Origin of the sequence: Kribbella orskensis (genome assembly GCF_004342085.1) — a bacterium.
GTDB classification, from domain to species: Bacteria; Actinomycetota; Actinomycetes; order Propionibacteriales; family Kribbellaceae; genus Kribbella; species Kribbella orskensis.
The window spans coordinates 1-112,633 of record NZ_SLWM01000004.1 but is presented as its reverse complement, the minus strand read 5'-3'; the positions used below and the strand labels follow the sequence as shown (position 1 = coordinate 112,633).

The following is a 112,633-nucleotide window of genomic DNA, read 5'->3' as shown; positions in this document are numbered from 1 at the left end:
CGACGGCCGGACCGAGATCGTCACGCTGAGCTGGTGGACCGACCTCGATCAGATCCGCGCCTTCGCCGGCGACGACATAGACCACGCCAAGTATTACCCGGAGGACGATGAGTACCTGCTCGACCGGGAGGCCACGGTCGCGCACTTCGACGTTGCGTCCCCATCATCACCATGAGACCGAGCACTTTGGTCACGGTGACCGAGATCGGTCCCGGTCCTACCGAGTGATCCGGATCTTCCCGACCGGCCGGCACCCACGACAAGTCGTACCGTCGTGGGATCTGCGCGTCCTGTGGGCGACAGAGGTGCGCTCGCGGCGGTGCCAGGTGAAGGAGGCCTGAGCCGCGACCAGCTCGAGTTCTCGGCTACTACGCTGACCGACGTTGACCGCACGCGTTCTGCTCAACGCTTGAGTGTCGCGGACTGACCGCGTCACCGATGCGGGCGTTCGATCCGGTCGCCGCGGTCAGTCGACCACCGCGGGTGGCGCGCCCTCGTCGACGAGGCGCGTCTCCTCGCGTTTGCGGGGGAGCATGAGGGCCGGTATCAGGGTGAGGGCTACCAGCACCCAGGCGACCCAGAAGGTATCAGCGAACGCCGCAGCGGCGTCGACCAGCCCGCGCGCGATCGCGGCGGGGTCGAGATGGAGCAGGGCGAGCCCCACCGGGCGGGTGTTGGACAGGATCGCCGCCTGAGTCTCGCGGAGGCCTTCGCCCAGCCCGGGGATGTTCTGCGTACCGGGGATGATCGGCGAGTCGTTGAGCTGATTGGTGAGAATGACCGACATCGTCGCGACGCCGCAGGACGAGGCGATCTGCTGAGTGATGTTGAGCAGGGTGGAGCCGCGCGCGACCTGGGGGCCGGAAAGCGTCTTCAGCGCCGAGGTGAACAACGGCATCATCGTGGCGCCCATCCCGAAGCCCATCACGACCAGCATGCCGATGATCAGTGGGTACGGCGTCGTCGCCGTGAGCTGGGTCAGGCCGAACATGCCGACGACGATCAGCCCGAGCCCGACGGGCACGATCCGGCCCACCGGCACCTTGTCCACGAGCCTCCCGGCGATCGGCATGGTCACCATGGCGCCGAGTCCCTGCGGCGCCACCAGGAGACCTGCCTGCAGGGTGGACTCGCCGCGGATCTGCTGGAAGTAGGTGGGCACCAGGAGGAGCCCGCCGAAGAACGCCGCGGCGAACAGAAACATCGTGATGATCGAGATGGTGAGGTTGCGGTTGCGGAACAACCGAAGGTCGAGCAAGGGGTGCTCCGGCCGGAAGGAGTGCCAGACGAACGCCGCCATCAGCAGCACCCCGACCAGCATCGAGACCCACACCCGTGGGGCAGTGAAGTCACCGTTCTCGGCGGGCAGGGAGGACACGCCGAAGAGGAACAAGGCGAGGCCGGGGGACATCAGCGCCACGCCGACGACGTCGAGCGACTCCGACCGCTTCGGGCTGTCTTTGGCCAGCGCGAACCAGGCGTAGACCAGCGCGATCACGCCAAGCGGCACGTTGATGAGGAAGATCCAGTGCCAGCTCGCCACCTGGATCAGCCAGCCGCCCAGGATCGGTCCCAGGATCGGGCCGAGCAGCATGGGCACCCCGAGGATGGCCATCAGCCGCCCTATCCGGTGTGGCCCCGCGGCCCTGGTCATGATGATCATGCCAAGCGGCATCAGCATGCCGCCGCCAAGGCCCTGCAGGACGCGGAAGCCGATGAGCATGTCGATGCTCGACGCGGTGGCGCACAGGGCGGACCCGGCGGTGAAGAGGAAGATCGCGGCCATGTAGAGCCGCTTGGTGCCGAACCGATCGGCCGCCCATCCGGTCAGTGGAATCACGGTCGCGAGCGCGAGCGTGTACCCCGTGACCGTCCAGGCGACGTGGGAGTAGGTGACCGGGTTGCCGGGCGAGCCGAACTCGTCCTGGAAGGTCGGCAAGGCGACGTTGACCACGGTGATGTCGAGGATCGACATGATGGCGCCCAACACGACGACGCCGGCGATCTTCAGTGCGGCTGCATCGATCTGGTCGGGGTAGTCGGGGTGGGTCGCTGGCTGGCTCATTTGGTCCCCCTGGCACGAATCACGACTTTCCCGAGACTACGCGCGAATCCTGCCCGGGCACGAGCACTTTTCTTCATCAGCCCGGTTTGTCGAGCCCTCAAATGTGTTGGAGCTGAACGTAACGAAGGCCTGGCCCGGGGGCGGGCTCCGGCTTTGGATCAGCCGAGTTTGAAGGGGTCGCGGGTGGCGCCGGTGAGCTCTACCCAGACGGACTTCACCTCGGTGTACTCGTGGATGGCATCGATCCCGTTCTCACGGCCGATGCCGCTTGCACCGAAGCCACCGAACGGCACGTTGGGCGCGACCACTCGGTAGGCGTTGATCCAGACGTTGCCGGCTCGCAGCCGCGCCGCGACCCGATGCGCGCGGTGCACGTCCTTCGTCCACACCGCACCGGCCAGACCGTACGGCGTGTCGTTGGCGAGGCCGAGCGCGTCGTCCTCGTCGCGGAACGTGTACACGGACAGGACTGGTCCGAAGATCTCCTCCCGGACGACCGTGTGCTCCTTGCTCACACCGGTGAGTACGGTCGGCCGGATGAAGAGGCCGCCGTGGTCCTGGTCGGGACCGCCACCACAAGCGACCACGGCCCCTTCCTTCCGCGCTGTCTCCAGGTAACCGAGCACCTTCTCGTACTGCGGTGTGTTCGCGGCCGGTCCCATCTCGGTGTCCTCGTCGTTGGGGTCCCCGAGCCGAATCCGATCGGCACGCTCGACGATGAGACTGACCAGTTCGTCGTGCACACTCTCGTGCACGATGAGGCGTGAGCCGGCCATGCAGGTCTGGCCGGTCGCGGCGAACACACCGGCGATGACGCCGTTGGCCACCGCGGCGAGGTCCGCGTCGGAGAACACCACCTGGGCGGACTTGCCGCCGAGTTCGAGTGTCACGCGGTTCAGATTCGCGCCGGCGGCTTGGGCCACGGCGGCACCGGTCGCGGTCGACCCTGTGAAGGCGACCTTGTTGACGCCGGGGTGCCCGGCCAACGAGGCGCCGACCGACCGGTCCAGCCCGCAGACGACGTTGAACACGCCGGGTGGGATCCCGGCTTCGTGAACGAGTTCGGCGAAGGCCAGGGTCGAGGCGGGGGAGTGTTCGGAGGGCTTCACGACGAAGGTGCAGCCGGCCGCGAGCGCGGTGGCGAGTTTGAAGGTCATCAGCAGCAGGGGCGAGTTCCACGGCGTGATGGCTGCGACGACACCGACCGGCTCACGTCGGGTGTAGACGAAGTAGTTGTCCCGGTCCGAGGGGATGGTGCGTCCCTCGATTTTGTCGGCGAGCCCGGAGAAGTAGTAGTACCACTCGGGCAAGTACTGCATCTGGCCGATCATCTCGCGGTAGAGCTTGCCGGAGTCGGCGACCTCGAGGCGGGCCAGTCGCTCGGCATTGGCGGCGATGACGTCCCCGAGTCGCTGGAGGAGTCGCGCCCGCTGGAAGCCGGTCATGCTGCCCCACGGACCGTCGAGAGCGTCCCTCGCGGCTTGGACCGCTCGGTCAATGTCGGCGACCGTACCGTCCGGGACGATCGCCCAGGCCTTGCCGGTGTAAGGATTGGGCGAGGCGAAGGTCGCTCCCGAAAGGGCGTCGACGAACTCTCCGCCGATGTACATCTTGAACCGCTGCAGGTCCTCCCGGTCCGTCTGCGGCGTGAGCGTCGTACTGGTCATCGCTGCTCCTGGTCGTCGGAGGCGTCTTCCTACGGACGTTAGGTCACGCCCGTCGCGACGGCCAGCCGGGACACGCAGCGCCTGGGCCGGCGCGCGCAGTCAGGGGGAGCGTTTTCGGCCGAGCGTGCCCCCGACGTCATCGCCCGAAAGGTACGTCGAGCTGCACGAAGCCCGCGTCGAAGCCCGAATTGCACTGCATCGCCCTCGACAAACAGCGATGGTTCGAGGGATCAGTCGAAGTACGGGATTGTGGTTCGGCTGAGGTGGTGGTCGACGTGGCGGCGCATTGAGCGGTCCATCGTGAGGTTCGTGAGTTGGCTGGGCTCGACCCAGTGGACCTCCGTGCTCTCGGTGCGGGGGGTCGGGTCTCCGGCGATGAAGCGTCCGGTGGGGAGGAGCAAGAAACTCCTGCCGGGCTTCGCCGTTGCTGGTGTAGACGATGTGGCCGGTGTCGTTCTCGACCACGACGTTGACGGACGGGACATGCTGTTCGCGGCGGGTACGTCTGGGTGATCAGAGCAGAGCGCTTCGGTCCGCGCCAAGGCGCTTCATTGCGTCGGAGAGTTGGCCTGCGTCTTGTACACGGATCTCGCCGGTGCCGTCGGTGACCTGATGCCACTCGTGGTCCGTGGCGTAGTAGACGTGCGGGCTGGCCGGGCCCGGTCGGCTGATGAACAAGGTGGTGGAGAGCGTGACCAGCATGTCCAAGGCGGTGAGCGCCGTCTGGTCTCGGAGTACGTGCACGAGCAGCATGTCTCGGACCGGCATTGCGACGAGGCAGCCGAACGGCGGATTCTCGACCTGTAATGACTCGAGTAGCACAGTGTCGAGTACCAGTGCCCTCGATGCGGTGAACATGCTGCCGGTCAATGCGGTGATCTCGGCACCGTTGTAGTGCACGTGCTCGACCTTGTCTCGGAGGCGGCGAAGGTTCGACAGGCCCATCCGGGTGGCTTCCTCCCGGGTCACGCCGAGGCTGTCGATGTCGAAATGCATTGCCACCGCGCGACCGGTGTAGGTGGCCGGCACGGTGAGTACGCCTGGTGCGAACTCGGGCACGCGTTCGGCCCAGGCGGGCTCGATCGTGGACGCGCACACCAGTCGAAGGTAGAGCTCGCTTTCCAGGTCGTCCGGAATCGGCGGCGGACCGTCCGGAGCGGTCATCTGGTCGAAATGCGCCGCCACTGCCGAGCGCCACTGCTGTCGTGGCAACCCAGCGACTGTCCGCGCGAGGTTCGCGAGTCCGGCGACCATGCCGTCGTGCACCGCTACACCGTCGCTTCCGACCGGTATCAGAGCGCCTGCACCGTCATACTGCATCGGCATTCCCCGTCTCGCGACCGCGTCCTCGGCCAGACGCACCAGCCGGACCGCCTGGCTCACCGTCAGCGGTGTCAACACCGGATGTGGCTGCTTCCCATCTGTCTCATTGGGCCGCTGGCGGCCTCCAGAGCCACGTTTACGGTTGTCATTGTCATTGCCAGCACTCATCGAGCACCTCCTTGCCCAGAAACATATGGGTCTTCCGACGAGCGGAACGGACGACTTCGCAGCCTGTGGAAACCTGCCGCGGTGATGAGTCCCGTCGCCGAAGCGGCACCGACACCGTTGGCGACTCGAGCGCGGGACTGACGGCGAACCCGATCGATGTGGCGGATCGGGGCTCAGTCGAAGTAGGGCGTTGTGGGGGCACGCCGTACAGGGCCACCGATCGCGTCGGCCTCCGCACCGACTACTGCGTTAATGCACGTAGTCAACATCTTGCACGCAAGTTCGCGCGGGTGTAGACCATTGGCGGGACTAATTTTCGCGGAATCAAGGCGACATGTAGGGCGCTGGCATTGGGAGGCCCGGATGGCACTGGTAGCCCGGAAACGTTCACTGGTTGGTATCGCGGTGCTGGCGGCCGCGCTGGCAGTCGCCACGATCAGCGCTCCGGCGACCGGCGCGCCGCTGGCGGCACCGGCGAAGGCCACGGTCGCGCAAGTCGTACCGAAGCCTGTGTCGGTCACCGCGGGGAATGGGATGTTCACGCTCACCCGGCCCGCCCGGATCGTCAGCGACGATGCCGCGGTCGGGAACGCGCTCGCCGGGTACCTCCGGCCAGCCACCGGCTACCCGCTGGACGTGGTGACCGGTGCCGCGCAGCAGGGCGACATCGCGCTGCGGATCGGCGACCCCGGTACCCCCGGCGACGAGGGCTACCAACTCGACGTCACCACCGCGAACGCGATCGTGACCGCGAAGACCGCGCATGGGTTGTACAACGGCGTGCAGACCATCCGGCAGTTGCTGCCCGGCTGGATCGACAGTCCGACCGGGCAGGTCGGCCCCTGGCAGATTCCGGCGGTGCACATCGTCGACTATCCCCGGTACGGCTACCGCGGCGTGATGCTCGACATCGCCCGGCATTTCCAGCCCGCGTCCGCGGTGAAGAAACTGATCGACCAGGTCGCGGCGTACAAGGTCAATGTCCTGCATCTGCACGTGAGCGACGACCAGGGATTCCGCATCGTCATCGACGGCTTCCCGAACCTGACGGAGATCGGCGGGCAGGGTTCTGTCGGCACCGGCGGCCGCACGATGGACCCGGGCGGCTTCTGGACCCAGGCCGAGTACCGCGACGTGGTCGCCTACGCCGCGGCGCACTTCATCACGGTCGTACCCGAGGTCGACAGCCCTGGGCACAACAACGCGATCATCATGTCCGAGTACAACGACACGGCGAACCCGCTGCTCGACGGGAATCCGCAGGACATCAACTGCAGCCGCAACGATCCGCCGGTGTGGAACTACACGGGCGCGGTCGGGTACAGCGCGATGTGCCCGGACAGCGACAACACCTGGACGATCCTCGGTACGATCATCGACCAGCTCACCGCGATGTCGCCGGGGCCGTGGTACCACCTCGGCGGGGACGAGGTGCCCAGCACGCTGCTGAGCCACGAGCAGTACGCCGCGCTGGTCAACCGCGAGTCGGGCATCGTCACCGACCATGGCAAGACGGTCATGGGCTGGGCCGAGATCGCGGGCGAGGGGACCACCCCGCCGGCCGGCTCGGTCGCGCAGTACTGGTCAACCTCGTCCGGTAGCGGCAGCGGCACGGTCACCGCGCGGAACGCGGTTGCCAAGGGCATGAAGATCGTCATGTCCCCGGCGAACCGCACGTACCTCGACATGAAGTACCTGGCCGGCAGCGCCGGCAACGTACCGCCGACGCTCGGCCTGAACTGGGCCTGCTCGCGCGGCTGCGACATCGACCAGTTCTACAACTGGGAGCCGGAGGGCCACGTCACCGGCGTGACCGACGCCAACATCATCGGCGTCGAGGCGCCGATGTGGGGCGAGACCGTGGTGAACCTGGACAACGTCGACTACATGGTCTTCCCGCGGCTGCTCGCGATCGCGGAGATCGGCTGGTCGCCGAAGCGGGGCGCGCTGCCTCCGGCGTACGCGGACTTCCAGAACCGGGTGGCCGCGCAGGGCGTGCGGCTGACCCTGCCGGACACGAACTTCTACCCGACCCCCAAGGTGCCGTGGCACCTCGACCTGCGGGCCGCGCGTACCGCGGTCGGCCCGGGTGGACAGGTATCCGGGGCGCTCGCGTACCTGTCCGCGCCGGGGCGTGCGGCCAGCGCGATCACCACCACGATCAACTGGGGCGACGGCACCACGTCGGCAGGAACGCTCACCGGTGAGGCGGCCACGCCGATCTCGGTGAACGGTCTCTATACCATCGGCGGTGACCACACCTACGGGGCACCGGGCACGTACACCGTGGCCCTCACGGTCAGCGCCGACAACACCGCCCCGGTCACGACAACGCTCACCGTGGAGGTGTGACCCGCAGTCCTGCTCGCGGCCGCGCAGCGGTCAGCTCGGTCGAAACGGGAACGGAGCTGTCTCTTGCTGTAGGCAACCCAGGAGTCAATTGCTGTGGAGCCTCAGGCGCACCAGGTCGAAGTGTGACCGGGCGCCGGCGAGTACCGTGAGGGTGCGCAGTGGGGGAGCTGTGGAGGACAGGTCGTGGAGCTGGGCGGCGCGGTGGTGTTGGTGACTGGTGGGTCGGCCGGGATCGGGCGAGCTGTTTGTCTGGAGCTTGCGACGGCAGGGGCTGTGCTCGTGGTGCATGGGCGCGACGTCCTGCGTGCGCAGGACGTCGCGGATCAGGTGAACGGCGTTGCGGTGCAGGCCGACCTGCGTGAGTACGACGCCGTGCACACTCTGGCCGGACAGGCGCTGGCGGCGCACGGTCGGGTGGATGTGCTGGTCGCAAACGCCGGTCAAGGGTGGTCCGGACCGTTCGTGGAGATGAGCGATCACGAGATCGCGGAGTTGGTTGCCGTGGATCTCGTCGAGACTATGCGGCTCTGCCGGTTGCTACTGCCGGGCATGATCGAACGCCGGACCGGATGTCTGCTCGTCGTGACCTCAGTCGCGGGGCGAACCGGCGTTGCGGGGGAGGCGGTTTACGCGGCGGCGAAGGCGGGCCTGGACGCGTTCGCGGAGAGTCTGCGGCTGGAGTTGGCAGGTACGGGCGTCCACGTCGGCGTCATCGTTCCCGCGGCGGTCGACACCGGCTTCTTCTCCGCGCGGGGTCGCGCCTACGACCGGCGTGTACCCCGGCCAGTGGAGCCCGAGACGGTCGCGCGTGCTGTCGTCCGAGCGATCGAGCAGGATCGGGCCGAGACGTGGATCCCGCGCTGGATCCGGCTCGCCGCCCTTGTACGGGCGGTGTTCCCGGGCGCTTACCGACGGCTCGCCACCCGCTTCGGAGAGTCGGTCCGGTCCGGGTGACCGGACCGCTTGTGCTATGAAAATTGCGTGGCCCTCGACGACGAAGGATCAACGCAACGGATCAGGGTCTGGCGCCGGCTGGTGCCCGGTCTGCTGTTCGGCGTCTACCTGCTCATCGACCGGCTGGCGAAGGTCTGGCAGGATCGGGCCGCTCGCCCGGGCATGGTCCTGCCGTCGAGCGACGCCTTCTTTCTGCAGGTCGAGAGCGCCGCGGCGCCTCAGCATGTCGGTGGGCTGGTCGTGTTCGAGCCGAGTGATGGCGAGGCGCTGTCGGTCGACCGCGTCACAGACCTGGTGAAGGGCGAACTCGACGGACTGCCCCGGTTCCGCCAGCGGCTCACGCCGCCGTCGCGCTGGCGCCGGCAGCGGTGGATCGAAGTCGCCGAGATCGACTGGCCGCGGCACATCAGCGAACGCCGCTCGGCGGACGGCCTGGCCGGCGTACGTCGGATCGTCGCCGAGCTGGCCGAGACGCCGATGCCCCGGGATCGTCCGATGTGGCGAATCGTGATGGTCCGCGAGGTGGAGCCCGGGGTGTCCGCGATGATCCTGCTCCTGCACCACTCCGTCGCGGACGGTATCGGCACCGTGATCCAGGCGCTCAACCTGTTCCGTCCGCGAATCGAGCTGCCCGGCGTCCGCGGTTCAGCGCCAGGTCGCGCGCAGTTGCTTGGAGCAACGATCGCGGGGCTGGCCCAGTTGGCCACCGACGGCGGAGCGGGTGGACGTCTGGAGAACCTGTCGGCGCGGCGGGACTTCGCCACCGCCGATCTCGACCTCGCCGCCGTACGGCGTGCTGCGTCCAGCCGCGGTGTCCGGGTGACCGATGTCGTCCTCGGTCTGGTCGCCGACGCGGTCGCTGTCACCCATGCTGACGTCGCCACCCGGCTTCGCGGCCGGATGCGGGTCGCGGTGCCGCTGATGGTGCGCGACTCCCACGCGGCCGCGGAGACGAACGCGACCGCGGCCGTGATGGTCGACGTACCGCTGGACGGCCGTCCGTTCGATGAGCTGGTCACCGAGATCAGCCGGCGGACCGCGCGCCTTCGGACGCCGAGCCGGGCCGTGGCCTCGCGATTCGTGATGGCGTCCGGCCTACGCGCGTTGCCGGAGCCGTTGGCACGTTGGTTCGCACGGACCGTCTACGGGCGTCGCTTCTTCCACGCCATCGCGTCGAACATGCCCGGCCCGACGCAGTCACTGTCGATGGATGGAGTCACGATCGCGTCCGTCTACCCGATCCTGCCGCTGGCGCCCGGGTCGCCGCTTGCGGTGGGCGCCCTGAGCTGGGCCGGCTCGCTCGGGATCGGTCTCGCCTCCGATCCGGTGGTCCTCGACGCGGGCGTCCTCGCGGCAAGGATGGAGCACGTCCTGAACGTCTCACCGCACCGGCCAGACGAGCGCGAGGAACAGTCGCGCGCGTGACCGAGGCGAGTCCAGCTGATCGCCGAACCGTTCGCGCAGCTGGGCGACCCGGTAGCGCACGGTCTGTGGGTGGATGTGCAGTTCCTCGGCGATCGCCGTCCGGTCGCCCATGTGTCGCAACCACGCGGAGAGTGTCTCGATCAGCCGCGCCCGGGCTCCGGCCGGGAGGTCGTCGAGCGGCGCGAGCAACTGATCGCGCAGGAAACCCACCAGCCGCTCGTCGCGATGCACGATGATCGTGTCGAGATGCTCATCGACGAATACCGGGTCGTCGGCGAGAATGCCCTGCTGCTTGAGCCGTACGGCGATCTGCGCGATCGCGACGCTCCGCGGCAGGTACTCCAGCGGCACGGTGTGGCCGACCACCGCGTTGGTCCCCCGGAGTGCGCGGCGGAGCTGGTCCCGGCGACTTGACGGGCCCGGATCGGGGACGATGGCGCCGGACAGCTGTTCGTGCCGCACCGGCAGGGATCCCGCGTCGACGTGGGACAGCACCCGCCGGGCGACGTCGGTGGTCGCATCGACCAGTACGACGGCCCCGGTCTCGGGGAGCGGCCAGTTGGCGCGGGCGGCGGCCTCGCGGATCGCGTTCATGCTCGAGCGATCCGACAGCAGTAGCTCGGCCAGCTCCTCGCGGCTCCGTTCCCGGGCCGAGGCGTCCTCGCGCTGTTCCAGGACATAGCCGCGCGCGGACGCCGAGGAGAGCTGGTTGATGAAGTCGAAGACGGCCTCGGCGAGTGCGGCCAGGACGTCCGGCCGGACCTCGAGTGCCAGCGCGGTGTCCGACACGTGCCGCCAGGCGGTGCGTGCGCCGAGCTGGTAAGCGGTCAGCAGGCGGGTCAGATCCTCGCCGGCCTGCCACTGGCGACGGCCGATCTGCTCGAAAACGAGCTGGATCGTCTGCGCGCCCTCGAGATGGTCGTCGCGGGACACCGAGCGGCCGTGCTCGGCCATGTCGAGGAGCCGGTGGATGAACAGCTCGGCGGCTTCCCGCATACCGCGCGGATTGTGGTCGAGGAAGGCGGCGTACTCGGGCATCCCGTCGGCGAGTAGGTCCCGGACCTCGGCCAGCAGCTCGGGCAGCCGGCTGTCGAGGGCGACCTCGAGTCGCGCCCGGCCCTGCGCCGCCTCCGTGCCCATCGCCTGCCTCGTCGTGCTTCAGATCGCCCTGTCACGCCCTTGTCGCGCCCTGAGACGTCCTGCCGACCGTCGTGCTCTCAACTTCCCGCCGCGCTCTGGATTGTACGGTCGTGACAATTTTCGGGTCCAGGAATCACCCCAGTAGTGGCAGACCTGACGGCTGGGACGGACCGAGGATTACTGTCATGGCCAGTTCGCGTCACCAGCCGCCGAGGCCGATACCCTCGTCCGTCGACGAGGGAGCATGGCGCATCCGCGAGAACGCCGAGAACTTCCCGGTCGCGCTGCGGTTCCTGCCGCGTCGGTATCGCGGCCACCTGCACGCGATCTACGCCTACGCCCGGATGGTGGACGAGATCGGGGATGCGTTCACCGGTGACCGGACTGCCCGGCTGCACGCGCTGGCGACGGACCTCGGCACGATCTGGTCGGGCGATCAGCCGTCCGACGCCGTACTCCAGAGGCTGGCCCGGACGGTGCACGACCGAGCGATGTCGGCCGAGCCGTTCGAGCACCTGATCGAGGCGAACCTGCAGGACCAGGTGGTGTGGCGGTACGAGACCTTCGACGACCTCCGCCGGTACTGCGCCCTGTCCGCGGAACCGGTCGGCCGGATGGTGCTGGAGATCTTCGGGCAGGCGACTCCGGAAACCATCGCGCGATCCGACCAGGTGTGCGGCGCGTTGCAGCTGCTCGAGCACTGGCAGGACGTCGGTGAGGACAGACTGGCCGGTCGCGTGTACCTACCGCAGGAAGACCTCCGGCGGTACGGCGTCGGTGAGCACGACCTGGATCAGGAGAACGCGGGTCCGAAGCTCCGCGAGTTGATGCGGTTCGAGATCGAGCGGGCCGCCGGCCTGCTTGGTGAAGGGACGGCGATCGTGCGGCAACTGCAGGGATGGGGAAGGGTCAGCGTGGCCGGCTTCGTCGCCGGGGGACAGGCCACCGTGTCGGCGCTGCGGCAGACCGATGGCGATGTGCTCGGCCGGTCCGCGCGGCCGTCGCGGCTCACCACGGCAATCCGGGTCCTCGGCCTGCTGGCCGGCCGGCGGTCGGTGCGATGAGCACGATCGAGCAGGCGTACGCGACTTGTGAGCAGATCACCCGGACGGAGGCCGGCAACTTCTACTACGGCATCCGCCTGCTGCCGCAACCCAAACGATCCGCGCTGTGCGCGGTCTACGCGCTCGCGCGACGGATCGACGACATCGGCGACGGTGACGACGCGACCGCGAACAAGGAGACCGCGCTCGCCGCGGTGCGCAAGGACCTCGGCAGGCTGGACGAGAGCAGTGACCCGGTGCTGACCGCGGTGAACGACGCCGCACGCCGGTACCCGGTGCCGCTCACCGCGTTCGAGGAGCTCATCGACGGTGTCCAGCTGGATCTGGGCGAGGTCCGGATCGCCGACTTCGACGAGCTCGTCGTGTACTGCCGTCATGTCGCCGGATCGGTCGGCCGCCTGTGCCTGTCGATCTTCGGCAGTAGCACCACCGACCCGAGGACTTCCCTGTACGCCGACCAGCTCGGGATCGCCCTGCAGCAGACCAACATCCTGCGCGACATCCGTGAAGACCTCGGCAACGGCCGCGTGTACCTCCCGCAGGATGAGCTCGATCGGTACGGCACGGAACTGCGCGTCGACGAGCTCGGCACCCTGGAGGATCCCGCCGGCCGACTCGCTGCCTACATCCGGTACGCCGCCGGTCGCGCGGGCGACTGGTATTCGCTCGGCCTGCGGCTCGTCCCACACCTCGACCGGCGCAGCGCGGCGTGCTGCCGGGCGATGGCCGGCATCTATCACCATCTGCTGGGTCGCATCGCTGCCGATCCGGTTCTCGTCTACGACCAGCGGTTGTCGCTCGGCGCCGCCGAGAAGGCGCGCGTCGCCGTGACCGCCCTGGCCGGAGGAGGACGGCGATGATCACCCGGCGCGTCGGAGTGGTCGGAGGCGGCCTGGCGGGTCTGACCGCAGCACTGCGATGCGCCGACGAAGGTCTTGGGGTCACGTTGTTCGAAGCACGCCCACGGCTCGGTGGTCTCACTTACTCGTTCCAGCGCGACGGGCTGTGGATCGACAACGGCCAACATGTGTTCCTGCGATGCTGCACGGCGTATCAGGGCCTTCTGGAGCGGCTGGGTGTCGCTGACCGGGTGACCGTGCAGGACCGGCTCGACGTACCGGTTCGCAGTGAACTCGATCGACGAGGCGGTCGACTTCGCCGTACGGGACTGCCTGCACCACTTCACCTGGGATCGACCTTGGCGCGCTACCGGTGGTTGAGCCCGGCGGCTCGCGCGCGCGTGGTGCGCGCGGCGTTGGCGCTCGGTCGGGTGGACCGCACCGATCCGGAGGTCGACCGCCGGTCCTTCGGCGACTGGCTCACCGCGCACGGCCAGGATCAGCGGGCCATCGAGACGGTCTGGGACCTCATCGGCATCGCCACGCTGAATGCTCCGGCCGAGCGAGCGTCCCTGGCGCTGGCCGCGACGGTCTTCCAGGTGGGCCTGCTGGAGTCCGCCGCGGCGGCCGACATCGGCTGGTCGCTCGTACCGCTGCAGGAATTGCACGGCGACGCGGCGTCGCGTGCGCTCGCCGCGGCGGGGGTGACCGTGCGAACCCGGTCCAAGGTCCGTGACGTCGTACCGGCCGGTGACGGCTGGACCGTGGACGGTGCCGCCTTCGACGACGTCGTACTGGCAGTTCCGCCGTCGGCCGCGGAGATGCTCGCGCCGGCAGGCGCGATCGAGCTGGAGTCGGGGTGGGCGGAGGAGCTGGGCAGTACGCCGATCGTCAACCTTCACGTCATCTACGACCGGGTCGTGCTCGACGAGCCGTTCTTCGCGGCCGTCGACAGCCCGCTGCAGTGGGTGTTCGACCGCACCCATCAGGCTGGACTCAGTCGGGGACAGTACATCGCGGTGTCATTGTCGGCGGCGGAGGACCTGATCGACACACCGGTTCCGGAGTTGCGCGACCGCTTGCTGCCGCACTTGGAGCGGCTGCTGCGGATCACCGACGAGGCGCGGTTGGTGGAGTTCTTCGTCACCCGTGAGCGGCAGGCCACGTTCCGGCAGCGGCCTGGCACGGCTGGACTGCGTGCATCAGCGCGTACGGCGCTGCCCGGTCTGTACCTGGCCGGTGCGTGGACCGACACCGGCTGGCCCGCAACCATGGAGGGCGCCGTCCGCAGCGGAGAGGCCGCGGTGGCCGCCTTGCTCCAAGGACGCCCCGCTGAACGTCGGGAGGCAGTGGTATGACGATCACCGCGGAAACCCTCGACCGCAGTCGCGGCCTGGTCGCACCGGCCCTGCGCCTGGCTGTCGAGCGCCTTGATCCGTTCACCCGGTTGGTCGTTTCGTACCACCTCGGCTGGTCCGACGAGCACGGTACGCCGACCGTGGCGAACCCGGGCAAGACCTTGCGGCCAGCGCTCGCCCTGCTCGCCGCCGAAGCCGTGACCGGCAGGCCCGAACCGGGGTTGCCGGGCGCGGTCGCGGTCGAGCTCGTCCACAACTTCTCCTTGCTGCACGACGATCTGATGGATCGCGACACCGAACGGCGCCATCGTCGGACCGTGTGGGCGGTCTGGGGCGACGCGACCGCCGTACTGGCCGGGGATGCGCTCCTTTCCCTCGCCCACGAAGTGTTGACCGAGGGTGAATCTCCGGACGGGCAAGCGGCCGGCCGGGCGTTGGCAGTGGCAACTCGGGAGCTGATTCGTGGGCAGGTGCTCGATCTCGCCTTCGAACAACGCAACGACGTGGGGCTGGACGAGTGCCTCGACATGGCGGCCGGCAAGACCGGAGCTCTCCTCGGGGTCAGCGCAGCGATCGGCGCGATCCTGGTCGGCGCCTCGCAGCCGGTCGTGTCGTGCCTGTCCAGGTTCGGTGCCGAGCTGGGGATGGCATTCCAGCTCGTCGACGACCTGCTCGGGATCTGGGGATCGCCCGAAGTCACGGGCAAGCCGGTGTTCTCCGATCTTGTCGCGCGCAAGAAGACCCTGCCGGTCACCTGGTCGCTCGATCACGGTGGCGAGGCCGGGCGGGAGCTGGCCGCCTGGCTGCGCCGCGACGACGCTCCGACGGACGGCGACCTCCGGTACGCCGCTCAGCTGATCGAGCGTTCCGGTGGTCGCGACTGGGCCGTCCAGGAAGCGCGAGACCGCATCGGTCTGGCCGAGCAGGCTCTCGACCAGGCAGGGCTCGACGGCGGCGCCCGGAGCCGGCTCGGTGAGATCGCCCGGTTCGTGATCGAGAGGCAGTCGTGACGGCCGGCGAGCGCATCGATCGAGTGGTCGGTACGACGGACGGCGTACGGACAGCCCTTGATGCGGCCGTGGAACATCTGCGCGGGCGGCAGCACGAGGACGGGTGGTGGAAGGGCCTGCTCGCCACCAACGTGACGATGGATGCCGAGGACCTGATGCTCCGGACGTTCATCGATGTCGCCACGCCGCGGACGAACGAGGAGACGGCTCGCTGGATCCGTTCCCAGCAACGGGTCGACGGTTCATGGGCGACCTTCCACGGCGGGCCGGGCGACCTGTCGACCACTGTGGAGGCCTGGGTCGCCCTGCGCCTCGCCGGGGATCAGCCCGAGGCGCGGCACATGCGCCACGCCGCGGAGTTCGCGACGCGCGAGGGCGGGGTCGAGCGGGCTCGGGTGTTCACCCATGTCTGGCTTGCGCTGTTCGGGCTGTGGAGCTGGGATGACTGTCCTGCGCTGCCGCCGGAGATCATGTACCTGCCGGCATGGGCGCCGCTCAACATCTACAACTGGGGTTGCTGGGCTCGGCAGACGATCGTGCCGCTCACCATTGTCAGCGCCCTCGAGCCCGTGCATCCGGTGGAGTTCGGCATCGCCGAGCTGAAGACCGGGGCACCGCCGGCGCCACGACAACCGGCGTACAGCATCTCTGGGTTCTTCCAGCGGCTCGACATAGTCCTGCACGGCTACCGTCGGCGGCCGCTCAAACGCCTGCGGCAGAAGGCGATGCGCCTCGCCGTCGAATGGATCCTGGCGCGTCAGGAGGCCGATGGCGGCTGGGGCGGCATCCAGCCGCCGTGGGTCTACTCGCTGATCGCACTGCACCTGATGGGGTATCCGCTCGATCATCCCGCGGTGCGCGCCGGAATCGAGGGGCTCGACGGTTTCACCGTTCATGCCTCCTCGTCCGACGGACCTCTCCGGTGGCTGGAGGCCTGCCAGTCGCCGGTGTGGGACACGGGACTCGCTCTTGCGGCGTTGCTGGACGCGGGTGTGCCGGCCGACGATCCGGCCGTCCTGAAGGCGACCGACTGGTTGCTGGGCGAAGAGATCCGGGCCGGAGGTGACTGGCAGGTGCGCCGGCCTGAGCTGCCGCCGGGCGGGTGGGCCTTCGAGTTTGCCAACGACAACTATCCCGACACCGACGACACGGCCGAGATAGTGCTTGCCTTGCGTCGGGTGGATCATCCGGATCCCGCCCGGGTCCGGGCGGTGATCGATCGCGCGGTGCTGTGGACGACCGGGATGCAATCTCGCGACGGAGGGTGGGGTGCGTTCGACGCCGACAACACCCACACGCTGGCGAACGCGTTGCCCTTCTGCGACTTCGGTGCCGTCATCGATCCGCCGTCGGCCGACGTCACCGCTCATGTGGTCGAGATGCTCGCTGCCGAGGGGCACACGGACGAGGAGCCGTGCCGTCGGGGCGTACGGTGGCTGCTCGATGCGCAAGAGGCTGATGGGTCGTGGTTCGGTCGCTGGGGTGCCAATCACGTCTACGGCACCGGCGCGGTCGTCCCGGCTCTGATCGCAACGGGGATGCCTGCCGACGCGCCCGCGGTACAGGCGGCCGTGCGCTGGTTGGAGAATCACCAGAACGACGACGGTGGCTGGGGCGAGGACCTGCGCTCGTACGACGATCCGGTCTGGATCGGTCGAGGTGAGTCGACCGCTTCGCAGACCGCGTGGGCGCTGCTCGCTCTGCTTGCCGCCGACGAGGACTCGGTCGCGGTCGACCGGGGCGTCGAGTATCTCGTCCGCACCCAGCGCGCGGACGGCGGCTGGGACGAGGACCTCTACACCGGCACCGGCTTCCCGGGCGACTTCTACATCAACTACGAGATCTACCGGCTCGTCTTCCCGATCTGGGCGCTCGGCCGCTACGTCGCGCGGAGCGCCCGATGACCGGAATCGTCAGTACGCCGTTGTGGTCCGAGTGGCTCGCACTCCACGACCGGCTCACGGCCGACGTCGTACGCACCGGTCGCTCGTCGAACGGCGGCCTGACCGATGGGCAGCCAATCCTGGTCGCCGGGGTGGCCGGTGCTCTTGGCAACGAACTCCGGCCCGGCGACCTGGTCGTCGCGGACGAGATCCGGGGGGACGCCGAACCCCTGCCCAGCCACGCGTCGCCACTGCTCGTGGGTGCTTTGCGGCGGGCCGGCCTGCGGGTGCACCGCGGGCCGATCGTGACGACCCGGCGAATCGTCGACGCGCCGGATGCTCGCCGTACGCTCGCAGCAACCGGAGCCCTGGCGGTCGACACCGAATCCGCGCTGGTCGCCGCGGCCGCACCACCAGGACTGGCGGCCGTGATCCGTGCCGTCGTCGACACGCCGGATCATCGCCTGCTTCGTCCGGGGACGCTGGTGCGTGGGCCGAAAGCCTTGTGGGCCTTGCGTCGCGCCGCGCCGGTCATCGACGCCTGGGCCGCCGCGTCCGGCGATCGCGAAGTCGTCCTCGCCGGACCGAGGTCCTTCTGCGCGGGCGTCGAGCGCGCGATCGAGATCGTGGAACGTGCGCTGGTGAAGTACGGGCCGCCGGTGTACGTCCGCCGGCAGATCGTGCACAACAGCCACGTCGTCCGCGAGCTGGAGCGACGCGGCGCGGTCTTCGTCGACGAGGTCGCCGAGGTCCCCGAGGGCAGCGTCACGGTGCTCGCCGCCCACGGCGTCGCCCCGCAGGTGCGGACCGACGCCGCGGCCCGCAACCTCCGGATGATCGACGCCACCTGCCCGTTGGTCGCCAAGGTGCACAGCGAAGTACGCCGTTTTGTTGCTCGCGGCAACACCGTGTTCCTGATCGGGCATCGTGATCACGAGGAGGTCGTCGGCACCCAGGGGGAGGCGCCCGGCCAGGTGGTCGTGGTGGCTGACCCGGACGAGGCCGGGCGGGTGCGCGTCGCCGATCCGCGGCGGGTCTCCTACGTCATGCAGACCACCCTCGCCGTCGAGGAGGCCGAGCAGACCGCGGCCGTTCTGCGGGACCGATTCCCCGCGCTCAACGGTCCACGCAGTGACGACATCTGCTACGCCACCACGAACCGGCAACAGGCGGTCCGTGCCGTCGCCCGGGACGCCGACCTCGTGCTCGTGCTGGGATCAGCGAACTCTTCCAACTCCCAGCGGCTCGCGGAGGTCGCCGCGGCCGAGGGAGCCCAGGCGTACCTCGTCGACGACGCGAGCACCGTCGACCTGCGCTGGCTGCGCGGCGTACGTCGTATCGGCGTCACCGCCGGAGCATCCGCGCCACCTCAGCTCGTCGACGACCTGGTCCGGTGCCTGTCCGGCCTCGGCCGGGTCGCGGTCACCGAGACCAGAGTCGCCGACGAGGACATTCGATTCACCCTGCCCAGGGAGGTGAGCTGACCGTGGCCATGCCACTGCGTCAGTCGATCCGCCTCGGTGGTTATCTGCTCAAGCAGAAGCTGCTGCGACGGGAGAAGTTCGCACTGCTGGTCGAGCTCGAACCGTTGTTCGCGTGCAATCTCGCCTGTGCCGGCTGTGGCAAGATCCAGCATCCCGCCTCGATCCTCAAGCAGCGGATGCCGGTCGAGCAGGCGGTGGCCGCGATCGAGGAGAGCGGCGCCCCGATGGTGTCGATCGCCGGCGGCGAGCCCCTGATGCACAAACAGATCGACGAGATCGTCCGGCAACTGCTGGACCGGCGGAAGATCGTCTTCCTGTGCACCAACGCGTTGCTGCTACCCAAGCACCTGCACAAGTTCACTCCGCACCGCAACTTCGCCTGGATGGTCCACATCGACGGGCTGCGCGAACGCCACGACGCATCGGTCTGCAAAGACGGCGTGTTCGACGAGGCGGTCGCCGCGATCAAGCAGGCCCAGGAGGCCGGGTTCCGGGTGATGACCAACACCACCTTCTTCGACACCGACACGCCGCAAGACGTCATCGACGTGCTGGACTATCTCAACGACGAGCTCGGCGTCGACAACATGCAGATCTCACCCGGGTTCGCCTACGAGAAGGCGCCGGACCAGGAGCACTGGCTCGGTCCCGATGAGACCCGGCAGCTGTTCGCGAAGGCGTTCGCCGGTGGCCGCCGGAAGAAGTGGCGGCTGAACCACTCGCCGCTGTTCCTGGACTTCCTGGAGGGCAAGGTCGACTTCTCCTGCACGGCATGGGCGATCCCGTCGTACTCGCTCAAGGGCTGGCAACGGCCGTGTTACCTGATGGAGGACGGGTACGTCGCGACGTACCAGGAACTGCTGGAGGACACGGACTGGAATGCGTACGGCCGGGGCCAGGATCCGCGGTGTGCGAACTGCATGGCGCACTGCGGCTACGAGCCGACGGCCGTGGTGGCGACCATGGGGTCGCTGCGGGAGACCATCCGCGCCGCGGTCGGATCATGAGCAGGTCGGACGTCGACGAACGCCGTCGCCCGAACACCGGGCTGCTGGCCACCCTGGCTTCACCCGCCGATCTCCAGCGGTTGCCGGCGGTTGATCTGCGTAAACTTGCCGACGAGATCCGTGAACAGCTCGTGCGTCATGTCACGCGGACGGGCGGGCACCTCGGGCCGAACCTCGGCGTCGTCGAGCTGACGATCGCGCTCCACCGGGTCTTCACGTCGCCGCAGGATGTCATCGTCTGGGACACCGGGCACCAGACGTACGTGCACAAGATGCTGACCGGTCGGCTCGGTCGCTTCGACACCCTGCGGCAGGCGGGCGGACTGTCGGGGTATCCGAGCCGGTCCGAGAGCGAGCACGACATCATCGAGAACTCGCACGCATCGACGGCGCTCTCGTACGCCGACGGCCTGGCGAAGGGGTTTCAGCTGACCGGCTCTCTCGAGCGACGGGTCGTCGCGATCGTGGGGGATGGTGCGATGACCGGTGGGATGTGCTGGGAGGCGCTCAACAACATCGCGGCCGCGCCGGACCGGCCGGTCGTCATCGTGCTCAACGACAACGGGCGATCGTACGAATCGACCGTCGGATCCCTGGCCGTCCAGTTGCGGGCATTGCGGACAGGGACGGCGCGCGGCAACGTCTTCGAGCAGCTTGGGCTCGCGTACCTCGGCCCAGTCGACGGTCACGACACCTTGGCTCTGGAGGCGGCGTTGCGGACCGCCGCCCTACTCCAGCACCCGGTCGTGGTGCATTGCCTCACCCGCAAAGGCGCCGGCCACGCTCCCGCCGAACTCGACGAAGCCGACCACCACCACACCGTCAACCCGGCCCGCGCCGATGTCGCCACGAGCCAGGTTCGCGGACCCGCCTGGACGGATGTGTTCGGGCAGGAATTGGTGGCGATCGCGGACGAGCGGGAGGATGTGGTCGCCGTGACAGCGGCGATGGTACGGCCGACCGGTCTGTTTCCCTTGGCCTGCCGGTATCCCGAGCGCGTGTTCGACGTCGGGATCGCCGAGCAGCATGCGGTGACGTCGGCTGTCGGGCTGGCGGTGGCGGGGCTGCATCCCGTGGTCGCGATCTACTCGACATTCCTGAACCGCGCCTTCGACCAGGTACTGATGGATGCGGCGCTGCACCGCGCACCGATCACCTTCGTCCTCGACCGCTCCGGCATCACCGGTCCGGATGGTCCGTCCCACCACGGAATGTGGGATCTGGCTCTGTGCGGATTGGTGCCCGGCATGCGGGTCGCGGCGCCTAGGGACGCTCAGCAACTGCGGCTCCTACTGCGCACCTGTGTTGATCACCAGGCTGGACCCACCATGCTCCGGTTTCCGCGCGGACGTAGCGGAGCTGCGCTGCGTGCCACCGGCAACATCGGTTCAGCCGAACTGCTGACCGACAGCCGACCAGAGGTGCTCGCTGCCGGGCAGCCCGAGGTGCTGCTGGTGCCTGTCGGTCCGCTCGCGGCGGCAGCAGTGGACGCGTCGCATCGGCTTCGGGAGCTGGGAATCCGCACGACCGTCGTCGATCCCCGTTGGATCATCCCCATCGAACCCGAGCTCGTCCGTTTCGCCGGCGAGCACCGACTGGTGGTGACGATCGAGGACAACACACTGCCCGGTGGATTCGGCGATGCGCTCGCACGGGCGCTCCGGCGTACGGCGTCACGCCCCGAGATCATCACGCTTGGTTTGCCCGGTGAGTTCGCCCCGGCGGGGGAGCGTGCGGACCTTCTTCATACGTACGGGCTCGACGCCGAAGGCATCACGCATGCCGTCGCAACCGCCGTGTGAGCAGACCTGCGCTGATGGCGTCTGTCGGCTATGTCTTGCTGCTCGGTGAGCTGCCGGCGCGGCGCATCAGCTCGATCAACGTCTCGGCACCGCGGCGCCGCCTCGCGGAGCGCACAATCTCCAGGTACGCCATAACCTCCGAGCTCGACAGTGCGCTGCCACGCGGTGGGGGCGAGGACTCTTCAAGACCGCGCGGTTCGCTGGTCTGTGTTATCAGTGGTGTCAGGAGGAGGCTGTTCGCGGGCGACTAGGCAGCGGCCGATCAGGACGATTGGCCGTCCGGTGCGCCGAGGCCGCGGGCGGTGTGCCGCAGGGTGGCGTTGTCCTCGGTCGACCGCCAACGGACAACGGCTGCCCGTTCACCCGCCCTCGACCGGGCGGCGGCGCTGAGGTCGTCGATCTCGTCCACGTTCGTGATGAGCAGTACGGCGACAGCCTCGCGTGTCCCGGAAAGGTCTGACTCGATCGTCGAGACATCGAGGTGGACCGACCGATCGCGGGCCCATCGAATGACGACCCGGAGCTGGAGCTCGTCCACCCAGTACGTCGGCCGTCGCGGATGCCAGTCCTTGTCCCGGCTGGGCGGATCGACCTCGGGGAGTGCTTGCCGGACTGCGTCGTACAGGGCCTCCCGGTAGGTCTGAGCGCTGCGATCGTCGGCGCCGAAAGTGACGCGTTGCAGCCCGACCTCCTTGGGCAACCGCCCGCTGACGGCTGTAACAGCAACGACCACGCCCACGAGCATCGATCCGAGGGCGGTGAGATCGCTGGCGCCGCGGAAAGCGAGGAGTACCCCGACAACGACGAGCGCGAGCCCGCCGAGCCCGAGGCCGACCCTGATACCGGGTCGCAAATCGGCTGCCACAACCCTCCACATCCTTAGGTACCTCCATGATCACTCTTCGCTGGCACGAAGTCACGTCCAGTGGTGACCTTGTCCCTCTGATCCCTGGGCAGCGCGCCAGCAGCGGGGGAAGCGGTCACTATGTGCGACTCCCACCCAAAGGCTGCATATGACGTCCATATGACGCCTGACAGTGCCTTGGCGATCTCGACCATCTGCTGCTTGGCGACAGTGAGGCCGCCGACAGGACCGAGGTCCCGTGGTGGTCGCATCATTGCGACAGGAGTGAGCCAACATGCCGGCCTGAGTCGGCACCGCGGCGGTGTTCGTTGTCCGCTGTACGTGACCGTCCGCGCAGGGATTCCCTGAACCTTCGCAATGGATCTTCCTCCGCGAGCACGCACGACCTAGGTTGTGGTCCAGTATCCCCTGCGTCGACACGGAGGCTCCGATGGCGCCGAAGACCTGGACCACCACCGTCGCCCTGACCGCGACTGCTGCACTGACCCTGGCGACCGGGCTGACAGCGCCCGTTGCCAGCGCGAAGCAGCCGACCGGCACCACCACGGCGAAGGCGTTGGTCTTCATCCCGAACCCAGTGCAGTCCAGTGGTGACCAGACGCTCACCGACCAGAAGGACTCCGCGACGGCGGTCCCCCGCGGCGAGTACTACGAGGTCACCCTGACCGACCTGGACGGCTCTGGCTATCTGCGCGGCACGTGGGCGAACGTCCGTAGCAGCACCGGCACCCCGGCATACAGCACGGACGGCACCTACTTCTACAACCGGCACGACGACCAGTTCGAGCAGGTGATGTCGTACTTCTGGGGCACCGAGGCACAGAAGTACCTGCAGTCGCTCGGCTTCGGCGGCGAGCTACCGCCGGTGAATGCCGAGAGCCAGGACTACAAGATCAACCAGTACGGCGTGGACAACTCGTTCTCCTGGGACAAGCACGACACGATCACACTCGGCAAGGGGGGCGTGGACGATGCCGAGGACGGCGAGGTGATCGTGCACGAGACGGGGCACGCCGTGCACGACGCCCAGGTGCCGGGCTTCGGGTCCTCGCTCGAGGCCGGCTCGATTGGCGAGGCATGGGGCGACTACTTCTCGGTGACCGTCGGCGACTGGGTAGCGAAGAAGTACGGCGTTCCGGTGAACGCGCCGCTGGCATGTGTGATGGACTGGGACTCGACGTCGTACACGTCGACGACGCCGCACTGCCTGCGCCGTCTGGACGCCGGCAAGCACTATCCGGAGGACGTAGTCGGCGAAGTGCATGCGGACGGTGAGATCTGGTCGCAGGCGCTGTTCCAGATCCGTACCGCGCTCGGTCCGAAGGTCGCCGACCGGATCATCGTCAACGCGCAGTTCGGGTTCGCTCCGGACACCAGCTTCGCCGCTGCAGCCCAGCACACGGTCGCGACCGCACAGTCGATGTACGGAGTCACGCAGGCCGCCGTCGTCCGGAAGGCATTCGCGGATCGCGGCATCCTCTAACCGCGCAGGTGTTCACGGCGCGAGCAGTGCTCGCGCCGTGATGCGTGACGGCCTAGCAGGCAGGTCATGGAAGCCTCCGGCGGATGGTGTGGCATCGATCCGCACGACCCGGACAGATTGCCTGGGGAACCTGGACGCTAGCCTCGCTCAGCCAGCGACGTCACCAGTGGAGCGGTTATGTCGTCAAGTGAGTGCACGACAACGGATGCGAGGCCGAGGGCGTCCTTGTCGGGCGGAAAGGCCTTGTTGGGAACTGCGATGACGCGCAAACCCGCCCGGGCAGCCGACCGCAGTCCGTTGCTCGAGTCCTCGATTGCAACCGCCTGCTGCGCGTCGACAGTCAACTGCCGCACCACCTCCTCGTAGACCGCGGGTGCCGGCTTGCCGGCCTGGACCTCCTCGGTGGACACGCTGACACGGAACTTGCTTGCCAAGTTCGCAGACTCGAGGACCGCGTCGATCAGCTGTCGCGGTGACGACGACGCCAGTCCCAGCGGCCAGTGGCTCGCGAGTCGTCGTACGACCTCGATGGCGCCGGGCAGCAGCGGCAGCCGTAGCCGGTATCGGCTCGCCATGCGGTCGATGACTTCGGCCGCCACGTCCTGCGGCCGGCCAGGTACATCGATCACCGCCGTAAGGTAGTGCGACCACTCTGGCGTGCTCATGCCCTGCAATGCACGGGTCGCGTCGGCGGGCCAGGGGCGGCCGGCTTCGGCGGCGACTCCGCGACGGACCTCGTCCCACTGCTGCTCGGAGTCCACCAAAACACCGTCAAGGTCGAAGACCACTGCCTGTATCTCGCGGTCCGCCATTGCACTCCCTGGGTCGGTCGAAGCCGATCGCTTGCTTGTTCAAGCCTGCTGGCCACAAGAGGAGATGCCAACCGCCCGGACCACGGAAGGCATATCCGAACCCGCAGAGGCCCTGCTCGCCAAAGACCCGGCCGACCGGCTGACCGTCGAGCAAACCACCACCGCCCTTCACATCCTGCCTCCCGACCAACCTGAGCCAAAACACCGTTCCGACCGCTGAGCCGGGCTGTGGGGGTCGTCTTGATGCGATCATCGACTGATGGATGTCGTGTCGATCAACGAGCTGGCCGCCGAGCGACTTGCGAAGGCGGTGGCCGCCGAGAGTGGGCGCAGTTCGGTCACCGTCTACAGCAGACCCGGTGCGCGCCTCCGGCAGACCCTGACTGCGCTCGCCGCGGGCCGGGTGATGGGTGAGCACAAGAGTCCTGGGGATGCGTCGCTGCTCTGCCTGCAGGGTCACGTTCTGGTTCGCGCCGGTGACGCACAGGTAGAGCTGGGTCCAGGTGACCTGGTGGCGGTGCCGCCGCAGCGTCACGACGTCGAAGCCCTGGAACCGTCCGTACTACTGCTCACAGTTGCCTTGCACTGACCGAACTCGAACGACCGGCAAACGAAGGGGTCAGTTCGGTGGGCATCCTTCAAGCAGGTCATGCCGACCGCTCATGCGCGCCAGCCGCTGGGTGGCGGACAGTTTGGCTAGCTGGTGGCACCCCGCGGTGATCGCATCCTGCAAGGTGGGCCAATGGTCGACGCACCAGTAAGGATCGTCGGGTTGGCGGTCGTGGTCGTCGTCGATGTCGGCGCACCAGCCACCGGTGAAGACGTGATGGATGTGCAGTCGCAGGTTCATGGTCGTGTGCTTGTCGAGTGAAATCAGAACGGAAGTAACCGACCTGACGGGGTACGAAGGTCGAGGGCTCTCGGGCGCCTGCGCCTGATCGTTCGGATCGGCCTTGGCCGAACCAGGACCTGGTGCATCGGATTCACCTCCTCCGAGGGTGCTGCCGCACGCCACGGTGCCGGGCTGGTGTTTGATCTCACTGGTACGACGACGCAGCCCGTCGAAATGTGACGTGGCGTGCCAGCCCTGCTCTGACAGCGGGCATGGGGGAGCGGCACCGGGCGCAGGATGAGACCCCGTCCTAGCACACAGTTACGGGAGTTAGCGTTACCGGCTTGCCTAGCCGGGCAGTGGGATCGCGATGACCTCGCCGATGTCGGCGCAGACGCCGCAGTTCGACACGTATGCCTTGCCGTCCCGGAGCGCCAACCCTGTCGGCATCATGAGACCTTCGCTGGCGATGACCGTGCGCGAGCCGTTCGCGTCCACGCGGATCAGCGCACCCGTCGTATCACCCGACAGCAGGCCGTTGTGGGCGATCTCGAGCACGTAGAGCGAGTGGTCGGGGCCGAATGCGATGTCGATGATGTTCGTGAACCCGCTGGCGACCACCTCGGGTTGTCCGCCCGGCTCGACCCGGTAGACGTTCGCGCCGCCGACCGGGAAGGGGAACCCGGTTAGCTGACCGACGTACAGCGCGCCGTCCGGACCGCGGGTCACTGTCGTCGGCACGGCCTGCATCGGGATGTCTGGGCCACCGAACGGGCTGGGCACCGGTCGCGGTGGGAACACCGCGAGGGTTGAGATGCGTCCGGGTTGGCGCACACCCAGGAGGGAGTTGCCGCCGGCGTCCGCGACCACCTGGCCTCCGGCCGTGGAGAGCAGACCCTGCGGGTTGCTGTCGGGGAGTCCGCCGTCCGGATTGTCCGACAGCTCGAACCCGCCGATGTCGGCCACCAGCCGGAACGTCCCCTTCGACGGCTTGGCACGGACCAGAGTCGCGGCCGTCTGCCCCTCCGGAGGCAGTGCCGTGCGGAGGGCCGGGTCGGCGCCGAGGCCCAGCGTCACGTACAGGTTGCCGCTTCCATTCGGTGCCACGTCAGACGGTCCGAAGACCTCGGGCGTCCCCTGCAAGGCGAATGACGGGAGTCCGGTGAGGACCCGATTCTGATGGCCTCGCTTCACCTCTGTGACCGCGCCGGTGGCGCCGTAGCAGATCTGTCCGAGGGGGTGTGGGAGGCATGGGCTGGTGCCGCCCACGCCCGCTTCGGCGACGTACAGGGTGCCGTTCGGGCCGAACGCCAGGCCGCGAGGGCTGTCGAGCCCCGATGCGACCACCTGCCACGGTGAGTCCTGGCTGACTGCCGGCGTAGCCGGCAGGACGGCGAGACTCAACCCGGTGCTCAGTGCTATGCCGATGATCATCGTGCGCCGGAACATGTGCCCTCCCTGGTAGTGCACCCCCTTCTCCCGAGTCTGCTCACGACCGTCCCAGCCGTCCATAGTTCGCATCGCCCCATCAGCTTCGGGCTCTGACGAGACATCAAACGGCCGGCACCGACGTTGCCTCCGGCTACCGGCAGAGAGGCGCCGCGCACGGGCTGTGCCGCGCAACCAGCCTGCGCTGACGACCCGCCGCCCGCACAGTCAGTTGCCTTTTGTGGCCGGGGTCGGCTAGGTGACCATGATGACCTTGCCGGTGGCCTGGTTGCTCTCCAGAAATTGGTGGGCGGCCGACAGATCGTCGAGAGGGAAGATGCGGTCGATGGTGGGCTGGTACGCGCCGGACTCGACCTGGTTCACGACGCGTTGCAGCGCTGCGGTGTTGCCCATGGCGTCGTTGCTGTGGAACGAGGTGAGCTTGGTGCCGGAAGGGATCATCGCGATGGGCTCGAAGTCAGGGATGAGCCAGCCGCTGAGCGAGCCGGAGATGCAGACACTGCCGCCGTGACGAACAAGGCGAAGCGAGTCGAGCGCCGTACAGGTACCGACCAGGTCGAGGATGTGGTCCGGCCCGGTGGGCCAGAGTGCGTGGACGTCGGCGGTCAATCGGCCGTCGTCGAGGAACGCGTGCCGGCTCTGCAGAGTGGCGAGCTTGTTTTGGCTGCGCGTGGTGGCGGCGGTCTCGATGCCGGCGGCCGACGCGATGGTCGCGGCAGCCATTCCGACGGACGAGGTGCCACCGCGGATGAGCAAGCGGTCACCCGAAGCCACACCGAGCGCGTCCAGTGACCCCTGTGCGGTCAGGTAGGCCTCGGGAAGCGCGGCGAAGACCTCCCAGGGCAGCGCCGTGGTGATCGGCATCAGGAGTGCGTTCGGCAGTACGGCGAACTCCGCGTAGCCACCGTCGAAATCGCGACCCATCTCACCCATCACGGCCGCGACTGTCGTGCCTTCCGGCAACCGTGAATCGGTCGAGGCGGCCACGATCCCGACGCACTCGATGCCCAGCACGCGCGGGAAGCTGACGCTGGGGGAGTGTCCTTGGCGGGTTCTCAGCTCGGAGCGGTTCAGCCCCGCGCCCTTGATCTGCACCAGGCTCCAGCCTTCCCGAACGGCTGGGACCGGGACCTTGCGAATCTCCAGCACCTCGGGACCACCCGAGCGTACGCACACCACTGCTCGCATCATCATGCGGTCACTCTCGCCGACAGCTAGCTTGGCTGAACACCGGTAAGATGCCATTTCATGCCCGTTGCCCGCCAAGTCCCTGAGACGTCACGATTGCTGCCGTCCGGTGGTGTGCATCTCTGGCGGTCCGGCGGAGCCAGCGCGCCCCAGTCGCACTCCCGTGGTCACCTGGTGTACGCCGCCCGCGGCGTACTTTCCGTCCACACGGAGCGCGGTACGTCGATCGTCCCGGCCAACCGCGCCGCCTGGACTCCGGCCGGCTTCACGCACTACCACCAGGCCCACAGCACGACCGACATGCGGATAGTCTTCCTCTCCACGGCCATGGCCCGTCGCGTATCCGACCACCCAGTCGTGTTCGCGGTCTCGGATCTCGCCCGCGAGGTGATCCTTGCGCTCACCGGTGATCGCAGCCACCACAGCGACGCCGAAGCTCGCCTGCGCAGAGTCCTCGTCGACGAGCTGCGGGAAAGTCACGAGCAGTCACTCGACCTGCCGGAGCCACACGACGACCGCCTGCGAGCCGTCGCGCAGGTCCTTTACGACCACCCCGACGACAACCGGTCGCTAGCCGAGCTCGGCCACCTGATCGGCGCAAGCGCCCGCACCCTCAGCCGCCTCTTCCACGACGAGCTCGGCATGACGTACTACGAGTGGCGCACCCAGGTGCGCATCTACCACGCGCTGATCTTGCTGGCCGACGGTCACACCACCACCCACATCGCCCACGCCTGCGGCTGGTCCAACCCCAGCAGCTTCATCGCGGCCTTCACCGCTCTCGTCGGCTCTACCCCGGGCCGCTACCGAAACCCCTAGCTGCCCGAGGCAACAAAAAGGCCGCTGACCCTGGGGCCCGCGGCTCTGTCTGTGTCCTAGGAGGGACACGCACCTCAACCTCGATCTCGAGACCTCCACCTCGGCGACAAGATCACCGTCGAAACCGAACAACTGGACCCGACCGGCCACCGCATCGGCTCACGAGCCGAAATCACAACCGCCGTCAAGGCGACCGCCCCCGACGACAACACCCCCACCCTCGAGTTCCCCCTCCGCTGACGCGCGGACCCACCCATGTACCTAGACGTACTGCGGCGCCCTGGGAACATCACGCTGCCCAGACCTCGGCGCGCCCTGCCAACGGACCACCGCGTATCCGATCACCCCCGTTCAGCTCGTCAGCCTTGTCGTCGTCGATATCGAACTGGTTGAGCAGGTTCGCCCGGCAGGATGCTGATGCGTAGCGACCACACATGACCTACCTGCGACGCCGGGCCCGCTCCGTCTGGGCAGATCTGTATCCGGGCTGTGGCATGGATGGACGTTTGCGGGCCTCCAGAATCTGATCGCCCCGTCGCTCCGGGGTCGATCGGTAGCTCGGCTGATGGCTCGTGACCGCGCCTAGGTCCGTGCCGGGAGCGGGCGGAGGGGCCGGCGCCTCAGGTGTGCTACCCGGCTGGCTGCGCTGTGCGTGTCAGTACGCATGCTTTCTTGGCGTCTGCACCTGATCATGGGATCGGGAACGCATGGCGTCCCGGTCTGGTCAGGGGTCGTGGTGTGAGTTGGACGTCGAGGCGTGGCGATGACGGGTTGGCAAGTCGCGGTGGCTGGCGTGGCGGGTGCGCCCGGCGTCGTACTCGGTCTGTTGCTGTTGCTTCGTGGACCACGCGTCGTCGGTGCGCTGCTCGTAGCGCTCGGCTTGCTCCCGCTGGCCCTCCTCTCGCCCGACTCATCGGTGGCGGGCCGGTCGCCACCGCACGGCCTCGGCCTCCTCCTCGCGGTGGCCTCCGTCGCCGGGTGGGTGTGGCTGTACGTCCCGCCTGCGTTGCTCGCTGCGTACTTCCCGGACGGTCGACTCGGGCGCGGCTGGTGGGTGCTCCCGGCGGGCTGGGGCGTTTTCCTGGTCGCGTTCCACGTGGCGGTCGCCCTGGACGCGGACAACTATGGCGACCGTGCCGGACAGATCCCGGGCAGCCCCCCGGTGGAGGTGCCGCGCTCGGTCGCCAGCGTGCTCGGCATCGGCTCGCTGGTCCTGCTGCTCGCGTTGCTGGTCGGGTCGGTGGCCCGCGTGGTCGTGCGCTTCCGCCGAGGAGGAGACGTGGTGCGACGACAGCTGAAGTGGTTCGCGTTGAGCATCCTGCTGCTGCCGATCGTCCTGATCGTCACCTGGGCGGCGTACCTGCTCACCGACGTCGCCGGGGTCGTGGTCCAGGTCGGGCTGTTGCTGGTCTTCGTCAGCATGCCGGTCAGCATCGCCATCGCCGTCCTGCGGCACGACCTGTACGACGTCGACACCCTGGTCAGCCGCACGGTTGCCTACATCGTGCTGACCGGTGGCCTGGTGGCGGTGTTCGCGGCCGTCACGGTGGGGATCGGGGTTGTGGCGGGACGTGGCTCCGATCTGCCGACCGCGGTGGCGACGCTGGTGTGCGCGGCCGCGTTCGGACTGCTGCGGCGCCGGGTGCAGGTGGTCGTCGACGCCCGGTTCGACCGCGGCCGGCGTGACGCCTTGATCCGGCTGGACCGGTTCCTCGACGAGGTGCGAGATGGTCGCACCGGACCAGAGCAGGTCGAGTCGGCGTTGCGTGAGGCGCTGCACGATCCGGAGCTGCGCGTGGTGTATTGGCTTCCCTTCGACCCGACGACGCCCTGGCGTACTGGTGACGGCGAGCCGTCGGCTCGACCGGAGGACCCTGCGCTGGACGTCGCCGTGGCCGGCAGACTGCTGGGCTCCGTCGGCTACGACCTGGCCGTGCGGCGCCCCCGGCTGCTCCGGGAGGCGCTGCGAGCAGCGCACCTGCCACTGGAGCTGGCGCATTCCCGCATCGCTCTGCGCCACGCGTTGGCCGAGACGCGTGCCTCGCGGGCGCGCCTGGTCGAGGCCGGCGACGCCGAGCGTCGCCGGCTCGAGCGCGACCTCCATGACGGCGCCCAGCAGCGGCTGGTCGCGATCGGGATGTTCCTGCGGCTGGCGCAGCAGCGCGCGGACCCGGCCGATCCACTGCAACAGGTGCTCGGTACCGCCGTACGGGACCTGCAGGAAGCCCTGGGCGAGCTCCGTCAGCTGGCCGGAGGAGTACGCCCACGCGGGCTGGACGAGGGGCTCTCGGCCGCGATCCGCGGGCTGGTCCGGACCAGCCCGGTGCCCGTAGAGGTCCACCTGACCTCCGATCCCGTACCGGACGTGGTGGCGACGACGGCGTACTACGTGGCTGCCGAGGCGTTGGCGAACGCGCTCAAGCACGCAGAAGCCCGATCGGTCGTCATCGACGTCACCCACCGCAACGGGGACGTGCGGGTGGTGGTGTCCGATGACGGTCGCGGCGGCGCCACGGTGCGCGCCGGGTCCGGGCTCGCTGGGCTGCGTGACCGCGTGGCGGCGACCGGGGGTGAGCTCGGTGTGGAGAGCAGCCCTGGCATCGGTACGCGAGTGGAGGCGAGGCTGCCGTGCGGATCGTGATCGGCGAGGACTCCGCCGTCGTACGCGAGGGTCTGGCGCTATTGCTCGCCCAGGCCGGCCACGAGATCGTTGCACGTGTTGGAGACGCGCCCGGGGTGGTGGCGGCGGTGCTGGCGCACGAGCCCGACCTGCTCGTCACCGACATCCGGATGCCGCCAACCATGAGCGATGACGGTGCCCGCGCGGCGCGGGAGCTCCGGACAATGCGGCCAGGGCTCCCAGTGGTGCTGCTGTCCCAGCACATCGAGACGACCCAGTCGACCGAGCTCGTCGCGACGGGAGCCTTCGGCTACCTGCTCAAGGACCGGATCCTCGACCTCGACGACTTCCTCGACGCCCTCCGCCGGGTCGCGGCCGGAGGTTCGGCGCTGGACCCCGAGGTGGTCGCGTCGCTACTGGCGCCGATGCATCCCGAGCCCGCCTTCGCCCAGCTGACCGAGCGCGAGCGCGAGGTGCTGGGCCTGGTCGCGGAGGGCCGCTCGAACGCGGCAGTGGCACGTCGGCTCCACACCGCCGAGCGCACGGTGGAAACCCATGTCCGGCACATCTTCGTCAAGCTCGGACTGTACGACTCCGACGACGACCACCGCCGCGTCCTGGCAGTGCTGGCCTACCTGCGCAACAGTTCGTAGGGCTCCGGCTCCGTCCGCGGGTCTCGCCGTCGGAGCAGTGCCATCGCGGCCAGTCCGAAGCCGATCGCCTGTACTGCGGTCCCGATCACGTCCGAGAACGGGAAGCTGATGGCGTGGAACACCGGCCAGGCCATCAGCCCGAACCCCGCGAGCCGATTCGCGGTGTGCGCCCGTACCAGGGCCAGGCCGAGCAGGAACGTGCCCAGGAGGTTGCCCAGGACGAAGAGCAGATAGACCCAGCGTGTCAACGGCTCGTCCAGGACCGCCTGCAACACCGTGACGTTCTGGCTCGTCGAGCCGCCGGCCTTGACCATCGCGGCCGTGGTGAAGCCCTGGAACACCATCGCGAAATAGCAGACGTATGCCGCGGCCGTGAGCACACCGCCGACAAGGCCCAGACGCGCGGCACGGACGCGGACCAGTCGCATCACGCCGAGGACGGCGGGCACCAGCAGCAAGGCGCCGGCCAAAGCGGCCAAGCTGGCCCAGCGGTCCAACGTGAGGTGCTCACCGGTCAGGGCGAGGTCGCCGCTCGGTTCGAGGTCATCACCCCCGTGCAGGGTCGTAACCGCGTGGCCGACCTCGGCGCCCACGATGAGCCAGGGGGCGAGAAACATCGCGAGGGCGAGTCCGACACGGCGCGTCGTCGCGGTGCGCACGAGCGGATCGCGCGCGTCCAGAGCGAACTCTTTGGTGCTGGTCATGGCGACTCCTTCGTTTCGAGGTGGAACTCCCCTCGAGCGTCGTACCAGCGAGCCGCCGGGCGCGTCGGCGCCAGCACGGCACCCGCCTGCGGGCCAGCACGCACGTACCTGCCCGCGCCAGGGCGGTGCGGATCTGAGATGTGGTTGCTGATGGCAACTGATTCCGCCTGAGAACGGGCCGCCGGCCACAATGCACAACGGGCGGCACGAACCGTGGCGCCTGCAGGAAACCAGACCCGCGTGATCTACTGCAAACAATCACCACGCCGGTCCAGATCGTGGCCGGGAAGGGCGATGACCTGGTGCCCTGGTCGAACAACCAGTTCCTGGCCGACCACCTACCGCGCAGCGAGGTTCATCCCCTCCATGCGGGCCACTTCGCCCGGAGAAGCATCCGAGGAGTACGTCCAGCTGGTTGTGAACCGGATCAGCGGCTACCGGATCAGCGCGGCGTGACCGAGGGGCTACGGTCCGCCGCGGGCTGGTCACGTATGCGTGGCGAGGCGGTAACGGTTGAGTCGCGGTCATTGCCGCCGTACTGCGCTCTGCGTACGAAGCAGGTATATGCCGAGCCACCGGCCGGCCCTTCCTCCCGCCGATGCGCCCTGCTTTTGCGAGTAGGAGGAGAGATGTCTCGTCAGAAACTAACCATCGCCGCGATCTGCGCGTTCACGCTGGCGGCGGCCGCCTGCGGTGGCGGCACGGAGACCCCGTCGGGGACTGAAGGCCAGGCCGTCACCGGCGGCACGCTGAACATGCTCGGTGCGGGCGACGTCGACTACATGGACCCGAACATCAGCTACTACTCGATCGGCTATCTGGGTCTGCGGATGTGGAGCCGGCAGCTGTTCACCTACCCGGCCGAGGACGGTAAGACGACGGCCCCGGTGGCGGATCTGGCAACCGAGATCCCGAGTACGTCGAACGGCGGTGTCAGCGCCGACGGGAAGACGTACACGATCAAGATCAGGTCGGGTGCGCAGTGGAACACCAACCCGGCCCGCCAGGTCACCGCGGCCGATGTGGTCCGGGGCGTGAAGCGCACCTGTAACCCGGTCCAGCCGTTCGGCGGCATCCCCGACTTCGCTTCGCTGCTCGAGGGGTACCAGGCGTTCTGCGACGGCTTCGCCAAGGCCGGCAAGACGGCCGCGGCGATCGGCGGGTATATCGAGGGGACGGATCTGCCGGCGGTGAAGGCGCAGGACGACACGACCGTGGTGTTCACGCTGACGCAGCCTGCGACCTACTTCGTCGACATGCTGACGCTGCCCGCGTTCTCGCCGGCGCCGAAGGAGTTCAACTCCTACATTCCGGCCAGCGCCGAGCTCGCCCAGCACACGCTGTCGGACGGCCCGTACCAGATCGAGTCCTACGCGCCGACGAAGTCGATCGTGTTCACCCGGAACCCGGCGTGGCAGGCGTCGAGCGATCCGGTCCGCAAGGCGTACGTCGACAAGATCATGATCAACGAGACGGTCAGCCAGGATTCCACCCAGCAACAACTGCAGACCGGCACGCCGACGGCAGACATGGAGTTCGACAACTTCCCGCCGCCGTCGCAGCTGCCGAACCTGATCAACACGAAGGACCCCAACCTCAATCTCGGTCCGACCGCGTCGACCAACCCGTACGTCGTGTTCAACACCGCCTCGCCGAACAACAACAAGGCGATGGCGAAGCCGGAGTTCCGGCAGGCACTGATGTACGGCATCAACCGGGCCAACATCATCCAGGTGCTCGGCGGGACGAAGGTCAACCGGCCGCTGACGCACGTACTGCCGCAGGACATCCTCGGTTCCAAGGACTCCGACCTCTACCCGTACGACGCGACGAAGGCGAAGGACATGCTCGCCGCCGCCGGGTTCCCGAACGGGCTGACGCTGAAGTTCCTGTACCGCAACGCGTCCGAGGGCAGCAGTAAGACATTCCAGACGGTCCAGCAGGACCTGTCGAAGATCGGCATCAAGGTCGTCGGCGTACCATCGCCGAACGCTGACTTCTACACGAAGTACCTGCAGGTGCCGACCGTCGCCCAGCGCGGAGTCTGGGACCTCTCCCTGGCCGGCTGGGGTGCCGACTGGTACGGCAACGCCGCGTTGTCGTTCTTCGCTCCGCTGTTCGCCGGCTCGAGGGCCTTCCCGCCGATCGGCAGCAACTTCGGCCTGTACGACAGTGCGGCGACGAACGCTCTGATCCTGCAGGCGGCCACAGCGAAGACCACCGATGAGTCGACGGCTCTGTGGGCCCAGGCCGACGAGCAGGTGATGAAGGACGCACCGTTCTTCCCGATCACCAACCCGATCCAAGCCAACTACCGCGCCACCCAGGTGCATAACGCGATCTACATCCCGGCGATCCAGAACTTCGACCCGACGAACGTTTGGCTGAGCCAGGACAAGCAAGGCGGCTGATGAGCGATGCCGCTCCTCTTGAGCGTCCGGGATCTGTACGTCTCCTTCGACACCTCGGACGGTGTGGTGCAAGCCGTCCGGGGACTGTCGTTCGACGTACGCAAGGGCGAGACGCTGGCGATCGTGGGGGAGTCCGGGTCGGGGAAGAGTGTGGCCACTCAGACCATCACCGGACTCACCCGCGGCGCCCGGATCTCCGGCGAGGCGACGTTCGATGGGATCGACCTGCTCGCGGCCGACCCGGCGACGCTCCGGCGGATCCGTGGCGCCCGGATCGGGATGATCTTCCAGGACCCGTTGTCCAGCCTGCACCCGTACTACCGGGTGGGCTGGCAGATCGTGGAGATGATCCAGGCGCACGACCGGGAGATCTCCAAGCGGGACGCCCGTGGGCGGGCCGCGGAACTGCTGTCGCTGGTCGGGATCCCGCGGGCGGCGGAGCGGATCGACGACTATCCGCACCAGTTCTCCGGCGGCATGCGGCAGCGGGTGATGATCGCGATGGCGATGGCCCTCGACCCCGAACTGCTGATCGCCGACGAGCCGACCACCGCGCTCGACGTGACGGTTCAAGCCCAGGTCCTGGAGGTGATGCGCAGCCTGCAGGACCGCTTCGGTACGGCGATCATCTTGATCACGCACGACCTCGGGGTGGTCGCGCAGATGGCCGACCACGTGGTGGTGATGTACGCCGGAGCCGCGATGGAGCGGGCCCGGCGACGCGAGATCTTCTACCGTCACCACCACCCTTACACCGAAGGGCTGCTGCTGTCGCTCCCGGCGCAGGCGGCCGCGGGGGGGCGGCTGACGCCGATCACCGGTACGCCGCCGAGCCTGATCGCCCTCCCGCCCGGGTGCCCGTTCGCCCCGCGGTGCCGTTATGCGTTTGACCGTTGCCGGGCCGAGACTCCGCCGCTGGAGGATGTGTTCCGCGATCCGTTCCATCAGTCGGCCTGCTGGCTGAGCGCCGACGAGGCGACCCGTGGCCGGCAACGCGAAGCGCTCGAGGCCACCGGTGCGTCATGAGTGCCTCCGACGTACTGCTGCGGCTGGACGGTGTGCACAAGCACTTCCCGGTCGAGACCGGCGCACTGCTCAACCGCGGGCACGAATTCGTATACGCCGTCGACGGCGTGGATCTGCAGGTGCGGCGTGGTGAGACGCTTGGGCTGGTCGGCGAGACCGGCTGCGGCAAGTCGACGCTGGCCCGGTGTGCCGCACGCCTGTACGACGTGACGTCCGGATCGGTGTGGTTCGACGGGCAGGACATCACCGGGTTGTCGCGCCGGGCGATGCGGCCGGTACGCCGGTACGTCCAGATGATCTTTCAGGATCCGTACGGCTCGCTGAACCCACGCCGCCGGGTCGGTTCGATCATCGGCGACCCGTTCGTGATCCACGGCGCCGCGTCGAGGGCGGAGCGGAAGAAGAAGGTCCAGGAGCTGATGGAGGTGGTCGGGCTGAATCCCGAGCACTACAACCGGTTCCCGGCCGAGTTCTCCGGTGGTCAACGGCAACGAATCGGAGTGGCCAGGGCGCTCGCGCTGCGGCCGAAGCTGGTGATCTGCGACGAGCCCGTGTCCGCCCTGGACGTGTCCATTCAGGCCCAGATCATCAACCTGCTGGCGGATCTGCAGCACGAGTTCGACCTGACCTACGTATTCATCTCGCATGATCTGTCCGTCGTACGGCATGTGAGCGACCGGATCGCGGTGATGTACCTCGGCAAGATCGTCGAGACCGCGCCGGCGCCCGAACTCTTCACGACCCCGCGGCATCCTTACACTCGCGCGCTACTGTCCGCGCTGCCGGTCCCCGATCCCGACGTGTCCGACAGTCAGCAGCGGATAATCCTCGCCGGTGACATGCCGTCACCGGTGGCGCCGCCGGCCGGTTGCCGGTTCCACACCCGCTGCTGGAAGGCTCGGAACGACTGCGTCCAACGCGAGCCACCGCTGGCCGCCGTGCTGGGGGATGCGCCCGACCATGCGACCGCGTGCCTGTTCCCGCTCGAGGTGGGAGAGAACCTGCTGCTCACCTCGCCACCGATCGAGGACACGGTGATCGCTGCCGACCCTGAGAGTGGAGGTTTCGCATGACCTTGCCGTACGAGACCGAGATCCCGACCGGTACGCCGGACACGGTCGCCGCGGTGCCCGGCCGGATGATCGAGGGCCGGAGTCCGTGGGTGCTCGCCTGGATGCGGCTGCGCCGGGACCGGGTGGCGATGATCTCGCTGGTGGTGATCGCGATCATCGTCCTGGTGGCGATCTTCGCGCCGGTGGTCGCGTCGGTCACTGGCCATCCGCCGAACGAGCAGTACCGCGAGACCGGGCTCACCCCTGATGGGCTGCCGAAGGGCCCGACCGGCGAGTTCGTTCTCGGCACGGACGATCTCGGCCGGGACATCCTGGTCCGGATCGCGTACGGCGCCCGCATCTCGCTGCTCGTCGGTGTGGCCGCGACCGCCCTGACGGTGATGATCGGTGTCGTCGTCGGACTCGCCGCCGGGTTCCTCGGTGGGTTCGTCGACACTGTCCTGGCCCGGCTGATCGACGTCGTACTGTCGGTCCCGTTCCTGCTGGCCGCGATCGCGCTGGTCTCCGTCACGGGTCCGAGCCTGAGCGTCACAGTGCTGGTGATCGGCTTCTTCAGTTGGGCGTCGGTGGCCCGGATCGTGCGCGGCCAGGTGTTGTCCCTGCGCGAGCGGGAGTTTGTCGAGGCAGCCCGATCATTGGGTGCCAGTGACCGCCGGATCATGTTCATCGACATTCTGCCCAATGTGCTCGCGCCGGTGATCGTCTACACCACGCTGCTGATCCCGGTCGTCATCGTCGTGCAGGCGACGCTGTCCTTCCTCGGTCTCGGATTGGCACCGCCGACCCCTGACTGGGGCGGCATGATCAGCGAGGCGCAGGCCTACTACACGACTGCCTGGTGGTTCATCGTCTTTCCAGGTGCCGCGTTGCTGATCACCACGCTCGCCTTCAACCTGTTCGGCGACGGCGTCCGGGACGCCTTCGATCCGCGCACTGAGCGGCTGCTGAAGAAGTGACGAGATGCTCCGCTTCCTGATCCGCCGGACCGCCCACGGAATCCTCGTGCTCTGGCTGATCACGGTGTGCGTGTTCGCACTGTTCTTCATTGCCCCGAACAATGTCGGCCGCACCCTGGCCGGCCGGCAGGCGACGCCGGAGACCATCGCCTCGATCGAGCAGCGACTCGGACTCGACCAGCCGCTGTGGAAGCAGTATGCGCAGTTCCTCGGCAAGGCGGTCCGGGGCGACCTCGGCTACGACTACTACCACCAGGTGGCGGTCACCCACATCATCGCGCAGGCCCTTCCGATCACAATCTCGCTGACAGTCGGTGCGGCCGTACTGTGGATGGCGCTCGGTGTCTTCAACGGCGTACTGTCGGCCACCCACCCGCGCTCACTCGCCGATCGCGGGCTGACGGTCTTCGCGCTGTTCTTCTACTCGATGCCCTCGTTCCTGCTCGGGCTGCTGTTGCTGTACTTCTTCTACTTCAAGCTCACGCTGGCCGGATTCCGCTGGTTCCCGGCGGGCGGCTACTCGCCCCTGGCGGACGGAGCCGGGCCGTGGGCCCAGCACCTGGTGCTGCCTTGGCTGGCGCTAGCTCTGTTGCTCGCGGCAACTTACACCCGGCTGACCCGCGGTTCGATGCTGGACGTACTCGGGGAGGACTACATCCGGACGGCCCGCTCCAAGGGCATCGCCGAACGGCGGGTGATCATCCGGCACGGACTGCGCAGCGCCCTCACCCCGGTCGTCACGCAGTTCGGCATCGACCTCGGGCAGCTCATCGGCGGTGTCGTGGTCATCGAAACCGTGTTCAGCCTGCCCGGACTCGGCAAGACCTCCATCGACGCGATCAACCAGCAGGATCTGCCGGTCATCATCGGCATCGTCCTGTTCGCCTCCGTCGCGGTCGTCGTCGCCAACATTCTGGTCGACGTCGCCTACGCCCTCCTCGACCCACGCGTCCGCCTGCACTAGATCCTCGCTGAGTTCTCGGGTCGCTTCTGATCAGCTCTCGTCGTGGTGTGTGCGGCCCTGGACACAGTATCGAGCGTATGCCTCGCCGCCCATCAGAAGGACGCTGGCGGGCGAGGTCGCCGTACATGCGACCAGGGTGTCGATCGCCTCATCCTGCGGGTTCGGCACAGGCTTGCTCCAGGCCCGTCGTGCTCGAACCGGCCGAGGCATCACGCCGTACCGCGACCGCCCGCTCGCGTCCAGTGATCGCCGGGGTCATCGTCGTCCTTCGGTGGATCGGTGGTCGCGGGTTTGCCGCGAACCATCGGGCCGCAACCGACCGTGCTGCCGCGGCAAGCTGGCGGTGGATGGCGTCGCGCGGACCACCCTGCGGATTCGCTGTCTTGACGGGTAGATGTCGAAGGCGTGCACTGAATGAGAGGGATGACCGCCGCTTGGCAGATGCAGCCTCCCTGATCTCGTCGGTGGCACATCTGGCGGCCGGCCACTTCCTTGGAGGTGGAGCCGGGATCCAGCATGTCTCGGCTCCATCGCCTTGGCGAGGACGGGGGAGGTGCGGCGTCGATGTCCCGACTATCGCGGGATGCCCAGTAGTCGCGGCTCCACGGCGCTGTGACGCTGCGGGCAACGCATGCGTACACCATGGTGGCGTGTGCCTAGGGCTTCACAATCCGACCATCGCGTGGTTGGTTGCAATGGAAGGACGTATCGCTCGGGGGACCAGGGTTGATACGGCCAAGCCGGCCCAGGGAGGGGCCATGCCTTCGAATGCTCGAATCGGGATTGTTCTACTGTCTATTGTCTTCGCCGGATCGGTCGGGCTGAACTCGTCGGCCGTGACCGCGCTGGCACCAACGCTGGTCACCGACGACAACGACGGCACGACCAGTTACCTGAGGTACGACGGGACGAGTGACGCCACCACCGCCGCGTGTAGCAGCGGTCGGCGATCACAAAACGAACCGACTGTCGCGGTCGACCCGAGCGACCCCGACATCGTCGCGGCCGGGTCCAACGACTACTGCGCGCAGATCGTCAACGGCGAGGTGTGGGCGGGTTACTACCGCTCGAACGACGGCGGCGCCACCTGGGCGCACAGCCTCGTTCCCGGCTACCCGATGGACACGTCGGCCGCCGGAGCCGCGTCGCCCACGCATGGAACGTGTGCGGCCGCCGGTGACCCGACGCAGTCGTTCGACACCGGGGGCCGGCTGTTCTATGGGTTCATCTGCTTCAACCGTGCTCAGCCGACGAATGGCTCGGTCTACGTGGCGACGTACACAAACAATGGAGCGACCTACGTGCGCACGGTGCGCGTCGACCGCGGTACTCCTTCGACGTGGGGCCTGTTCCAGGACAAGATCAACGTGACGACGGACCAGACGGGCGGATCGCACAGCGACAACGTCTACGTGGCATGGGCGACCTATCCCGGGCAGTCCGCCAACAACCGGATGATGTTCGCGCGCTCGACCGACCACGGCGCGACCTACTCCAAGCCGATCGCCGTGGACAAGGGGCTGAGCGAGAAGCAGTTCGCCGACCTGGCGGTGGGGCCGGACGGTGCTGTCTACCTCACCTACCGGACCATTTCGCATCAGCCGTCCACATCGGACGCGATCTACGTCGCGAAGTCGACCGATGGCGGGGCGAGCTTCGGGCTGCCGGTACGGGTCGCGGGCTTCACACCGTTCGATGACAGGGATTACGGCTCCAGTGCCGGATGCGGGGATGGGCCGTTCGCGTGCGCCACCGGGTTCACCTACTCCCGCTTCTCATCGCTGTCCGCGGTTGCCGCCGACGAAGTCGGCGTACATCTCGTGTGGAGTGGGCGCACCGGCGCCGGGCAGGGAAAGATCTTCGTCAGCAACTCGGCCGACGGTGTCCTGTGGAGCGCACCGGCCACGGTGGATGCCGCACCCACGGGCCACCAGTGGTTCCCGGACGTGGCCTCGGCCGACGGCGTGATCAGTGTTGTGTTCTACGACTCGCGGGGGGACCCGTCGTACGCACCGGACGTGCCACCGGGAAACACCGCCGGCGGTGTGAACTCCGGCAACGTGGTCGATACACGTGTCGCGCGGTCGGGCGACGGCGGGGACAGCTGGACCGAGCAGGTCGTATCCAACGTCGGCAGCAACTTCGGCTGGGAGACGCACAGTTCGCGCCGACTCGGGTTCTGGGGCGACTACAACTACATCTCAGCCGTGCCCGGTGGCGTGTACACGGTGTGGACGAGCTCGCAGGACCTGGTGCCGGGCGCCGACCCCCGGGAGACCGGTGCGGCCGACGACGAGGACTTGTTCGACGTCTACCAGCCGTGCACCTACGTGCCCAACGACATCAACGCACCCTCGTACACCTCGCCGACCATCGACGATCCGTGCCTGTCGCAAGGAGGCCTCGACCAGAACATCTACGGCGCACGTCCCTGACCGCGAGCAGCACTGCGCCGATCTGGGCGACAGGCGCCGTACGCCGTCAGACGGTGACAGTGATACGGAACCTCGTCGCTGAGACGGCGCAGGTTGGCCAGGCCGATGCGGGTGGCCTCTTCTTGGGTCATGCCGAGGTTGTCGATGTTGAAATGCATGGCCACCGCGCGGCCGGTGTAGGTCGCCGGCACGGTGAGCACGCCCGGCACGAACTCGGGCATGCGTTCGGCCCAGGCGGATCCACCGGAGTTGCCGGTGAATCCGCCTGACATGTCTGCTTCAGCTACAGCCAGGGAACGCGAGGGATCCGATCCTGGTCTGCCAGCCGTTGTTGGAGGAGTTGCGGTAGTACTGGTTGACGTACCAGAAGGTGCAGTCGTCGACCGGGTCGACGTTCATCGACGTGTAGTCGCCCCAGCGGTTGCTGACCAGTTGCGATCCGGTGCCGGCGATCATGCTCGCCTCGGCCTGCATCGTGCCGAGTGGCGCGGTGGCGAGCCGGCCGGTGAATCGGACACCCGGGAACACCTGCTGGCTGGAGACGCTGTAGCCCAGCGCCATGTTGCCCCTCTCGTCCATCGCGACGCTGCCCATCCAGCGGTTTACCTTGTCCGCGGGAGAGTAGGTGCCCTGCTGGTAGACGCTCCAGCCGGAGCCGGTGTTGCGCAGTTCGTACCAGCGGGTGCCGGCGAGCTTGGGCTGTGCTTCGACGGACTGGTTGGTCACCATCGCTTGATGGGTACCGAAGTTGCGATAGGCCAGCCGCCAGATCGGCCGCTGCCGATACGACAGTACGTCGATCAGGTTCTTGGTCCCCGGCTGCGGGATGCACGCGCGGGAGTTGTTGCCACGGCAGGGGAAGATCGAGTCGAACGGTGCCACCGGCAACGATCCGGTGAAGGTGAAGGTCGACGCGGTCGGCGTGGCCCAGTCGACGTGGAACTCGAACACGTTCAGTGCATCGGCTGGTGCGCCGTACTGCGCTCCGTCGTCCATGGAACCGACGTAGAAGTTCGGCGTACCGGCGGGCGGCGGCTGGTTGCCATCTAGGTCTGTCGGGAGCAGGCCGTCGCCCTGCAGCCATGGGGTGCTGCCCGGTGGCAGGAGGAAGCTCACCACGGCGGCGTTCGGGTTCCCGGCGTACAACTGGTCCTTGTTGACGACGTAGGCGCCGTTGCCGGCGAAGTTGTCGTCCGGATCGAACTCTCTGGTGCTGATGTAGAGCCCGTCCGGCCACACGCCGTACTTGGGATAGTCCGGGAAGTTCAAGCCGGTCGGCACGGCGTACCGGAAGTAGGCGCCCAGCGGATCGGACGTCTGCGAGACCGCGATGCAGTTCCAGTAGTTCGGACCGAGGGCTGTGAACTGGGTGAGAATCCAGCGGTCGGCGAACTGGTCGTGCAGGACGATCGGGTCGCCGGCGCTGTCGGAGCAGTCCGGTATGGCGAAGCCCTGCCACAACGTACCGAGGTCGGCCGGTCCGAACAGCTTCGTGCCGAACTTGTTGTAGATCGCGAAGCTGAGGTTGACCATCTCGACGTAGTGGTTCGGACCGACGTCTCCGACCGGGTCAGGCGGTGAGACCTGCTGGATGTTGGGTACGCCCTCGAACGACTGGATCAGCGTCGGCGCGTCGCCCGCTGCCGGTGCGGTCTGTAAAGCGGCGTCACCGGTGTACCCGGTGTCTCGCGGTACGGCGCCCCGCTCGGCGGGGCTGGTTCCGGTCCTTCGCGGTGCGACGACTCGAAGATCGCGCAGCGGCTTGCTGCGGTCGAAGGCGGCGACTTTCGACACCTTCGGCTTCTGCTGCTCCTGCCGCTCGGGAGCGCCGGAGGCGCTGGTGGCGGCGAGGGTCGATGCGGCGAGTGCAGCTACGACGATCGCGACGATGACGCCTCGGCGGCGCGAGGCTGTGGACAGGGTGCGCATGGGTTCCTCCCGGTGCACGTGCGAGCGTGACCGGTCCCCGCGCGACTCCCTCGAGTAAGTCGCACCCGGGGGCGGCCACGGGTGCGTCGACGACGTACCACTCACCTCGGTAGCACCAGCGCCACGCTGGGTCAACAGGCTGCGCCTCGGCCGGGTAGTCAGCTGGGGAAACGCGGCTGGTAGCCGCGGGTTACCTCGCGGACCTTTCGGTAACCGATGATGCCGAGCAAGATCGCGGTCGCCACGGCGGCGAGGACACCGGCGATGGTGCGAAGCGTGACCCCAGCGTCGGCGGCCTCGCAGATCACCGCGGCCAGCACGCCGGTGACCACGGCGTTGATGATGCCCACGATGACGGGCGATCCCGAGAGCCAGTGGGTCAGGCCGACCCGGCTGCGAAAGCTGTAGGTCTTCAACAGCCCTTGCGCGTCGTCATGATGGCTTGCGACAAAGTACGGCTCCAGCTCAGGTGCGAGCTCAAGGTAGGCGTGCCGTAGCCGGTTCATGCCGATCACGAGCCAGGCGTCCTCGATATCCGCCTCGATCAGGCGGAAGTACGTTCCCACGCCGACGAGTAGGGCAACGGGGAGAACCAGTAGCGCGAACGTCTGGAAGCTCTGCCCGAAGCCGGCCGCGTTCGCCACCAGTGAGAGTGCGATGACGGTGGCCGAGAGGACGGTCAGATAAGTGCCGGTCCGGCTGAAGATCTCGTTCCACGTCATACTGCGCGTAGCGAGCAAGCTCCAGTGCTCGGTCGCGAGGAACTGCGCATGCGGGCTACCCGTGGTGTCGACGCCATCGAGCGGTGGCGGCGTTCTGGCCGATGGCTGTTGCCTCATCCGATCTCCCATGCTGGTACTGCCCTTCCGCGACAGCCACAGCCGCGCCCTGAACCTTTGATGTCGGCGCTCTTGATGACTGGCCCCTTGCTTCGAGTGTGAACGGCGATGCGCTCTACTGCCACCCCTCACAGACAACCGCACGCGTGAACGTTCCGACAACAACGATGATGTCAACGCTTTGAGGCGGTCTGGTCCTCAGTGCGGCGACGGATGCAGTTGCCAATAGCAACTAGGAGTCGTCACTGGACCCAAGACAAGAAGCAGCACCGTGCCGCCGCGCCTGCGGGTGCCGGAGACTACGTCGGTGGGTGCGCGGTCGGGGCTGGCGGCCGCATCCTCGCCAGGCCATCCTTGACAGCGGTGAGGAGGATGAGGATCGCGTCGAGGTCGGTGATGCCGGTCGGTACGCCGACCACGTGGGACGGCACGCCCAGCTGGATCCACGGGGATCTCATGGCAGGCAACTTGTTGGTGGCCGAGGCAAGCTTTCCGCCGTCATCGACTTCGGCTGGACAACGCCCGCCACTTGGTGACGCCGGTCTGATCCGGCGAGGACGAACGGGAGTTCGGTGCACAGAGTAGACAGCATCGGTCGGCCTGATGGCGTGCAACTGAAGCCCGACAGTGGTGGTCGCGACGATGAGGGTCAGCGACGTCGCTTGGAGCAGCCCCGCGGCGGCGACATCGCGGATGCTGGCTAGCGCGGGCCGGTAAAGGACGGATGCGCCGAGGATCGCCTCGAACCCTAGCCGTGTAGCCAGGGCGCCAAGGCCGACCACGAGACCCGGTCTGCTCGCCGCGCTGCACACGGTCGCCGTCATGGGAACGGCCGACACGATGATCGAATGGCGCTACTTCGATCTCGAGGCGCAGATCTACGGCGACGAACTGGCCCTGAAACACGGTCGGGTCGACGTACCGCAGGGTCCCGGGCTGGGCATAGATCCCGACCCGGACGTGATCAGCACCTACCTGAATGCCTAGCATCCCGAATCGCATCGGAGCCCCGTGCGTCTGCCACGAACGCCGCCCTGGCCTGTGTGACGTCTGTGCCAAGCGGCTACGGAGTATTCGGGGATAGCGCCTGGCGGATGACGACGAGGGCGAAGAGTAGCAGCGTGAGCGTATGGACGACGGTGCACCACAGGCAGATGGCGTCGATGCGGAAGAGTTCGGCCCAGATCAGGTAGCAGACGAAGGCGACTCCGACGACAACGGCCGCGAGGCGAAGGCGGCCGGGCCACGGGGACGGCGTACGCCAGAGCGGCGGTAGCGACAGTACGGTCATGGCGGCGAAGAATCCCAGCCCGAGCAGTGCGACGGGGATCCCGAGAATGCGTGAGTATTCGCTGCTGGTGACCTTGATGCAGTTGACCACTCCGGTGTCGGGGCAGGCGAGGGTGCTGCCCGCCGTGAAGTGCTCGTAGGTCAGGTACGTCGAGACCGCGAGGCCTGCGATGGACAGCAGCAAGGTGGTCCAGGGGATCCAGCCCAGCGGCGAGTGCTCTGTGGTGATGTGCTCGGATCGGTGGCCTGAGTGTGCGGTCCCGCTCACGATCAGCTCTTCCCGAGCTTGCCGGCGGCCGCTGTGACCGCGTCGCTCGTGCAGACGGCGGTCGGCTGGTTGCCCGTGACCTTGCAGAGGGCGGCCGTGTAGAGGCTGGCGGAGCCGTCGATGGCCTTCGCGATGGGGCTGGAGGAGTCCTTGAGCGCATCCGCGATCTCGGCCTGGGTCTTCCCGGCCAGCAGTTCCGGACTGTACGAGGCACCCGAGGAGACGAACTTCCCGCCGAGGTCGATGAACGGGATCGAACCTCCGCTCTGCACGTACGGCGGCTGGTTGTAGGTGTCGAAGGTCGTCTGGTCGGCAGCCGTCGGGGTGTCCAGCGGCGCGTAGTTTCCGTTGACCTTCTCGTTGGTCGTGGTCTCGACGCCGGTGAAGGCCAGGTACTGGCTGGTGTACGTCGCTCCGTGGAACGACAGGGTCGGGGTGTCGGGGAACACGTCGTCGCCGGCGGAGTGCGTCGTGCCGAGGTTGTTGAAGGTCCCGAACCGCGACAGCGCCACCGTGACAGGCCACCGTTCGGCAGCGCAGTACGGGCAGAACTCGGCGCCGATATAGAGGACCTTCGGCCTACCGCCGGAAGTCAAAGGGGCCGCGGTGATCGCCGACGGGCTGGCCTGAGCCGCATCGGTGCCGACTGCGGCGAACGTCGTCGCCGGGATGGATGTCAGCGCTGTCATGATCTGGGCGTCGGCCGTACCGGAGGGGCCGGTGCTGGACTGCTTACCGCCGCCGGCCAGGCGCACCGCGACCAGTCCGCCCACCACGATGACGACGACGGCGACGGCGCCGAGCGCGAGAAGGAGACGCTTACGCCGCTCGGCGCGTGCCTGAGCGGCGAGCTGAGCCGCGACCTTCTCCCGGGCCTGAGCCTTCTGCTCGACACGCCTGCTCATGGTTCTCCCTGTCTTCCCGGGGCTCGATCGGGGCAGCACACCGCCACTCTCGTGGATCGCCCCACGGTGCGACGAATCGAGCCGAGGCGGAGTTGTGCACCACCCTGCACAAGTGCCGAACCGGCCACGAAATTCCGTGACAGCATTACCGACGCGCGCTCAGAGATCCTGATCACCGACGGGTGATGAACGCGCACGGCAGTTCGACGACTTGAGGAGTGACGCGTAGGTCTCGGCCGACGGCGGTCAGGTCAGACCATTCGTAGCGAGGGAGTTCTTGGTGGCGGTCGCGGATGATGCGCTGGGCCGCCGGACCTCTGTGCCCACCGACGAAAACCGCGAGCCAGGCGTAGCCGGGGCAACTAAGCTCGAAGATGGCCACGACGAGGAGGTCCCGTGTTCCAGCCACTACTGGCGTCCGCGACTAGAGCCGTTGAAAAACTCCGTGACATCGGTGAACCCCTACCCGACGACCTGACCAGCCAGCTGGCAAAGCTGGCGGACGACGCCCAGACCGACGCCGTCAGGTCCGCCAAAGTCGAAGAACTCCTGCGCCCCTACGTCCTCGCCGACGTCCAGATCGACGAGCAGGGCCTGACTGCGACTACGCCGGGTGCTGCGCCACCACGACTTGTTCAGCACGGGTGGCGAAGCTTCCTGGTCCGCGTTGCGAACCCGCATCGGCTGCTGGGTGATCTGTCCGCGCCGTCGAATCATGTGCTCGGGCTGGTCGACCACCACAGCCACGCATCGCGGATCACACTGCACGACACGTTGACCGTTGTACCGCGGATCGAGGGCAGTTGGCTGCAGGTGAAGCTCGCCGGTCCGACCGACGTGTCCGGCCTGGACGTCGAGTACAAGGTCATCAGCCTGTACAGCCGCGATGGCGGCAGCCGCGGCGGCGAGCTGACGTTCGTCCTGGCGGTGGAGGAGGCGACGGAGAGCCTGACCCGGCCGCCGTTCGCGAAGGCCGGCCAGCGGATGGGATTCGAGAGCCGTCAGTACGCCGCGATGTTCGACTTCGCCTGCCTGCCCGCCCGCGACATCCGGTTCGACGTCAGGGAGCCCGACGGCAGCAGTACCGTGGCGGCGCTGACCGTCCGGGATTCCCAGCGGCGGGCGTACCCGTCGAAGGCGATGCGGCTGGCGCCGGACATGTTCTTCCACGAACACGTCTACCGGGCGACCGGCGAGGTGATCACGCTCCCGGCCGGTCAGTACGAGATCTCCGCCCGCCGCGGACCGGAGTATCGCGAGGTCCGCGTCGAGGTCGACCTGTCGGCCGACATCGAGGCGGTCACGATCGAGCTCGATCGCTGGGCCGATCCGGCCGCCCGTGGCTACTACTCCGGTGACCCGCACATCCACGCAGGCGGCTGCTCGCACTACAGCGTGCCGTCGGAGGGCGTCACTCCGGAGACGATGATCCGGCACGTTCGCGGCGAAGGGCTCTGGATGGGCAGCGTGCTCACCTGGGGACCGTGCTACTACCACCAGAAGCAGTTCTTCAGCGGCTTGTCCATCAGCCCGCGCGCCGAGCTGGAGTACCCCGCCATGCAGCAGGCCCAAGGCATGACGTGGGATCCGCAGGACACCGACCGCGACAGCCAGAGCCTGCTCCGGTACGACCTCGAGGTGTCGGGTTTCCCGTCCAGCCATTCCGGTCACGTCATCCTGCTCGGGCTCACCGACCAGGACTACCCCGGCACCCAGCTGATCGAGGACTGGCCGTCGTGGAACCTGCCGGTCATGCGCTGGGGCCACGCGCAGAGCGCGCTGGTCGGGTATGCGCACTGCGGTCTCGGCCTCTCGGTCGGAACCGACGAGTTGCCGAACTACGTCATCCCGGGGTTCCAGTCGATCGGTTCCAACGAGATCATCGTCGATGTGCCGCTCGGCGCCGCCGACTTCCAGTGCGGTGCCGAGTTCGCTCCCGCCGCCGAGCTCAACATCTGGTACCACCTGCTGAACGTCGGCTACCGCACCCTGATGCTCGGCGAGACCGACTATCCCTGCATCTACGACGACGGCCCGGGAGTCGGGCGCACCTACGTCCGACTGCCTGAGGCGCCGCACGGTGAGCAGGCGTTGGAGGCGTGGCTCGGTGGGCTGAAGGAGAGCCCGTCGTACTTCGGCGACGGCCGCAGCCATGTATACGACTTCGCCGTCGAAGGCGACACCGGCCGGGAGCACGCACTCGACGCTCCGGGACCGGTCCGGGTGACCGCGACGGTCGCGGCCTGGTTACCCGAACAGCCCCCCGCGCCACCAGCGACGGGCCAGCCGGTGTACTCCGCACCTGTCGGCTGGCATCTCGAGCGGTCGCGGATCGGCCAATCCCGCAACGTGCTCGTCGAGGTCCTGGTGAACGGCGTTCCGGCCGGGGCGCAGGAATTACTTGCGGACGGCAACGAGCAGGCAATCGAGTTCGACGTGGACCTGGAGCGTTCGTCCTGGATCGCGCTGCGGATCCTGCGCAGTGTCCACACCCAGCCGATCTTCGTCGAGATCGCTGGGCTCCCGATCCGGGCGTCGCGTCGCAGCGCGCAATGGTTGCACGACTCGGTTGACGCGCTGTGGAAGGCGAAGTCCGGGTTCATTCGCGAAACCGAACGATCGGCGGCGCGGGAAGCGTACGACGCCGCGCAAGCGACCTATCTGGTCCGGAGCGACGAATGTGAGGTGGACTGATGGTTCACGGCGAACCGGCGGGCTGTTGCGCGCCGGTCGACACCACGGCACCGATCTCGGTCACGATCAATCCGGAGGCACGGGTGAATGTCGCCCGGACCGGGAGCCGGGTGGAGAGCTTGACCATCGGTGACTGGCACACGATCGAGTTCCCGATCGTCAACACCGGTTACGTGACAGGTCTGCTGGTGATCGAGGGCGACCCGGTGCCGGACGTCGAGCTGGACCTTCCGGTGCACGAGCTGACCGGCGAACCGCGCCAGGAGGGTGGCTTCCGGGTCCGCTTCGACGTACCGACGATCGTGGACGTCACACTGACGTTCCGTGCCCTCGGCGCACTCGGAGGGCTGGCCATCCACAGTTCCCTGCACCTGATCCTCCGGTCGCACGTCGCTCCCCTCCCGATTGCGTGAGGGGCCCTGCCGGCTGGGTGCTCTCGAGACCCAGTCCGCCGGGACGCGGGCGATCACCGCATGCTCGAAACACGGCGTGAGGCGGGTTGCCGGGTGCGTGAGCTCGCTAGGCTGCCAGTCGTGACCGGTGATTTCGAGGGGTGGCCGAGGGCCGCCTTCGATGTGCTGCTCGAGCTTGACGGTGATCCTCCCGCCGATGTCAGGCGGCGATGCAGGCGACACCGGGAGGAGCTGGTTCGCCGTCCGATGATCGAGCTGCTCAATGCGGTGGCTGACGCGGATCCCGCGTACGAGGACTTCTCCGTCTGGGGCTACGGCGACGTTCTGGTGGAGGCATGGCAGCGGCAGCACGCGATCGTTCGGCTGGCCGGGAACGTCGAACTGGGCATCCGGTTCGATCTCGACGGCCTGGAGGTTGGCGTGGCGTGGTGGTACGCGCCGGCGGTGCAGATCGAGCGGTACCGGGCCGCGGTGGCGGAGTCCGGTTCCGGACGGCGGCTGACCGGCATCGTCCGGAAGCTCGAGCGAGAGGGGTTCGTGATCTCGGGCGACCGGCTGAAGCGGCCGCTGCGAGGGTATCCGGCCGACCACCCGCGGGCGCAACTGCTGAGGCACCGGTCAGTCATCGCGACCCGGCCGCTCGGCTGTGACGACTGGATTCACACACCCGCCGCGGCCGATCGAGTGGTCTCCGCATTTTCCCAGTTGCGCCCGCTGGCACGGTGGCTGGTTGAGAACGTGTCACGGCCCCGACCCTGACGCCGCTGCCAACCCCGCCGGAACTCGACCCGACGTCTGGTCGGAGCGCGATCAGGTCGATGGTTCGAGTTCAGGGGGCGAGCAGTAGTTGGGCCTTGAGCGAGACGCGGGCCCACGTCATCCGAGGCTTGGCGGGCCTTGTTCGATACGGCGGAGGATCGGGTCGAGGCGATAGAAGTCCGTGCCGCTGATCAGCTGCCGTTCGTCCCACCAGGTGGCGCCTGCCTCGGCCAGCGGCTCGATCATTGCGCGAGACTGCGTGCGATCAGCCGGGCTGATGCCGCCGACGATGACGTCGTACGGCGTCATCGGGTCGACGCGATGGTCGCCGAGGTAGGTCATCAGGTCTCGCAGATCCTCGACGGGAGGAGCCTCGCCGTGATTCGCGTTCAGGAACAGCGGTACGGCGCCGTCCCAGCGGACGGCGCGGCGCATCGGAGCCTTGCGTGGCCAGTAGCCGGCGATCCAGACCGGCGGCCGGGGACGCTGAACCGTTGCTGGGAGCAACGTTACGTCGTTGACCCGGTAGTGATCGCCCTGGTGGTTCACTGTATCGCCGGACCAGTAGCCGGCGAGCAGGTCGAGTCCTTCGTCCAGCCGGCCGGCCAGCACTTTTGGATCAGTCGAGTCGCCGAAGCTGCCGAACTCGTCGTCGATCGGTCCGCCCAGACCCGCGCCGAAGATCACCCGCCCGTCACTTAACCCGTCCAGCGTCGCGACCTGCCGCGCCAACTGTTCCGGCCGGCGCCGTGCGACCGGCGTCACCAGCGGACCGAGCTTGATCCGGGAGGTCGCCAGCGCGGCCGCGGTCAGCAGCATCCACGGGTCCCCGAAGGGCTGGCCCTGCCGCCGTACCTTGCTGTGGACGACGTGGTCCCAGAGGAAGAGGCCGTCCCAGCCGGCCTCCTCGGCCGCCGTCGCCACCCGCGCGACCGTGCGGGCGTCGGCGAAGTCACCGAAGTTCGGAATGTTGATCGAGAAGCGCACCCTCGCATCCTCGCCTATCGAGACGCAGTTCGACGAACGGAATAGTGCCGCCGGGCAGCAGATAGGCCTCCACCTCGAGGAACCCATCCGCCTTGGCGAACCGCAGGCGTCCTCGTTGCTCCCCAGGATTGGCGTCTCGATCCCCGCGACGCCGAGCTCGCGGTTTCGCGCCAGGCAGCGTTGGCAGATCGTCTCCCCGGATCGGTGAACGTTTGTCGGAGCGGCGTGTGACGATGCAGTCATGGTGAACTCCGAGTATGTGTTGCGGGCGGCGACAGCTGATGACCATGATCGGTTCGTCAGTCTGTTCGCTACGGCGATGATGTTTGAGAGCACGCCGACCGACCTGGACCGGGAGCTGTTCGAGCCAGAGCGGGCACTGTTAGCCGTAGACGGCGACAAGCTGGTCGGTACCGCCAAGGCGATGAGCCGCGACCTGTCGGTACCGGGCGCCGTGGTGCCGGCGGCGCACGTGACCGCGGTCGGCGTCCGCGCGACCCACCGGCGACGGGGCATCCTCTCCAGCCTGATGAGCCGGCAACTGCGCGAGGTACCCGGAAGCATTGGCGGTGCTCTGGGCGAGCGAGCCCGGCATCTACGGCCGGTTCGGCTACGCTCCGGCGGTCTGGGGCGTCTCGTACGAGGTCGACCTGCGCAAGGTCGGGCCGCATCCCGTGCACCGCGGCGCCGGCCGCATCGAGGAGCTGCCGGCCGAGGACGCACCCGCTCAGCTGGCACCCATGCTTCGGGAGCTGCAGACGAAGCGTCCTGGAGTGTCGGGTCGATCCGAGCAGGTCTGGTGCAAGCGACTACAGGACGAGCCCGAGAATCGCGGCGGCAAGACCGCCAGGCAGATCCTGGTCCACCGCGACGAGGCCGGCGCCTTGGACGGGTACGCGTTGTGGCGCGGAAAGCTGAGTTGGGGACCCGGCGGTCCGTCCAACGAAGTGACCTTGGAGGAACTGGTCGCTCTCGGCCCGACGGCCTACCACGCGCTCTGGCATCACCTACTGACCCTCGACCTGGCCGCCAAACTCGAGTACGGCCACGCCGCGCTCGACGAGCCGCTGCAGCAGTTGGTGAGCAACCCGATCGCGCTCAATCGGCGGCTGACCGAGTCACTGTGGGTTCGGCTCACCGACGTCAGTCGCGCCCTCGCACAGCGCCGCTATGCCAGCAGTGTCGACGTGGTTGTCGAGGTGAGCGATGACCTCATCGAGGACAACAACGGCCGGTTCCACCTGACCGGCGACACTGAGCACGCCACCTGTGAACGCACCGAGTCCACCCCCGACCTCTCGCTGTCGGTGGGCGAGCTCTCCGCCACGTACCTTGGCGGTCGGCCACTTGCCGAGTTCGCTGCGACCGGCCGAGTCACCGAACACACCCCCGGTGCCCTCCCTGTCACCACAGCCGCCCTCCGTTGGCCCGCCGCCCCCGCGAGTATCGAGATCTTTTAGCCTCTACGGTCAGTCGCGATCGACGGCATAGCTGCGTGGATTACGTCGGCAGTTGCGCCGCCGCCCTGTCCCGGAATCTCCATGCCATCGAAGGAACTCATGCTTGAGGATGTTCTCGTGATCAAACTGTTGTCCTCGGCATCATGTTTGGGGCAAAGAGAAGAGGTGACACGAGTTGTCGTGTCACCTCTGATCGAAACAAGTGTTTCAGTGTCCGAGGAGGATCCGCAGCTGGTCCGCCCCCACGCCACCACCCCCACCGACACGGTAAACGAAGAAGACCCATTTCGACATCGCCTCCGCGGGCGGTGAGCATCCTGCTACTACCGGTCGCGGGCGTGACCGGTGCGAGGAACCTCAACTAATTGCCTTAGGCAACCGAATACCCGAATGCCGTTGACGGATGAGTGAACTCACACAGCGACATGCCTCATGGCTGCTTAACACACGCTTCAGCCGATCCGCTGTCGTGACCGCTCGACGTCATGCCGTCGCGGGGGGTACCACACCAGCTATCTTCGGGTCGGCCGCGGTCATCCGGTGACGATGTTGACGAGCCGCCCGGGCACTACGATGACCCGCTGGACCTGGACGCCAGCCAGCACACGGACCACCAGAGCGTCGGCCAGCACCAGCGCCTCGGTGCTCGCCTTGTCGGCATCGGCGGGCACCACGCTCGTCGCCCGCACTTTGCCGTTCACCTGCACCGCGATCTCGACCGTCTCGGTCGCGAGCAGCGTCGGGTCGGCGACCGGGAAGGTCTCCCACGCCAGCGACTCTGCATGCCCCAGCCGCGACCAGAGCTCCTCGGCGACGTGCGGCGCGAGGGGGGCCAGCATCAGCAGCAGTGGCTCGACGACCTCCCGTGGTGCTCCTCCGGACGCACCCCATCGCGCGGTCAGGTGGTTGTTCAGCTCGGTGATGCGGGCGATCGCGGTGTTGAAGCGCAGCGTCTCCAAGCCCTCGCGCACGGCCGCGATGGTCCGGTGCAGCTGCCGCCGGGTCTCCTCGTCGGCCACCTCCGAAGAGACCCGCGGCGAACCGGTCTCCTCGTCGACGACGTTGCGCCAGACCCGCTGCAGTAGCCGGTAGACACCGATGACCGCCTTGTTGTCCCACGGCCGGGACTGCTCCAGCGGCCCGGTGAACATCTCGTACAGCCGCAGCGTGTCCGCGCCGTACTCGGCGTACATCTCGTCCGGGGCGACGGAGTTCTTCAGGCTCTTGCCCATCTTGCCGTACTCGCGGGTGACCGGCCGGCCCTCGTAGGCGAAGCCGCCGTCGACCTCGGTGACCTGCGCCGCCGGCACGTAGAAGCCGCGCTCGTCGGCGTACGCGGCGGCCAGGATGTAGCCCTGGTTGAACAGCCGGGCGAACGGCTCGGGCGTCGACACGTCTCCCAGGTCGTACAGCACCTTCTGCCAGAAGCGCGCGTACAGGAGGTGCAGTACGGCGTGCTCGACGCCGCCGACGTACAGGTCGACGCCGCCGGTCGGATTGTCGGCGGTCGGCCCCATCCAGTACCGCTCAACCTCCGGGGCGACGAAGCGGTCGTGGTTGGTCGGGTCCAGGTAGCGGATCTCGTACCAGCAGGAACCGGCCCACTGCGGCATCGTGTTGGTCTCGCGGTGGTACTTCTTCAGCCCGTCGCCCAGGTCCAGCTCGACCTCGACCCAGTCCGGCAGCCGGGACAGGGGCGGCTCCGGCTCTGAGTCGGCCGCGTCCGGGCCGTCGTACGTACGCGGCGAGAAGTCCGTCATCTCAGGCAGTTCGACCGGCAGCATCGATTCGGGCAGCGGTACCGGCAGCCCGTGCTCGTCGTAGACGATCGGGAACGGCTCGCCCCAGTACCGCTGTCGGCTGAACAGCCAGTCCCGCAGCTTGTACATGATCGCCGCCTCGCCCCGGCCCAGCACCTCCAGCCAGACCGTGATCCGGGCTATCGCCTCCTCCTTGCCTAGTCCGTTCAGCGAGACGACGGCGTTCGCAGAGGCGACCAGGACGCCGTCGCCGCTGTACGCCTCCGGCCACTCGGCCGGTGCGGTGTGCGGGCCGATCCTGTGCCGCTCGTTCCACTCGGCTGGCGGCTCGATCACCTTGACGACGGGCAGGTGGAACTTCTGCGCGAACTCCAGGTCCCGCTGGTCGTGCGCGGGCACCGCCATGATGGCGCCGCTGCCGTACCCCGTCAGCACGTAGTCGGCGACGAAGATGGGCACCTGCTCTCCGTTGACCGGGTTGAGCGCGGTTGACCCGGTGAAGACGCCGGTTTTGTCCGGGCCTTCGGTCTGCCGCTCCAGGTCTGAGCGCTGCGAGGCTGCCTTACGGTACTCGGTGACGGCCTTGCCCGGCGTCGGAGCGCCACCGGTCCACTCCGGACGTACGTCGTCCGGCCACCGGTCGGCTGTGACCTGGTCCACTAGCGGGTGCTCCGGGGCCAGAACCAAATAGGTGGCGCCGAACAGTGTGTCCGGCCGGGTGGTGAAGACCTCGATGTCGCCGCCGGGCGAGCCGAAGCGGACCCGCGCGCCGCTGGACCGGCCGATCCAGTTGCGTTGCATCTGGGCCACCGACTCAGGCCAGTCGACGGAGTCCAGGTCGTCGATCAGCCGGTCCGCGAACGCGGTGATCCGCAGCATCCACTGAGTCAGCGGCCGCCGGTAGACCTGAAAGTTTCCGCGCTCGCTGCGGCCGTTGGGGGTGACCTCCTCGTTGGCCAGCACGGTGCCGAGGCCGGGGCACCAGTTGACGACCGCATCCGATCGGTACGCCAGCCGGTGTGCGTCCACCACCTGCCGGCGCTCCACTGTGGACAGCTCGGGCCACGGTCGGCCGAACGGGTTGGTGCCCTGGGCCGGCTCCCGGACCCGGGCGTCCAAGGCGGTCCAGAGCTCGGCGACCGGGCGGGTCTTTCTCGCGGCCGGGTCGTACCAGGCGTTGAAGATCCGCAGGAAGATCCATTGGGTCCAGCGGTAGAAGTCGACGTCCGTGGTGGCAACGCTGCGGCGTAGGTCGTGGCCCAGGCCCAGCCGGCGCAGCTGCCGCCGGTAGGTCCGGATGTTGGCCTCGGTGGTTTCTCGGGGGTGTTGCCCGGTCTCCACCGCGTACTGCTCGGCAGGCAGGCCGAACGCGTCGAAGCCCATCGTGTGCAGCACGTGGGCCCCGGACATCCGCAGGTAACGGGCATAGACGTCGGTACCGATGTAGCCCAGCGGGTGGCCGACGTGCAGCCCATCGCCGCTCGGGTATGGGAACATGTCGAGCACGTAGCTGCGCGGCCGGCCGGCGACCTCGTCGAAGCCGTCGGACAGCGGGCCGGTCGGGTTGGAGGCATGAAAAGTGCCCTCCCGCTCCCATCGCTCCTGCCAGGCGGTCTCGATCCGCCTGGCCAGTGCCGCGGTGTACCGGTGCGAAGGGATACCGGCCGTCGGTGTGTCGGTGGTCCCGTCGACTACTTCGCTCATCGTCGTCGCTCCTCGGGTGCGGATACGAAAAGAGCCCCCGCAGTCCACGAGGGCTCGCCGCACTGACTGGAATCTGTCAGCGCGGCCCGGTAAGGAGGAGGCGGATGCTCATCCGTCGATGGTAACGCGGACAACCGCGTACGAACCGCCTCGGCAACGGCCCAGCCGACCTTGGCAATGAGTCGGAAGCGCCTGCGGGGCGGCTCCCTGACTGTGAGCCGCCCGGGTTGTGTCGTGCTCACGGAGGACCGAAAGCTGCAGTTTCTTGAACGCCTTCTCCACCACCAGTCGGGCCTACTGAGTGGGTCGGGGGAGTCCTACACGTCCTCCCACGCCAGCGAGCTCATCCTCCAGCCGGCTGGCGTGCGGACGAACTGGGTGAGCTTGCGGCCGGACCCCTCGAACCACTCGCCGTCGCGGGAACCGGACTTGCGGTACTCGCTGAACCGGTGCGCGATCGATCCGAAGATCTCCGTCCGCTCGGCGACCTCCCATTCGGAGAACTCCGTCAGCGTCCCGTCGGTGAGGATCTTCTCCCGAGGTACGACGAATCCGTCGAGATCGTAGATCACGGGCTCGCCTCCGACGTGACTGATGATGATTCCTTGTGGAATGAACACCTCACGGACAACGTCCACGTTCGGGCGACGGCCGCCGGTATTGTCGAATGCACCGAGAAACGCACGCATCAGTCCGTCAAGCTCGGCCTTGTCACGCAGCGGGTCGGCGACCATCGGACTCCATTCATCTAACTGATGTTGTGTGAACCTACTGTGCATGTCAGTACGCATGCCCGTGGAGGTGCAGCGCTCGGCATCGGCTGGCTGTTCCTGCGGCTCGCGCTGCTGGTCGGGTCTGTGGTCCGCGTGGTCGAGGTCGGGCTGTTGCCGGTCCTTGTCCGAGCAGAGCGTCACGACGACATCGGCCCCGGTGCGTGCTGCCCCACATTCGCCAGTACCACGGTCCGTTCGACCCCTTCAGTGGTCGCTGGTATTAGGCGGCGCACGGCGACAGGTCTCGACGCGGTCACATCTCTGGTCCCCGCTTGGTTCAGGGGTTTGTGCTGCGATCTCGCGCCGCTGACGCGATACCGTCGCGAGGTCTTCGGTCAGGCCTGTGCGAGTGTGGCCATGATGGTGTCGATGTTCTTCATCAGCGACAAGTGGCCCTCGCCGGGGACCAGGTGGGTGGTTGCGCCGGCGACGTGTTCGCCGAGCCAGCGGCCGTGGTTTCGTGGGACCATGCGGTCCTGGTCGCCCTGCCAGATCGAGACGGGTACCCGGATGCGCGCCAGATCGATGCCCCAGTCGGTCAGGAACGCGAGGTCGTCGTCGCGCCAGCCGTCGTACCCGCGCGAGACCGCGGCACGGCACGACGCGGCCAGGTAGCCGGCGAGCCCATCGCGAAGGGTCTGCTGGTCAACTGCGGACAGGAGATCACCGAACGCGGTAATGATGTCGTCAGCCTGGACGTCCCTCAGTTCGCTGCCGGCCTCGGCAAGGAACTCGCCGAGCGCCTCGACGCCGGTCGCCGCCGCCCCGAACTCCGCGACGTTCTCCGCACCCATCCCGGCAAGCCAGTCGAGCCCTTCAGCGTCGTACGGCGCCACACCCGCGACGATCGCCGCACCGCGGCACCGCTCCGGCAACAGCGCCGCGCAGGCAAGCGCGTGTGGCCCGCCACCCGACCAGCCGAGGGTCACGAAATCATCAGCCCCCACCGCATCGAGCAACGCACCAACGTCACCCGCCACTTCAGCCACCCGCCGTCCCCGCTGAGGACTGCTGTCCCGATACCCCGGCCGGCTATGCGTAACAAACCGCATCCCGTACCGAGCAGCCGCCTCGGCCACAGGCTCAAGCACCATGGCCACGCCAGGCGTGCCGTGATGCATCACCAAGGGCCGCCCGCCACTGGGCCCCTGAACCACGTACTCCAGACTCCGCCCACCAGAAAGCTCTAGTCGCTCCACACCCCAAATCCTAGAAGCCCCAGAACCCTCCTCACCGAGCAGTACAACGCGACGATGGCTGACAAGCTGGCCGCGAAAGGAGGGCCGACGGCCATCGAACCGGTCGCTGAGCTGTCGGCGGCTGACATCCGCGTGATGCTGGCGCAACTCGGCGACATGGCGAACGCGTTGGATACTGCGAATCGTAACGATCTCGCCCAGCTGTACGCCTGACGATCGCCAAGCGGCTCACCCTGCTGGAGTGCAGATCGTGGGACGCCGGGAGTCGAACCCGGTGCTTGCTTTCTGGCAATCAACTGCCAGCGCCCCGTCTGAATCACTCCGTCATTCGCACGCCTTCCCGTCCTTGTCCCGGTCAAGCCGCGAGTTCCATCCGGGAGCACCAGGAGTCAGTGGAAGCGGAACGCCCGACGCCCGCGCTTCAGCGCAGTTCGCGAAGAACAGTTCTTCAGTCTCCTGCGTCGGCTGCTGTGAAGGCTTCGTCGTTGGCGGCACAGTCGGCTTGGAACAGTACGCGGGTGTCTTCGCATCAGCGGCGATGTAGGCCACCTGCTTCGGGTGGGTCCCGTAGCCATCTCGTCCGTCGTACCGTGCGATACCTAACCCACTCTGGATCTGGTTCAAACCAGCGTCCTCATCCGCCAGAGAAGGGACGATGACGTAGCGCAACAACCTCCCGTACCGATCCTTGTCATCGCGATTCGGCACCGCGATCAGCAGAACCGGATCTCCGGCCAAGAGCACTTGGAGGTGCTCGCGCGCCTTCTCGTACCCGCACTGCCCTCGCTCGGGCGTGTCGATTCCGATCAGCCGAACCGTCTGCCCTGACGACACTTTGATAGTGTCGCCGTCCACGACCTGCGTGACCCTGACGGCCGTCGCGGGGGTCGCCGGGGCCTTCGTCGTCGGTGCCTTGGCCGACGGCTTGGCCGACGGCTTGGGCGACGGCTTGGGCGACGGCTTGGGCGACGGCTTGGTGCTGGCCTGCGGCTGCGTCGCCGGCGCCGTCGTCGGGTCGGAGCTGGTCGAGGCGCTGCTGCTGTCGCCGTTGCTCGGGATGATGCTGACGAGCACGATCAGGCCGACGATCGACGCGACAACGATGAACCAGACGCGCTGATAGAACGGCTTCTTCGGCGGCTTCCAGCCGGGCGGCGGGCCCTGCGGCTGGTATCCCCCCGGGGGAACCTGGTTCGGCTGGTTCTGGTCCTGCGGAGACAAGGTGTCTCCCCCCTCATGAGTGATGCGTGGTGGTCAGCCCTTCCTCGGATTAGACCGGGGTGAGGCCTCGCGGGCGATACGACGTCGGGTGGCGTTGCATGAAGCAGACCTCGACCCGAGTGGGCCGGGGGCGCTGCTGTGGTGGGGGTGGATCAGGGAACGGGCACCGGAGCCGGGGTGTTCGGCAGGTCGTAGGTGGTGCCGTTGTACGTGACCTGCACGCCGGGCAGGACGGTGTTGACGAACTGCTCGGCCGGGGTCTGCGGCACGTAGTAGCTGGTGGGGGACGAACCCGCCGGGCAGGTGAACAGTGAGCCGATGCGCTCGCCGGAGAAGAAGGTGCCGCCCTTGGTCTCGTCGATCCCGCTGAGGGTGAAGCCGGTGACCTTGTTCGCCGATTTGTTGACGATCGTGGTGACGTTGAGCGCGCGGGACTGCACGGTACGGAGGGTCCACTTCTGGGTGCTGCCGTCCGAGCACGTCCAGGCGTTGGCGTTGTTGTCCATCTGGTACTTGCTGGTGAAGGTGATCTTGCCGTCCTTCACCGCGTTCTGCAGGGCGTTGTCGTTCAGGCCGAACAGAGTCTGGACGTCGCCCTTGTCCACGGTGCCGACGCTCTTGTCGTCGTAGGTCACGGCGGCGTTCGCGGAGGACGCGGCCATGGCGATCGGTGCGCCTACTGCGGTGGCGGCCAGAAGGCCGAGGACGATCTTGCGCATGGTGTGCGTCTCTTTCCTTGGTGTTCTTGGTGATCAGCGCGCTCGTTGCGTGCGACCTGGTCGGTACTCTATCGGGGTTCTATGAGAGTTCTATAAGAATCTAAATTGCCTCTATAGACATCCAGTGGCCCCCTGCCTGCTACACTCGGGTCCCATGGCGCGCCCCTATGGAGACCCGGTGGAGATCATCACCGCACCCGTCCCCGCCCAGTCCCCGTTCATCCCTGCGGACGCGAAGATCGTGGTGGGCGCGGTCGCGCCGGCGTCCCCCGATCCGATCCCGATCGTGCTGCTACCGGGTTTCGAGTACCGGATGCGCGAGTGGCGGCACCCGACCACCCATGAGATCCACTGGCAGCTAGAGCGGAGAAAATCCGCCCAGCACGGCGACGACGACGAGTAGCCTCACCGAACGCCAAGCCATGACTTTCAGCGACGCGAGCCCGGACCGCTACCGAAGCCGCCCTGACCGCTGCCTGCTCGCGGGCTTGTCGCGAAGTGCCTCAACCTCCGACAGCAGCAGCGGCCCTGCAGGAGCGGACTTGCTTCGAGCCGCTGGCCTCAACTCACCCTGTCACGCAGGGGTACGCCGCCTTCAGGGCTGTGCGTCTGGGGATGCGTCGGCGGAGTAGTGTTTTCGCTCTGATGCCTCCAGCCCGCGCCCGCCGTCCTCGTCCGGCCGACATGACAGTCCCCATCGGCGCGCGCACGGTGTTCACCGACGGTGCCTGCTCGGTCAACCCTGGACCTGGAGGCTGGGCCTGGGCGCTGTCGACGACCGAGTATGCCGCCGGTCACGAGGCTGCCTCCACGAACCAGCGGATGGAGATCCGTGCTGCCCTCGAGGCCGTGCGGGCGAACGACGGTCCGCTGCTGGTCGTCTCGGATTCGACCTACGTCGTCAACTGCTTCCGCGACGGGTGGCACACAGGTTGGCTCGAGCGAGGCTGGCTCACCTCAGCAAAGAAGCCGGTCGCCAACAGGGATCTATGGGAGCCCCTGGTGGCGTTGGTGATCAAGCGCAGGGATGTCGCCTTCCAGTGGGTAAAGGGCCATTCCGGCCACGAGATGAACGACTTCGTGGATGGCTTGGCCGTCGCTGCCTGCTTCCCACAGCACTGACCTCGATGGACGCGCGGCATCCCATGTGCACGTGAAGGAACACGCATCTTGATCTCACGTCTCAAGCGCGGGTTTACCGGCCGATCCGTCATGAGCTGGGCATCACGGCGTTCGGTACGACTGCGTGGACGGGCCATGCCGTCGGAGACCTGGTCATCAACTGGCATGACGAGGACGACCCCACGGCTGACCGGGAGCTCTTCTTTGTCGTGCGGGGGCACGCCATGTTCGCGCTCGAGGCTGACGAGGTCGATGCGTCGGCCGGAACTCCGCAGTACCCGATGTTGTTCTTCAACCTCGCCTGCTGCCAGAGCCGCTGCGGCCGGACCAGTGACGCGCTCGACCACCTCCGACGCGCCGTCGAGATGTCAGAGGAGGTTTCGCACTGCGGCGAGGAGGAACTCCGACCTGGATCCGATCCGCGACGAACCGGCCATCAGGCAACTGATCGACGGATAGGTCTCGGCAGGATCGAAGACGTCCGAAGGTTGCGTCTTGTTACGATCCGGCGCGAGTGCTTTCCTGATCGTGGGGGTGCGGTGCGGACGGGCGAGGTGCCTGCGGTCGCCGCACAGGACGATGAGCGATGGATCGAGTACGACGTACCTCGTGGTGGAAACCGGATCGCACGAGGGGCAGCGGATCAATCTGACCGGCGCCCGCATGACGGTCGGCCGGTTGCCGAGCTGCGAGGTGCGGTTCGAGGACCCGTACCTGAGCCGGACGCATGCGGCGCTGTGGCAGCAGGGCGGTGTGGACTACGTCGAAGATCTCGGCTCGGCCGGCGGCACCTTCGTGAACGGCGAGGCGATCACGGTGCCGCGGCGGCTGTACCCGGGAGACCGTGTTGCGTTCGCGGACTTGCAGCTTCGCTACGGCACGGGCGAGGGCGCGCCGACCGCGGTTCGCTACGACATCGGCGATCAGCGAGCGCACACGATCAACAATGTCGGGCGGGACCAGTACGTGCAGCAGGTGATCCAGCAGCGGGAGAACTTCTTCCGCGAGATCGCCGCGACGAAGACGAAGGCCCGCGGGCTGATCTGGACCGGTGTCGTGGTGTTCCTGGTCGGACTCGCCATCGCCGCCTTCGGTTGGTACACGTACTTCGGTCAGATCGTGGACCTCTCGTCCGCGACCAGCATGCCCACGAAGGACGACCTGAGCGGGTTCTTGGTGTTCGCGCTCGGGGGCCTGGTCAACCTGGTCGGCGTACTGCTGATCATCGCCGGGATCGTGCTGCACATCGTCGCCACTGCGCGCCGCCGGCGGATCGACCGGGAACTGCCGCCACCCCAGTCCATGAGATGAGTCGCGATGACCTTCAACATCGGCAACCAGAACGCCGCCAACATCAACAACGTCGGCCGCGACCAGCACATCACGGGCGGTCAGACCGGCATCGTGGTGACGTCGGAGCAGGCTCTGCAGGCGCTCGCCGACCTGCGAGCGGGCGTCAAGGCCACGCGTCTGGACCCGGTGTCCTCGGTCACGGTGGAGACGGAACTCCGCGACATCGAGGCCGGCTTCCACCAGCCGGAGCCGGATCGGACCCGGATCGCGCCGAGGCTCGAGCGGCTGACCCGCATCCTCCTCGCCGCGGGGTCACTGGCCTCGGCCGGATCGGCCCTCGTTGGGCCTCTCGGCATGCTCGCGCACTGGCTGGGAGCTCTCGGAGCGCCGATCCTCGGCCTGCTGCCGGCTCTGCTGTGACTACGGGGTTGGTTCCCGCCGTACCCATGTGCCGCAAGAGGACACGGCACCGAGGTATGTGCGGCCTCAGCCGAAGGTGCGGTCGGGGCAGCCGATCATGCGGACGGTCAGAGCTGCGTCGGTCGTCATGTTCAGGTCGCCGTCGCACGTCACCTTGGCCTGCGCGGGGTCGACGGTGGCCGTGCTGATGTTCGTCGCGGTGACGTCGAGCTGTTGGCGACCGGTGCGCTGTCCGGTGGTGCGCTGCTCGTATGTGTAGGCACTGATCAGCACGACATTGCGACGGCGCTGGATAGTGCCGAGCCGGAGGAGCTGAGCGAGTTCTACTCGTCGCTCAGGTTGTCTGACGTATCACCACACCGATCAGATCGTCGATGTGAAGGTCGACCCGATGGGGGACCGTATGGATAAATTGAGTCCGCGGGTCCGCGGGGTCCGCGGGGGAGGGGAGCTCGTCGACTCCGCCTCCGGTCGGAGTGGCGTCCAGCAGAGTGGTGTACGTCAATGGCCGGTGATGACGAGTGTTGGTGAGTCGTGCACGAGGCCTGGAAGTGCGGACGTCTCGTAAGGCTGCCGCAGTCCCGGCCGCCACGCGAGAAGCCGCGTGCGCGATCCTGCGTCGAGGGCGATCGCCAGCCAGCCTCCAGGTTCGGCGAAGGCCAGACCGGGTTGGGATTTGGCGGGCAGCTCGATGCTCGGCACGATGTCCAGCCGGCCGGTGTCGAGTCGCATTACCGCGATGTCCGCGGGTGGGAGCGGGTGGCCTTCGAAGCGTGAGTCGGTCGTTGCTCGTTCGAGAACGAAGGCGATCCGCTTGCCGTCAGGGCTGACGACACCGCAGCAGGCGGGGTGTGGAAGGGGGTATCCGGTGGTCGCGCCGCCGGCGATGGCCCGGAGGCGCAGCGTGCAGCTTGTCGCGTCGTCTGCTTGACAGCCGCTGGTCCAGAAGACTTGGCCCGCGCCGGCCGCGAGAGGCGACACAAGTCGTTCAAGCCGGGCCCGCACCTGACCGGTGTGTGCATCGATGAGCACGAGCCACGACGGCGGCGCTGACGGATTGGCCTGCAGTAACCCGACGATCGTGTCGCCCACGATTGCGGATGGGTAGAAGCCGGCCGGCAGCCGTACTGGCCGCCCGCCGGCCACGGGCGTGATCGTCGCGTAGGGGCGGTCGGCGGCGAAGGAGACGATCCATACGCGGTTTCGGTCGGTCAGCAATGACTCGGTCGGGTCGAGTGAGCGGATGAACCTGAGACGGTGATCGACGCTGATGCGCAACATCGCATAGTGGGCCGTCTCGTTGCAGGAACGCGTTGTCGCGTACGCCGTGACCGGATCGCCGGCCAGCACAGCGGCGTACTCGCCCGGACGGACGACCTCGTCAGGCAGGTTCATCGCGTGACCGCTGTCGAAGTCGACTAGTCGTAGCCGGTCGCCGCCGAGCAGCACCCGGATCCCGGTGCGCTCCGCAGGTGGCGCACTCGACACGATGGGCAGCAGTGTGTCGGCTCCGCATGCGCCGGGCGTGGTCGGCCACGGCCTCGCCGACCGCCCGTCCGGAATCGTGCCGATCGGCTCGGAGGGTGTGGTACTCGGCACCGCCGCATGCTGCGCCGGACCCGTGGAGGCGTGGAGTGCGATCAGCGTCAGCGCCGCCGCCAGGGTCAGGATCCATCCGGCGGTTCGGCGTCCGCGTCTCGAGGTGCTCCCCACCTCGAGGAGCTCTTCCTGATCGTGCTCCACGCCACCATGAAATCACCACGCCACCGGTGGCAGTCCGGCCAGCGTGATCCGCCGCACGCACCGCGGGCGTTGTGAGCCGTCCGCGGCGGGCGCATAGCCGACGCCGAGGCGCCCGACGCTGACCGAGAAATCTCTGTGGCGCGAGGAACTTGAGCCGTACGTCGACCCGCTCGGCAATGTCGCGAGGGCTTTGGATGCCGCCTGGCCGGAGGAGCTCAGTGAGCTCTAGTCGTCGCTGCGCTTGTCACGTACCACCATCAAGTCCGTCGAGAACTCCGAGAGGATGACGGCGACCGCTTTGTCCATCCACCCGTGCCCGACTCCGAAGCGCCGCTTTCCCGTGGCGCGGTTCCACAATCGCACGGTCTTGTCGGCGAGGCCGCTGGGAGTGCGGCTCTTCGGGCTGAAGGCCATGTCCATGACGGCGTCGGTGACTGACTTCTCCGTTCTCTTCCGGGGCCGACCAGTGCCGTCCCGGTCCGCGCGTGATGGGTGGGTCTGGTAGCTGCTAGGCGCCGGGTTGGCTGTCGCCGTAGGTGCCGCCGGTGTCGCTGCCGACCACGCGGCGGTTGTGCATCTCCGAGAGGGAGTCGACGCGTACCTGCTGGTCCCAGCTGATCTGATCCCAGCTGCCGAGCACGTACGTCATGTTGTACGGGCCGTCAGCGGGCGAGTTCAGGAAGGACGGCGAAACCATGCTGAAGTAGCTGTCGAGATCGCTCGGCAGGGTCTTCGAGTCGGCCGTCAGAAGCAGCGGCGCGTGGAAGCCGAGGTGCGACAGCGGTGCCGACGCGATCGCGCCCTGCCAGTCGTTGATGTTGACGAGCGTGAAGCCGTGGCCCGGCCCGGTGATCTTCCAGCCGAACATGCCGGCGGGATCCCACATCTTCGAGAACGCGAGCGCCGTGGCCTCCGGTGAGTCCGGCGGCGGTGCGTTGAACGCGACCGGGTCGTCGTTCGTGACCCGGATGACCTCGCCGTACTGGTCCCGTCAGCGCAACCGCTACGGATACGTTGCGAGTGGTAAACGCTGGGTGACGCTGACGCGAATCGTGAATAGCGGCTGGTCGGGTTCCCGGGGGCACCTGGGGCCAGGCGTTCATGCGAGCGGGAAGCGACGCGCGGCCGGCCGCCGCGACCGCGGCCCCAGCCCGGCGTCTTCGTAGCGCCGCAGCCGGCATGGCCAAGCCGCTACGTCGGGCGAGTGGACCAGTGATCGGCTCAGCGCTGAGACGACGGCGGGCCGTTCGGTACCTGCCAGCCGGTACGGCGAATTCCGGCTCTCATAACGCCAGGAACACCGCTGACGGGGGCGTTTGCCGGTCGATTTACAGGCAGCCTGAAGAGAACCGAAGCCCCGTCAACCCGGACGTGGGCGATGTGTCAGGAGGCGGACGGTATGGAGCGTGCAGATTGGCTGGACGGTGCTTTCACTTCGACCGAGGCCCGGTTCCTCATGGTCACGGCGATCACGCATCACCAGATCAGCTCGCCGAACTGGGGCGAGCGCGAGGTCTTGAAGTTGCACGCCGAACTCGCGGAGATCGAGCTCGGCGCGCTGCGGCTGGTCGCCGCGTCCCCGGTGAGCGCCGAGTGACGGCAAACCGTGGCCAGCTGATGGCCTGATGTCTGCCATCCTGCGTGAGGCTTGGCGTACCGCGGTACCGGACCTGGACGACCGGCACGGGCCGCTGCCGCCTCTGATGCTGCTGCTGACGGTGGTCACCGGCCTGGTCGACGCCTTCAGCTATCTGGTTCTCGGCCATGTCTTCGTCGCCAACATGACCGGCAACGTGGTGTTCGCCGGCTTCGCGATCGCGGGCGCCGGCGGATTCGCGCTCGCCCCGAATGTGGTGGCGCTGGTCGCCTTCGCCGCGGGTGCCTTCGGCTGTGCCCGGGTGATCCGAACCGTCTGGTCGCACCGTGCCCGTGTCCTCTTCCTGGCTCTTGCTCTGCAGGTCCTCCTGGTCGCGGGCGCGTTCCTGACCGCCGAAGTGTCCGGATCTCCGGTGAAGGCGGGAACCCGCTACGCGCTGCTCAGCCTGCTCGGGCTGGGTATGGGCGTACAGAACGCCGCAGCCCGAGCACTGGCCGTGCCCGACCTCACCACGACTGTGCTGACCCTCACCATCACCGGGACTGCGGCCGACAGTCGGCTGGCAGGCGGTGCCGGGTCCAGAGCCGGGCGGCGTCTGCTGTCGATCGCGGCCATGTTCCTGGGTGGCCTCACTGGCGCCCTGCTCGTCGTGAACGTTCGGGTGTCGCTGCCCCTCCTCCTCGCCGCAGTACTGCTCGCCGCTGCCTGCGGGATCGCCTGGCGGCTCACCCGATCCGATGCTCCTTGGACTCGGCCCCTGTGAGGTCCGCGTGTTGACCGGCACTTCTGGACCGCCAGAAGGAATGAGCGGCAGAATCGACGTAGTTTCAGCAGTCGGGGCACGGCAGCGGCAATCAAGGCCGTCGGCGTCCGGCGAAGGAAGCGATGAGATGGCAAGCGGCCAGGTGAGCTCGCCCATCGTTCGCTGGTCCGCCAGGCTGCTCGCCAGCGTGGCGATGGTCGGTGCGGTGACGGGCGTCGTCGCGCTGCTCAAGCCGCACGTACCCGCACTGAATCTTCTGGTGCTCTACCTGCTCGCGGTGCTGCCGGTCGCCGTCCTGTGGGGAGCGCGCCTAGCGGCGGTGATGTCCGTCTTCAGCATCACGGTTTTCGCCCTGCTCCTGTCGTCGGGTGCTTCGGTCCTGATCGCCGACTCCCGCAACGTGGTGGCCCTGGGAGTGTTCCTGGTGACGGCGGTCGTCGTGGCGGAGCTCGCGGCGCGATCCCGCCGGTCGGCGGTCGAGTCGGCGCGCTTGACGAAGGAGCAGTCGGCGTTGCGGCGGGTGGCGACGCTGGTCGCGCAGTCGGGTCCGCCAAGGGAGGTCTTCGAGGCCGTCACCAGGGAGGTTGGCCTGCTCTGCGGCGCTGATCTGGCCCGGATGGAACGCTATGAGCCGGATGGGACCGTGACCGGGGTCGCTGCCTGGAGCCTCGGGCAGGGTCATCTGGCCGTCGAGACACAGTTCGACCTCGGCGGGCTGAGTGTGGCCCGCGACGTCAAGCGAACCGGTGGTCCGGTCCAGCTCGAGACGTTCGCCGGGGCCTCGGGCACGATCGCGCGCGAAGCGCGTGCGCTGGGCATCCGCGCGTCGGTCGGTTGCCCCGTCGTGGTGGCCGGCCGATTGTGGGGCGTGATCGCCGCCTCGACGAAAGGCGATACTCCGTTCCCGGCGAACACGGAGTTACAAATCGCGAGCTTCACCGAGCTCGTCGCCACGGCCGTCGAGAACGCCGAGTCCCGGGCCGAGCTCCGCCGCTTGGCCGACGAGCAGGCCGCCCTGCGGCGGGTGGCGACACTTGTCGCCAACGGGGTCGCATCCGATCTCGTGTTCGCCGCAGTGGCCCACGAGCTCAATCAGCTGACCGATGCGGAGATCACCGGAATCTTTCGGTTCGAGTCCGACGGCATGGCGACCCTGATGGGGAGCCGCGGGTTCGGGAAGGACGAGTTGCGGGTCGGCGAACGCCTGATGCTGCCGGCGGCATCGGCCATCGCCTCGGTCCAGGCGACCGGCCAGTCCGCACGGCACGACGAGGACGCCGAGCTGCAGCGCCTCCCCGAGTCCCTCCGCGGCTGGGAGGTGCGGTCGGCGGTGGCCAGCCCGATCATCGTGGAGGGCCGCTGCTGGGGCGGCATCGGCGTCGCCTCGCGGCGCAGTTCCTTCCCCGCGGCAACCGAACGGCGGATGGTCGAGTTCACCGAGATCGCCGCCACCGCGATCGCGAACGCGGAGAGCCGTGCGCAGCTGATGGCGTCTCGTGGGCGGGTGGTCGCCGCCGGAGACGAGATGCGGCGCAGGCTGGAGCGGGACCTGCACGACGGGGCGCAGCAGCGGCTGGTGTCATTGGCGCTGGAGCTCCGCTTCGCCGGGGAGACCGTGCCCCCTGAGCTGCCGGTGCTTCGGACCGTTTTCGCCCAAGCGGCTGAGGATCTCACCGAGGTGCTGGAAGAGCTCCGTGAGATGTCCCGTGGCCTGCACCCGGCGATCCTGGCCGAGGGTGGCCTCGGCCCCGCGCTGCGGACGCTGGCCCGCCGCTCGGCCGTCTCGGTGGAGCTGAAGGTCGAGACCGAGTCGAGGTACCCGACACCGGTGGAGGTGGCGACGTACTACGTCGTCTCCGAGGCGCTGACCAACACGAGCAAGCACGCCGCCGCTTCACATGCGGAGGTCATCCTCGAGGAGCGAGCGGACACGCTGTGGCTGCGAATCCGTGATGACGGTGTCGGCGGTGCGGAACCGCAGGGCGGTTCGGGGCTGGTCGGGTTGCGCGACCGGGTCGAGGCTCTCGGCGGGTCGATCGACGTCGTCAGCCCTGTCGGGCATGGCACGGTGATGGAGGTTTCTCTGCCCATCAAGCGGACTGACAACGGCGGTGTCCCTGGTGGGCCCTGAGGAATGCCGGCTCGCATCGGTGGCCGCTCATCACTCAGCGGGGTTCCTTGAGAGCCGCTGACTCGACGAGGGACCGTCACGCCGGGAGGCCGAGCACTTCACGGATGGCGCCGGCGGACAGCCTGGTCTTAGGGAGGAAGCCGGCGGCCGGGCTCGCCGTGATCAGGTCGGCGTAGTCCTCCTCGGCGTGGGTGGAGAGCAGGATCACCGTCGCCGTTGCCACGGTGCCCTCGCGGGTCAACCGCCGTACGACGTCGAAGCCGCTCTGCTCGCCGAGGTTGATATCGACCAGGGTCACGTCCGGCCCGACCTCCACGGCGTACCGGATCGCGTCGGCGCTGTTTGTCGCCTCGGCCACGACCAGGAGGCCCCCGCGCTCCAGCAGACCGCGCGCGGCCGCCAGGAAGCGGGGGCTGTCATCGACGATCATGCAACGCAGCGCCATGACCTCAGGGTGGTGCGCGGCCGACCTCCGGGCATTCCTGCTAACTGGATCATCGCTCGTGGGCGACGGAGATGCCTGCTGTCGGGTACCGGGCGCTCTCGTTGGCGGCAAGGGTTCGGGCAGGGCCGGGTGCGATCGTTGGCGACGTGCACCAGGGACGCCGCCTGAAATGGGCCTGATGATCATGCTCGGATACCTGCAGCAGCTCGGAGCACACTTCGGCGCGTGGTTGTACTTCATCGCCAGCGGGCTGCTCTTCGCCGAGGCAGCGCTTCTGGTCGGCTGGACCCGGTTACTCGCCAGCAGCACGCGGGACCGCACACACACAACCCGTTGCTCCGATAGCAGCTAGGCCGCCAATGGTTGCCGCTGGCATATATCTGGGCGAGCACCGACTGGCACCTTGCCGAGTGCGGCTGGAGCATCAGTACCGGTAGCGCCAAGCCGAGGATTCCAGCCAGCATGCCCGCACGATTGCCGCTGACGCTGAGGATCCGCGGCCGATTCCGAACCAGGCTTCGCCACGTCGGTTCCTGACGCAGAGGGCAAGTGTGAAGGACGATCATGAGCTGGGACAAAGTGACATCGCCCGCGCAGTTGCGCACGGTCGCAAGATGGGGAGCACTCAGGCAGTCGCCGGTGCTGTTCGTTCTCGTGGCGGCGGTCATCCTTGTGGATCAGGCGACAAAGTGGCTGGGTTGGCGGCGTGCCGGGGCAATCATCAACCCGGGCGGCAACTGGCTCGTCGGTCGCACGATCGGCGGATGGTACGCGGATCCGCTGACGGGTCCACTGCTCGACCTTCTGAGCCTTCTCCTGGTCAGTGTTGCTATGTCCCTCCTCGTGCGTGGTCGACGGCCCGCCATCGTCCTCGCTTCCGGCGCGCTGATGCTGGGTGGATGGGGAAGCAACCTGCTCGACAGGCTGGGAGTTCATCACTGGACCGCTCCAGGCAGCGGCCGTGGAGCGGTCGACTTCGTTCACATCGGCCGCTACTTCTACAACTTCGCGGACTTCTGCATCATCGGGGCGACAACGCTGTTCCTGCTGTCCATCGCCAGTGTGGGCTGGCGCGCCAAGGCGCCTGCGGCTGGTCGGCGTCGTCCCGCGGCCGAGCCGGTACGGCTCAACTCGCGCCAGGACGAGGCTCGAGGCCCGAGCTGATCCACATCGACACCAACAGCCGCACGTGCTGCTGCGGTTAGAAGTTGATGCGGGATCCATGACTACGCGGTCGCGGGGGAGGCCGAGATGTACAGCGCGATGACGTGGGCGTTGCTCTATCGCCGTCGTCGCCTGGTCTGGTGCCCCGGTAGGGGTTGGGTCCAGCGAGTGCCGCGAGATCGATGCCCACGGCCCGGTGCAGGCGAGCGCAATCCTTCGCAAGAACATGGTGGGCCCGGCCGCCAACGTCGGCATCAAGCTCATACATCGCCCACTGGCTCAGGCCAAGGCGGCGGCCTCGGCCGGGGTCAGGTTGATCGCCGCGGCGGCGACGTTGTCCTCCAGGTGTGAGACGGGCAGTCGGTGGAGAAGGCGGCCGACCCCGGGATCTGGGAGCTCATGTGGTTCGGCCATGTGCGGTGACCGCTGGATTGGCAGACCTCTCTCGATTCCTGGCGAACTGGGGTGAATTGCGACCACAGGTGCAAACCAGGATCACCTGCCCGCGCTGACAGCCAGGCGGTGATTCAGGCGCGCAACGACTAGCCCGACAAGGAGAAGTCCAGGCTGTCGAAGACCCGGCGGCGCGCCGCCCATTCGATTGGCAGCACCACGGCGAGCGGACTGACGACGGGGGTGCGCCTGCTGGGCCCTGAGGAAGAGCGCAGCATCTGGCTAGCCGGTAGGGCGAATGGCGGCGAGCAGGGCAGCCGCGAGCCCGCCGCAAGGCCAGGATGGAGATGGGTCGTCCGGGGGCCTTGCCGGTGCCGGCGCAGGTCGTCGGATCGAGCCGGGATGACGACCGAGGGACCAAACATGCAGACATTCGCGGGGTTCGAGATCGCGCGACTTCGCCGCGCCGGTGGTAGACATCGCAGGTGGTGGACGTTGGGGGCGGTGGCCTTCGGCCTGTTCATGATCATGCTCGACAACACGATTGTGAATGTGGCACTGCCGACGATCCAGCGGGATCTCGGACTCTCGCTCGAGGAACTCGAGTGGATCGTGGCCGGTTACGCGCTCACATTCGCTGCCTTCATGCTGACGGGCGGCAAGCTGGCCGATCTGCTGGGGCGGCGGAAGGTCTTCGTGGCCGGTCTCGTCGTCTTCACCGTCACGTCCCTCTTATGCGGGCTGGCCGGCTCGGCGCACCAGCTGATCGCGTGGCGGATCGTGCAGGGGATCGGCGCCGCGATGATGAACCCGGCGACGCTGAGCATCATCGCCGCGACTTTCCCACCACGGGAGCGCGGCAGGGCCATCGGCCTCTGGGCGGGCGTCTCGGCGCTCGCGCTCGCGATCGGTCCGCTCATCGGAGGTCTGCTGACCGAGCACGTCGGTTGGAGCTGGATCTTCTTCGTCAACGTACCGGTCGGTGCGCTGGCGATCGTGGCCAGCCTTCTATTCATCGACGAGTCGCGAGACGAGTCGGAGGTGCGGCGTCTGGACGTCCCGGGCTTGGTCACGTCTGGCATCGGACTGTTCGCGCTCACCTACGCGCTGATCCAGGCGAACGCCTCCGGGTGGACGTCTGCCAGGATCCTGGGCGCGTTCGCGCTCGCAGTTGTCGGCCTCGCCGCATTCCTGGTCATCGAACTGCGTTCACGGGTGCCGTTGCTCGACCTGAGACTGTTCCGTGACGCGACCTTCACCGGCGCGAACCTGGCGACGCTCCTGTTGTCACTGGCCATGTTCGGTGTGTTCTTCTTCGTCTCCCTCTACGTGCAACAGATCCTCGGCTACTCACCGGTGAAGGCCGGCCTGACGTTCCTCCCGATGACCGTGCTGATCATTCTCGTCGCCCCGCAGGCCGGCGGTATCTCGGACAGGATCGGCTCGCGCTGGGTCGTAGGCACGGGCCTGACACTCGTCGGGATCTCGCTCGCCCTCCTCTCGCGGCTCGACGCGTCGACGACGTTCGCGGGCATCCTGCCCGGGCTGGTTCTCGGTGGCATCGGGATGGCCATGTCGATGGCGCCGGCGACTGCCGCCGCGCTGGCCTCGGTACCTGTGTCACAGGCGGGCGTTGGGTCCGCGGTCCTCAACACGCTGCGCCAGGTCGGCGGCTCGATCGGGATAGCCGTCATGGGGGCGATCGTCGCGCATGTGCTCAGCTCGTCGCTGTCTGCGGGCGACTCCGAACCGGTCGCGTTCGTCCACGGCTACCAGGTGAGTCTTCGGATTGCCGCGGTCATCGCCTTGGCGGGGGCGTTGACGGCAGTCACCCTGATCCGCCGTACACCCTCGCCAGTGGTCGCGCAGACGCCGGACGCTAGCGCCCGGCGTCGTTGATTCCTCGGCAGCACAGCTAGCTGTTGTTCTGCGTCGGGACGCTAGTCCAATGACACGGTGGACCACGCGCAGCCGAGGATGTCTGGGTCTGCTGGCGGGGCGTGCATTGCCAATACGAGTACCGCGTCTGGTAGTCGTCGGCGTAGGGCCATGAGCACGTGGTTCCCGGTGCCGGCGTCGAGGCCCTTCGTCGGTTCGTCGATGAGCAGCACGGCGGGATTCGTGGCAAGCGCACGGGCGATGTAGAGGCGTCGCCGCCCACCGCCGGAGACGTTGCGTCCGCCGACTTCGATCTGGCGGCCGTTCCGCATCGGTGTCTCGGGCAACCAGTAGTCAGACACGGTCAGGCCGCGGCGGTCGGAGGTTGCCTGGAGGATCGGGATGCAGCCGGCGCGGCGATTGTCGTCGCTGCCGACCGATGCCAGGCGCTCGCCCGCCTGGCGGGAGGTAGCCCGTGCTACGAGAGCGGTGACGAGGCGTTCGGCGTTCCCATCACGCCGGCCGCGAGCAGGGCGAGGAAGACCAGCGTGGAGACCGTCGCGCCTTCTCGCGCGCCCAGTGCGACGGTGAGCAACAACGCGGCCGCGGTCACGGCGTGGCAAGCCACCGGCGGACGTGTGGTCGCCATCTCGTGGCGGTATCGATCGCCCTCGAAAGTCGAAAGACAACGAGCCCGGCGGCGATGCCCGGCGATCCCTCGGCGCCAGGTCCGCCACCTGCTCTCCCCGTAGCTAATAGGTAGAGGACATTCCTGCGAGCGCTCCTTGGAGACGGGCGCTCGCCGCAATGCTGCCAAGCCTCCAAGAGGCGAGCCTGAGAGCGCAAGGTTGGGACGATAAGGCTTTGAGAGGTGTGGAGATGCGGCAGATTCGCGTCACGAAGACCGATACACGGAAGCGGCGGGGTGCGTTGCTCGACACCTCGACGCTGGATCTTCGGGATCCTGATATCGGCAGGGCCGAGCAGGTGGGGCGAGCCGGCGATGCGGGCTTGCTACGACTACAGGCTGACCGGTGATGGGCTGCATCTGTTGTACGAGATGCATGGTGTGGATGATGCTGGAGGCAACGGTCCCGATGCTGGGCCTCGATTGCGGGACAGCTGGCTCCGGCTTCGGAGATTGAGATGGGCTCGGGCGTCCACCGTCTTGCTACGGCGTACAGGCTCGTGTGGAGTGCGTTGTCCGGTTTGGTCGGCGTACTGGGCCTTATGGCGGGAGTGTTTCTCGTGCCGGCCGATGTGCTGTACCCCCTCTTCTTCATCGCCGCCCTCCTCGGATTGACCGTGGCCACCACTTCCTGGTCGAAGACGGAAGAGACCACAATCTCGGCCAGATCGGGGAGATCTGCTGTCATCGCCGTCACCGTGATCTCAGCGATCGTCGCCTGCGCGGGCCATGTTGTCCTCTTGGGGGCCGCTGGTTCAGGTTTGGTGGTGGTGCTCTGCGTCACGTCGCCAGCCGCGATGCGCTGGTGCAGTCGCAGGCTGGGGCACATTCCAGGCACGCTCGGCGGCAGCGACGCGCTCACTACGGCCGAGCTGTGCCGACTCTGGCAAGACAGCTACGAGGCCCTCCGGGATGCGACCACGGCGACCGCTCGACTGCGCATCGTCCAAACCCGACAGCTCTATCTGGACGAGCTCGAACGACGCGAACCTGTCGGGCTCAAGACCTGGCTGGGAGACAACGCCAGCGCCGCGGGTGATCCCAGCCGATTCCTGGCTAGGGATGGCGAGGACGTCCCTCCGGCCGACGGATGACTCGCAGCCGCCTGCCTCACCGCCCGGTGGCTCACACGATCCCGCGCCACTTGGACTCAGGCCATGTAACGCCGTCCATCACGGCGTCGTGTGTCCGGTCAGCGGCCATCAGGGATTCCTGCTGGCGGGAAGCGCCGGCGGCGCGGCACCGGGGATACTTTTCGACATGACAACTGAGCCTTCCCACCAGCATCCGGAGAGCAACGACGGTGCGACCGTCGCACGCGTGCTGCTGGCTGAGGACGATGTCCTCCTCCGTGAGGGACTGGCCGGTCTGTTGGAGCGGTCGGGGTTGGAGGTGGTCGCGCAGACCGGCGACAGCGCATGGATTCTGCCGCTGGTTCGCGAGTTGAAGCCCGACCTGGTCGTGTTGGACATCCGAATGCCGCCGACGAACGCCATCGAGGGACTGGACGCCGCGCGGGAGATTCGCAAGGAGTTTCCGGCGACCGGCATCTTGGTGCTGTCTGCTCACGCCGAGGTCGAGCACGCGATGGAACTGCTGGCGACCGGTCAGCGGATCGGCTACCTGCTCAAGAGCCGCGTGACGGATGTGGATGAGTTCATCGACACGCTGGCGAGGATCGTCAAGGGTGGCTCGGTGATGGACCCGGCGCTGGTGCAGGAACTGGTGAGCGCCCGCCGCTGCAACGACCCGCTCGCCGGGATGAGCCAGCGGGAGGGCGAGGTACTCGCGCTGATGGCAGAGGGACGGTCGAACGCGGGCATCGCGCGTCGGCTCTGGGTGACCGAGGGCACCGTGGAAAAGCATGTTCGGCACATACTGGCCAAGTTGAGTCTCCCAGAGACCGCCGATGATCACCGCCGGGTGCTCGCCGTGGTCGCCTTCCTCGAGGCTCGCTGACCGGACGAGGAGCCGTCGGGCCGGGAGCCTTGTGGCCGATGGTGGCGGTCGCGTTCACCCGTTCGCTGGTGGAGGCGGCCGGCGGTGCGATCGCGTCCGTGCAACGGCGGATAGCGGTCATCCGGGATCTCCACGGCGACTGGGAGCGACGCACGACCGGTGAGTCCCTCGACCGCGGCCGCGAGGCCACGGTGCGTGAGGATCGAGGGATGGATCCCGCGCGCGAGCTCGCGCAGCTCGGCGACGGCCGCCCGCACGTGCTGGACGACACTCGTCGAGGAGGGACGTACCTCACCGCGAGCCTGGGCGAGTTGCAACGTTATGACAGCCTCGACCAGCTTGGACTCAGCCGGTGGACGCAACACCGGTTGCCTGGAGCAACAATAGATGCCCGTTCAGGGCTTCGGTAGTGCGTCGCGACGTGTCGGCTGCCAGTACGCCTCGATCGAGATCCAGCGCGCTAATCGGCCAGTCCTTGGGACCATCGTCACAGTCTGTGTCTCGATCCGCTTCCGGCAGCGGCCCCGAACTCGTAGCAGCGTTGACGGGGCCTCCAGGGTCAGGTGCGGGTCGCTGGCCAGGATCGGTTTGCCGGTCGCGGTGTGCTGCCCGCCGATGACCCACGAGTTCGACCCGCGCTCGGCGTTGCGGTTCATCGCCTCGACAATCAGCGGTACCCGCTGGGCGCGTTTGAGGTAGTCGGCCGCCAAACGCTCGACGTCGTCCGACACGCCGATGCTGCCGCTGAATGCCGGGTTCCGCGTTCCCGGGCTGGCCGCCGTCGCGGTCGAGTCGATCACCGGCGACGCCGTGTTGAACGGCGCGAACGGGAACACGTCCTGGAACACCGCGGTGTGACCGTCGAGACCGGCCGCGCTGTACCTCTGCACGGCCGTGGTCCGGTCCATGTCCAGGTCGAACGACAGACTGAACGTGAGCGTCTTGTTGATGACCAGGCTGTCCACCACAGTCCACGGCGCGACCTTGGTCACCTGCGCCGCTGCGTACTGCGACGGCAGCTTGTTCCGTGCGATCCACGCGTTCACCCCGTCGGCGTACGCGCCCAGATCCGCTTGGGTCTCGGACGACAACACCGACAGGCTGCGCTCGACGGTGCGCCGCAGCCCGAACGTCCGCAGCTGAACATCGCTGGGCAACGCGCTGCTGCCGAGCAGCTCGGCGAGCGTACCCGACCCACGCGGGCGGAGCACATCCATCTGGAACAGCCGATCGTCCGAATGGACCCAGCCCTGCAGGAAGAACAGGTCATGCGAACTTTGCGCCCTGACGTGAGCGATCCCGTCATCGTCACGGACCACAGACGCGGGGGCGTGCAGGCCAGGGATCTTGACCAGGTCTATGACATCGGCGTGCCCGCTTGGTGCCTGTGGCACAGCGAGCGCTCCGGCGGCGAGGACGCCGACAGAGAACAGAGCGACGCGCGATCTGCGCATCAGCAACTCCTTACTCTGAACATGCGATCGACCGGACGTCCCGGTCATAGGTTGTTCGCGCGGAGGGGATGGTTGGACGGTCGTCGGCAGTAGAACCTTCGTCACACCAGGCCAAGATCGCGAGCGATAGTGGCAAGAGCTGCTGACCTGACCACCGCCACGCTGCGCGGGCGTCTCGACAAGAGCGGGGCCCGTGGGCTGATTCCGCTGGGGTCGGGTGTCAGCCCCGGTGATCGAGAAGGTGCTCGGTGTCGGCGACGAGGGTGTCGAAGTACGGTGCCGTTCGTGAGGTGCGGATCGTCCCGCAGGAATGAGGACTTCGGAGAAACAGAACCTGCCGTCGGTGTACGAGGTCGACAGCCAGGTCGCCTGGGGCGCTCTCCACGCTCGAGGAAGTTGATCTGGGCATGCACGGGCTGTCGCCGATCTCTCACCCGGCTCGGGCGGCGGATGCAGCTCTCCCGGTCGGGGTGATGCGGCTCGAGGTCGCCGGAGAGCCGCACGCCTTCGGCGTGGGCTGGACCGTCGCCCTCGGCCCGGCCGTCACCGAGGTCCGTCGAGCGTTCTGATCACGGTGCTGTCCAGGCCCACGGCCGCAGGAACTCGTCCAGCGTGACCCGGCCGGCCAGGTTGTCCAGCACCCCGATCAGCCCGACAAAGGTGCACTCGGCAACGATCTCGAGTATCTCTCCCGGGGACAGCCCCTCTTCGGTGGCGCGCCGGACGGTGCCGTCGGCAACCTTCCCGCGAGTGAGCACCAACTCCCGGGCCAGCGCATACACGGCGGCAGCGCGCGGGTCGGCGGGCGGCTCGCCGGAACGCATCCGCTCGATCTCGCCGTCGTCCGCGCCGAGCCCGGACAGCACGGTGGAGTGGAACGCCACGCCATACCGATTGTCTGCCGCGACTCCGACGGCGACGCCGGCTGTCTCGCGCAACACCGGGTCCAGCGCGCCCGAACCGACCGCCCGCCGCAGGCCGTCAAAGCCAGCCAGCAGAGTCGGCGACGCGGCCGCCGTCGCGGCCAGGTTCGGTACGAAGCCGAGATCCTCGGCGATGCCATCCAGCAGCGCCTTGGACTCGGCCGGCGCGGTGTCGGGTGTGTGAATCGTCAGGTCCATCGTGTCCTCAACAGTCTCGTCGTTCCCCGGCGGTCGCCGGTAGGGATCTAGTCTCCGGGCCGCGGCGGTGAGGCACGATTCCCAACGAGGGAAGGGAGTGCGGCCAACGCATGACATACGCTGTCCGAATGTGGCAGGCGGATCAATCAGCAGACTTCGGTGAGCTGCTGCGGCACTGGCGAGCGGTCCGCCGGACCAGCCAGCTCGACCTCGCCTCGGTCGCCAGCACTACTCCGCGTTACGTGAGCTTCGTGGAGACCGGCCGGGCAAGGCCGAGCCGCGAGATGGTACTGCGGCTGGCCCGCGCGCTCGACGTGCCTCTGCGGGAACGCAACGCGCTGCTGCTCGCCGCGGGCTTCGCCCCGCGCTATCCGGTGGCGCAGCTCGGCAGCGCGCAGCTCGGTCGGGTCGAGGCGGCGCTGACCTCGATGCTCGACCAGCACGAGCCGTACCCGGCGGTTGTGATGGACCGCGGCTGGAACGTGCTACGTGTGAATCGGGGCGCGCGGCTGCTGTTCGGTCGGCTGCTAGCACCCGATCCGATGCCAACGCCGGCCAATGTCCTGCGGCTCATGATCGAGCCGGGTCCCGTCCGCCGCAGCGTGCTGAACTGGGCCGCGGTCGCGCCTGCGCTGTTGGAGCGGAGCGGCCGGGAGGCCGTCGGCGGCGTCCTCGACCGCGACACCGCGGAGCTGGTTCGGCGGCTGCGCGCGCTTCCGGACGTCGCCGAGCTGCTTGCGGACCCGGCTTCGGCCTCGCCGACCGCGCCGGTGATCGACGTCCGGTTCGCACTCGGTGACGAGGTGGTCGAGCTCTTCTCGCTGGTCTCCACCATTGGTACGCCGACCGACGTCACCGCCCAGGAACTGCGCGTCGAGGCGTTCTTCCCCACTGACGACGACACCCGCGCGGCCTGGCGTCGGATCAGCTCGAACGTCAAGGTCTGACGGTCGAGCTGATCTCACGCCAGGGTCGAGTCTGCCGACGGTACGGCGGACATCGCCGCTAGGCTTGGGCTGCCATCACGACTGCGTGGGCTCATGATCAAGTCGATCGACGCTTACGGGTGAAGCGGTTGCTCGGGGCCGGCCACGACCTGACCGTCTGGAACAGGACCGCTGACAAGGCCAGACCGCTGACCGATCAGGGCGCAACAGCGGCATCGACGCCGGCGGAGGCGATCGCGGGTGTCGACGCTGTGATCACCATGGTGACCAACGCGGAAGCGCTCGAGCAGGTGGTGTTCGGCGACAACGGCCTGGCCGCCGCGCTGGCACCAGGCCAGCTGCTCATCGACATGTCGACGGTGGGTCCGGACGCGGTGCGCTCTGTCGCCTCCCGGCTGCCGCAGGGCGTGGCGATGGTCGACGCTCCAGTGCGGGGCAGCGTTCCCCAGGCCACCGCGGGGAAGCTGGCCGTCTACGTCGGCGCGGATCCGTCCGGCTTCCAGCGCGTGGAGCCGATCCTGGCGCCACTCGGCACGCTGCACCACGTCGGCGGGCTGGGAGCCGGCGCGGCCACCAAGGTGGTGGTGAACTCCACGCTCGGCGCGGCCATTGCCGCCTTCGGCGAGGCCCTTGCCCTCGGCGACGACTTCGGGCTGGATCGTTCCGTCGTACTCGATGTGCTGAGCGATACTCCGATCGCGAGCACCGTCGAGGCCAAACGCGCCAACGTCGAATCCGGCAGCTACCCTGCCAACTTCAAGCTCAGCCTGGCGCTCAAGGATCTCAACCTGGTCACCCGCCCTCGTGTCACTCCGGACGTCGTCCCCCGTCCGTGGTGATCGTGGCGATCACCGCCGAGTAGTCGAGGTCGCCCGCGCCGGCCTCGGCGGCCTGCTCGAGCCAGTCACGTGACGCGGGAGCCACCTCCAGCCGCCGGCCGTTCTGGTCGGCGATCGCCTTCCGCGCAGGGGTGGGGTACGGCGATGTCGACGGATACGGCGTTCGCGCTCGGGATGCTCGCCCTGGTCGGGCGGCGTTTCCCGGTCCGGCCCCGTGCCTACCTGCTCACGCTCACCGTCGTCGACGACGTCGTTGCGCTCGGCGTCATCGCGTTCGTCTACAGCGCGGACATCGCCGTGCTGCCCCTGCTGGCTGCGGTCGGGATCTTCGGGCTGGTCCTGCTCGTACGTGCCGCCGGCGGACAGCCGCCAAGAGGTCGTAGGCTCAGGGAAATTCCCGGGCTTCTACCGAGCCGGTGCGAGACCACGAGCATCGCCTCGACGACGCGCACCCCCGGGTCGACGACGTCGATGCGCTCCAAGCACCCGGGCGACGGACGCTCCTGCCGCGCTCGCCATAGGAGTCGGCGGGTGTCGATGCAGTTGGCGCCCACCTCGATCGTGCCGACTGCTCCGGCGTGCACGGGTTCCCGCTCTGAAATGGATCATCACTCCTTCGACAGGCGGCCCCTGGACCGGCTCTGGTGGTGTTGGGCGTGGATCAGTCGTCGGCTGCCGCGGCCACCCGTGATGTAGGGACTGGTGCGGTAGGACCGAGGAACAGGATTCCGCGGAGGCTGCCTCGCGCGGTGCGGAACGCGACGCTGATCCAGGCAGCGACGAGGCCGAGGTAGAACAGCACGGCCGCCACGTGGAAGAGGTTCGATCCCGTGTGCAGGGCGAGCTCAGAGGTGCCGAGGACACAGGTGCCGACAGGGAAGGTGAACGACCACCACGTCAGCGAGAACGCCAGGTGTTCTCGGGCAGTACGTAGTGTGATGGCGCCCGCGATCGCTCCCCACAGCAGGGCGAAGCCCCAGACTGGTACGCCATAGACGACGCCGAACGCTTGCAGGGCGGTCGAGTACGGGGCGGGCAGGGCTTGGCGGGCGACGCCGCCGAGCAGGTTGGCGGCGGCGATCGATTGGCCCAGCGGCCCTAGCACGATCCACAGGGTCGGCACCATCGCCGCGTCGCCCGTCTTGTAGAGGGCAAGGCGGTACCAGATCAGGGTGATCGTCACGATCGACGCGAGCAGCGACAGCCCGAACATCGCATAGCACGCCATCAGTAACGCAAGCCTGGCCTGTCCGGCGGGCGCATACGGTACGAGCAGGGCGCCAGTGGAGGCAGACACCATCGGTGGCACGACCGGCATCAGCCAACCGCCGAACGCGCTGTCGGGTTTGATGCTGTGGCGGGTAAACATGAAGTACGGAACGACCGTGGCGGCGGCCAAGCCGGTCACGGTGCCGGCTGACCACAAGATCCAGTCGACGTCGACGGCGGTCCGCAGGCCCAGGACGTCGCGGCCAAGCAGGATCGTTCCGGCTCCGACCGTGAGCAAGGCCATCGGCGGAGCGCCGTAGAAGTGCGCCATCACGGGGTTCAGGAGGTGGTGACGCGCGACATCGGAGTATCGCATCCAATGGATGCCGGTCGCTGCGGTGAGGGCGACCAGGAGGACGGCGGCAAGCGCCCAGATCACCACGGCGCCGATGTGCAGCCCAGGCGGCTGCCACGGCAACGTCACGGCCGCGACCGCGACGATGCCGGTACCCATGATCGACGCGTACCAGTTCGGCGTCAGGTTGGAGAACACCTGTGACGGGCGCTGCAGATCCCGCAGCACACCCGCCCGCGCCAAGCGATGAGCCCTTCCCTGGCAGCCGGACACGACGGTCGTCGAGCTGTCCGTTTTCATACCTCCACAGTCGCGTCCGAACTGCGCCGCGTCGTCACCGCTTGCGGCCGTTCTCATCCCCTGCTGGCTGAACGCCCGCCACTCCCGCCAGCGGGTACCGCGCCGACTGGCCGGTGGCTGCCGACGTCACGGCCGAGGACCTGGTCGACGTCGCTGCCGTCGATGGTCTACCGTTCCAGCACGAATGCACTGAGCCGGTCGAGCTGGTCACGATGGTCGGTGAGTGCGGTGGTGGCGCGTTGCTCGGCCTCGCGCAACAGCTTGGCCACCTCCTCGTCGATGACCAGCTGCGTCGCCTCGGCGTACGGCCGGTTGCCGAACTCCTGATCGCCGAGGTACGTCGGGTTGGCCGAGCTGAAGCCGACCGGGCCGAGCGTGGTGCTCATGCCGAACTCGCGCACCATCCGGGTGGCCAGCGCGGTCGCGCCGGCCAGGTCGTTGCTGGCGCCCGTCGAGATCTCGCCGAGGGCGACCCGCTCCGCGGCGCGTCCTCCCAGCCGGATGGCCAGCAGCTGGATGAACTGCGGATCCTGCAGACCTACCGGGCAGCTGGAGGTGGAGCTGGTGCCACTGCTGAGCTTGCCGGAGACGTTGCCGTCCGGCCCGATCGCGACCGACGAGACCTGCCCGGCTGCGATGTCGCTCTTCAGTTGCGAGTGGCCGACCTGCTCAACGCTATGGCGAGGCAGCAGGAACCGCCGCGGAGTGGAGCTGTGCTTGATGATCGTCGCGCGGCCTCTCTGTGCCAAGTGGGTCTGCGACAGCGTCATCGAGACGCTGCGAGCGGTCCGGCGGCGGCGAGCACCGTCACCGGCGCAGCCCGCTGAAACGTGAAGGTCACCGAAAACCACTGGCCGGGAGTGAGCGCGCGACGCAATCCCTGCAGCTCGATCCCGGTACGCCGTTCCAGGTCGACCTGGCTGCCGGCAGGAATGGCGATGCTGCTGACGGCGTGCCCGTCCTGCTCGAGGGTGACCTGGTCGCTGACGGTGGTCGAGACTCCGACAAGTGCATCGTCGGTCGTAGCGGACTCGTTCGTCATCGTCAGTTGTAAGGGGGCGTCGGATCCGGCGGCGAGTCCCTGCGGGCCGTTGGCCCAGATGTCGTCGATGACGATCTGGCCTGTGCCGGCATCCGTCCCGCCAGCCGGAAGGTTCTGGAACGGGTCTTGGGACCCGCAGCCTGCCAGCAACCCAAGGGTCAGGAGCACCTGCACGCTGCGGATCGTCTTCCGGGCTGGCATCCTCATGGGTGGTGTCCTCTGGTCGCGACGTACTCTGTCTTCTCCAACAGTCCCGATCCGGTGGCCGGTTTCGTCGTGGCCACCGACCTCTGCAGCAACAAGGTCATGCCGTCGATACTGAGCCGCGGGACGCCGTTCGTCGTCGATGCCAGCGGTCAATTGCAGTTCCCGTCGGCTGCAACCTCGGCTGCCCGCTAGCTGCAGTCACGGGTCTGCGCTCGACAGGCACTATCGCTATCCGAAGACGACCTTCGCCGTCGATGCCGTGCAGCGAAGGGGCGATGGCAGGCGCGGCGCAGCGGCGACATGTGGCTATCACCGAATTTCCTGCTAGCAGGTAGTCGCGGTGGGCGCTGGCGGTGCAGACCTGAGGGCCGTCAGCGGCGATGGTGGCTACGGGATTCGCCGACCTGCCGCCAGCCGAGGGAACTGATGGTCATGTCAGAGTCGAAAGTCATCGACCTCTTCGGGACGTCGACCACACCGCGTTCCCGGCGTGGTTCTGGCTGGTGGCAAAGCACTGTCATCTACCAGGTCTACGTGCGAAGCTTCCAGGACTCCGACGGGGACGGCGTCGGTGATCTGGCCGGTGTCCGCGCCAGGCTGCCGTATCTGCGGAGCCTCGGCGTCGACGGCATCTGGCTGAACCCGTTCTACCCGTCACCGCAGCACGACCATGGATACGACGTGTCCGACTACTTCGCGGTGCAGCCCGAGTACGGCACGCTCGAGTCCTTCGACCAGCTGGTCCACGATGCGCACGGGCTCGACCTCAGGGTGGTCATCGACATCGTGCCGAACCACTGCTCGATCGAGCACCCCTGGTTCGCCGCGGCGCTGGCGGCCGGCCCGGGCAGCGCGGAGCGCGAGAGGTTCCACTTCGCCGACGGCAATGGGGAGTACGGCGACCTGGCGCCGAACAACTGGCGCTCCATCTTCGGCGGATCAGCCTGGCAGCGCGTCACCGAACCGGACGGAACACCCGGCCAGTGGTACCTGCACAGCTTCGCGCCCGAGCAGGCCGACTTCAACTGGCGGCACCCGGACGTCGCGGCGTACTTCGAACAGGTGCTGCGGTTCTGGTTCGAGCGCGGCGTGGACGGGATCCGGATCGACGTGGCGCACGGGCTCCACAAGGCCGACGGGCTGCCCGACCACGAGAACGCGATGGACGACGAGCTCACCGGCGACCCGCTCAATCCCTACGCGTGGAACCAGCCCGAGGTTCACCAGGTGTGGCGCCGGTGGCGGACCATCGCCGAGGGATACACCGTACTGACCGGCCGCGAACGCGTGCTGATCGGCGAGGTCGGCGTGCTGGACGCCGAACAGCTCGCGCTGTACCAACGCCCGGACGAACTGCACCAGAGCTTCTACTTCGAGTTCCTGCGCGCCAACTGGGACGACCAGATCCTGTACGACGTGGTGGATCGCGGCCTGGGCACGGTCGCCGGCTCCGGCTCGTCGGTCGCCTGGGTGCTGAACAACCACGACATGCCCCGGTCGGTGACCCGGTACGGCGGTGGTGCTCCCGGCCTCGACGCCGGCGACGTCGATCTTGGCACCGTCCGGGCGCGGGCGGCCGCCTTGCTGATGCTCGCCCTGCCGGGCGCGGCGTACGTCTACCAAGGTGAGGAGCTCGGCCTGCCCGAGGTCACGGACCTCCCGGTCGAGCTGCTGGCCGACCCGATGTTCCACCGCACCCAAGGCGCTCGACGCGGCCGAGACGGTTGCCGGGTCCCGCTGCCGTGGGCCGCGTCCCAGCACTGCTTCGGATTCTCACCCACCGATGCGTGGCTGCCGCAGCCCGACTGGTTCGCCGATCACGCCGTGGACCGGCAGCTGAGTTCGGGCGAGTCGATGCTGCACCTCTACCGCGAGGCTCTCGCATTGCGGCGGCGACTTCCCGCGCTGGCCTCGAACGACGTCCGCTGGTTGCGGACCGAACCGGGCGTGCTGGCCTTCACCCGCGGCGACGGCTTCGGATGCGTCGTCAACTGCTCGTCGCGAGTCGTCTCCGCGCCGGTGGACGGCGAGCCGCTGCTGGCCAGCCACCAGGAGGCCGGTGACAAGATCCCGCCGAACAGCGCCGCGTGGTACCTGCTGGCGCCGGCGATCGCATCGGTGGGTGAGGCGGCATGAACACCCGCCCGCGAGTGATCGGCTTCATCCGAGTCCACGCCTCGATGACCACGGACGCGCTCGATACTGCGAAAGACACTGTACGGCGTGAGCCACTGTCGAAGAGTTTGCCCTCGGCAAGCACTTCCTCATGCGGAGTGAATGCGGAGCGACCCCACTAGACCGGCGGACCTGGCGCCCTTGAGCCTCTGTCTCGGCGCCAGGTCCGCTCCACCGATGAGTCGACCGCATCGCGAAGACAGCGGGATGCAACAAGAAGCTTCGTAGCGATCCTCGAGCGCTGCCAGTACGTCGACGACGGGCTCGGGCTGATCAAGAGACCTGGCTCTGTGTTCGCCACCGGGGTGCTTGTCGGGTTGGCTGGTGGGGCTGGCCAGGTGCCTCGGCCCGGCCAGCGGGGTGCAGGTCAGTCAGCCGGGCGCCGGATGGAAGGGATTCTCCCGACTGTCCGGCCCCCACCGGCACGGTCAGATCCCGTCTGTACGCTGACGCCTTGGAAGCGCGCGGCGTTGCCACGGCCGAGCCACAGGTCGATGACCAGCGCCTCGTCATGGATGTGATTGCGGGAGTCAAGGCCGGTGACTGCGGACACGCCGACGCCCACGCATTGGCAGCCGTGTCTCGTGAACTGGCCGATCACTGAGCCGAGCAGATAGTTGCCGCCTGCACTGAGATTGTGTTGGCCCTGGGGCGACTGTGACATCAGCCTGCCCACTGTGGACCCAGCACGCCTCCTGGCCCATCGGGTCGTCGAGATCTTCACAGCCGCCATCGACGACTGCCGGCGACCGCTCGCGCCCGCTTCAGCGTTCGCCATGCCCAGTTGACGATCAGTACCGAGCGGTAGTAGCGCGAGTCATGCAACTCCTGGGTGGTGATGGCGCGCCCGGCGCCGGGGATGCCGAGGCCGGGCCGGTTTGGTGCCGGTGACGGTGAAATGTGCTGAGAGCCAGTCACCGTCGATCAGGAGTTGCCGCAGATCCCAATGAAAGTCGGGGAACGCGTCGATGACCTCAGTCAGTCCGGCGACGTACCCGTCCGGATGCTGCTCCGTGCCGTTGACGCGAACGTCCGCCACGTATCCGACGAGCTCGGCGTACTGTCGCTCGTTGCAGCACTGGATGTAGCGCCGTTAGAAGCTGGCGCGCCGATCACGATCCATGGGGCCAATGCTGACTCACGTTGCCTTCAGGGCCAGGGAACCAGGGCGACCTGTCAGCCGACTCCGACGGCGCGGGCACAGGCGGGGTCGACCGCACACGCCGACCAGCACGGATCCTTACATATCCCGAACATCGTTGTGTCATGGTGCGACGATGATGGAAATGAGTAGATCTTGGACAGGTCATCTGGCACGGCGTAGCCGGTGGCGACGCCTGCTCGCGGTCCTGCCGCTCGTCGGAGCGCTCACCCTGCTGGCCGGTTGCGGGCTGTTCCGGGACGACCCGGAGCAGCACGAGGTCGGACCGGTGTCCACCATGCCGAGCGGCTCCTCGGCGCACACCCTCGTGGTCAACGGGCAGGCGCGCGACTTCCGCCTCTACCAGCCGGCGAACCTCGCCCGGTCGACCGCGGTGCCGCTCGTGGTCATGCTGCACGGCGCGCTCGGCACAGGCAGCCAGGCGGAAACCTCGTACGGCTGGAACGCCGAGGCGGACCGGGAGGGCTTTGTCGTCGCGTATCCGGACGGGGTGAGCCGCTCCTGGGCGGCGAGCCCGGACTGCTGCGGCCCACCGGCCCGCGACGGCGTGGACGACGTAGCCTTCATCCAGCAACTGGTCTCCACCGTGGCCGACCAGCTTTCGGTGGACCGCACCCGGATCTACGCCACCGGGATCTCCAACGGCGGAATGCTCGCATACCGCCTGGCATGCGACACGAAGCTCTTCGCCGCGATCGGGCCGGTGGCGGCGACCCAGCTCGGTCCGTGCCCGGCCCCGGCACCGACCTCCGTGATCCACATCCACGGTACGGCGGACCGGACAGTGCCGTACGACGGTGGTCCGGGCAAGCGCGACAACGACGGGACCGGACGCAATCCGGTCAAGATCGACGGCCCGCCAACCCCCGACCTGCTCGGCCAGTGGCGTACGACCGGCGGATGCGACGCGCCGGTGACCACCGTCTCGGGCCCGGTCAGCACCTCGGCCGCCACCTGTCCCGAAGGGCGGGCGGTCGACTTGGTCACCGTCGACGACGCCGGCCACCAGTGGCCCGGTGCCGCCGGCCCCGGAGCGGAGGCGCAACGCCTACTCGGCCTGGATCCACCCGCGACCGCGCCGGACGCGACCGAGACCATCTGGCGTTTCTTCGACGCACACCCCCGAACCGGCGGCTGACCCGCACCGGCGCCCATCCACCCGACAGCTCGGTCGCTGGTTGCCGCAGGCAACCGGCTGGCCCGAGGTGGGTTCAGCTCGACTGCGTCGGGCCCGGCTGGGTCGGGCCGGCCGGATACGCCTGCGGCTGGGCCTGATATGGCTGCGGCTGGACCGGGTACGGCTCCGTGAGGCCGCCCGTGCGCCTTGTGCCGGGCGGAATCCGGAATGCGCAGACCGGACAGGGCGAGATCCCCGAAGTAGCGGATTCGGCGGATCTCCTGATTGTCCGTGATGGATCGGATCGAGGACAGCACGTAGCCTGCCCCCGTCCAGGGGCGGCCGGCGGCCCTGGCAAGCCTCGACCCGACGGTTCCGAATAGGTCGCCGCAGGTCGTCACACCGAAACAGCACGTTGGACGTTGGTAGCTGCACCGGCACATCCGCCGGTGTGTGTTTCGCTGGCGCAGATCCATCGTTTGGATGCTGGCTATGGGCTGGGGAGCGATCGCGGTAGCCCGAACGATGGGAGGACGCTGTTTTCGAAGCGGGTCATGGCGCAGATCCGGCCGCCGGTGAGAGTGAGGACGTAGAGGCCGGTCCCATGGCTGATGCCGTTGGGGCCGCGCAGGTAGGCGCCAAACGCCGGCTGACCGTTGGCTCGCGTTGGGACGAGGTCGAATCTGCGGCCTGCGCGGAAGATGCTGGCGCAGAAGCGGACCACGACGTCTCGGCCCTCGTATTCGAAGGGCATCGGTGGCATCGACATGGTCACGTCGTCGGTCAGAAGGGCCACCAGCGCGTCGAGATCGGCGGACTCCCACGCGCGGACGAATTTCGCCACGATCGCATCCTCGGACGGTGAGTCGCAGGCGGGCGGCGGTTCGCGGTCGTCGGTCGTGGGCCGTCGGTGCTGCAGGCTGGCGCGCGCCCGTTTGAGGGCGCTTTTGACCGACTCGACGCTCGAGTCCAGCATGTCGGCCACCTCGTTCGCGTGGAATCCGAGGACGTCGCGCAGGATGAGCACGGCGAGCTGGCGAGCCGGCAGGATCTGAAGGGCGGTCACGAAGGCCAGGGAGATGGATTCGGTCTGCTCGTAGCGGGCCTCCGGGCCGAGCGGCGCGTCGATCGCACCCTCGAGCAGGGCGTCGGGAAATGGCTCGAGCCAGACGACCTCACCGAGCCGGGTCGGCTCGGGCGGTTCAACCTTGGGCACGTCCCACTCCTTGGCCAGGCGTCGGCTGGCCGACCGGCGCGCGTTAAGGCACCGGTTGGTGGCGATCCGGTAGAGCCAGGTGCGCAGCGAGGCGCGTCCCTCGAACCCGCCGAAGCCTTGCCAGGCGGCCAGCAGCGTGTCTTGCAGGGCGTCCTCGGCGTCCTGGAACGATCCGAGCATCCGGTAGCAGTGCACCTGCAGCTCCCGGCGGTGCGGCTCGGTCAGCTCCCGGAACGCGTCGCCGTCCCCGGCCCGCACCCTTGAGATCAAGTCGGCGGCCACTTCCCCCACCCTCGGGTCACCCTCTTTCCGCATCTTGTCGCACTTCCTATATGGACACCGGCCGAGGGCCGAAGGGGGCGGTTGGCGGCCGCCCCTTTCTCGACGTCACGGTGTCTACCTCATCGACGGCTCTGACGATCCGGACGCCGACGGACGGCGAAACCGGCAGACACCCCGAAGCTGAGTCTCAGCCGTCCTCACTCATGAGGTGGGCAGGTCTGACCACCCGGACACTGAAAGGAACCAAAGATGCTGCTGCACGACAAGGTTGCGGTGATCTACGGAGCCGGAGGCGGGATCGGCGGCGCTGTCGCACGCGCCTTCGCGGCTGAGGGAGCGAAGGTCTTCCTTACCGGGCGCTCCCTGGCGCCCGTCGAAGTTGTCGCGAAGGACATCGTTTCCGCCGGCGGATCCGCCGAGGCGGCGGAGGTCGACGCTCTGGACGAGCAGGCTGTGGACAGGCATCTGCAGTCCGTGATCGATCGCGCGGGCCGCGTCGATATCTCGTTCAACGCGGTCGGGATCTCGAATGCGGAGATTGTGGGTGTTCCCCTGGCCGAGCTGGGCGTCGAGCAGTTCTCCCTGCCGTTCGCGACCTACGCCACGTCGTACTTCCTGACCGCGCGCCTGGCCGCACGGCGCATGATTCCGAACCAGTCGGGGGTGATCATGACCGTCACCGCGCTCCACTCGCGGACGGGCCTCCCATTGGTGGGAGGCTACGGTCCGGCGCAGGCCGCCAAGGAGGCACTCACTCGAGATCTATCCGCCGAGCTCGCACCTCACGGCATTCGCGTGGTCGGTCTGCGACCACAGGGCATGCCGGAGACACGCACGATCAAGGACGCCTTCCTGCCTCGCGCCAAGGCATCGGGCATGACCTGGGAACAGTGGCAAGAGCTCCTCGCAAGCAGGACCCACCCGCGACGGCTCATGACGCTCGACGAGGCGGCAAACATGGCGGTCTTGATGGCGTCCGACAAGGCCAGCGGGATGACGGGAACCACCGTCAACCTGACCATGGGCAGCCTGGACGACTAGCGGCTAGGCAGCCGTGGCGTCGCTCGTCGAGCGCGCGTTTGCGCCCGACGAGCGACGCGACGACCGTCCAGGTTCGCGACGGCAAGGTCCTGATTTCCGACGGCCGGGCTGCGGAGACCAAGGAGCAGATCGGCGGCCACCGCCTGATCGATTGCAAGGACCTCGACGAAGCGGTCGAAGTCGCTTCTCAGAACCCGGCGCGCAGACCGGAACCATCGAGGTACGGCCCATTTAGGAGTGGACTGCAACGTGCACTCATCGAGACATCAAAGGAATCCATAGTGGGAACCAAGGCACACACAAGTAAAGGAATGGTCCTCGTACTGGCGTGCGCGGCGCAGTTCATGGTCGTGCTCGATGTTGCGATCGTGAACGTCGCCCTGCCCTCGATCCAGCAGGATCTCGGCATCGGGCAGAGCACCTTGCAATGGATCGTCATCGCGTATGGCCTGATGCTCGGCGGATTCCTGCTGCTCGGCGGCAGGATGGCCGACCTTTTGGGGCGCCGCCGCATGCTACTGACGGGACTGACACTGTTCTCGTGCGCCTCACTGGTCGCGGGGGTGGCGGGATCCGCCGATCTCCTGATCGGCGCCCGGGCCATGCAGGGCTTCGGGGCGGCGCTCATCCCGCCGGCCGCCCTCTCGATCCTCGCCGTGACTTTCGCGGAAGGCGCCGAGCGCAATCGCGCGCTCGGGCTCTACGGCGCCGTCACCGGGGTGTCGGCGTCGGTCGGGGTGATCGCAAGTGGTCTGCTCACCGACGGCGCAGGCTGGCATTGGGTCTTCCTCATCAACGTTCCGATCGGCGTCCTTCTCATCGCGATGGCGGCTATCTTCCTGCCCGTCGACGCTGGCGACCGTCGCGAGAGCGAACGCTTCGACGTCGCCGGCGCGGTCACCGTGACCGGAGGCCTGCTCCTGCTCGTCTACACGCTCAACCGCGCCAGCGACTTCGGCTGGGGTTCCGTGTCGACGCTCGGACTGTTCGCCGCTTCCGTCTTGATGCTGTCCGCTTTCGTGCGAATCGAAGGGCGGTCCCGGTCACCGCTGGTGCCCGGCTCGGCGCTGCGCAACCGCACGCTGGTGGCGGCGAACCTGTCGGCGTTCTTCACGTTCGGAGCGTTCTTCGCCTTCATCTTCCTCGGCTCACTGCTGATGCAACAGGTTCTCGGTTACTCGCCGACCCGGACGGGCGTCGCCTGGCTCGCCACAACGGCGACGTCGTTCGTGGCGGCTGGGATCACGGGAGGGAAGCTCGTTGCGGTGGTGGGTGTGCGGCGCCTGCTCGTCGCGGGCCAATCGCTCCTCGCGATCTCGGCACTGTTGCTGACGCGGGTTCCGTCTGGAGGGGACTTCGCAACCGACCTGCTGCCGGCGCTGCTCCTAGCTGGCGTGGCCGGGGGAATAGCTGCTCCGGCCGCACAGATCGGCGCTCTGTCCGGTGTCACGCACTCGATGACCGGTCTGGCGTCCGGGCTCGTCGAAACCATGCGCGAGATCGGAGGCGCCGTCGGCGTGGCCGCCGTCTCGACCATCCTCGTCTCGCGGGCCGGGGTGAACGCTTTCCACGCCGCGTTCTGGGTGATCTTCGTCGTCTCAGCTCTGGGTGCGCTGACGGCCGCGATTGGCTTCCCACGGCGCACAACGCAAGAGATCGAGCCCGAGCCGGCTGCTGACACGGCAGCTGTAGTTCGTGATCTGTAGCGCGTCGCCGCTCACCTACGCGAGCAGTTCAGGGCACGCCCTGTTCGACCGGGCCTTGCACCTGCCGAGGCACTGGGCCGCCGACGAGGAGCGCCGCGAGCTGAGCGGCGTCCTCGCCGGATGGCGGCTCCTGACACGTTTCTTACCAACACCCCTGCCAGCGGCACACGGCCATGAACGTGAGTCATGGCGAAGGCCTCTCGAAGCCTCACAACTGATGCGGGTACCGCGGCGGCAGCGCCGAACGGTCAGAACAGCAGCATCAAGCGGGGATCACGTTCGCAGAACGCACAGCTTCGCCAGTTGAGGCCCAGCAGGCACAGGCGGTCGATGCGGTGGCGCGGCGCGGTTCGTCGCCGAAACGCTTGCGACGAAGAATTAGCCACGCCGACAACAGCAGCAGCGATCAGGCCAGGGGAGCCGTGCATGGCAAGTGGTGTGACCTGTCAAGTCTGTGGCCAGCATCGACGGCGCCAGCATCGCGGCCTGCTCCAGTCCCTCGCTCACCGCGCGGGTCAACCTGCAGCGCGACGACCTGGGTCACAGAGGCCGGCACCGCCGCGAGCGCGTCATGGTCGACGCTCAAGCTGTGCAGCGCGAACACGCCGAGAACGCGCCCAGGATCACCAGAGAGCGCGCAAACCTCGACCGACCGGTCCGCCGTGACGTGTTCATCACCGGTCAGAGTAGCGGGCAACAGCTCCGGCGAGGCTGTTGGAGCCAGGCCTCTCAGGCTTGGGCACTCGGGGCCTGCCTCCGACCTCGATTCCGGCGAAGGTTTCGGCGACGAGCGATCGTCCGCGGCGCGTACCCCGTGCAAGAACCCAGCAAAGTCGTACGCCACCCTCCGCCGAAGAACCGCCGCCAACCACAGCTGAAGGTCACATCCCGCTGAGTTCGGGCCGGTTCGGAGCGGTTCCCTGCGATAAGCCGGACGTAGCAGAGTGGTTCCGCATGACCCGACCGGCGGAGCCGAACCGCCCTGTTCGCAAGGGAGATCGAGTGAGCGAGCGAACCCGAGTAACCCGAAGACAAGGGCCAAGATCATCCCGGGCACGAGCGGGCGATGTGCGGCGCAGGTGACCGATCTCTTTCTGCACGCTCACTGGCACAAAGAGTTGGACGCTCAGATGGACGCCAAGTTGGATGCGCCGCAGACCGATGAAGCCGGCACGACCCCGCGTTCCCCTTGATTTGCAGCTGACGGCGTGACAATCAAACCGGCGATGGCGTCGACCAGGTGCTGGTCGACCTCGCCAACCGGCTGCGCGGCGGCGGATCCTGCGCCCGGCCACCAGCGGGCGTGCACGGTGTCGCGGTCGACGGCCGCGGCGCAGGTTCGATCCGGTGGATCGGCCCTCCGCGACCCGAGACCAACTGGTGCCGTGATCATGCGGTGCCAGCTGGAGCGATGGGTTCGTCGACCACTGGCACATCGGGCTGTTGTACTGATCTGTCCCGTGCCGGTCGTCGGTTGGTTCGGTGCGATCGCGGGGCTGGTCGAGGCGGAGCAGGATGATGGTCTCCACGAAGAAGCCGAGCACCAGTTCAAAGATGATGTCGAACTCGTTGTGCATGTCGGCCCCCGAACAGGGCCCCGGGATCGCGTCCCGCGGATCGGTTAGTGGTGCCGGCTGTGGAGGAGCTGCCAACCGCCCAGCCGAGGACCGCCAGGCTGAAGATGGTGAGGGTGATGTCACCGGCTTCGGTGCGGATCTGGTGGTTGTCTTGTAGGCAGTTGGCGAGGTGGGCGAGAGTCTGGATCCGGCTGTCGTCGTGTCGTTCGGCCTGGATCGTGCAGGTGGCGACGTGGTAGCCGGCGGCCTGGATCTGGCCCCGATGCTCGGCGGCGGTTGGGATGGTCTTGGCGGCCAAGATGCCGAGGGCAACTGCTATGAGTGCGGCGAGTACGGCTGCCAGGACGGTTGACCGCTGCGGTGGGCCTTGGTGGATCGGCACGGGCGTCATGGTCGACGGCCAGATTGGTCTGTTCGACGGGCGGAGCGACGGCGGACCCGCCAGCTGACGACCGCGATGACGACGGTTGCGAGGACAATTAGCGCGGTCGCGCGACCGAAGGTCTTTCGATGGTGGCGTAGGAGTTGCCCGCGGGGTAGCCGAGCAGGACGACACAGATGCCCCAGATGAGTCCGCTGGCGGCGTTGAAGGCGAGGAACTTCGGGTAGCGCACGCCCGCGGTTCCGGCGAGTGCGGGCATGGTGGCACGGAAGTGCAGGACGATGTTGGTGCGCACCGACCCGGGAGTCCGACCGGCTTGCCCAGCAGTTCCGGCCACGTGAGCCGCAGGTCGAGGTTCACCGAGCCGGCGTGCCACGTGCCGCCGACACGTTGGGGTCGGGGCGGATGTCCGCTGCGTGGAGGGTGTTGGTGAGTTGGACCCTGGACTGGACGTCGAGCTTGGCGAAGACAGCGCGGAGGTGCGTGCCGACTGTGTTTACGGAGATCCCGAGGGTCGAGGCGGCCGACTTGTTGGTATGGCCGGCGGCGATCAGCTTCGCGACGCGTTGCTCGGCATCGGTCAGGGCTTCCCAGCCGGTCGTCGGGCGCGCGGCTGCCTGAGCCCACTTCGTACGACGCGCGCCTGCCTGGCGCATGATCGCCTCGACACCGTCGCGGCCGACCCGTTCGCGCATCGCGTGGTACAGGTCCCAGGCCCGATCCAGCTGGATCAGCGCGGCTTCGCGATCGCCCGATCCGAGTAGCGCCCGTCCGTAGGTGAAGGCGCCGACTGCTTGCAGCGCCGGACGGGGGCTTGAGGCAAGTACCTCGGCAGAGCGGGCGATCACCGCGAGGTCGTTGTCGGCGCGACCGCGGAGGTTGAGGGCGAGGCCTTCGAAGCTGCAGAGGCCGGGGTTGCGTTCGGCGCCGATCTCGGCGATCTCGATCGCCTGCTGGGCGAACTTCGTCTCGCCGGCCGCGGTTCCGATGTCGTAGAACACTGCCATCCAGCCGGGCCACCAAGGCCAGAAGCTGCGTGCCTCGGCCGCACTGTCCAGCATGGGCGCGAGAATCGTTGTCGCTCGGCCGAGGTCGCCTTCGGTAGCGGCCAGCCAGCCTTGCATCAGCGGTATCGCCTGATCGCGGAAGTGCTCGTCCGTGTCGGTGACGCTCGCCGCCTCCTCGATCTGCCGCCGGGCCGCCTGAAAGTCGCCACCGGACAGCAGGACGGCGCTGTGGATCATCATCGCTTCGAGCGCGTGCACACTCGTCCCGAGCTGCCGACCCAGCTCGATCAGTCCCCGTGCGCCCGCATCGGCATCGTCGAGCCGGCCGAGGTTGAAGTCCTGCCACAGCTGCGCGTAGGCGAGGGCCGGCAGTGCGGTCTCGACGGACGACTCGTCGTCCTTGCGGCACTGGTCCAGCAGAATCTGGGCGTGCTCATAGCGGTCCAGGAGTTGAAGCGAGATGATCTCCTCGGCCAGGTACGACGTTCCGAGTAGTGGCCGCAGGTCCCGGAAATGTCGCAGACTCGTCCGATGCCGGCCCTCGTTCTTGGCCGCCTCGCCCGAAGCTTGCAGCGCCAGCGTGGTCGCTTCCTGGTCGCCCACCGCACGTGCTGTGGCCAGCGCGATCCGGGCACCTTCGGCGGCCTCCGCTCCGGGGATCATCCGCGTCCGAGCCAGTGCCCGTGCGGCGGTGAGCCGCGCCGCGATCGCCGGCGTCAGCCCGGGCAAACGCAGTACCTGGTCGCATCGATCGGTGAGTTCGGCGACTCGGCCGCCGAGCCACAGCGCGCGAGCCGTGACCGTCTCGATCTGCCCGATGGCATCGGCCTCGTCTGCGCGCGCCAGCAGTTGATCGGCGACCGTCAGCGTGTCCGCGACGCGCTGTCCGCGGGCCAGGACAACCAAGCTGCGCACGCCGATGTCGAACCACTGATCGTGGCTGGGCCGCAACGTCCCGAACGCCAGCATCGCCAGCTCACCGGCGTCCTCGGCGCTGGTCGACGTCAGCAGTTCCGCCGCGGAGATGAGAATCAGCGCGCTCGAGAGGTCCCCGGAGATCGCCGCGGCCTTGACGTGCGACGCAGCGAGCAACGGTTGCCCGGTGTCCGTCAGGAGGTGGTTCGCGATCCGGCGATGGAGCCTGCGAGCTGTATGGCCGGCGACCGTGGCGTAGACGGTCTCGCGGATCAGGTCGTGCCGGAACGCCAAAGTCGCCGCTGTCTCGACGACCAGCCCACTCAGTACCGCGTCGCCGATCAGCCGGGTGCGTGAGGCTGGTGTCAGCTCGGGCTGGAGTACGGCGAGGTCGTCGACCGGCAGCGGGCGCCCTGCGACGGCGAGCAGTTCGACGATGCGGCGGGCCGGATCGTCGAGTTCGGCCAGGCGGTGGTGGATCGCCGCGGTGAACTCGGCCGGGACCTCGTCGCCCCGGTCGGCGGTCCGAGCGATCCCGTCGATGATCTGCACGGCGAGGAACGGGTTGCCGTCGGACGCGGCCAGCAGTTGCTGGGTGTGCCGGCTCGGCAGTCGGCCGAGACGGTCGTGCGCCATCGCCGCGAGGTCCGGACCGGTCAGCGGCGTCAGCGGGAGGTGGTGGAACCGGACGTGGTCCACGGTCGCCACCTGGTGCTCGAGCCGCCGATCGCGGCTGGTGAGCACCCACAGCACCGGCAGGCCGACCAGACGCGGGATCAACGACCGCAACAGGAACTGGCTGACCCGGTCGGCCCAGTGCAGATCGTCGATCGCGATCACCAGTGGAGCGGACGCAGCCGCCTTCTCCAGGTACGCCGCGATCCCGTCGGCCAGCATCAGCGGTTGCGCCAGGCTCAGTTCCTCGTAGTCGTCGGCCGAGATCAACGGGTCGCGGCCGGAGCGCAGTACGGCGATGACCGGCGCGCCGGGCGAGACCTGCTCGATCTCGTCGCAATTGGTCAGGGTCACCCGGAACCGCTGGCCCGTGGCTTGGCGGCAGATCTCCGTCAGCACGGCTGTCTTGCCCATCCCTGCAGCCCCGGTGATGAGTACGACGCCGGACGAGCTGACCGTGCGAACCTGGCGCACTACGCTGAGAGCACGGCTCAGCGGTTCACTGCGTCCGCGCAGCGGCCGGCTATCGACCATCGTTCTCTCCGCTCATCTCCTGCCCATGGAAGCAGACCGGTCGAGCGCACGGACAGCGGTCATCCCGCCAGCGCCTGATGGATGAAGCCGGCGACCGCGACGGGTTGCGCGATGAACACGGTGTGCGAGCCGGCGATGGTCTCGATCGTCGCCCCCATCCGCTCGGCCATGAACCGCTGGGCAGCCGGCGCGATCGCGTTGTCGTGCTCGGGGATCAGGAACCAGGACGGCTTGGTCTTCCACCCGGCCGCGGTCGCGTTCTCGGTGAGGGCGGCCAGCGTCAGCGGACGCTGGGTGACGTACATGGTCGCCGCGACGTCGACCGCGACGTCGGCGCAGAAGGTCTCGCGGAACTGCGGCTCGACGATGTAGAGATCCGGTCCGCCCGGTCCGCCCGGGCCGGCCGGAGCGTCGTACGGCGTGGGGGCCGACGTCTTGGCGAGCAGCGCCGGCGGGTACGGCTCCTGGACACTCGCGCAACTCTCTCCGACGTCGAGGCCGAACGCGGCGAGGTAGACGAGGCCGACCACGTTGTCGAGTTCGGCCGAGACCTGGGTGATCAGCGCCCCGCCGTACGAGTGGCCGACGAGCAGCACGGGACCCTCGACGGCCTCGACCACCGCACCGATCGCGGCGGCGTCGGACGTCAGGCTGCGGAGTGGGTTCGGCGGGGCGATCACGGTGATACCTCCGGCCTGGAGCTCACGGATCACGCCGGCGAATCCGGATGCGTCGGCGAACGCGCCGTGCACCAGAACAACTGTGGGTGCCATGGTTCCCCCTCAGGTCCCGAGCTGGGCGATCTGAGCACGAGCGGCGGCGATCAGCTCTTCGTTGGTGTTGGCATGCCCTGCGATGCCCCAGCCGCCGTCGGGCGCCTCTGTGAGCAGCACCCAGGTCCGGTCCGCGAGGCTCGGGTCGCCCGCGGCCTCCGCCACGATCCTGGTCAGCTCCGCGACCACGGCGAGCTGCTTGGCACGGTCGAGCGCGCCGAAGTTGGTGAGTACCTGAACGCGGACGTAGGTGTCGTCGCCGTCGACATTCGACAGGCTGCCCGCCTCCAGGTCGTGCACGAAGGCGGCGGTGTTCTGCCGGAACATCGGGATGCTCGGGACCTCCTCGATCCTCATCAGAGTCGTTGCGAGGTCGACCGCGAGTTGATGCTTGTCGCCGAACGTTCCGGCCGCGGCGTAGACGTCGATCATCGGCATGTCGCTGGCTCCTTGGACGTGGTTTCCAGGTCGCCGAAGCCAAACATTCCTCCGCGGCACCGATCCATCACCTGAACAGATGAGGCCGAAGAGCGGGTCGCGGCCTCATCCCTTTGGGTGATGGCCCTCCGCCGGCGAGATCACGTTGCATCGGTAGACGACAAGGAGGATGAGTTGATGAGCGTGCACGTGATCGTGTTGCCCGGCGGGGGATACGCGGCGCACACGCCGCACGAGGCGGCGCCGATCGTCGACTGGCTCACCGGCCTGGGTCTGGAGTCGAGTGTGTTCCGGTACCCGCTGGAGTTCCGGCATCCGATACCGCTCGATGCGCTGCGGGCCGAAATCCGCGGCCGGCGAGAGGCCGGTGCCGACCGGATCGGGCTGGTGGGATTCTCGGCAGGCGGTCATCTCGCCGGACTGGCGGCGCTGGCACCGGGTTCAGGTCGAGCCGAGCTGGTCGACTTCGCTGTACTCGGTTACTCGATCACCTCGATGGAGACCGAGACCTACCGCCCGTCACGGCTCATCCTGCTCGGCGAGGATGCGTCGCCCGACCTGCGCCGGGCGACCTCCTTGGATGCGCTGGTGAACCCGTCGGCACCGCCGTTCTTTCTGTGGCACACCGCGGAGGACATCTGGGTGCCCCCGGAGCACACCTATCGTTTCGCCACGGCGCTGGCCGCGTACGGCGCGCCGCATACGGTGCACGTGTTTGCGCACGGCCCACACAGTCTTGGCCTGGCCGAGGGCGCCGGAGACGCCTCGAGGTGGACCACGCTTGCGGCCTCCTGGATCGCTGAGCAGCTCGACGCTGACAACTAGGAGCTGGTCAGGAAGGCGTCGACGTCGTCGGCGAACTCGAGGTGGTGCTGGAAGAGGAAGCCGTGGGCGGAGTCGGGGTAGATCTTGAGCCGCGCGTGCGGAATGAGCCCGGCCAAGAGGTAGGAGTAGTGCGGCAGGATCATCGGGTCGCTGTCGCCGTTGGTGACGAAGACGGGCATCTTGATCGTGCCTACACGTTCGAGCAGTGCGTGGTTCGGAATACCCCAGTCGCAGACGGCGTCGTACTGCGCGACCCGGGTCGCCCAGGTTGTCTGGTCGTCGCGATCGGAGGTGCGTGTCGCCATCCGGCCGAAGGCCTGCATCCCGGCTGTGCGGCTCGTCTCCGAGGGTGCGAAGAAGACGCCGAGAACCCCTTCGGGGTTGGGTTGCGGCCGGCCCACCGCACCGATCACCGCGGGATCCCAGCCGTGCATGCCGGCCGCGCCCTGTGGCGCCGACGAGGCCAGGACGAGCCGTCGTACGACGTCCGGCCGGATCAGGGCGATCTCCTGGGCGACGAAGCTGCCGAGCGAGAACCCGAGCAGGTCGATCTGCTCGAAGCCCAGCGCGTCGAGGAAGGCCAGCGCGTCGTGCGCCATCTCGGCGACGGTGTGCGGTGTCGTGCCGGTCGACGCGCCGACGCCGCGGTTGTCGAACGCGACCACTCGCCGATCGGTCGCGAGCGCGTCGACGAGCGCGGGATCCCAGTTGTCGAGGTTGCCGCGGAAATGCTGCAGCAGGATCAGGGGTACGGCGCCGTCGCCGGTCTCACGATAGGCGTACTCGACGTCGTTGTCCGCGCTGGTCCGCTGGGTCGAGGTCTCGGTGTACGCGGTCATGTGGTCACCCCTGGGGCCGTTGGGAGTCGGCGGCGAACGTCAGTGTGAACTGGTTGCCCAGGTCTGGCCAGCATCTTCGCGACGATCTCCTGAGCGGAGTCGCTGACCTCGACGATCTCGTCGAAGTCCCTGATGTATTGACGCGACTCGTCCAACACCCTCGCGGCAACGTCATCGGGAGCGTCCGGGTCCTTGTGCCCGGCGATCACGGTTTCCGGCCGCAGCCGCTCGATCGCGTTGAGCGACTCGATCCACGCCGCGCGGGCCTTCGGATCGGATCCGGCCAACCACATGTGGACGCGGTTGTAAGCGACATCTCCCGCCACGACCGCGTCAAGCTCAGGGACATGGACGACGGTCGACTGCTCCACATCACTTTGACCGACGAGCAGACACTTCAGCGACTGTCCTTCGACTTGCAGTTCATCGCCCAGCAGCGCAGTCGGAGTGACGGGATGGTCCGCGATCTGGCCAGGAAAGAACGAGTGCCACCGCGCCAGCGCCTCGGGGTCGGCCTGTTCTGCAGCCGGGCGTACCACGTCTGCATGGGTCACCAGCCGCGCGTAGGGGAAGCCCTCGAGAACGGGCCCAAGACCGAAGAAATGGTCAGCGTGCGCATGCGTGACATAGGCCGCGGTCAACACCTTGAGAGCCATCGATCCCGGCATGTACACGCCTCCCTCGAGGTACGTCGGCGCCCTGTTCGGCGAGCGCGAAACGGCGCCCGTCACTTCTCCGATCATGGTCGCGCCGGCCCACCCGCACCATCACCTGAACGGGTGACACCCTGTCGGGCCACAGCTGGAGCTGTGCCGCACCTCTGGTGCCGGGCATTTCGAGACGGCGCGATTCCGGAATGTGCAGCCAGGCCCAGATCGAGCCCGGCTGTTCACACCACCCGGATGAAGCCGCTTCACGTCGTCTTTGCCACCGTCGTCGAATCGTTTGGGACGGAGTGGGGCCGATGGTCGATGCGACGTACGCGCTTCGCGTGGCGGGTGCCGTACCGGACGAAGACCTTCGAGATGTGGGCGCCGTGACACTGGCGGTCGACCGGGTGACCACCATCCTCTACATCATCCCCGATCAGTCGGCGCTTTGTGGCCTGCTGTCACGACTCCGGGCGCTGGGTATCGAAGTCGTCGAGGTTCACCTAGTCCCGGACACGACGACGTTGGCATCGACCGAACGGAGCGCCGTCGAGCCTCGAGAGGGTGGCGATGAGAGCACGTTGAATGCCACCGGGCTCGAGGTACCAGGTGATCGTGGGCGCGCCCAGGCTGCGATCGCAGGGATCTGTGTCGGCCCGTCAGTGCACAACGCGATCTTGCGACTGTCTGTGACTCCGGCTTCACCGTTCCTGGCGGGTGCCTTGATCATTCAGGCTGATCACCTCGGCGTCGGTGCCTCCCGTGGTCGGGAAGTCGGCGATCGTGACGAATCCACCGCCGCGCCACTCGTAGGTCTGGGAGATCAGTGACGGCCTCGGATCGGCCGGAGTGCCGAGGATGAGGTTCACCCGGATCAGGTAGGTCCGCCCGTCCTTCTCGACCACTCGGAGCTCGCGGGTCCCGAGGCCGTCGAGGTTGCCCGTGGCAACCCGACGGCTAGGCGGATCGCGGATGCATCGTAGATCTTCACGCCTGCCGCCGCGGAACGCTGCGCAGGCTACCTGTCGCAACCATCGTGACATCGCCGCCGACCGTGACACGCTCGACTGTGCGGCTGGGAGCCGAGTTGGTGGTTGATTCCTGCATTGTGGTTCTCCCCGCCAAGTGCGGCGACAACGGACCGAGACCAGAACTGAGATCGGACCGGCGAGTGGTCCGTCATTCGACCTTTCGCGGGTTCCGGTGGGATCATCGGTCGATCGGCACCGCCTGACCAGTGACTCGCACCCGCGCGTCGACGGGGTCCACCTCGATCGTCAGATCGCTCGGGCGGCCCATATCCTCACCTTGGCGAATGGCGATCGTGGCCGCCTCCTTTACCTGGCCGATCGTTCGCAGGTAGCCACCGAGTGCAGCAGCGGCCGCTCCGGTGGCCGGGTCCTCCACGACACCGCCGACCGGGAAGGGGTTACGTGCGTGGAACAGGTCCGGCGTCTCTCGCCACACCAGCTGCACCGTAACCCAATCGTGAATCCGCATCACCTCGGCGAGGCCGTCGAAATCATAGGTCAGGTCAGCCAACCGGGCGCGGGAGGCGGCGGCCAGGACGAGGTGCTCGTTCCCGCCGAATGCTACGTGCGGCGGCAACGCCGGGTCGAGATCGTCACGCTCCCAGCCCAGGGCGCTGAGCGCAGCATCCAGTTCGGCGTCCACGGCTGGGCGTGAGCGGGTGGGAACGCTGGTAAGAGTCGCTCGAGCCGTGCCCGCGCTGCTGACTGCAGTCGCCACCCGGATCTCTCCCGCAGGCGTATCGAAGGCCAACTCGCCGGAGCCGATGCGCTCGGCAAGGGCCACTGCTGTCGCGACGGTGACGTGGCCACAGAACGCGACCTCGGCAAGAGGGCTGAAGTAACGCAGCCGGAAGCGCCGATGTTCGTCGTCCCGCGCGGTGACGAAAGCGGTCTCGGAGTAACCCAGTTCGGCGGCGATGGCGAGCATCTGAGATTCGTCCAGGCCGGTGGCGTCGAGAACGACACCTGCGGGGTTCCCACCCGCCGGATCGGAGGTGAACGCCGCGTAGCGCAGGATTTCTGTGGTGTTCTCACGGTTCATGAGTTCCACTGTCCCGCACATCAACTATCAAGACCAACGATTGATTCTGATAGCGGCCATCGATATTTCCGATGGCTCCCGTATGCTCGACAGGTGGACACTCGACTGCTGCATACCTTCACAACGCTGGCCAGAACCGAGAGCTTCACCGCCGCTGCTGCCGAGCTGCACCTTGCCCAGTCCACGGTCACAGTGCAGATCCGGACACTGGAGAAGGAGTTGGGCACCCGGCTCTTCGACCGATTGGCGAGAGGCACGGTGATCACAGAGGCCGGTCGGCGGCTGCTGGATCAGGCTGAAGGTGTGCTGGACGCGGAGTTACGACTGCGCACAGCGGCTGCGACCGCCGGTCCGCCGTGCGGGCGGGTCGTCGTTGGTGCAGGCGAGACGCTGTGCGCCGCGCGTCTGCCGGGTGTCATCGCGGACTTGCGCCGGATCCACCCTGACGTGGAGGTCGATCTGGAGGCGGCGGGGACTTCGGCGGCCGTGGAAGGGCTGCGGACGGGGCGGCTTGACATCGCATTGTTGCTGGAGGAACGGGCCAATTTCCCCGACATCGTTGCCGAACGCATCGCCCATGAGGAGCTGGTTCTGGTCTGCGCCCCCGAACACCCGTTGGCCCGACGAGACAAGCCAGCCAGCTGGGGGGAATTAGCCAGGGAAGCCTTCTTCCTACACGAACAGGGCTGCTCCTATAGCGACCGGCTCGCTCGCGACCTGCTGTCTGTTCCTGGTGCGCGAACACGGTTGACGCGGTTCGGCAGCATCGAGGCCACCAGGTCCTGCGTGGCCGCCGGACTCGGCCTCACCCTGTTGCCGCGTGCAACCGTTGAGAGCCTGTTGCGCGAAGGTCGCCTGGCGATTGTCGCCGGCCCGCGGATTCCTGACGTGCCGGTGCAACTGGCACGTCACCGACGGCGCTGGGGCTCTCAAGCTGCCCATGCGGTCGTGGATGAGTTGGTGCGGCATTTTTCTCTGACGACCACGTCCAATGGCACGGTCTTTCAGTAGGCCGTCGATCGGTTACTCGGGAGTGAGTCCAGCAGGTTTGTGGAGGAGGAGTTCGTCAGGGGACGAGACGAGATCGTTGCCTTCCTCACCCAGAAGTGGCAGCGGGAGCACGACTATGCACTGCGGAAGAGTCTGTGGGCCTGGACCGCTGACCGGATCGCCGTGCGATTCCAATACGAGTGGCGCGACGAGTCGGGCCAGTGGTGGCGCAGCTACGGCAACGAGAACTGGGAGTTCGCGGCAGACGGGCTGATGCGCAGCCGCGAAGCCAGCATCAACGACATCGCGATCGACAGCGCCGACCGTCGTATCACCGGTGCACGTATGACGGCCGAGCGCGACGCCTCGATCCCGTTGCGATGAAGGAGTGAACTCCCGGGCGTGCACTCCGTGCGGCGGGTTCGTCGTCACCGGGCATCGATCCGGCACCGGCGCACAGGACTTCGACGTATTCCGCCTGGTCAGGCACACATTCGGGGTCGGTTAGCGCTGAACTGCCAGGTCATCAAGCCAGGCCCGATCACCGTCGGCGACCACGCCCGGTTCGTTCCAACCATCGAACGTCCGCAAGCTTCGGAGGCTGGATCACCGCCGTGGTGTGCCCGGTGACCCGACGCCCAGCGGCTATTCCCGCGCCCGGCTACATCCGGCTCACCGTCGACGGCACGCCGGTGGCCACGAACATCAAGGGCTGTGCCGCTGGCCAGGTGAGATCACGCCGTCGAGTGACGCGGCGGTCGCGAACATCACCGTGACGATTCCGAAGGGGGCGGGTCTGCACACGATCACCGCACGGGCAGAATCCCCGGCCGGGAACCTGTCGGCGTTAAGACGCACAACATTGGGCCCGATTCGATCATGCTCGGGCGATGTGAACCTTTCGTAGTGCTCGAGCCAGCCGCGCGGCTCCCTCCGTCAGGTCATCGAGTGGTGCGTGGCAGAAGGACAGCCGGATCGAGGTCGCGGTCTGTTCGGTGCAGAGCACGTCGGACGGCCGCGTGTAAAGCACGCCTGTGCGGTGGCATTCGACGTATAGCGTCTCCTCGTCGACAGGCTCGGTGAAACTCACCCACAGATGGTGGCCACCAGATGGTGCCGGATAGGTGTAGCGGCCGGGCATATGGTGCTCAAGCGCGTCCGACAGGATGGCCGCACGTCTCCTATATGTGCTGCGGGCTGACTGCAGGTGGTCGTCGTAGTCGCCGGAGGCGAGGAAGCCCGCCACTATTAACTGGGTCAGTACCGGAGTGTGGTAGTCGGCGGCCATCTTGCGTGCGGCGATGCGCCGAAGCGCCGGTCCGGAAGCGCTCGTCCACCCGATGCGTAACCCTCCCGCCACCGACTTCGACAGGGTGCCGACGTGGATCGTGTGGTCCGGGGCCAGATACCTCAATGAGGTTCCGGTCTCGCCGGTGAAGCCGAGGTCGGCGTAGGCGGCATCCTCGAGGACGAACATACCCCGCGTCTCGGCGAGTCGCGCGAGTTGTTGTCGTCGCGGGGCTGTGGTGCTCACCCCGGTGGGGTTGTGGTGATCGGGCTGCAGAACGCACAGCTTGACCTCCTTACGCCTCAGAACCCGTGCGAGCACATCCACTTGGAATCCCTCGCTGTCGACCGGAATACCTATGACCTGGGCTCCGCAGGAACGTACGGCGTCCAGTACCCCGGCGTAGGTCGGGCTCTCCACAGCGACCAGGTCCCCTGGCTCGACCACTGCTCTGAGTACGAGGTGCAGGCCCTGGGACGCGCCATTGGTCACGACCACGTCACGTGCGTGACGCACGGCGCCGGTCGCCTTCCAGCGTGCCGCGATCGCTTCCCGCAGGTCAGCCGCGCCGGCTGGGTCGCCGTAGTCCGTGATCTCGTCCATATGCTCGGCCAGCGCGACCTCCGCGTGCCGACGCAGGGCTTCGCGCGGCCGCAGTTCTGGTGCGGGCCACCCTAGGGCCAGCGACACCATGCCGGGCATCGCGCTGCGGGCTCTCGTGTCGTAATGGTGCTCGGCGAGCGGATTGCTGGGAGGGAGCACGCCGAATTGCCAGTCGGCTCCGGCCGGTGGATTCCCCGGCGTGGAGCGCCGCACGAAGGTGCCACTGCGCGGAACTGTGTAAACGTATCCACTCGCCGCCAGATCGCGCATTGCCCGGACCGCGGTCAGGTGGTTGACCCCTGCCACTGCAGCGATCTGCCGCGTCGAGGGCACCCGTGCCTCCGGCGGTAGCTCCCCGGCGTCGACAGCGCGGATGAACCGGTCCACGATCTGTCGCCGCAGAGAGCCTTTCTCGCGGTCCAGATCGCTCAGATCGACACTGTACGACATTGTTCCACCTCGAGGCCGCTCATACAGTCGAATCTGTACTATCTCATAGCACCCGAGGATCACCGTGAGCAGACAGTCGGACCCAACCGCGGCGCCGATGCGGGCCGAGGTCACCCGTGGCGACATCACCGCGGCCGAGCAGCGCATCCGCCCCTATATCCGGCACACGCCGCTTGAGCATTCACCCGAGCTGACGCGGCTGGTCGGCGCCGACGTCTACCTAAAGGTTGAGGCCCTTCAGGTAACTGGCAGTTTCAAGCCGCGGCTGTCGCTCAACGTGTTGCTGTCCATGTCGCCCGCCAGCCGCGCTCGTGGTGCTGTCGCGTCCACCGCGGGCGGGCATGGCATCGGCTTGGCGTACGCCGCCCAGCGGCTGGGCGTCGCCGCATGCATCTACCTGCCGCGTCACGCCGACCCGACCAAGATTGCCGCGATTCGCGCGCTCGGCGCCGATTTGGCGTTCACCGATTCGGTGGACCAGGCCCGGGCTGCGGCGCAGGAGCACGCGGCCAGGTCCGGCGCGAGGTTCGTGTCGGCCTACAACCACCCGTTGGTCATCGCGGGCGGCGGCACCGTGGGACTGGAGATAGGCCGCGACCTACCTGACGTGGACCTGGTCGTGCTCGGCATGGGTGGCGGCGGACTCGCCGCCGGCACCGGTATCGCGTTGTGCGACGAGGGAGCCGCGATCTGGGCTGTACAGCCCGCAGCGAGCCCTATCCTCAACACGTGGCTGCGCGCGGGTCGACCGGTCGAGGTGTCCGCCGCGCCCAGCATCGCCGATGGCTTGGGCGCGCACGTGGAAACAGGCACGATCACCTTCCCCCTAACCCAGCGCCATGTCTCGGTGACCAGCGAGGTCAGCGAGGACGATATTCGGGCCGCGATGCGTTGGCTGGCCGAGGCGCATCACCTGTACGTCGAGCCCTCGGCTGCAGCGCCTGTTGCGGCGCTCATCCGCCGACCTGACCTGGCATACGGCAGGTACAGCATTGTTGTGGTTCTGACCGGCCGCAATATCGCATTGAACCGTTGGCTAGAGCTGGTAAATGTGCCGTCCACCCATTCCTTGCTCCCGGGCATCGACCAGTGAGCGGCTGCCGCAGGGTCGGGATCCTTGGTGCGGGAGGAATTGGCGGGCTGCTGGCCACCACAGTGCAGGCGGCTGGACACGAGGTCGTGGTGGTCACGACAACGACTGGAGCAGCGGCACTCGCTGGTAGCGGATTCTCCTTGCACAGCGCTAGATTCGGCGTCCTGAGGGCTTCACCCGCGGTAGTCACCTCCCTCGACCGCCACGTGGACGTGCTGTTTGTGGCGGTCAAGGCACCCTCGCTATCAGCGGCGCTGGACAGTGTGGCGTCTCGTTGGCTGCATGGCACCGCAGTGGTGCCATTGCTCAACGGGGTCGACCACGTCGACCGGCTCCGGCATTGGGTGCCAGGCGCCGTTACGGTGCCGGCCACGATTAAGGCGGAGGCGACCCGGCACGCGCCCGGTTCGGTCTTGCACAACGGTTCGTCCGCCTTGGTCGAGCTGGCTCGCACGCCATGGACAGCTGCGGCGGCCGACACAGCCGGTGCGGTGCTGACCTCGGCCGGTTTCGAGGTGGGTTATCACACGGCCGAGGCGGTGGTGTTGTGGCGCAAGTTGACGTTCCTGGCGCCGCTGGCACTGGCGACCACTGTCGTGTTGGGCGATCTGGGCACGGTGCGTGCCGAGCGTTCAGGCCTGCTGGACTTGCTGGTCGACGACGTCTGCGCGATCGCCCGCGCTCATGGCCATGCGGATGCCGACCCGACAGCGGTGCGTCAGACCTTGGCCTCGCTCCCGCCAACGACGAGGTCGTCGCTGCTGCGGGACGTCGAAGCCGGACGCGTGAACGAGCTCGACGCGATCGGTGGAGCGCTCACCCGGCTGGCCAAGCGCGCGGACATCGCGGTTCCCACCCTGACGGCGGTCATGGCCGAACTCGAACAGCGAAGCGACAAGCGCCTTGTGTACCCCCAACAGGAACCAGGCGGCACGATCTGATCAGCCGGTCATGCCACCGGCATATTCCCCTGGCGACCCCGGACGCGACTGAGAAGGAGGCGGTGTGGCAGACGCTGGTGACGGAGCGCACGGTGCCGCTCGCTTCGGTCCACTCGGTTGCGGCGCTGTTCTGGACCGCCGGCCAGGACGAGTTGCTGAGGCCCTATGCGGAGGCGTATCTCGATCTCGTGCCGACCATCCACCGCGGTGGAGCCACGCCGGCGACGACATTCACCAGAAGCCTGTTCCACTGTTCGGTATCGACCTGACCTTCGTGGAACGAGCCGAAGCCCTGGCGGCACAGGCTGTTCCGGTCGTCCGCGCGAACCTCCTGGAGCGTGCTGATCGGATGGGCCGCATGCTGCGCTCTCGCGGCTGAAGTCTTTCTGGAGGGCCGCCCGCGGTCCCACCCCGGTAGCGCGTTAGAGCGAGGACTGGAGCGGCCAGTATCCGGTTTCCGCGGGACTCGTCGGCCGGGGCTTTCTGACGGTGGGGTCCTTGGAGTCGCGTTCACCAGCCCATCGTCCAAACATGTCTACTGATGTATCCGAGCTCTCGGCGATGGTTGTGGTGTGTTTGTGGCCTTCTGCAACTATTCCGATGCGGCAGCGGTCTACTCGAACGGCAACGCTCCTCCGACTGAGGGGCCGCTGTGTGTCACAACATTGACCCTTGACAATGGCGCATCGAGTCGTAGAGCATCCTTAGCTATATGGCTAACTCGCTATCTGATCGTTGCAAGGCAGTGTCGCACCCTGGCCGGTTGGACTTGTTGCGGTGGTTGAAGGATCCTGCCGCGCATTTCCCGCCACAGATCGACGGTGACCTCGTCGTCGACGGGGTGTGCGCGGTGTTTATCGCCCGGAAGTGGGGTGTCGCTCAACCAACGGCATCGCGACACCTGAAGCTGCTGACCGATGCTGGACTGATCGTGGCCACTCGCAAGAAGGGCTGGGTCTTCTACCGCCGCGATGAGCAGGCCTGCGCGGCGCTCAAATTCGACTTGGAGAAGAGCTTGTGACCACACCCTCGATGCAGGCCCTGAAGGCTGCATCTGCCGCAGCATCGGAGTACCTTCGCACCGTAGAGGCGCGGAGGGTCGCGCCCGAGCCGGATGCACTGGCGATGATGGCGCAGCTGACGCAGCCACTGGGAGAGGATCCAACGGATCCGGACGAGGTGGTTCGGGCGCTGCACGCTTATGGGTCGCCGGCGACGGTTGCCTCGGCTGGTGGGCGCTTCTTCGGACTGATTGTCGGCGGCACGCTGCCTGCCGCGCTGGGTGCCCGAGTGCTGGCCAGCGCCTGGGACCAGGTCGTTTTCAATGACGCGACCTCGCCTGTCGGCTGTGCACTGGAGCGGTGCGCAGGTCAGTGGGTGGTCGACTTGTTGGGCTTGCCACCGCAGTCGCACGTCAGCTTCGTCACCGGCGCGACAATGGGGAACTTTACTTGCTTGGCTGCGGCGCGGCAGCGGCTGCTCGCCCGTGCTGGCTACGACGTCACCGAGCGAGGCGTTTGGGATGCGCCCAGGCTGCGGGTGGTGGCATCCGACGAGATTCACGTCACGGTGCTCAAGGCCTTGACTCTACTGGGCTGGGGCACGACAACCATCGAGCGGATCCCGACCGACGATCAGGGAAGAGTGATCGCCGACCAGATGCCGGTTCTGGACCCCCAGACGATCGTCTGCCTGCAGGCTGGCAACGTCAACTCCGGGTCCTTCGACCCGTTCGAGGAGGTGTGCCGGCAGGCCAGGGCGGCGGGTGCCTGGGTGCACGTTGATGGGGCGTTCGGACTGTGGGCGGCGGCCTCGCCGGCGCGCCGAACGCTTACCGCAGGTCTGGATCAGGCCGACTCCTGGGTCGTCGATGGCCATAAGTGGCTCAACACGCCTTATGATTGTGGGCTTGCTATCGTCCGTGACCCTCAGCCGCTGCACGATGCGATGGCTACTCAGGCTCCCTACCTCAAGACCGGTGCAACCGTCGCCCCGAAGGACATGGGCCCGGAGTTTTCCCGATCAGCACGTGGCGTCGAGGTGTGGGCCGCGCTGCGTTCCCTGGGCCGTCGTGGCGTGGCCGACTTGGTCGAGAGTTCATGCTCTCATGCCAATACCCTGGCGCAGGGCCTTCGGGCACTTGGCTATGAGGTCGTGAACGACGTGGTGCTGAACCAGGTCGTCGCGCGCATAGGAACGGTTGATGACCACACCCGGATCGCCCAAGCGGCCCAGGAGTCGGGCGAGTGCTGGTTCGGCCAGACTACGTGGCGGGGGCAAAGCGCTATCAGGCTCTCAGTCGCCGGCTGGAGTACTTCCGAGCACGACATCCAGCGCACACTTGCGTCGATCGAGCAGGTGACGAAGGACGTGCTGTCGACCTCTTAGCCCGCCGTTCCAACAAGACATCGGGAGCTCTTGTCGGTGCGGCTCCGGCGCTGGAACTGATCGAGGAGATTGGGATAGCGGCCATCCACGAGCACAACGTGGGGCTGGCGAACGAGTTCCGCGCGGGTCTCGGAATGCCGCCGGGGGATTCGGCGATCGTCAGCACCAATGTCCCTGATGCGGAGCAGGCCTTCGAGGCCAGAGGCATCCGCGCTGCCGTCAGAGGCGGCAAGTTGCGGGCCTCGTTTCACGTGTACTCGACCAGCGCCGACGTCCAGCTCGCCCTGGATGCGTTGCGCGCCTGAAATATGCCCACCGCCGACTCGAGCGCCGGGTTGCCGTGACCATTGTGGGAACGGCACCCGCCTGAGCGCTCGGCGCGAACAGGCGCTCCGGTCGGCTGGTGATGCTGACTGTCTGGTAGAAGGTCGGGCTGACCTCCGTGTCGACTTCAGCTGTGCGAAGAACATCTTCCTCCTGGTCTGGGGTTGTAGATCATCGTGCCGAGCTGCGGTCGCACGCTGCGGCGGCGAGGGCCGCGGCGACGCCGAGTCATACAGCTGATCGGTCAGCGGCGCTCGGGGATGCCGCAAAGAGGTGCTCGTCGACGCTGGCAGGTGCGCCGTCCCGCACAGCCGATGCGGCGAGTGAACCGCCGTCGAACCCGCGCCGGCCAGCGATGTCAGTCCCCGTTTGGCTCTGGGGAGTTGGCTGCTGGGTAGTTGTCCATGAAGGTCCTCAGCACGGCCCCGCTGATATCACGGCAGAACTGCCGGTAGCCCTTCTGCGTCACAGGCGCGCCACCGCCCCAGTGGGTGAACGCGATGTTCTTCCCGGCTGGCCACGCGTCTCCACCGTCTTTCTCGCTGTAGGGGGCGGCAATGAACTTACCGACGTGAACCTTGGATCGGCTGAAAGCGTCGGACATCCTCTCGATCAACTCGACCTTGTTGACGTCGCCGGCGATCGTGTCGTTGTACCAGAGAATCGTGTAGCCGTGCTCCAGATTGTGGACAAGGTTGCCCATCGGGGGGCGGTCGTTGGCGGTGTAGAACTTCCGACTGAACGGCGCCCAGGTCAGGTAGTGCGGGCCTGACGAGGGTGGCGAGACTGTGTAGCTGATGTGCCCGTGGTCGGGCCGGTGGTCACCGCCGCCGACCGCGGCATCTTCGATGACGTCGCAGCATGCCGCCTGCGCAGCCGTTACGCCGATCTCGTCGAGACGGCTGCCTTGGGGGCTCAATTTCTGGACGAACTTGACAGCGGGATAAGCGATAATGCCAATGCCAACGATCAGGGACAGAGCCATGACGATGATCATGCGACGCCGATCGGCGTGGGGCTGGCTCCGCTGACTGAGGTGTCGGGTGCTCATCGCGGCACACCAATGGTCTCGGACATCATTCTCCCTGCCGTGACGAGTGAACCTTCCGACTACAACCACGGTTGTTGAGGACCGACGGTTCACTGCCTGTTCAAATCCCCCGGGTGGGAACAGTAGGTACGCGAGAATTCCGTCCGGCAGTGGGATGGAATGTCGGCCCAGCCGTAGGATGATTACCTCGCCCAGGCTTACCGGCTCTTCGGAATCAGGCGTGGTTCGGTGTTCGTCGATAGGGCCGGGTGCCGTCGGCGGCGAGCAGGATGCGTAGCCGGTAGTTGGTGAAGTTGC

110 protein-coding genes and 2 pseudogenes (1 of these 112 cut by a window edge) are annotated in these 112,633 nt (G+C 67.6%); 63 read left to right on the top strand and 49 right to left on the bottom strand.

Going from position 1 to position 112,633, the window contains the following annotated elements:
* Positions 1–175, top strand: partial view of an antibiotic biosynthesis monooxygenase family protein gene (locus EV644_RS12795; RefSeq protein WP_132188464.1) — the 3' portion only. It extends 140 nt beyond the left edge of the window; 175 of the gene's 315 nt are visible here — the last part of the coding sequence; its start codon lies off the left edge, out of view; the stop codon is at positions 173–175.
* 291 nt (positions 176–466) lie between these two features.
* On the opposite strand, the gene EV644_RS12790 is transcribed toward EV644_RS12795, so the two are convergent.
* From EV644_RS12790 to EV644_RS12780, 4 genes are all read right to left on the bottom strand, one after another.
* Entirely contained in the window at positions 467–2,065 is a 1,599-nt protein-coding gene (locus EV644_RS12790) for a DHA2 family efflux MFS transporter permease subunit (protein WP_132188463.1), read from the bottom strand.
* A 158-nt stretch (positions 2,066–2,223) separates the two neighbouring features.
* Positions 2,224–3,732 (bottom strand): aldehyde dehydrogenase, encoded by a 1,509-nt coding sequence (locus tag EV644_RS12785; RefSeq protein WP_132188462.1) that lies wholly within the window; start codon positions 3,730–3,732, stop codon positions 2,224–2,226.
* A 230-nt stretch (positions 3,733–3,962) separates the two neighbouring features.
* Positions 3,963–4,133, bottom strand: a complete 171-nt coding sequence (locus EV644_RS44515) for an NUDIX hydrolase (RefSeq protein WP_158292810.1) — start codon at positions 4,131–4,133, stop codon at positions 3,963–3,965.
* Between the two features lie 112 nt (positions 4,134–4,245).
* Positions 4,246–5,133 (bottom strand): hypothetical protein, encoded by an 888-nt coding sequence (locus EV644_RS12780; RefSeq protein ID WP_132188461.1) that lies wholly within the window; start codon positions 5,131–5,133, stop codon positions 4,246–4,248.
* Positions 5,134–5,586: 453 nt separating this feature from the next.
* Here EV644_RS12780 and EV644_RS12775 point away from each other — a divergent pair, with 453 nt between their 5' ends.
* From EV644_RS12775 to EV644_RS12765, 3 genes are all read left to right on the top strand, one after another.
* Entirely contained in the window at positions 5,587–7,575 is a 1,989-nt protein-coding gene (locus EV644_RS12775; protein ID WP_158292809.1) for a family 20 glycosylhydrolase, read from the top strand.
* A gap of 183 nt (positions 7,576–7,758) precedes the next feature.
* A complete protein-coding gene (locus tag EV644_RS12770; RefSeq protein ID WP_132188459.1) occupies positions 7,759–8,529 on the top strand; it encodes an SDR family NAD(P)-dependent oxidoreductase in 771 nt (256 codons plus the stop codon).
* A gap of 27 nt (positions 8,530–8,556) precedes the next feature.
* Positions 8,557–9,954 (top strand): wax ester/triacylglycerol synthase domain-containing protein, encoded by a 1,398-nt coding sequence (locus tag EV644_RS12765; protein WP_132188458.1) that lies wholly within the window; start codon positions 8,557–8,559, stop codon positions 9,952–9,954.
* On the opposite strand, the gene EV644_RS12760 is transcribed toward EV644_RS12765, so the two are convergent.
* Entirely contained in the window at positions 9,910–11,094 is a 1,185-nt protein-coding gene (locus EV644_RS12760) for a PucR family transcriptional regulator (RefSeq protein WP_132188457.1), read from the bottom strand. The two genes, EV644_RS12765 and EV644_RS12760, sit on opposite strands and share 45 nt — an antisense overlap.
* A 185-nt stretch (positions 11,095–11,279) precedes the next feature.
* Between EV644_RS12760 and hpnC the strand changes: the two genes are divergently transcribed.
* Genes hpnC through EV644_RS12720 form a run of 8 tightly spaced genes read left to right on the top strand, consistent with a single transcriptional unit; the run spans position 11,280 to position 21,541 of the window.
* A complete protein-coding gene (hpnC, locus tag EV644_RS12755; protein ID WP_132188456.1) occupies positions 11,280–12,158 on the top strand; it encodes a squalene synthase HpnC in 879 nt (292 codons plus the stop codon).
* Entirely contained in the window at positions 12,155–13,018 is an 864-nt protein-coding gene (hpnD, locus tag EV644_RS12750; RefSeq protein WP_132188455.1) for a presqualene diphosphate synthase HpnD, read from the top strand. The genes hpnC and hpnD overlap by 4 nt, the downstream gene beginning before the upstream one ends.
* Positions 13,015–14,355, top strand: coding sequence for a hydroxysqualene dehydroxylase HpnE (gene hpnE / locus EV644_RS12745; RefSeq protein ID WP_132188454.1), 1,341 nt, complete (start codon positions 13,015–13,017; stop codon positions 14,353–14,355). Before hpnD ends, hpnE begins: the two co-directional genes overlap by 4 nt.
* On the top strand, positions 14,352–15,365 hold the full coding sequence (locus EV644_RS12740; protein ID WP_132188453.1) for a polyprenyl synthetase family protein: 1,014 nt from the start codon (positions 14,352–14,354) through the stop codon (positions 15,363–15,365). Before hpnE ends, EV644_RS12740 begins: the two co-directional genes overlap by 4 nt.
* On the top strand, positions 15,362–17,269 hold the full coding sequence (gene shc / locus EV644_RS12735; RefSeq protein ID WP_199239782.1) for a squalene--hopene cyclase: 1,908 nt from the start codon (positions 15,362–15,364) through the stop codon (positions 17,267–17,269). Before EV644_RS12740 ends, shc begins: the two co-directional genes overlap by 4 nt.
* Positions 17,266–18,732: a 4-hydroxy-3-methylbut-2-enyl diphosphate reductase gene (gene ispH, locus EV644_RS12730; RefSeq protein WP_132188452.1), complete on the top strand. Its 1,467-nt coding sequence runs from the start codon at positions 17,266–17,268 to the stop codon at positions 18,730–18,732. Before shc ends, ispH begins: the two co-directional genes overlap by 4 nt.
* 8 nt (positions 18,733–18,740) lie before the next feature.
* A complete protein-coding gene (gene hpnH, locus EV644_RS12725) occupies positions 18,741–19,739 on the top strand; it encodes an adenosyl-hopene transferase HpnH (protein WP_241998120.1) in 999 nt (332 codons plus the stop codon).
* Positions 19,736–21,541, top strand: a complete 1,806-nt coding sequence (locus EV644_RS12720; protein ID WP_132188450.1) for a 1-deoxy-D-xylulose-5-phosphate synthase — start codon at positions 19,736–19,738, stop codon at positions 21,539–21,541. Before hpnH ends, EV644_RS12720 begins: the two co-directional genes overlap by 4 nt.
* A gap of 262 nt (positions 21,542–21,803) precedes the next feature.
* Here the strand turns inward: EV644_RS12720 and EV644_RS12715 are convergent, their stop codons facing one another.
* Complete coding sequence (locus EV644_RS12715) at positions 21,804–22,406, bottom strand: hypothetical protein (protein ID WP_132188449.1); 603 nt, start codon at positions 22,404–22,406, stop codon at positions 21,804–21,806.
* 430 nt (positions 22,407–22,836) lie between these two features.
* Between EV644_RS12715 and EV644_RS12710 the strand changes: the two genes are divergently transcribed.
* Positions 22,837–23,889 (top strand): M4 family metallopeptidase, encoded by a 1,053-nt coding sequence (locus EV644_RS12710; protein ID WP_132188448.1) that lies wholly within the window; start codon positions 22,837–22,839, stop codon positions 23,887–23,889.
* Between the two features lie 137 nt (positions 23,890–24,026).
* Here EV644_RS12710 and EV644_RS12705 read toward each other — a convergent pair whose 3' ends face one another.
* A complete protein-coding gene (locus tag EV644_RS12705) occupies positions 24,027–24,701 on the bottom strand; it encodes an HAD family hydrolase (protein ID WP_132188447.1) in 675 nt (224 codons plus the stop codon).
* A gap of 259 nt (positions 24,702–24,960) precedes the next feature.
* Between EV644_RS12705 and EV644_RS12700 the strand changes: the two genes are divergently transcribed.
* Complete coding sequence (locus EV644_RS12700) at positions 24,961–25,290, top strand: cupin domain-containing protein (RefSeq protein ID WP_199239781.1); 330 nt, start codon at positions 24,961–24,963, stop codon at positions 25,288–25,290.
* Between the two features lie 30 nt (positions 25,291–25,320).
* Here EV644_RS12700 and EV644_RS12695 read toward each other — a convergent pair whose 3' ends face one another.
* The 3 genes from EV644_RS12695 to EV644_RS12685 form a co-directional block, all read right to left on the bottom strand.
* Positions 25,321–25,551, bottom strand: a complete 231-nt coding sequence (locus EV644_RS12695) for a hypothetical protein (RefSeq protein WP_132188445.1) — start codon at positions 25,549–25,551, stop codon at positions 25,321–25,323.
* A 330-nt stretch (positions 25,552–25,881) separates the two neighbouring features.
* On the bottom strand, positions 25,882–27,054 hold the full coding sequence (locus EV644_RS12690; protein ID WP_199239780.1) for a ScyD/ScyE family protein: 1,173 nt from the start codon (positions 27,052–27,054) through the stop codon (positions 25,882–25,884).
* 162 nt (positions 27,055–27,216) lie between these two features.
* A complete protein-coding gene (locus tag EV644_RS12685; RefSeq protein WP_199239779.1) occupies positions 27,217–28,248 on the bottom strand; it encodes a zinc-binding dehydrogenase in 1,032 nt (343 codons plus the stop codon).
* Here EV644_RS12685 and EV644_RS12680 point away from each other — a divergent pair.
* From EV644_RS12680 to EV644_RS12670, 3 genes are all read left to right on the top strand, one after another.
* A complete protein-coding gene (locus EV644_RS12680) occupies positions 28,231–28,989 on the top strand; it encodes a helix-turn-helix transcriptional regulator (RefSeq protein ID WP_132188444.1) in 759 nt (252 codons plus the stop codon). The genes EV644_RS12685 and EV644_RS12680 overlap by 18 nt on opposite strands.
* A gap of 763 nt (positions 28,990–29,752) precedes the next feature.
* Positions 29,753–31,630, top strand: a complete 1,878-nt coding sequence (locus EV644_RS12675) for a sensor histidine kinase (protein WP_132188443.1) — start codon at positions 29,753–29,755, stop codon at positions 31,628–31,630.
* Positions 31,618–32,262, top strand: a complete 645-nt coding sequence (locus EV644_RS12670; RefSeq protein WP_132188442.1) for a response regulator transcription factor — start codon at positions 31,618–31,620, stop codon at positions 32,260–32,262. The genes EV644_RS12675 and EV644_RS12670 overlap by 13 nt, the downstream gene beginning before the upstream one ends.
* On the opposite strand, the gene EV644_RS12665 is transcribed toward EV644_RS12670, so the two are convergent.
* Positions 32,241–32,966 (bottom strand): hypothetical protein, encoded by a 726-nt coding sequence (locus EV644_RS12665; RefSeq protein WP_132188441.1) that lies wholly within the window; start codon positions 32,964–32,966, stop codon positions 32,241–32,243. The two genes, EV644_RS12670 and EV644_RS12665, sit on opposite strands and share 22 nt — an antisense overlap.
* A 629-nt stretch (positions 32,967–33,595) precedes the next feature.
* Between EV644_RS12665 and EV644_RS12660 the strand changes: the two genes are divergently transcribed.
* The 6 genes from EV644_RS12660 (at position 33,596) to EV644_RS12635 (ending at position 41,831) form a co-directional block, all read left to right on the top strand.
* Positions 33,596–35,377, top strand: coding sequence for an ABC transporter substrate-binding protein (locus EV644_RS12660; RefSeq protein WP_158292808.1), 1,782 nt, complete (start codon positions 33,596–33,598; stop codon positions 35,375–35,377).
* 6 nt (positions 35,378–35,383) lie between these two features.
* Positions 35,384–36,403 carry an ABC transporter ATP-binding protein gene (locus tag EV644_RS12655; RefSeq protein WP_132188439.1) on the top strand — a complete coding sequence of 340 codons (1,020 nt, stop codon included), beginning with the start codon at positions 35,384–35,386 and terminating at the stop codon, positions 36,401–36,403.
* Positions 36,400–37,476: an ABC transporter ATP-binding protein gene (locus EV644_RS12650; protein WP_132188438.1), complete on the top strand. Its 1,077-nt coding sequence runs from the start codon at positions 36,400–36,402 to the stop codon at positions 37,474–37,476. The genes EV644_RS12655 and EV644_RS12650 overlap by 4 nt, the downstream gene beginning before the upstream one ends.
* On the top strand, positions 37,473–38,432 hold the full coding sequence (locus EV644_RS12645) for an ABC transporter permease (protein WP_132188437.1): 960 nt from the start codon (positions 37,473–37,475) through the stop codon (positions 38,430–38,432). Before EV644_RS12650 ends, EV644_RS12645 begins: the two co-directional genes overlap by 4 nt.
* Positions 38,433–38,436: 4 nt before the next feature.
* Positions 38,437–39,396, top strand: a complete 960-nt coding sequence (locus tag EV644_RS12640; RefSeq protein ID WP_132188436.1) for an ABC transporter permease — start codon at positions 38,437–38,439, stop codon at positions 39,394–39,396.
* A gap of 758 nt (positions 39,397–40,154) precedes the next feature.
* Positions 40,155–41,831: a sialidase family protein gene (locus EV644_RS12635; RefSeq protein WP_132188435.1), complete on the top strand. Its 1,677-nt coding sequence runs from the start codon at positions 40,155–40,157 to the stop codon at positions 41,829–41,831.
* On the opposite strand, the gene EV644_RS12630 is transcribed toward EV644_RS12635, so the two are convergent.
* From EV644_RS12630 to EV644_RS44510, 4 genes are all read right to left on the bottom strand, one after another.
* Positions 41,813–42,052, bottom strand: a complete 240-nt coding sequence (locus tag EV644_RS12630; RefSeq protein WP_132188434.1) for a hypothetical protein — start codon at positions 42,050–42,052, stop codon at positions 41,813–41,815. The two genes, EV644_RS12635 and EV644_RS12630, sit on opposite strands and share 19 nt — an antisense overlap.
* A gap of 58 nt (positions 42,053–42,110) precedes the next feature.
* Entirely contained in the window at positions 42,111–43,760 is a 1,650-nt protein-coding gene (locus EV644_RS12625) for a hypothetical protein (protein ID WP_132188433.1), read from the bottom strand.
* A gap of 158 nt (positions 43,761–43,918) precedes the next feature.
* Positions 43,919–44,599, bottom strand: coding sequence for a hypothetical protein (locus EV644_RS12620; RefSeq protein ID WP_132188432.1), 681 nt, complete (start codon positions 44,597–44,599; stop codon positions 43,919–43,921).
* A gap of 299 nt (positions 44,600–44,898) precedes the next feature.
* Positions 44,899–45,057: a hypothetical protein gene (locus EV644_RS44510; RefSeq protein WP_158292807.1), complete on the bottom strand. Its 159-nt coding sequence runs from the start codon at positions 45,055–45,057 to the stop codon at positions 44,899–44,901.
* A gap of 277 nt (positions 45,058–45,334) precedes the next feature.
* Here EV644_RS44510 and EV644_RS12610 point away from each other — a divergent pair, with 277 nt between their 5' ends.
* Positions 45,335–45,586 carry an enolase C-terminal domain-like protein gene (locus tag EV644_RS12610; RefSeq protein WP_369410497.1) on the top strand — a complete coding sequence of 84 codons (252 nt, stop codon included), beginning with the start codon at positions 45,335–45,337 and terminating at the stop codon, positions 45,584–45,586.
* Between the two features lie 76 nt (positions 45,587–45,662).
* Here EV644_RS12610 and EV644_RS12605 read toward each other — a convergent pair whose 3' ends face one another.
* Positions 45,663–46,157, bottom strand: a complete 495-nt coding sequence (locus EV644_RS12605) for a vitamin K epoxide reductase family protein (protein ID WP_241998118.1) — start codon at positions 46,155–46,157, stop codon at positions 45,663–45,665.
* Positions 46,158–46,159: 2 nt separating this feature from the next.
* Positions 46,160–47,062: a DUF929 family protein gene (locus EV644_RS12600; RefSeq protein ID WP_132188430.1), complete on the bottom strand. Its 903-nt coding sequence runs from the start codon at positions 47,060–47,062 to the stop codon at positions 46,160–46,162.
* Between the two features lie 396 nt (positions 47,063–47,458).
* Here EV644_RS12600 and EV644_RS12595 point away from each other — a divergent pair, with 396 nt between their 5' ends.
* The 3 genes from EV644_RS12595 to EV644_RS12585 all read left to right on the top strand — a co-directional run bounded on the left by EV644_RS12595 (position 47,459) and on the right by EV644_RS12585 (position 50,928).
* On the top strand, positions 47,459–49,756 hold the full coding sequence (locus EV644_RS12595; protein WP_132188429.1) for a CehA/McbA family metallohydrolase: 2,298 nt from the start codon (positions 47,459–47,461) through the stop codon (positions 49,754–49,756).
* Entirely contained in the window at positions 49,756–50,169 is a 414-nt protein-coding gene (locus EV644_RS12590; RefSeq protein WP_132188428.1) for a hypothetical protein, read from the top strand. The genes EV644_RS12595 and EV644_RS12590 overlap by 1 nt, the downstream gene beginning before the upstream one ends.
* 120 nt (positions 50,170–50,289) lie before the next feature.
* The gene (locus tag EV644_RS12585; RefSeq protein WP_241998116.1) at positions 50,290–50,928 is read left to right on the top strand and encodes a DUF2461 family protein; all 639 of its coding nucleotides are present in this window, start codon (positions 50,290–50,292) and stop codon (positions 50,926–50,928) included.
* Positions 50,929–51,045: 117 nt separating this feature from the next.
* Here EV644_RS12585 and EV644_RS12580 read toward each other — a convergent pair whose 3' ends face one another.
* The gene (locus tag EV644_RS12580; RefSeq protein ID WP_132188427.1) at positions 51,046–51,915 is read right to left on the bottom strand and encodes an LLM class flavin-dependent oxidoreductase; all 870 of its coding nucleotides are present in this window, start codon (positions 51,913–51,915) and stop codon (positions 51,046–51,048) included.
* Positions 51,916–52,156: 241 nt separating this feature from the next.
* Between EV644_RS12580 and EV644_RS46235 the strand changes: the two are divergent.
* Positions 52,157–52,408: pseudogene (locus EV644_RS46235) on the top strand (GNAT family N-acetyltransferase); the annotation flags it as partial.
* Positions 52,409–52,484: 76 nt separating this feature from the next.
* Positions 52,485–53,375: a sterol carrier protein domain-containing protein gene (locus EV644_RS12575; protein WP_241998114.1), complete on the top strand. Its 891-nt coding sequence runs from the start codon at positions 52,485–52,487 to the stop codon at positions 53,373–53,375.
* 533 nt (positions 53,376–53,908) lie between these two features.
* Here the strand turns inward: EV644_RS12575 and leuS are convergent.
* From leuS to EV644_RS12560, 3 genes are all read right to left on the bottom strand, one after another.
* Entirely contained in the window at positions 53,909–56,839 is a 2,931-nt protein-coding gene (gene leuS, locus EV644_RS12570; RefSeq protein ID WP_132188426.1) for a leucine--tRNA ligase, read from the bottom strand.
* A 317-nt stretch (positions 56,840–57,156) separates the two neighbouring features.
* The gene (locus EV644_RS12565) at positions 57,157–57,573 is read right to left on the bottom strand and encodes a DUF4440 domain-containing protein (RefSeq protein ID WP_132188425.1); all 417 of its coding nucleotides are present in this window, start codon (positions 57,571–57,573) and stop codon (positions 57,157–57,159) included.
* Positions 57,574–57,947: 374 nt separating this feature from the next.
* Positions 57,948–58,733: an alpha/beta fold hydrolase gene (locus EV644_RS12560; RefSeq protein ID WP_255511304.1), complete on the bottom strand. Its 786-nt coding sequence runs from the start codon at positions 58,731–58,733 to the stop codon at positions 57,948–57,950.
* Between the two features lie 132 nt (positions 58,734–58,865).
* Here EV644_RS12560 and EV644_RS44505 point away from each other — a divergent pair, with 132 nt between their 5' ends.
* Positions 58,866–59,024 carry a hypothetical protein gene (locus tag EV644_RS44505; protein ID WP_158292806.1) on the top strand — a complete coding sequence of 53 codons (159 nt, stop codon included), beginning with the start codon at positions 58,866–58,868 and terminating at the stop codon, positions 59,022–59,024.
* A gap of 111 nt (positions 59,025–59,135) precedes the next feature.
* Here the strand turns inward: EV644_RS44505 and EV644_RS12555 are convergent, their stop codons facing one another.
* Positions 59,136–59,666, bottom strand: coding sequence for a thermonuclease family protein (locus EV644_RS12555; protein WP_132188423.1), 531 nt, complete (start codon positions 59,664–59,666; stop codon positions 59,136–59,138).
* On the opposite strand from EV644_RS12555, the gene EV644_RS12550 reads away from it, so the two are divergent.
* Positions 59,653–59,931 carry a hypothetical protein gene (locus EV644_RS12550; RefSeq protein WP_158292805.1) on the top strand — a complete coding sequence of 93 codons (279 nt, stop codon included), beginning with the start codon at positions 59,653–59,655 and terminating at the stop codon, positions 59,929–59,931. The genes EV644_RS12555 and EV644_RS12550 overlap by 14 nt on opposite strands.
* A gap of 253 nt (positions 59,932–60,184) precedes the next feature.
* Here EV644_RS12550 and EV644_RS12545 read toward each other — a convergent pair whose 3' ends face one another.
* Positions 60,185–60,751 (bottom strand): hypothetical protein, encoded by a 567-nt coding sequence (locus tag EV644_RS12545; RefSeq protein ID WP_132188421.1) that lies wholly within the window; start codon positions 60,749–60,751, stop codon positions 60,185–60,187.
* Between the two features lie 154 nt (positions 60,752–60,905).
* Here EV644_RS12545 and EV644_RS12540 point away from each other — a divergent pair, with 154 nt between their 5' ends.
* From EV644_RS12540 to EV644_RS12525, 4 genes are all read left to right on the top strand, one after another.
* Positions 60,906–61,154 carry a hypothetical protein gene (locus EV644_RS12540; RefSeq protein ID WP_132188420.1) on the top strand — a complete coding sequence of 83 codons (249 nt, stop codon included), beginning with the start codon at positions 60,906–60,908 and terminating at the stop codon, positions 61,152–61,154.
* Between the two features lie 281 nt (positions 61,155–61,435).
* Complete coding sequence (locus EV644_RS12535; protein WP_132188419.1) at positions 61,436–61,873, top strand: ribonuclease H family protein; 438 nt, start codon at positions 61,436–61,438, stop codon at positions 61,871–61,873.
* Between the two features lie 579 nt (positions 61,874–62,452).
* Positions 62,453–63,184, top strand: a complete 732-nt coding sequence (locus EV644_RS12530; protein ID WP_132188418.1) for an FHA domain-containing protein — start codon at positions 62,453–62,455, stop codon at positions 63,182–63,184.
* A 6-nt stretch (positions 63,185–63,190) separates the two neighbouring features.
* Positions 63,191–63,586, top strand: coding sequence for a hypothetical protein (locus EV644_RS12525; protein WP_132188417.1), 396 nt, complete (start codon positions 63,191–63,193; stop codon positions 63,584–63,586).
* A 66-nt stretch (positions 63,587–63,652) separates the two neighbouring features.
* Here EV644_RS12525 and EV644_RS12520 read toward each other — a convergent pair whose 3' ends face one another.
* From EV644_RS12520 to EV644_RS12505, 4 genes are all read right to left on the bottom strand, one after another.
* Positions 63,653–63,859: a hypothetical protein gene (locus EV644_RS12520; protein ID WP_132188416.1), complete on the bottom strand. Its 207-nt coding sequence runs from the start codon at positions 63,857–63,859 to the stop codon at positions 63,653–63,655.
* A gap of 228 nt (positions 63,860–64,087) precedes the next feature.
* Positions 64,088–65,329 (bottom strand): TolB-like translocation protein, encoded by a 1,242-nt coding sequence (locus EV644_RS12515; RefSeq protein WP_132188415.1) that lies wholly within the window; start codon positions 65,327–65,329, stop codon positions 64,088–64,090.
* A 225-nt stretch (positions 65,330–65,554) separates the two neighbouring features.
* Entirely contained in the window at positions 65,555–65,749 is a 195-nt protein-coding gene (locus tag EV644_RS12510; protein WP_132188414.1) for a hypothetical protein, read from the bottom strand.
* An 88-nt stretch (positions 65,750–65,837) separates the two neighbouring features.
* Positions 65,838–66,215 carry a hypothetical protein gene (locus EV644_RS12505; RefSeq protein WP_132188413.1) on the bottom strand — a complete coding sequence of 126 codons (378 nt, stop codon included), beginning with the start codon at positions 66,213–66,215 and terminating at the stop codon, positions 65,838–65,840.
* A gap of 513 nt (positions 66,216–66,728) precedes the next feature.
* Here EV644_RS12505 and EV644_RS12500 point away from each other — a divergent pair.
* The 3 genes from EV644_RS12500 (at position 66,729) to EV644_RS12490 (ending at position 69,820) form a co-directional block, all read left to right on the top strand.
* Positions 66,729–66,926: a hypothetical protein gene (locus EV644_RS12500; RefSeq protein WP_132187557.1), complete on the top strand. Its 198-nt coding sequence runs from the start codon at positions 66,729–66,731 to the stop codon at positions 66,924–66,926.
* A 28-nt stretch (positions 66,927–66,954) separates the two neighbouring features.
* Positions 66,955–67,689 (top strand): DUF1275 family protein, encoded by a 735-nt coding sequence (locus EV644_RS12495; protein WP_132188412.1) that lies wholly within the window; start codon positions 66,955–66,957, stop codon positions 67,687–67,689.
* 127 nt (positions 67,690–67,816) lie between these two features.
* Positions 67,817–69,820: a GAF domain-containing sensor histidine kinase gene (locus EV644_RS12490; RefSeq protein WP_158292804.1), complete on the top strand. Its 2,004-nt coding sequence runs from the start codon at positions 67,817–67,819 to the stop codon at positions 69,818–69,820.
* 76 nt (positions 69,821–69,896) lie between these two features.
* Here EV644_RS12490 and EV644_RS12485 read toward each other — a convergent pair whose 3' ends face one another.
* A complete protein-coding gene (locus EV644_RS12485) occupies positions 69,897–70,265 on the bottom strand; it encodes a response regulator (protein WP_132188410.1) in 369 nt (122 codons plus the stop codon).
* A 178-nt stretch (positions 70,266–70,443) separates the two neighbouring features.
* On the opposite strand from EV644_RS12485, the gene EV644_RS44500 reads away from it, so the two are divergent.
* Together EV644_RS44500 and EV644_RS12480 are read left to right on the top strand one after the other, a co-directional pair.
* Positions 70,444–70,617 carry a hypothetical protein gene (locus tag EV644_RS44500; protein WP_158292803.1) on the top strand — a complete coding sequence of 58 codons (174 nt, stop codon included), beginning with the start codon at positions 70,444–70,446 and terminating at the stop codon, positions 70,615–70,617.
* 302 nt (positions 70,618–70,919) lie between these two features.
* The gene (locus tag EV644_RS12480) at positions 70,920–71,429 is read left to right on the top strand and encodes a signal peptidase II (RefSeq protein ID WP_158292802.1); all 510 of its coding nucleotides are present in this window, start codon (positions 70,920–70,922) and stop codon (positions 71,427–71,429) included.
* A gap of 279 nt (positions 71,430–71,708) precedes the next feature.
* On the opposite strand, the gene EV644_RS47145 is transcribed toward EV644_RS12480, so the two are convergent.
* The gene (locus EV644_RS47145; protein WP_255511298.1) at positions 71,709–71,843 is read right to left on the bottom strand and encodes a hypothetical protein; all 135 of its coding nucleotides are present in this window, start codon (positions 71,841–71,843) and stop codon (positions 71,709–71,711) included.
* Positions 71,844–72,245: 402 nt separating this feature from the next.
* Here EV644_RS47145 and EV644_RS12475 point away from each other — a divergent pair, with 402 nt between their 5' ends.
* Positions 72,246–73,721, top strand: a complete 1,476-nt coding sequence (locus tag EV644_RS12475; RefSeq protein ID WP_158292801.1) for an MFS transporter — start codon at positions 72,246–72,248, stop codon at positions 73,719–73,721.
* A gap of 41 nt (positions 73,722–73,762) precedes the next feature.
* Here the strand turns inward: EV644_RS12475 and EV644_RS47500 are convergent, their stop codons facing one another.
* Positions 73,763–74,062 carry an ATP-binding cassette domain-containing protein gene (locus EV644_RS47500; protein ID WP_305000078.1) on the bottom strand — a complete coding sequence of 100 codons (300 nt, stop codon included), beginning with the start codon at positions 74,060–74,062 and terminating at the stop codon, positions 73,763–73,765.
* A 116-nt stretch (positions 74,063–74,178) separates the two neighbouring features.
* A complete protein-coding gene (locus EV644_RS44495; RefSeq protein ID WP_158292800.1) occupies positions 74,179–74,349 on the bottom strand; it encodes a hypothetical protein in 171 nt (56 codons plus the stop codon).
* A gap of 551 nt (positions 74,350–74,900) precedes the next feature.
* Here EV644_RS44495 and EV644_RS12465 point away from each other — a divergent pair.
* From EV644_RS12465 to EV644_RS44490, 3 genes are all read left to right on the top strand, one after another.
* Positions 74,901–75,482, top strand: a complete 582-nt coding sequence (locus tag EV644_RS12465; protein ID WP_132333364.1) for a hypothetical protein — start codon at positions 74,901–74,903, stop codon at positions 75,480–75,482.
* Between the two features lie 166 nt (positions 75,483–75,648).
* Entirely contained in the window at positions 75,649–76,347 is a 699-nt protein-coding gene (locus EV644_RS12460; RefSeq protein ID WP_132188406.1) for a response regulator, read from the top strand.
* Positions 76,348–76,385: 38 nt separating this feature from the next.
* Entirely contained in the window at positions 76,386–76,757 is a 372-nt protein-coding gene (locus EV644_RS44490) for a hypothetical protein (protein ID WP_158292799.1), read from the top strand.
* On the opposite strand, the gene EV644_RS12450 is transcribed toward EV644_RS44490, so the two are convergent.
* Complete coding sequence (locus EV644_RS12450) at positions 76,743–77,801, bottom strand: penicillin acylase family protein (protein ID WP_158292798.1); 1,059 nt, start codon at positions 77,799–77,801, stop codon at positions 76,743–76,745. The genes EV644_RS44490 and EV644_RS12450 overlap by 15 nt on opposite strands.
* Positions 77,802–78,208: 407 nt before the next feature.
* Between EV644_RS12450 and EV644_RS44485 the strand changes: the two genes are divergently transcribed.
* Positions 78,209–78,370 (top strand): hypothetical protein, encoded by a 162-nt coding sequence (locus EV644_RS44485; RefSeq protein WP_158292797.1) that lies wholly within the window; start codon positions 78,209–78,211, stop codon positions 78,368–78,370.
* Here EV644_RS44485 and EV644_RS12445 read toward each other — a convergent pair whose 3' ends face one another.
* Entirely contained in the window at positions 78,371–78,922 is a 552-nt protein-coding gene (locus EV644_RS12445) for a carboxymuconolactone decarboxylase family protein (RefSeq protein WP_158292796.1), read from the bottom strand. It abuts the gene before it with no gap.
* A gap of 128 nt (positions 78,923–79,050) precedes the next feature.
* On the opposite strand from EV644_RS12445, the gene EV644_RS12440 reads away from it, so the two are divergent.
* The 3 genes from EV644_RS12440 (at position 79,051) to EV644_RS12430 (ending at position 81,404) form a co-directional block, all read left to right on the top strand.
* Positions 79,051–79,869, top strand: coding sequence for a helix-turn-helix domain-containing protein (locus EV644_RS12440; RefSeq protein ID WP_132188403.1), 819 nt, complete (start codon positions 79,051–79,053; stop codon positions 79,867–79,869).
* A gap of 119 nt (positions 79,870–79,988) precedes the next feature.
* A complete protein-coding gene (locus EV644_RS12435) occupies positions 79,989–80,708 on the top strand; it encodes an NAD(P)-dependent oxidoreductase (protein WP_132188402.1) in 720 nt (239 codons plus the stop codon).
* Positions 80,709–80,777: 69 nt separating this feature from the next.
* Positions 80,778–81,404, top strand: coding sequence for a Na+/H+ antiporter NhaA (locus EV644_RS12430; protein WP_255511297.1), 627 nt, complete (start codon positions 80,778–80,780; stop codon positions 81,402–81,404).
* Here EV644_RS12430 and EV644_RS12425 read toward each other — a convergent pair.
* From EV644_RS12425 to EV644_RS12415, 3 genes are all read right to left on the bottom strand, one after another.
* Positions 81,370–82,572: a TDT family transporter gene (locus tag EV644_RS12425; RefSeq protein WP_132188400.1), complete on the bottom strand. Its 1,203-nt coding sequence runs from the start codon at positions 82,570–82,572 to the stop codon at positions 81,370–81,372. The two genes, EV644_RS12430 and EV644_RS12425, sit on opposite strands and share 35 nt — an antisense overlap.
* 167 nt (positions 82,573–82,739) lie before the next feature.
* Entirely contained in the window at positions 82,740–83,342 is a 603-nt protein-coding gene (locus EV644_RS12420) for a hypothetical protein (protein ID WP_132188399.1), read from the bottom strand.
* Positions 83,339–83,821: a copper chaperone PCu(A)C gene (locus EV644_RS12415; RefSeq protein ID WP_132188398.1), complete on the bottom strand. Its 483-nt coding sequence runs from the start codon at positions 83,819–83,821 to the stop codon at positions 83,339–83,341. Before EV644_RS12415 ends, EV644_RS12420 begins: the two co-directional genes overlap by 4 nt.
* 432 nt (positions 83,822–84,253) lie before the next feature.
* Between EV644_RS12415 and EV644_RS12410 the strand changes: the two genes are divergently transcribed.
* Positions 84,254–85,957 carry a glycoside hydrolase family 13 protein gene (locus EV644_RS12410; protein WP_241998110.1) on the top strand — a complete coding sequence of 568 codons (1,704 nt, stop codon included), beginning with the start codon at positions 84,254–84,256 and terminating at the stop codon, positions 85,955–85,957.
* 493 nt (positions 85,958–86,450) lie between these two features.
* On the top strand, positions 86,451–86,600 hold the full coding sequence (locus EV644_RS44480) for a hypothetical protein (RefSeq protein ID WP_158292795.1): 150 nt from the start codon (positions 86,451–86,453) through the stop codon (positions 86,598–86,600).
* A 213-nt stretch (positions 86,601–86,813) separates the two neighbouring features.
* Here the strand turns inward: EV644_RS44480 and EV644_RS12405 are convergent, their stop codons facing one another.
* The gene (locus EV644_RS12405) at positions 86,814–87,035 is read right to left on the bottom strand and encodes a nuclear transport factor 2 family protein (protein ID WP_241998108.1); all 222 of its coding nucleotides are present in this window, start codon (positions 87,033–87,035) and stop codon (positions 86,814–86,816) included.
* Positions 87,036–87,282: 247 nt separating this feature from the next.
* Here EV644_RS12405 and EV644_RS12400 point away from each other — a divergent pair, with 247 nt between their 5' ends.
* A complete protein-coding gene (locus tag EV644_RS12400; protein WP_158292794.1) occupies positions 87,283–88,296 on the top strand; it encodes an extracellular catalytic domain type 1 short-chain-length polyhydroxyalkanoate depolymerase in 1,014 nt (337 codons plus the stop codon).
* 469 nt (positions 88,297–88,765) lie between these two features.
* Here the strand turns inward: EV644_RS12400 and EV644_RS12395 are convergent, their stop codons facing one another.
* Entirely contained in the window at positions 88,766–89,773 is a 1,008-nt protein-coding gene (locus tag EV644_RS12395; RefSeq protein ID WP_199239777.1) for a sigma-70 family RNA polymerase sigma factor, read from the bottom strand.
* Positions 89,774–90,022: 249 nt separating this feature from the next.
* Here EV644_RS12395 and EV644_RS12390 point away from each other — a divergent pair, with 249 nt between their 5' ends.
* Positions 90,023–90,814, top strand: coding sequence for an SDR family NAD(P)-dependent oxidoreductase (locus tag EV644_RS12390; protein ID WP_132188393.1), 792 nt, complete (start codon positions 90,023–90,025; stop codon positions 90,812–90,814).
* A gap of 38 nt (positions 90,815–90,852) precedes the next feature.
* The gene (locus EV644_RS12385; protein ID WP_132188392.1) at positions 90,853–92,520 is read left to right on the top strand and encodes an MFS transporter; all 1,668 of its coding nucleotides are present in this window, start codon (positions 90,853–90,855) and stop codon (positions 92,518–92,520) included.
* Positions 92,521–94,068: 1,548 nt separating this feature from the next.
* Here EV644_RS12385 and EV644_RS12380 read toward each other — a convergent pair.
* The 5 genes from EV644_RS12380 to EV644_RS12360 all read right to left on the bottom strand — a co-directional run bounded on the left by EV644_RS12380 (position 94,069) and on the right by EV644_RS12360 (position 98,821).
* A complete protein-coding gene (locus tag EV644_RS12380) occupies positions 94,069–94,479 on the bottom strand; it encodes a cyclin family protein (RefSeq protein ID WP_132188391.1) in 411 nt (136 codons plus the stop codon).
* A 97-nt stretch (positions 94,480–94,576) separates the two neighbouring features.
* Positions 94,577–94,774 carry a DedA family protein gene (locus EV644_RS12375; protein ID WP_199239776.1) on the bottom strand — a complete coding sequence of 66 codons (198 nt, stop codon included), beginning with the start codon at positions 94,772–94,774 and terminating at the stop codon, positions 94,577–94,579.
* 61 nt (positions 94,775–94,835) lie between these two features.
* Positions 94,836–97,610 (bottom strand): helix-turn-helix transcriptional regulator, encoded by a 2,775-nt coding sequence (locus EV644_RS12370; protein ID WP_132188390.1) that lies wholly within the window; start codon positions 97,608–97,610, stop codon positions 94,836–94,838.
* A gap of 59 nt (positions 97,611–97,669) precedes the next feature.
* Positions 97,670–98,383: an alpha/beta fold hydrolase gene (locus EV644_RS12365; protein ID WP_132188389.1), complete on the bottom strand. Its 714-nt coding sequence runs from the start codon at positions 98,381–98,383 to the stop codon at positions 97,670–97,672.
* A 9-nt stretch (positions 98,384–98,392) separates the two neighbouring features.
* The gene (locus tag EV644_RS12360; protein ID WP_132188388.1) at positions 98,393–98,821 is read right to left on the bottom strand and encodes a tautomerase family protein; all 429 of its coding nucleotides are present in this window, start codon (positions 98,819–98,821) and stop codon (positions 98,393–98,395) included.
* A gap of 177 nt (positions 98,822–98,998) precedes the next feature.
* Between EV644_RS12360 and EV644_RS12355 the strand changes: the two genes are divergently transcribed.
* The gene (locus tag EV644_RS12355; protein WP_132188387.1) at positions 98,999–99,646 is read left to right on the top strand and encodes an alpha/beta hydrolase; all 648 of its coding nucleotides are present in this window, start codon (positions 98,999–99,001) and stop codon (positions 99,644–99,646) included.
* Here the strand turns inward: EV644_RS12355 and EV644_RS12350 are convergent.
* A complete protein-coding gene (locus tag EV644_RS12350; RefSeq protein ID WP_132188386.1) occupies positions 99,643–100,485 on the bottom strand; it encodes an alpha/beta fold hydrolase in 843 nt (280 codons plus the stop codon). The genes EV644_RS12355 and EV644_RS12350 overlap by 4 nt on opposite strands.
* Complete coding sequence (locus EV644_RS12345) at positions 100,482–101,153, bottom strand: MBL fold metallo-hydrolase (protein ID WP_158292793.1); 672 nt, start codon at positions 101,151–101,153, stop codon at positions 100,482–100,484. Before EV644_RS12345 ends, EV644_RS12350 begins: the two co-directional genes overlap by 4 nt.
* A gap of 188 nt (positions 101,154–101,341) precedes the next feature.
* Between EV644_RS12345 and EV644_RS48275 the strand changes: the two are divergent.
* Positions 101,342–101,626 (top strand): annotated as a pseudogene (locus tag EV644_RS48275) (DUF8691 family protein); the annotation flags it as partial.
* A 210-nt stretch (positions 101,627–101,836) separates the two neighbouring features.
* On the opposite strand, the gene EV644_RS12340 reads toward EV644_RS48275, so the two are convergent.
* Complete coding sequence (locus EV644_RS12340) at positions 101,837–102,040, bottom strand: hypothetical protein (RefSeq protein ID WP_132188384.1); 204 nt, start codon at positions 102,038–102,040, stop codon at positions 101,837–101,839.
* Between the two features lie 304 nt (positions 102,041–102,344).
* Positions 102,345–103,208: a PhzF family phenazine biosynthesis isomerase gene (locus EV644_RS12335; RefSeq protein ID WP_132188383.1), complete on the bottom strand. Its 864-nt coding sequence runs from the start codon at positions 103,206–103,208 to the stop codon at positions 102,345–102,347.
* 93 nt (positions 103,209–103,301) lie between these two features.
* Here EV644_RS12335 and EV644_RS12330 point away from each other — a divergent pair, with 93 nt between their 5' ends.
* Both EV644_RS12330 and EV644_RS12325 read left to right on the top strand, forming a co-directional pair.
* Entirely contained in the window at positions 103,302–104,219 is a 918-nt protein-coding gene (locus tag EV644_RS12330) for a LysR family transcriptional regulator (protein WP_132188382.1), read from the top strand.
* Positions 104,220–104,258: 39 nt separating this feature from the next.
* Entirely contained in the window at positions 104,259–104,582 is a 324-nt protein-coding gene (locus EV644_RS12325; RefSeq protein ID WP_132188381.1) for a DUF1348 family protein, read from the top strand.
* Positions 104,583–105,075: 493 nt separating this feature from the next.
* Here EV644_RS12325 and EV644_RS12320 read toward each other — a convergent pair whose 3' ends face one another.
* The gene (locus EV644_RS12320; protein ID WP_158292792.1) at positions 105,076–106,539 is read right to left on the bottom strand and encodes an aminotransferase-like domain-containing protein; all 1,464 of its coding nucleotides are present in this window, start codon (positions 106,537–106,539) and stop codon (positions 105,076–105,078) included.
* A 64-nt stretch (positions 106,540–106,603) separates the two neighbouring features.
* Between EV644_RS12320 and EV644_RS12315 the strand changes: the two genes are divergently transcribed.
* From EV644_RS12315 to EV644_RS12290, 6 genes are all read left to right on the top strand, one after another.
* Positions 106,604–107,632: a threonine ammonia-lyase gene (locus EV644_RS12315; protein WP_158292791.1), complete on the top strand. Its 1,029-nt coding sequence runs from the start codon at positions 106,604–106,606 to the stop codon at positions 107,630–107,632.
* Positions 107,629–108,573 carry a ketopantoate reductase family protein gene (locus EV644_RS12310; protein WP_158292790.1) on the top strand — a complete coding sequence of 315 codons (945 nt, stop codon included), beginning with the start codon at positions 107,629–107,631 and terminating at the stop codon, positions 108,571–108,573. Before EV644_RS12315 ends, EV644_RS12310 begins: the two co-directional genes overlap by 4 nt.
* Positions 108,574–108,635: 62 nt before the next feature.
* Positions 108,636–108,842, top strand: a complete 207-nt coding sequence (locus tag EV644_RS12305) for a hypothetical protein (protein WP_132188377.1) — start codon at positions 108,636–108,638, stop codon at positions 108,840–108,842.
* 494 nt (positions 108,843–109,336) lie between these two features.
* The gene (locus tag EV644_RS12300) at positions 109,337–109,594 is read left to right on the top strand and encodes an ArsR/SmtB family transcription factor (protein WP_199239775.1); all 258 of its coding nucleotides are present in this window, start codon (positions 109,337–109,339) and stop codon (positions 109,592–109,594) included.
* Positions 109,591–110,961, top strand: a complete 1,371-nt coding sequence (locus tag EV644_RS12295) for a pyridoxal phosphate-dependent decarboxylase family protein (protein ID WP_199239774.1) — start codon at positions 109,591–109,593, stop codon at positions 110,959–110,961. The genes EV644_RS12300 and EV644_RS12295 overlap by 4 nt, the downstream gene beginning before the upstream one ends.
* Before the next feature lie 98 nt (positions 110,962–111,059).
* A complete protein-coding gene (locus EV644_RS12290; RefSeq protein ID WP_199239773.1) occupies positions 111,060–111,266 on the top strand; it encodes a hypothetical protein in 207 nt (68 codons plus the stop codon).
* 377 nt (positions 111,267–111,643) lie between these two features.
* On the opposite strand, the gene EV644_RS12285 is transcribed toward EV644_RS12290, so the two are convergent.
* Positions 111,644–112,282: a DUF3105 domain-containing protein gene (locus EV644_RS12285; RefSeq protein WP_241998103.1), complete on the bottom strand. Its 639-nt coding sequence runs from the start codon at positions 112,280–112,282 to the stop codon at positions 111,644–111,646.
* Between the last annotated feature and the right edge of the window lie 351 nt (positions 112,283–112,633).

Bases quoted from the DNA above. Each gene is read 5' to 3' on its own strand.
- hpnE (WP_132188454.1), top strand. From the start codon at position 13,015: ATGATCACCCGGCGCGTCGGAGTGGTCGGAGGCGGCCTGGCGGGTCTG.
- EV644_RS12415 (WP_132188398.1), bottom strand. From the start codon at position 83,821: ATGAGGATGCCAGCCCGGAAGACGATCCGCAGCGTGCAGGTGCTCCTG.
- EV644_RS12335 (WP_132188383.1), bottom strand. From the start codon at position 103,208: ATGAACCGTGAGAACACCACAGAAATCCTGCGCTACGCGGCGTTCACC.
- hpnC (WP_132188456.1), top strand. From the start codon at position 11,280: ATGGCCAGTTCGCGTCACCAGCCGCCGAGGCCGATACCCTCGTCCGTC.
- EV644_RS12410 (WP_241998110.1), top strand. From the start codon at position 84,254: ATGTCAGAGTCGAAAGTCATCGACCTCTTCGGGACGTCGACCACACCG.
- EV644_RS12720 (WP_132188450.1), top strand. From the start codon at position 19,736: ATGAGCAGGTCGGACGTCGACGAACGCCGTCGCCCGAACACCGGGCTG.
- EV644_RS12775 (WP_158292809.1), top strand. From the start codon at position 5,587: ATGGCACTGGTAGCCCGGAAACGTTCACTGGTTGGTATCGCGGTGCTG.
- EV644_RS12450 (WP_158292798.1), bottom strand. From the start codon at position 77,801: ATGCGCAGATCGCGCGTCGCTCTGTTCTCTGTCGGCGTCCTCGCCGCC.
- EV644_RS12400 (WP_158292794.1), top strand. From the start codon at position 87,283: ATGAGTAGATCTTGGACAGGTCATCTGGCACGGCGTAGCCGGTGGCGA.
- hpnD (WP_132188455.1), top strand. From the start codon at position 12,155: ATGAGCACGATCGAGCAGGCGTACGCGACTTGTGAGCAGATCACCCGG.
- EV644_RS12625 (WP_132188433.1), bottom strand. From the start codon at position 43,760: ATGCGCACCCTGTCCACAGCCTCGCGCCGCCGAGGCGTCATCGTCGCG.
- EV644_RS44485 (WP_158292797.1), top strand. From the start codon at position 78,209: ATGCACGGGCTGTCGCCGATCTCTCACCCGGCTCGGGCGGCGGATGCA.
- EV644_RS12700 (WP_199239781.1), top strand. From the start codon at position 24,961: ATGGATGTCGTGTCGATCAACGAGCTGGCCGCCGAGCGACTTGCGAAG.
- EV644_RS12695 (WP_132188445.1), bottom strand. From the start codon at position 25,551: ATGAACCTGCGACTGCACATCCATCACGTCTTCACCGGTGGCTGGTGC.
- EV644_RS12785 (WP_132188462.1), bottom strand. From the start codon at position 3,732: ATGACCAGTACGACGCTCACGCCGCAGACGGACCGGGAGGACCTGCAG.
- EV644_RS12510 (WP_132188414.1), bottom strand. From the start codon at position 65,749: ATGGACATGGCCTTCAGCCCGAAGAGCCGCACTCCCAGCGGCCTCGCC.
- EV644_RS12530 (WP_132188418.1), top strand. From the start codon at position 62,453: ATGAGCGATGGATCGAGTACGACGTACCTCGTGGTGGAAACCGGATCG.
- EV644_RS12675 (WP_132188443.1), top strand. From the start codon at position 29,753: ATGACGGGTTGGCAAGTCGCGGTGGCTGGCGTGGCGGGTGCGCCCGGC.
- EV644_RS12665 (WP_132188441.1), bottom strand. From the start codon at position 32,966: ATGACCAGCACCAAAGAGTTCGCTCTGGACGCGCGCGATCCGCTCGTG.
- EV644_RS44495 (WP_158292800.1), bottom strand. From the start codon at position 74,349: ATGGCGACCACACGTCCGCCGGTGGCTTGCCACGCCGTGACCGCGGCC.
- EV644_RS12565 (WP_132188425.1), bottom strand. From the start codon at position 57,573: ATGGTCGCCGACCCGCTGCGTGACAAGGCCGAGCTTGACGGACTGATG.
- EV644_RS12760 (WP_132188457.1), bottom strand. From the start codon at position 11,094: ATGGGCACGGAGGCGGCGCAGGGCCGGGCGCGACTCGAGGTCGCCCTC.
- EV644_RS12545 (WP_132188421.1), bottom strand. From the start codon at position 60,751: ATGCGCAAGATCGTCCTCGGCCTTCTGGCCGCCACCGCAGTAGGCGCA.
- EV644_RS12500 (WP_132187557.1), top strand. From the start codon at position 66,729: ATGGAGCGTGCAGATTGGCTGGACGGTGCTTTCACTTCGACCGAGGCC.
- EV644_RS12650 (WP_132188438.1), top strand. From the start codon at position 36,400: ATGAGTGCCTCCGACGTACTGCTGCGGCTGGACGGTGTGCACAAGCAC.
- EV644_RS12740 (WP_132188453.1), top strand. From the start codon at position 14,352: ATGACGATCACCGCGGAAACCCTCGACCGCAGTCGCGGCCTGGTCGCA.
- EV644_RS12535 (WP_132188419.1), top strand. From the start codon at position 61,436: ATGACAGTCCCCATCGGCGCGCGCACGGTGTTCACCGACGGTGCCTGC.
- EV644_RS47145 (WP_255511298.1), bottom strand. From the start codon at position 71,843: ATGGCCGAACCACATGAGCTCCCAGATCCCGGGGTCGGCCGCCTTCTC.
- EV644_RS12680 (WP_132188444.1), top strand. From the start codon at position 28,231: ATGCCCGTTGCCCGCCAAGTCCCTGAGACGTCACGATTGCTGCCGTCC.
- EV644_RS12345 (WP_158292793.1), bottom strand. From the start codon at position 101,153: ATGCCGGGATCGATGGCTCTCAAGGTGTTGACCGCGGCCTATGTCACG.
- EV644_RS12285 (WP_241998103.1), bottom strand. From the start codon at position 112,282: ATGATCATCGTCATGGCTCTGTCCCTGATCGTTGGCATTGGCATTATC.
- EV644_RS12705 (WP_132188447.1), bottom strand. From the start codon at position 24,701: ATGGCGGACCGCGAGATACAGGCAGTGGTCTTCGACCTTGACGGTGTT.
- EV644_RS12365 (WP_132188389.1), bottom strand. From the start codon at position 98,383: ATGGCACCCACAGTTGTTCTGGTGCACGGCGCGTTCGCCGACGCATCC.
- leuS (WP_132188426.1), bottom strand. From the start codon at position 56,839: ATGAGCGAAGTAGTCGACGGGACCACCGACACACCGACGGCCGGTATC.
- EV644_RS12495 (WP_132188412.1), top strand. From the start codon at position 66,955: ATGTCTGCCATCCTGCGTGAGGCTTGGCGTACCGCGGTACCGGACCTG.
- EV644_RS44505 (WP_158292806.1), top strand. From the start codon at position 58,866: ATGGCTGACAAGCTGGCCGCGAAAGGAGGGCCGACGGCCATCGAACCG.
- EV644_RS12540 (WP_132188420.1), top strand. From the start codon at position 60,906: ATGGCGCGCCCCTATGGAGACCCGGTGGAGATCATCACCGCACCCGTC.
- EV644_RS44490 (WP_158292799.1), top strand. From the start codon at position 76,386: ATGGTGGCGGTCGCGTTCACCCGTTCGCTGGTGGAGGCGGCCGGCGGT.
- EV644_RS12355 (WP_132188387.1), top strand. From the start codon at position 98,999: ATGAGCGTGCACGTGATCGTGTTGCCCGGCGGGGGATACGCGGCGCAC.
- EV644_RS12635 (WP_132188435.1), top strand. From the start codon at position 40,155: ATGCCTTCGAATGCTCGAATCGGGATTGTTCTACTGTCTATTGTCTTC.
- EV644_RS12425 (WP_132188400.1), bottom strand. From the start codon at position 82,572: ATGAAAACGGACAGCTCGACGACCGTCGTGTCCGGCTGCCAGGGAAGG.
- EV644_RS12710 (WP_132188448.1), top strand. From the start codon at position 22,837: ATGGCGCCGAAGACCTGGACCACCACCGTCGCCCTGACCGCGACTGCT.
- EV644_RS12350 (WP_132188386.1), bottom strand. From the start codon at position 100,485: ATGACCGCGTACACCGAGACCTCGACCCAGCGGACCAGCGCGGACAAC.
- EV644_RS12655 (WP_132188439.1), top strand. From the start codon at position 35,384: ATGCCGCTCCTCTTGAGCGTCCGGGATCTGTACGTCTCCTTCGACACC.
- EV644_RS12560 (WP_255511304.1), bottom strand. From the start codon at position 58,733: ATGCATCACGGCACGCCTGGCGTGGCCATGGTGCTTGAGCCTGTGGCC.
- EV644_RS12440 (WP_132188403.1), top strand. From the start codon at position 79,051: ATGTGGCAGGCGGATCAATCAGCAGACTTCGGTGAGCTGCTGCGGCAC.
- EV644_RS12490 (WP_158292804.1), top strand. From the start codon at position 67,817: ATGGCAAGCGGCCAGGTGAGCTCGCCCATCGTTCGCTGGTCCGCCAGG.
- EV644_RS12445 (WP_158292796.1), bottom strand. From the start codon at position 78,922: ATGGACCTGACGATTCACACACCCGACACCGCGCCGGCCGAGTCCAAG.
- hpnH (WP_241998120.1), top strand. From the start codon at position 18,741: ATGCCACTGCGTCAGTCGATCCGCCTCGGTGGTTATCTGCTCAAGCAG.
- EV644_RS12360 (WP_132188388.1), bottom strand. From the start codon at position 98,821: ATGCCGATGATCGACGTCTACGCCGCGGCCGGAACGTTCGGCGACAAG.
- EV644_RS12620 (WP_132188432.1), bottom strand. From the start codon at position 44,599: ATGAGGCAACAGCCATCGGCCAGAACGCCGCCACCGCTCGATGGCGTC.
- EV644_RS12525 (WP_132188417.1), top strand. From the start codon at position 63,191: ATGACCTTCAACATCGGCAACCAGAACGCCGCCAACATCAACAACGTC.
- EV644_RS12790 (WP_132188463.1), bottom strand. From the start codon at position 2,065: ATGAGCCAGCCAGCGACCCACCCCGACTACCCCGACCAGATCGATGCA.
- EV644_RS12460 (WP_132188406.1), top strand. From the start codon at position 75,649: ATGACAACTGAGCCTTCCCACCAGCATCCGGAGAGCAACGACGGTGCG.
- EV644_RS12420 (WP_132188399.1), bottom strand. From the start codon at position 83,342: ATGACGCTGTCGCAGACCCACTTGGCACAGAGAGGCCGCGCGACGATC.
- EV644_RS12590 (WP_132188428.1), top strand. From the start codon at position 49,756: ATGGTTCACGGCGAACCGGCGGGCTGTTGCGCGCCGGTCGACACCACG.
- EV644_RS12640 (WP_132188436.1), top strand. From the start codon at position 38,437: ATGCTCCGCTTCCTGATCCGCCGGACCGCCCACGGAATCCTCGTGCTC.
- EV644_RS12370 (WP_132188390.1), bottom strand. From the start codon at position 97,610: ATGGTCGATAGCCGGCCGCTGCGCGGACGCAGTGAACCGCTGAGCCGT.
- ispH (WP_132188452.1), top strand. From the start codon at position 17,266: ATGACCGGAATCGTCAGTACGCCGTTGTGGTCCGAGTGGCTCGCACTC.
- EV644_RS12645 (WP_132188437.1), top strand. From the start codon at position 37,473: ATGACCTTGCCGTACGAGACCGAGATCCCGACCGGTACGCCGGACACG.
- EV644_RS12630 (WP_132188434.1), bottom strand. From the start codon at position 42,052: ATGCCCGAGTTCGTGCCGGGCGTGCTCACCGTGCCGGCGACCTACACC.
- EV644_RS12505 (WP_132188413.1), bottom strand. From the start codon at position 66,215: ATGTGGGATCCCGCCGGCATGTTCGGCTGGAAGATCACCGGGCCGGGC.
- EV644_RS12475 (WP_158292801.1), top strand. From the start codon at position 72,246: ATGCAGACATTCGCGGGGTTCGAGATCGCGCGACTTCGCCGCGCCGGT.
- EV644_RS12390 (WP_132188393.1), top strand. From the start codon at position 90,023: ATGCTGCTGCACGACAAGGTTGCGGTGATCTACGGAGCCGGAGGCGGG.
- EV644_RS12485 (WP_132188410.1), bottom strand. From the start codon at position 70,265: ATGGCGCTGCGTTGCATGATCGTCGATGACAGCCCCCGCTTCCTGGCG.
- EV644_RS44510 (WP_158292807.1), bottom strand. From the start codon at position 45,057: ATGAGATCCCCGTGGATCCAGCTGGGCGTGCCGTCCCACGTGGTCGGC.
- EV644_RS12600 (WP_132188430.1), bottom strand. From the start codon at position 47,062: ATGAGCAGGCGTGTCGAGCAGAAGGCTCAGGCCCGGGAGAAGGTCGCG.
- EV644_RS12320 (WP_158292792.1), bottom strand. From the start codon at position 106,539: ATGTCGTACAGTGTCGATCTGAGCGATCTGGACCGCGAGAAAGGCTCT.
- EV644_RS12660 (WP_158292808.1), top strand. From the start codon at position 33,596: ATGTCTCGTCAGAAACTAACCATCGCCGCGATCTGCGCGTTCACGCTG.
- EV644_RS12690 (WP_199239780.1), bottom strand. From the start codon at position 27,054: ATGCGAACTATGGACGGCTGGGACGGTCGTGAGCAGACTCGGGAGAAG.
- EV644_RS44500 (WP_158292803.1), top strand. From the start codon at position 70,444: ATGATCATGCTCGGATACCTGCAGCAGCTCGGAGCACACTTCGGCGCG.